At 50.8% G+C, this 115,343-nt stretch carries 99 protein-coding genes, 6 tRNA genes and 2 pseudogenes (1 of these 107 running past the window's edge); 54 read left to right on the forward strand and 53 right to left on the reverse strand.

The window, feature by feature from the left end; translation table 11 throughout:
* The 6 genes and pseudogenes from CG67_RS13900 to CG67_RS18820 form a co-directional block, all read right to left on the reverse strand.
* On the reverse strand, positions 1-324 hold a 324-nt coding region (locus CG67_RS13900; RefSeq protein WP_025903545.1), incomplete at its 3' end, for a DUF2931 family protein.
* 97 nt (positions 325-421) lie between these two features.
* The gene (locus CG67_RS13905; RefSeq protein WP_051546418.1) at positions 422-1,069 is read right to left on the reverse strand and encodes a DUF2931 family protein; all 648 of its coding nucleotides are present in this window, start codon (positions 1,067-1,069) and stop codon (positions 422-424) included.
* On the reverse strand, positions 1,066-2,649 hold the full coding sequence (locus CG67_RS13910; protein WP_025903547.1) for a DUF2235 domain-containing protein: 1,584 nt from the start codon (positions 2,647-2,649) through the stop codon (positions 1,066-1,068). The genes CG67_RS13905 and CG67_RS13910 overlap by 4 nt, the downstream gene beginning before the upstream one ends.
* Positions 2,646-5,190, reverse strand: a pseudogene (locus CG67_RS13915) (type VI secretion system Vgr family protein). The gene CG67_RS13910 and the pseudogene CG67_RS13915 overlap by 4 nt, the downstream one beginning before the upstream one ends.
* A gap of 153 nt (positions 5,191-5,343) precedes the next feature.
* A pseudogene (locus CG67_RS17865) lies at positions 5,344-5,628 on the reverse strand (type VI secretion system contractile sheath small subunit); the annotation flags it as partial.
* A gap of 453 nt (positions 5,629-6,081) precedes the next feature.
* Positions 6,082-6,507 carry an FCD domain-containing protein gene (locus CG67_RS18820; RefSeq protein ID WP_152975073.1) on the reverse strand — a complete coding sequence of 142 codons (426 nt, stop codon included), beginning with the start codon at positions 6,505-6,507 and terminating at the stop codon, positions 6,082-6,084.
* 397 nt (positions 6,508-6,904) lie between these two features.
* On the opposite strand from CG67_RS18820, the gene CG67_RS13925 reads away from it, so the two are divergent.
* Positions 6,905-8,056, forward strand: coding sequence for an MFS transporter (locus tag CG67_RS13925; RefSeq protein WP_025903549.1), 1,152 nt, complete (start codon positions 6,905-6,907; stop codon positions 8,054-8,056).
* A 534-nt stretch (positions 8,057-8,590) separates the two neighbouring features.
* On the opposite strand, the gene cydC is transcribed toward CG67_RS13925, so the two are convergent.
* From cydC to cho, 5 genes are all read right to left on the reverse strand, one after another.
* On the reverse strand, positions 8,591-10,228 hold the full coding sequence (cydC, locus tag CG67_RS13935) for a thiol reductant ABC exporter subunit CydC (RefSeq protein ID WP_029991449.1): 1,638 nt from the start codon (positions 10,226-10,228) through the stop codon (positions 8,591-8,593).
* Complete coding sequence (cydD, locus tag CG67_RS13940) at positions 10,225-11,985, reverse strand: thiol reductant ABC exporter subunit CydD (RefSeq protein ID WP_025903551.1); 1,761 nt, start codon at positions 11,983-11,985, stop codon at positions 10,225-10,227. Before cydD ends, cydC begins: the two co-directional genes overlap by 4 nt.
* Positions 11,986-11,992: 7 nt before the next feature.
* The gene (locus CG67_RS13945; protein ID WP_025903552.1) at positions 11,993-13,039 is read right to left on the reverse strand and encodes a cytochrome d ubiquinol oxidase subunit II; all 1,047 of its coding nucleotides are present in this window, start codon (positions 13,037-13,039) and stop codon (positions 11,993-11,995) included.
* Positions 13,040-13,055: 16 nt separating this feature from the next.
* Complete coding sequence (locus CG67_RS13950) at positions 13,056-14,498, reverse strand: cytochrome ubiquinol oxidase subunit I (protein ID WP_025903553.1); 1,443 nt, start codon at positions 14,496-14,498, stop codon at positions 13,056-13,058.
* 1,798 nt (positions 14,499-16,296) lie between these two features.
* Positions 16,297-17,139 carry an excinuclease Cho gene (cho, locus tag CG67_RS13955; RefSeq protein WP_025903554.1) on the reverse strand — a complete coding sequence of 281 codons (843 nt, stop codon included), beginning with the start codon at positions 17,137-17,139 and terminating at the stop codon, positions 16,297-16,299.
* Positions 17,140-17,319: 180 nt separating this feature from the next.
* Between cho and def the strand changes: the two genes are divergently transcribed.
* Positions 17,320-17,823 (forward strand): peptide deformylase, encoded by a 504-nt coding sequence (gene def, locus CG67_RS13960; RefSeq protein ID WP_025903555.1) that lies wholly within the window; start codon positions 17,320-17,322, stop codon positions 17,821-17,823.
* A gap of 568 nt (positions 17,824-18,391) precedes the next feature.
* Positions 18,392-18,640: a DUF2534 family protein gene (locus CG67_RS13965; RefSeq protein WP_025903556.1), complete on the forward strand. Its 249-nt coding sequence runs from the start codon at positions 18,392-18,394 to the stop codon at positions 18,638-18,640.
* A 31-nt stretch (positions 18,641-18,671) separates the two neighbouring features.
* Here the strand turns inward: CG67_RS13965 and CG67_RS13970 are convergent, their stop codons facing one another.
* Positions 18,672-19,544 (reverse strand): helix-turn-helix transcriptional regulator, encoded by an 873-nt coding sequence (locus CG67_RS13970; RefSeq protein ID WP_025903557.1) that lies wholly within the window; start codon positions 19,542-19,544, stop codon positions 18,672-18,674.
* Positions 19,545-19,731: 187 nt separating this feature from the next.
* Between CG67_RS13970 and CG67_RS13975 the strand changes: the two genes are divergently transcribed.
* Positions 19,732-20,631 (forward strand): DMT family transporter, encoded by a 900-nt coding sequence (locus CG67_RS13975; protein WP_025903558.1) that lies wholly within the window; start codon positions 19,732-19,734, stop codon positions 20,629-20,631.
* Positions 20,632-20,786: 155 nt separating this feature from the next.
* Positions 20,787-22,001, forward strand: coding sequence for an OFA family MFS transporter (locus CG67_RS13980; RefSeq protein ID WP_025903559.1), 1,215 nt, complete (start codon positions 20,787-20,789; stop codon positions 21,999-22,001).
* An 85-nt stretch (positions 22,002-22,086) separates the two neighbouring features.
* Here the strand turns inward: CG67_RS13980 and CG67_RS13985 are convergent, their stop codons facing one another.
* Both CG67_RS13985 and CG67_RS13990 read right to left on the reverse strand, forming a co-directional pair.
* Positions 22,087-22,890 (reverse strand): hypothetical protein, encoded by an 804-nt coding sequence (locus CG67_RS13985; RefSeq protein WP_025903560.1) that lies wholly within the window; start codon positions 22,888-22,890, stop codon positions 22,087-22,089.
* On the reverse strand, positions 22,887-23,357 hold the full coding sequence (locus tag CG67_RS13990) for a universal stress protein (protein WP_025903561.1): 471 nt from the start codon (positions 23,355-23,357) through the stop codon (positions 22,887-22,889). Before CG67_RS13990 ends, CG67_RS13985 begins: the two co-directional genes overlap by 4 nt.
* A gap of 425 nt (positions 23,358-23,782) precedes the next feature.
* Between CG67_RS13990 and CG67_RS13995 the strand changes: the two genes are divergently transcribed.
* Together CG67_RS13995 and CG67_RS14000 are read left to right on the forward strand one after the other, a co-directional pair.
* Entirely contained in the window at positions 23,783-25,501 is a 1,719-nt protein-coding gene (locus CG67_RS13995) for a sensor histidine kinase (protein ID WP_025903562.1), read from the forward strand.
* A complete protein-coding gene (locus CG67_RS14000) occupies positions 25,498-26,229 on the forward strand; it encodes a LytTR family DNA-binding domain-containing protein (protein ID WP_025903563.1) in 732 nt (243 codons plus the stop codon). Before CG67_RS13995 ends, CG67_RS14000 begins: the two co-directional genes overlap by 4 nt.
* A 47-nt stretch (positions 26,230-26,276) precedes the next feature.
* Here CG67_RS14000 and glk read toward each other — a convergent pair whose 3' ends face one another.
* On the reverse strand, positions 26,277-27,239 hold the full coding sequence (gene glk, locus CG67_RS14005; RefSeq protein WP_025903564.1) for a glucokinase: 963 nt from the start codon (positions 27,237-27,239) through the stop codon (positions 26,277-26,279).
* A 277-nt stretch (positions 27,240-27,516) separates the two neighbouring features.
* Positions 27,517-28,755: an Nramp family divalent metal transporter gene (locus CG67_RS14010; RefSeq protein ID WP_025903565.1), complete on the reverse strand. Its 1,239-nt coding sequence runs from the start codon at positions 28,753-28,755 to the stop codon at positions 27,517-27,519.
* A gap of 382 nt (positions 28,756-29,137) precedes the next feature.
* On the opposite strand from CG67_RS14010, the gene CG67_RS14015 reads away from it, so the two are divergent.
* Positions 29,138-30,325, forward strand: a complete 1,188-nt coding sequence (locus CG67_RS14015) for a NupC/NupG family nucleoside CNT transporter (protein ID WP_025903566.1) — start codon at positions 29,138-29,140, stop codon at positions 30,323-30,325.
* Between the two features lie 45 nt (positions 30,326-30,370).
* Here CG67_RS14015 and CG67_RS14020 read toward each other — a convergent pair whose 3' ends face one another.
* The 4 genes from CG67_RS14020 to CG67_RS14035 form a co-directional block, all read right to left on the reverse strand.
* The gene (locus CG67_RS14020; protein ID WP_025903567.1) at positions 30,371-31,417 is read right to left on the reverse strand and encodes a glycosyltransferase family 9 protein; all 1,047 of its coding nucleotides are present in this window, start codon (positions 31,415-31,417) and stop codon (positions 30,371-30,373) included.
* Between the two features lie 321 nt (positions 31,418-31,738).
* The gene (locus CG67_RS14025; protein WP_025903568.1) at positions 31,739-32,875 is read right to left on the reverse strand and encodes an AI-2E family transporter; all 1,137 of its coding nucleotides are present in this window, start codon (positions 32,873-32,875) and stop codon (positions 31,739-31,741) included.
* Positions 32,876-33,533: 658 nt separating this feature from the next.
* A tRNA-Ala gene (locus tag CG67_RS14030) sits at positions 33,534-33,609 on the reverse strand.
* 41 nt (positions 33,610-33,650) lie between these two features.
* Positions 33,651-33,726 (reverse strand) — tRNA-Ala (locus CG67_RS14035).
* Positions 33,727-34,011: 285 nt separating this feature from the next.
* Here CG67_RS14035 and CG67_RS14040 point away from each other — a divergent pair.
* A complete protein-coding gene (locus tag CG67_RS14040; RefSeq protein WP_025903569.1) occupies positions 34,012-34,368 on the forward strand; it encodes a YfeC-like transcriptional regulator in 357 nt (118 codons plus the stop codon).
* 42 nt (positions 34,369-34,410) lie between these two features.
* Here the strand turns inward: CG67_RS14040 and gltX are convergent, their stop codons facing one another.
* Positions 34,411-35,826: a glutamate--tRNA ligase gene (gene gltX, locus CG67_RS14045; RefSeq protein WP_025903570.1), complete on the reverse strand. Its 1,416-nt coding sequence runs from the start codon at positions 35,824-35,826 to the stop codon at positions 34,411-34,413.
* A gap of 271 nt (positions 35,827-36,097) precedes the next feature.
* Between gltX and CG67_RS14050 the strand changes: the two genes are divergently transcribed.
* From CG67_RS14050 to CG67_RS14065, 4 genes are all read left to right on the forward strand, one after another.
* A tRNA-Val gene (locus CG67_RS14050) sits at positions 36,098-36,173 on the forward strand.
* 46 nt (positions 36,174-36,219) lie between these two features.
* Positions 36,220-36,295 (forward strand) — tRNA-Val (locus CG67_RS14055).
* A gap of 28 nt (positions 36,296-36,323) precedes the next feature.
* A tRNA-Val gene (locus tag CG67_RS14060) sits at positions 36,324-36,399 on the forward strand.
* A 3-nt stretch (positions 36,400-36,402) separates the two neighbouring features.
* Positions 36,403-36,478 (forward strand) — tRNA-Lys (locus tag CG67_RS14065).
* A 196-nt stretch (positions 36,479-36,674) separates the two neighbouring features.
* On the opposite strand, the gene nadS is transcribed toward CG67_RS14065, so the two are convergent.
* The 3 genes from nadS to CG67_RS14080 form a co-directional block, all read right to left on the reverse strand.
* The gene (nadS, locus tag CG67_RS14070; RefSeq protein WP_025903571.1) at positions 36,675-36,959 is read right to left on the reverse strand and encodes a NadS family protein; all 285 of its coding nucleotides are present in this window, start codon (positions 36,957-36,959) and stop codon (positions 36,675-36,677) included.
* A 1-nt stretch (position 36,960) separates the two neighbouring features.
* Positions 36,961-37,293 carry a type II toxin-antitoxin system RelE/ParE family toxin gene (locus tag CG67_RS14075; RefSeq protein WP_025903572.1) on the reverse strand — a complete coding sequence of 111 codons (333 nt, stop codon included), beginning with the start codon at positions 37,291-37,293 and terminating at the stop codon, positions 36,961-36,963.
* A gap of 206 nt (positions 37,294-37,499) precedes the next feature.
* Positions 37,500-38,420: a LysR family transcriptional regulator gene (locus tag CG67_RS14080; RefSeq protein WP_025903573.1), complete on the reverse strand. Its 921-nt coding sequence runs from the start codon at positions 38,418-38,420 to the stop codon at positions 37,500-37,502.
* Between the two features lie 91 nt (positions 38,421-38,511).
* Here CG67_RS14080 and CG67_RS14085 point away from each other — a divergent pair, with 91 nt between their 5' ends.
* The 4 genes from CG67_RS14085 to CG67_RS14100 all read left to right on the forward strand — a co-directional run bounded on the left by CG67_RS14085 (position 38,512) and on the right by CG67_RS14100 (position 44,020).
* Positions 38,512-39,519 (forward strand): bile acid:sodium symporter family protein, encoded by a 1,008-nt coding sequence (locus CG67_RS14085; protein ID WP_025903574.1) that lies wholly within the window; start codon positions 38,512-38,514, stop codon positions 39,517-39,519.
* Positions 39,520-39,760: 241 nt separating this feature from the next.
* Positions 39,761-40,903 carry an HlyD family secretion protein gene (locus CG67_RS14090; protein ID WP_025903575.1) on the forward strand — a complete coding sequence of 381 codons (1,143 nt, stop codon included), beginning with the start codon at positions 39,761-39,763 and terminating at the stop codon, positions 40,901-40,903.
* On the forward strand, positions 40,900-42,471 hold the full coding sequence (locus CG67_RS14095) for a DHA2 family efflux MFS transporter permease subunit (protein WP_025903576.1): 1,572 nt from the start codon (positions 40,900-40,902) through the stop codon (positions 42,469-42,471). Before CG67_RS14090 ends, CG67_RS14095 begins: the two co-directional genes overlap by 4 nt.
* Before the next feature lies 1 nt (position 42,472).
* Positions 42,473-44,020, forward strand: coding sequence for an efflux transporter outer membrane subunit (locus CG67_RS14100; RefSeq protein ID WP_025903577.1), 1,548 nt, complete (start codon positions 42,473-42,475; stop codon positions 44,018-44,020).
* Between the two features lie 18 nt (positions 44,021-44,038).
* Here CG67_RS14100 and CG67_RS14105 read toward each other — a convergent pair whose 3' ends face one another.
* The 3 genes from CG67_RS14105 to zipA are packed head-to-tail and all read right to left on the reverse strand — an operon-like array spanning position 44,039 to position 47,393.
* Positions 44,039-44,263, reverse strand: a complete 225-nt coding sequence (locus tag CG67_RS14105; RefSeq protein ID WP_025903578.1) for a DUF3820 family protein — start codon at positions 44,261-44,263, stop codon at positions 44,039-44,041.
* Between the two features lie 2 nt (positions 44,264-44,265).
* On the reverse strand, positions 44,266-46,287 hold the full coding sequence (gene ligA, locus CG67_RS14110; RefSeq protein ID WP_025903579.1) for an NAD-dependent DNA ligase LigA: 2,022 nt from the start codon (positions 46,285-46,287) through the stop codon (positions 44,266-44,268).
* Positions 46,288-46,346: 59 nt separating this feature from the next.
* Positions 46,347-47,393, reverse strand: coding sequence for a cell division protein ZipA (zipA, locus tag CG67_RS14115; protein ID WP_025903580.1), 1,047 nt, complete (start codon positions 47,391-47,393; stop codon positions 46,347-46,349).
* A gap of 211 nt (positions 47,394-47,604) precedes the next feature.
* Here zipA and cysZ point away from each other — a divergent pair, with 211 nt between their 5' ends.
* The 12 genes from cysZ to arnF all read left to right on the forward strand — a co-directional run bounded on the left by cysZ (position 47,605) and on the right by arnF (position 61,110).
* Positions 47,605-48,396: a sulfate transporter CysZ gene (gene cysZ / locus CG67_RS14120; protein WP_025903581.1), complete on the forward strand. Its 792-nt coding sequence runs from the start codon at positions 47,605-47,607 to the stop codon at positions 48,394-48,396.
* Between the two features lie 117 nt (positions 48,397-48,513).
* Positions 48,514-49,482, forward strand: a complete 969-nt coding sequence (cysK, locus tag CG67_RS14125) for a cysteine synthase A (RefSeq protein ID WP_025903582.1) — start codon at positions 48,514-48,516, stop codon at positions 49,480-49,482.
* Positions 49,483-49,868: 386 nt separating this feature from the next.
* Entirely contained in the window at positions 49,869-50,126 is a 258-nt protein-coding gene (ptsH, locus tag CG67_RS14130; protein WP_025903583.1) for a phosphocarrier protein Hpr, read from the forward strand.
* Positions 50,127-50,283: 157 nt separating this feature from the next.
* Positions 50,284-52,011 carry a phosphoenolpyruvate-protein phosphotransferase PtsI gene (ptsI, locus tag CG67_RS14135; RefSeq protein WP_025903584.1) on the forward strand — a complete coding sequence of 576 codons (1,728 nt, stop codon included), beginning with the start codon at positions 50,284-50,286 and terminating at the stop codon, positions 52,009-52,011.
* Between the two features lie 42 nt (positions 52,012-52,053).
* A complete protein-coding gene (gene crr / locus CG67_RS14140) occupies positions 52,054-52,557 on the forward strand; it encodes a PTS glucose transporter subunit IIA (protein WP_025903585.1) in 504 nt (167 codons plus the stop codon).
* Positions 52,558-53,750: 1,193 nt separating this feature from the next.
* Positions 53,751-54,890: a UDP-4-amino-4-deoxy-L-arabinose aminotransferase gene (gene arnB / locus CG67_RS14145; RefSeq protein ID WP_025903586.1), complete on the forward strand. Its 1,140-nt coding sequence runs from the start codon at positions 53,751-53,753 to the stop codon at positions 54,888-54,890.
* 1 nt (position 54,891) lies between these two features.
* Positions 54,892-55,872, forward strand: coding sequence for an undecaprenyl-phosphate 4-deoxy-4-formamido-L-arabinose transferase (gene arnC, locus CG67_RS14150; RefSeq protein ID WP_025903587.1), 981 nt, complete (start codon positions 54,892-54,894; stop codon positions 55,870-55,872).
* Positions 55,872-57,854, forward strand: a complete 1,983-nt coding sequence (gene arnA / locus CG67_RS14155) for a bifunctional UDP-4-amino-4-deoxy-L-arabinose formyltransferase/UDP-glucuronic acid oxidase ArnA (RefSeq protein ID WP_025903588.1) — start codon at positions 55,872-55,874, stop codon at positions 57,852-57,854. The genes arnC and arnA overlap by 1 nt, the downstream gene beginning before the upstream one ends.
* Complete coding sequence (gene arnD / locus CG67_RS14160) at positions 57,851-58,744, forward strand: 4-deoxy-4-formamido-L-arabinose-phosphoundecaprenol deformylase (RefSeq protein WP_025903589.1); 894 nt, start codon at positions 57,851-57,853, stop codon at positions 58,742-58,744. Before arnA ends, arnD begins: the two co-directional genes overlap by 4 nt.
* A gap of 10 nt (positions 58,745-58,754) precedes the next feature.
* Complete coding sequence (gene arnT, locus CG67_RS14165) at positions 58,755-60,395, forward strand: lipid IV(A) 4-amino-4-deoxy-L-arabinosyltransferase (RefSeq protein WP_025903590.1); 1,641 nt, start codon at positions 58,755-58,757, stop codon at positions 60,393-60,395.
* The gene (arnE, locus tag CG67_RS14170) at positions 60,392-60,727 is read left to right on the forward strand and encodes a 4-amino-4-deoxy-L-arabinose-phosphoundecaprenol flippase subunit ArnE (RefSeq protein ID WP_025903591.1); all 336 of its coding nucleotides are present in this window, start codon (positions 60,392-60,394) and stop codon (positions 60,725-60,727) included. The genes arnT and arnE overlap by 4 nt, the downstream gene beginning before the upstream one ends.
* Positions 60,727-61,110 carry a 4-amino-4-deoxy-L-arabinose-phosphoundecaprenol flippase subunit ArnF gene (gene arnF / locus CG67_RS14175; protein WP_371190695.1) on the forward strand — a complete coding sequence of 128 codons (384 nt, stop codon included), beginning with the start codon at positions 60,727-60,729 and terminating at the stop codon, positions 61,108-61,110. The genes arnE and arnF overlap by 1 nt, the downstream gene beginning before the upstream one ends.
* A 15-nt stretch (positions 61,111-61,125) precedes the next feature.
* On the opposite strand, the gene CG67_RS14180 is transcribed toward arnF, so the two are convergent.
* The 11 genes from CG67_RS14180 to CG67_RS14230 all read right to left on the reverse strand — a co-directional run bounded on the left by CG67_RS14180 (position 61,126) and on the right by CG67_RS14230 (position 70,979).
* Positions 61,126-62,559, reverse strand: a complete 1,434-nt coding sequence (locus tag CG67_RS14180; RefSeq protein WP_025903593.1) for an ATP-binding protein — start codon at positions 62,557-62,559, stop codon at positions 61,126-61,128.
* The gene (locus tag CG67_RS14185) at positions 62,556-63,236 is read right to left on the reverse strand and encodes a response regulator transcription factor (RefSeq protein ID WP_025903594.1); all 681 of its coding nucleotides are present in this window, start codon (positions 63,234-63,236) and stop codon (positions 62,556-62,558) included. Before CG67_RS14185 ends, CG67_RS14180 begins: the two co-directional genes overlap by 4 nt.
* Before the next feature lie 115 nt (positions 63,237-63,351).
* Positions 63,352-64,242 carry a cysteine synthase CysM gene (gene cysM / locus CG67_RS14190; RefSeq protein ID WP_025903595.1) on the reverse strand — a complete coding sequence of 297 codons (891 nt, stop codon included), beginning with the start codon at positions 64,240-64,242 and terminating at the stop codon, positions 63,352-63,354.
* An 82-nt stretch (positions 64,243-64,324) separates the two neighbouring features.
* Positions 64,325-65,413 (reverse strand): sulfate/thiosulfate ABC transporter ATP-binding protein CysA, encoded by a 1,089-nt coding sequence (gene cysA / locus CG67_RS14195; protein WP_025903596.1) that lies wholly within the window; start codon positions 65,411-65,413, stop codon positions 64,325-64,327.
* Positions 65,403-66,278 carry a sulfate/thiosulfate ABC transporter permease CysW gene (gene cysW / locus CG67_RS14200; protein WP_025903597.1) on the reverse strand — a complete coding sequence of 292 codons (876 nt, stop codon included), beginning with the start codon at positions 66,276-66,278 and terminating at the stop codon, positions 65,403-65,405. The genes cysA and cysW overlap by 11 nt, the downstream gene beginning before the upstream one ends.
* The gene (gene cysT / locus CG67_RS14205) at positions 66,278-67,111 is read right to left on the reverse strand and encodes a sulfate/thiosulfate ABC transporter permease CysT (protein ID WP_025903598.1); all 834 of its coding nucleotides are present in this window, start codon (positions 67,109-67,111) and stop codon (positions 66,278-66,280) included. The genes cysW and cysT overlap by 1 nt, the downstream gene beginning before the upstream one ends.
* Positions 67,111-68,124, reverse strand: coding sequence for a thiosulfate ABC transporter substrate-binding protein CysP (gene cysP / locus CG67_RS14210; protein WP_025903599.1), 1,014 nt, complete (start codon positions 68,122-68,124; stop codon positions 67,111-67,113). The genes cysT and cysP overlap by 1 nt, the downstream gene beginning before the upstream one ends.
* Before the next feature lie 235 nt (positions 68,125-68,359).
* Entirely contained in the window at positions 68,360-69,259 is a 900-nt protein-coding gene (locus CG67_RS14215) for a Dyp-type peroxidase (protein ID WP_025903600.1), read from the reverse strand.
* Between the two features lie 119 nt (positions 69,260-69,378).
* Positions 69,379-69,990 (reverse strand): RpoE-regulated lipoprotein, encoded by a 612-nt coding sequence (locus CG67_RS14220; protein ID WP_025903601.1) that lies wholly within the window; start codon positions 69,988-69,990, stop codon positions 69,379-69,381.
* A 63-nt stretch (positions 69,991-70,053) separates the two neighbouring features.
* The gene (locus tag CG67_RS14225; protein WP_029990919.1) at positions 70,054-70,509 is read right to left on the reverse strand and encodes a DUF2919 domain-containing protein; all 456 of its coding nucleotides are present in this window, start codon (positions 70,507-70,509) and stop codon (positions 70,054-70,056) included.
* Between the two features lie 44 nt (positions 70,510-70,553).
* Entirely contained in the window at positions 70,554-70,979 is a 426-nt protein-coding gene (locus CG67_RS14230; protein ID WP_025903603.1) for a GNAT family acetyltransferase, read from the reverse strand.
* 220 nt (positions 70,980-71,199) lie between these two features.
* On the opposite strand from CG67_RS14230, the gene amiA reads away from it, so the two are divergent.
* From amiA to ampH, 5 genes are all read left to right on the forward strand, one after another.
* Positions 71,200-72,066, forward strand: coding sequence for an N-acetylmuramoyl-L-alanine amidase AmiA (amiA, locus tag CG67_RS14235; RefSeq protein ID WP_038011145.1), 867 nt, complete (start codon positions 71,200-71,202; stop codon positions 72,064-72,066).
* A gap of 37 nt (positions 72,067-72,103) precedes the next feature.
* Positions 72,104-73,012 carry an oxygen-dependent coproporphyrinogen oxidase gene (hemF, locus tag CG67_RS14240; protein ID WP_025903605.1) on the forward strand — a complete coding sequence of 303 codons (909 nt, stop codon included), beginning with the start codon at positions 72,104-72,106 and terminating at the stop codon, positions 73,010-73,012.
* A 192-nt stretch (positions 73,013-73,204) separates the two neighbouring features.
* Complete coding sequence (gene tal / locus CG67_RS14245; RefSeq protein ID WP_025903606.1) at positions 73,205-74,155, forward strand: transaldolase; 951 nt, start codon at positions 73,205-73,207, stop codon at positions 74,153-74,155.
* Between the two features lie 43 nt (positions 74,156-74,198).
* On the forward strand, positions 74,199-76,190 hold the full coding sequence (gene tkt, locus CG67_RS14250) for a transketolase (RefSeq protein ID WP_025903607.1): 1,992 nt from the start codon (positions 74,199-74,201) through the stop codon (positions 76,188-76,190).
* Positions 76,191-76,356: 166 nt separating this feature from the next.
* Entirely contained in the window at positions 76,357-77,499 is a 1,143-nt protein-coding gene (gene ampH, locus CG67_RS14255; protein WP_025903608.1) for a D-alanyl-D-alanine-carboxypeptidase/endopeptidase AmpH, read from the forward strand.
* Here ampH and CG67_RS14260 read toward each other — a convergent pair.
* Together CG67_RS14260 and ansP are read right to left on the reverse strand one after the other, a co-directional pair.
* Entirely contained in the window at positions 77,496-78,533 is a 1,038-nt protein-coding gene (locus CG67_RS14260; protein ID WP_025903609.1) for a DUF1176 domain-containing protein, read from the reverse strand. The genes ampH and CG67_RS14260 overlap by 4 nt on opposite strands.
* Positions 78,534-78,738: 205 nt before the next feature.
* Complete coding sequence (gene ansP / locus CG67_RS14265) at positions 78,739-80,214, reverse strand: L-asparagine permease (protein WP_025903610.1); 1,476 nt, start codon at positions 80,212-80,214, stop codon at positions 78,739-78,741.
* A 571-nt stretch (positions 80,215-80,785) separates the two neighbouring features.
* On the opposite strand from ansP, the gene CG67_RS14270 reads away from it, so the two are divergent.
* From CG67_RS14270 to CG67_RS14280, 3 genes are read left to right on the forward strand one after another with little or no spacing between them, the layout of a single operon-like run.
* Complete coding sequence (locus CG67_RS14270) at positions 80,786-81,169, forward strand: ArsC family reductase (protein ID WP_025903611.1); 384 nt, start codon at positions 80,786-80,788, stop codon at positions 81,167-81,169.
* Complete coding sequence (dapE, locus tag CG67_RS14275) at positions 81,169-82,296, forward strand: succinyl-diaminopimelate desuccinylase (RefSeq protein WP_025903612.1); 1,128 nt, start codon at positions 81,169-81,171, stop codon at positions 82,294-82,296. Before CG67_RS14270 ends, dapE begins: the two co-directional genes overlap by 1 nt.
* A gap of 19 nt (positions 82,297-82,315) precedes the next feature.
* On the forward strand, positions 82,316-82,504 hold the full coding sequence (locus CG67_RS14280) for a YpfN family protein (protein WP_025903613.1): 189 nt from the start codon (positions 82,316-82,318) through the stop codon (positions 82,502-82,504).
* Positions 82,505-82,713: 209 nt separating this feature from the next.
* On the opposite strand, the gene CG67_RS14285 is transcribed toward CG67_RS14280, so the two are convergent.
* The 5 genes from CG67_RS14285 to dapA all read right to left on the reverse strand — a co-directional run bounded on the left by CG67_RS14285 (position 82,714) and on the right by dapA (position 88,568).
* On the reverse strand, positions 82,714-84,738 hold the full coding sequence (locus CG67_RS14285; protein ID WP_235501140.1) for a tRNA(Met) cytidine acetyltransferase TmcA: 2,025 nt from the start codon (positions 84,736-84,738) through the stop codon (positions 82,714-82,716).
* Entirely contained in the window at positions 84,714-85,604 is an 891-nt protein-coding gene (locus CG67_RS14290; protein WP_025903615.1) for a neutral zinc metallopeptidase, read from the reverse strand. The genes CG67_RS14285 and CG67_RS14290 overlap by 25 nt, the downstream gene beginning before the upstream one ends.
* 186 nt (positions 85,605-85,790) lie before the next feature.
* Positions 85,791-86,504: a phosphoribosylaminoimidazolesuccinocarboxamide synthase gene (gene purC, locus CG67_RS14295; protein ID WP_025903616.1), complete on the reverse strand. Its 714-nt coding sequence runs from the start codon at positions 86,502-86,504 to the stop codon at positions 85,791-85,793.
* Between the two features lie 142 nt (positions 86,505-86,646).
* Complete coding sequence (bamC, locus tag CG67_RS14300) at positions 86,647-87,675, reverse strand: outer membrane protein assembly factor BamC (protein WP_025903617.1); 1,029 nt, start codon at positions 87,673-87,675, stop codon at positions 86,647-86,649.
* 14 nt (positions 87,676-87,689) lie between these two features.
* Complete coding sequence (gene dapA, locus CG67_RS14305) at positions 87,690-88,568, reverse strand: 4-hydroxy-tetrahydrodipicolinate synthase (protein WP_025903618.1); 879 nt, start codon at positions 88,566-88,568, stop codon at positions 87,690-87,692.
* A 143-nt stretch (positions 88,569-88,711) separates the two neighbouring features.
* On the opposite strand from dapA, the gene CG67_RS14310 reads away from it, so the two are divergent.
* From CG67_RS14310 to arsC, 4 genes are all read left to right on the forward strand, one after another.
* Positions 88,712-89,290, forward strand: coding sequence for a glycine cleavage system transcriptional repressor (locus CG67_RS14310; RefSeq protein ID WP_025903619.1), 579 nt, complete (start codon positions 88,712-88,714; stop codon positions 89,288-89,290).
* Between the two features lie 146 nt (positions 89,291-89,436).
* Entirely contained in the window at positions 89,437-89,901 is a 465-nt protein-coding gene (bcp, locus tag CG67_RS14315; protein WP_025903620.1) for a thioredoxin-dependent thiol peroxidase, read from the forward strand.
* 262 nt (positions 89,902-90,163) lie between these two features.
* Positions 90,164-91,600 (forward strand): M48 family metallopeptidase, encoded by a 1,437-nt coding sequence (locus CG67_RS14320; protein ID WP_051170852.1) that lies wholly within the window; start codon positions 90,164-90,166, stop codon positions 91,598-91,600.
* 6 nt (positions 91,601-91,606) lie between these two features.
* The gene (gene arsC / locus CG67_RS14325) at positions 91,607-91,963 is read left to right on the forward strand and encodes an arsenate reductase (glutaredoxin) (protein WP_025903622.1); all 357 of its coding nucleotides are present in this window, start codon (positions 91,607-91,609) and stop codon (positions 91,961-91,963) included.
* Here the strand turns inward: arsC and hda are convergent.
* From hda to upp, 3 genes are all read right to left on the reverse strand, one after another.
* Entirely contained in the window at positions 91,960-92,661 is a 702-nt protein-coding gene (hda, locus tag CG67_RS14330) for a DnaA inactivator Hda (protein ID WP_212713451.1), read from the reverse strand. The genes arsC and hda overlap by 4 nt on opposite strands.
* Positions 92,662-92,765: 104 nt before the next feature.
* The gene (uraA, locus tag CG67_RS14335) at positions 92,766-94,037 is read right to left on the reverse strand and encodes a uracil permease (RefSeq protein ID WP_025903624.1); all 1,272 of its coding nucleotides are present in this window, start codon (positions 94,035-94,037) and stop codon (positions 92,766-92,768) included.
* A 241-nt stretch (positions 94,038-94,278) separates the two neighbouring features.
* Complete coding sequence (gene upp, locus CG67_RS14345) at positions 94,279-94,905, reverse strand: uracil phosphoribosyltransferase (protein WP_025903626.1); 627 nt, start codon at positions 94,903-94,905, stop codon at positions 94,279-94,281.
* Positions 94,906-95,147: 242 nt separating this feature from the next.
* Here upp and purM point away from each other — a divergent pair, with 242 nt between their 5' ends.
* The 6 genes from purM (at position 95,148) to CG67_RS14375 (ending at position 102,835) form a co-directional block, all read left to right on the forward strand.
* Positions 95,148-96,188 (forward strand): phosphoribosylformylglycinamidine cyclo-ligase, encoded by a 1,041-nt coding sequence (purM, locus tag CG67_RS14350; protein WP_025903627.1) that lies wholly within the window; start codon positions 95,148-95,150, stop codon positions 96,186-96,188.
* A complete protein-coding gene (purN, locus tag CG67_RS14355; RefSeq protein WP_025903628.1) occupies positions 96,188-96,838 on the forward strand; it encodes a phosphoribosylglycinamide formyltransferase in 651 nt (216 codons plus the stop codon). Before purM ends, purN begins: the two co-directional genes overlap by 1 nt.
* Positions 96,839-97,001: 163 nt before the next feature.
* Positions 97,002-99,062, forward strand: a complete 2,061-nt coding sequence (gene ppk1, locus CG67_RS14360) for a polyphosphate kinase 1 (RefSeq protein WP_025903629.1) — start codon at positions 97,002-97,004, stop codon at positions 99,060-99,062.
* Positions 99,063-99,067: 5 nt separating this feature from the next.
* Positions 99,068-100,594, forward strand: coding sequence for an exopolyphosphatase (gene ppx / locus CG67_RS14365; RefSeq protein ID WP_025903630.1), 1,527 nt, complete (start codon positions 99,068-99,070; stop codon positions 100,592-100,594).
* A 14-nt stretch (positions 100,595-100,608) separates the two neighbouring features.
* A complete protein-coding gene (tehB, locus tag CG67_RS14370; RefSeq protein ID WP_025903631.1) occupies positions 100,609-101,232 on the forward strand; it encodes a tellurite resistance methyltransferase TehB in 624 nt (207 codons plus the stop codon).
* Positions 101,233-101,401: 169 nt separating this feature from the next.
* A complete protein-coding gene (locus CG67_RS14375; RefSeq protein WP_025903632.1) occupies positions 101,402-102,835 on the forward strand; it encodes a magnesium transporter in 1,434 nt (477 codons plus the stop codon).
* 39 nt (positions 102,836-102,874) lie between these two features.
* Here CG67_RS14375 and CG67_RS14380 read toward each other — a convergent pair whose 3' ends face one another.
* Complete coding sequence (locus CG67_RS14380) at positions 102,875-105,313, reverse strand: glucose/quinate/shikimate family membrane-bound PQQ-dependent dehydrogenase (protein ID WP_025903633.1); 2,439 nt, start codon at positions 105,311-105,313, stop codon at positions 102,875-102,877.
* 223 nt (positions 105,314-105,536) lie between these two features.
* Between CG67_RS14380 and CG67_RS14385 the strand changes: the two genes are divergently transcribed.
* On the forward strand, positions 105,537-105,893 hold the full coding sequence (locus CG67_RS14385; protein ID WP_025903634.1) for a hypothetical protein: 357 nt from the start codon (positions 105,537-105,539) through the stop codon (positions 105,891-105,893).
* A 187-nt stretch (positions 105,894-106,080) separates the two neighbouring features.
* On the opposite strand, the gene CG67_RS14390 is transcribed toward CG67_RS14385, so the two are convergent.
* Entirely contained in the window at positions 106,081-107,100 is a 1,020-nt protein-coding gene (locus CG67_RS14390; protein ID WP_025903635.1) for an FUSC family protein, read from the reverse strand.
* A 394-nt stretch (positions 107,101-107,494) separates the two neighbouring features.
* Between CG67_RS14390 and ycgZ the strand changes: the two genes are divergently transcribed.
* The 3 genes from ycgZ to CG67_RS14405 all read left to right on the forward strand — a co-directional run bounded on the left by ycgZ (position 107,495) and on the right by CG67_RS14405 (position 108,481).
* Positions 107,495-107,728 carry a regulatory protein YcgZ gene (gene ycgZ, locus CG67_RS14395; protein WP_025903636.1) on the forward strand — a complete coding sequence of 78 codons (234 nt, stop codon included), beginning with the start codon at positions 107,495-107,497 and terminating at the stop codon, positions 107,726-107,728.
* A 108-nt stretch (positions 107,729-107,836) separates the two neighbouring features.
* Positions 107,837-108,100 carry a hypothetical protein gene (locus CG67_RS14400; RefSeq protein ID WP_025903637.1) on the forward strand — a complete coding sequence of 88 codons (264 nt, stop codon included), beginning with the start codon at positions 107,837-107,839 and terminating at the stop codon, positions 108,098-108,100.
* Between the two features lie 126 nt (positions 108,101-108,226).
* The gene (locus CG67_RS14405) at positions 108,227-108,481 is read left to right on the forward strand and encodes a biofilm development regulator YmgB/AriR family protein (protein ID WP_025903638.1); all 255 of its coding nucleotides are present in this window, start codon (positions 108,227-108,229) and stop codon (positions 108,479-108,481) included.
* 298 nt (positions 108,482-108,779) lie between these two features.
* On the opposite strand, the gene CG67_RS14410 is transcribed toward CG67_RS14405, so the two are convergent.
* Positions 108,780-109,136, reverse strand: coding sequence for a putative T6SS immunity periplasmic lipoprotein (locus tag CG67_RS14410; protein ID WP_152975071.1), 357 nt, complete (start codon positions 109,134-109,136; stop codon positions 108,780-108,782).
* A gap of 187 nt (positions 109,137-109,323) precedes the next feature.
* On the reverse strand, positions 109,324-110,454 hold the full coding sequence (locus CG67_RS14415) for an FAD-dependent monooxygenase (protein WP_025903640.1): 1,131 nt from the start codon (positions 110,452-110,454) through the stop codon (positions 109,324-109,326).
* A gap of 104 nt (positions 110,455-110,558) precedes the next feature.
* Between CG67_RS14415 and CG67_RS14420 the strand changes: the two genes are divergently transcribed.
* Positions 110,559-111,464 (forward strand): LysR family transcriptional regulator, encoded by a 906-nt coding sequence (locus CG67_RS14420; protein ID WP_025903641.1) that lies wholly within the window; start codon positions 110,559-110,561, stop codon positions 111,462-111,464.
* Positions 111,465-111,609: 145 nt separating this feature from the next.
* On the opposite strand, the gene CG67_RS14425 is transcribed toward CG67_RS14420, so the two are convergent.
* Positions 111,610-112,023 carry a hypothetical protein gene (locus CG67_RS14425; protein ID WP_025903642.1) on the reverse strand — a complete coding sequence of 138 codons (414 nt, stop codon included), beginning with the start codon at positions 112,021-112,023 and terminating at the stop codon, positions 111,610-111,612.
* A 544-nt stretch (positions 112,024-112,567) separates the two neighbouring features.
* On the opposite strand from CG67_RS14425, the gene CG67_RS18420 reads away from it, so the two are divergent.
* Positions 112,568-114,361, forward strand: a complete 1,794-nt coding sequence (locus CG67_RS18420; protein ID WP_200910042.1) for an RNA-directed DNA polymerase — start codon at positions 112,568-112,570, stop codon at positions 114,359-114,361.
* Between the two features lie 134 nt (positions 114,362-114,495).
* Positions 114,496-115,343, forward strand: the 5' portion of a protein-coding gene (locus CG67_RS18425; RefSeq protein ID WP_200910043.1) for a hypothetical protein. Its footprint extends 226 nt past the window's final position; 848 of the gene's 1,074 nt are visible here — the first part of the coding sequence; the start codon lies at positions 114,496-114,498; its stop codon lies beyond the right edge, outside the window.

A 115,343-nucleotide genomic window follows, 5' to 3' on the forward strand; every position in this document is an offset into this window, starting at 1 on the left:
ATCAATGATTGAGTCCCAGCAAAATATCATTATTTGCGGCAATCTGTCGGCATTATTAAAATGCGTATTCCCTGCTGAGTTCCGTTCATCCCATTTTCCGACACTGATACCTTGTGGCTGATTAATAGTTCTGTATGTCCATGCATAACCGTCAACATCCAGTAGCTTTAACAATGTCACCTGTGCAGGCAAAGCTTTGGGAGTAGTAAAAGCAAAATACCACTTATCCCAGGGCGCTTTAAGACTGTCAGGCTTCCCCTTAGAACAGGCACTGGCAGAAGCCACAAGTAATAATACATAAATTATTCTGGTCATCGGTTTCATGATTTTCCTCCCTGCATATTCCAGACAGCCCTGACCCAACCGGGGTTTGGATGACTGACAGATAATTAGCGCACTGACGTGTTTACATCATGATGATTTACCATGACCCGTAAGCGTATTTTTTGTTTTTTATAAATTCCTTCGTATCCTCACCATATTCATATCCATTAGGAAATTTTGTTTCATCTTTACACATATCCAGCTCTTCCCCTGAGACTGTCCTTATGGTTGTATCATTCAGAGGGATATCTGTATGGCCATATTGTCTTAGCCAGACCCGTACTTTCCCCTCAGGAGCCAGACCTATCAGCATGGTTTGCCGGTATGCTTTTTTTGCGGGATTTGAAACATCCGGGTAAGGGGTAACCATCTTATTCCATGTGTCCCGAGTGAAAAACAGAGTGGACTGATAAAGCTTTTTATCAATAATTGAGTCCCAGCAAAATATCATTATTTGCGGCAATCTGTCGGCATTATTAAAATGCGTACTCCCTGCTGAGTTCCGCTCTCTCCATTTTCCGACACTGATACCTCGTGGCTGATTAATAGTTCTGTATGTCCATGCATAACCGTCAACATCCAGTAGTTTTAACAATGTCACCTCGGCAGGTAAAGCTTTGGGAGTACTAAAAGCAAAATACCACTTATCCCAGGGCGCTTTAAGACTGTCAGGCTTCCCCTTAGAACAGGCACTGGCAGAAGCCACAAGTAATAATACATAAATTATTCTGGTCATCGGTTTCATGATTTTCCTCCCTGCATATTCCAGACAGCCCTGACCCAACCGGGGTTTGGGCGATTGATATAAAAAAACAAATCAGGTGATCCCACTCCCCCATAGATAGCTTTCACTTCCTTACCATCCAGCCAGACATCTTTAATAACTACAGAGTTCCAGTGAGCAGAACAGTGAATATACTTTCCAATTAATTGTAGCTCTGGTGTTATAAAGGGTGTCACAGTGCCACCATTCCTTACAGCTTTACCTTGAGCAATTGCTTTCTGACACATAGATTCCAATTCAGGAGGTAAAGATAAATCACTATATTTCAGGAGCATGGCATCAAATAGCACACCCGCCTCCTGAGCCGCATCCAGCATTACCCGTAAACTCACTTTGCTCCAGTCATTAGTTACTACCCTTTCAATCGTTACTGCTGCCCTGACACGTTTATGTGTGATGCTACTTATTTTTTTATTCCCGTTAACAAGATAGTCATACCAGCTTTCTGTCTTTACCTTACCGCCCGGAATTATCGCACTTAACGCTGGCAGACTCTTTAAGGCCGGTATTTCTGCCGCTGATCGCCGGTAACTATCGGTCATTTCAGCAGGAATATTCTTACTGACAGTTTCACTTTCGGGCCGGGTCAGGAAAAGATATTCCTTTTCCTTCGGATTATAGCCGCCGCCGATATCTGAATGCACTCCCGGCAGAGCCAGTTCCGGCCACCATTCCCTGATGCTGTTAAGACTAAAGTTGTAGCGGCACTCATGCATTGCCGTGATCTGAAAAACTTTCTGTGCAATATCCGGAGGCAGCTCCAGATCAACGCCGGGGTTCACACCACTATGCACATCAAATAGATTACTTAATGTACCCACCGCGCATACGGTATCAAATAACCCCAGAAAGCGGGTTTCGCCGGCAGATTTACCGTGCTGATTTCGTCCATTAAGCCCCTTCGTTATGGCCTGTTGTATGGCTTTATCGTTGTTTCTGACACGGTTAACAAAGTGCCGGGCCGCTGCCGCTCCGCGGCTAAACCCAAAGACATCGAACTGAATTTTCTCAATTGCAAAATTTTGCTCCTTGTTAAGATCAAGGAATTTCGAAATTTGTTCAGCAATAAGACCCACAGCTTCATCAGATTTATCAACGATGCCGTAAAGCCCACTGCCCGTTCCCATGCTTATCCCACTGTCGTCATTACCTTTATCGGTACCGATACCCTGTACATAGGCTGCCCGTTGATAAACATTTTGTCCCTCAATGACTTCATCATCGATTATATAAAGTTTCTCAAGCCAGTGGATATTAGAATAATACCCAATATAACTTCCGGCATTGCCTAATTTTTTATTCAGTATTTTGGCACAGGCTTCAGCATCTTCCGGCTCCATTCCGACATCAAGATGAGAACAGGACTCCAGGATGCGATTTTGTGTATTAAACGCATTATTCCCTGTACCATCAAAAAAAACACCGATGGTAATAATAATGCCCGGGACAGGCTTACGCTTACAAACAACAGTTTTCTCAGAAATATTGACATCGGTAATATGCTCACACGCACCGGCTTCCCATGCATAGAACTTACTCATGCTTCTTCACTCCCTGTGGCTGAATCTCCGGTTCCAAGGATCTCAATGTTTAATTTTCCGGGCATGGCGGTGTAAATCGGCAGCGTTTTGCCATTGTCATCTGAGATCCCATGAAATACCTGCCCGTCAGCAGTTGTCACTTTATATTCAGTCTGAGGGATAATGTTCCCTTCTTCATCCGTCAGAGAGTAAACACCCCAATAACCTTTCGGAAATTCAGGGGCAGGTGTGTTCAGCGAAGCTGCTCCCATTTTCTGGACATTGACACACTTCTGTAAAATATTACCGGGAGCACCGAGTTCTATATTCCCGCCACTCAGCCTGATATAGGCTCCGCCACAGTTGATCACCAGCTCAGTAGCCGCGGTAATATCGATTTTTCCTTCGATGCTGGTCACAGTTACATTTTCTTTGGCTATCGCTTCCAGTGCATCCTCCTGAGCCCGGATTTCCACCTTGCCCTTTGCCGCAAAAAGTTTCATCCCGGCTTTACGGGCCAGCAGGCTCACCGCTTCACCCGCCGCTACCGTAAAGCGCTTCAGGGCACTGATATCCGTATTCTGTTGAGACATAATTCCTACGCTGGCACTCCCCGATGCCATGCGCACCGCTCGCGGGCTGGTGATGCTTACCCCTTCAGGCGCATTCAGCAGTATTCCTGGCTGTGCCAGATCTTTGAGGGCATTATTCAGCGTTACCTGGCTCTGAAGATCACAGAGATGCGCCTGCGCCGCTTCAGATGCCTCAGACAAACTTCGGGCAATACTCAGTGCATTTTCCAGCTGGGCAATTGTCTCTTTCATCGAGAGCATCGCACCCCCGGCGAAAGGTTGTTTATCGGCAGTGATAAACACTCCGGCACCACCGCGAATGGCAACATGCCGGTCAGTACGTAACTCTGCCCCTTCACCACGAAGTTCCCGGTCTGCGTTGACGTTATGCCCTAAATTGAGCTGGGTTTTGCCGCCATACTCCGTACTGAGCTTGATATGCTCTTCGTCGCGTTTATCCTCCATTCGCAGCTTGTTCAGACCTGCCGTGCGGATAACATTGCGTGTGCTGTTGGTTTCCGTAACGTGGTCGACATGGCGGGAGTCGTGCAGGGCATGGGCGATATACGGGCGATCCGGGTCGCCTTCGTGGAAGGCAATCGCCACCTCCGTGCCCTGTATCAGCGGGAAGTGGAACCCGTACTTATCACCCGCGTAAGGCTTCGCGAAACGCACCGGCATACTTTCCATGCCCTGACGTTTATCGTCACGGTCGGCATCGAATTTCACCCGGTACATGCCGGAGGCATCCTGCTAGGCATAAATATCGTTCTCTCTGGCGCTGGTCACGCGCGCCATCAGGGTACCGCTGATGGCCGGCCGCTTTTTCTCCGCCGGACGCCAGCAACGGTTCTCGTAGTATGGCATCGCCATCCATTGCACCTGCAGGGCATTTTTACGGCTGGCAAAGTAACCGGTGCTGATAATGACGAGACCGTTTTCCGTTTCACGGGGTAATGTTGGCGGGATAGCCATTTCCGTAATAGTCAGTACCTGGGCCGGCCCAAGTGTGTGGTCCGTGCTACAGCCCGTCACCGTGGTCTGGCCTGACAGGAAACGCTCGTGATCCAGACGTGCCCAAAAGTTACCGGTTTCGGCTTGCGGGGTAATTTTGTCACCACGGTCAAGGTGGCGCGGCCGGTGATGGTACACATCACCGTAGGTGTTCCCCTCACCGTCTCCCCCGGTCATGTCCGCCGGAACAGAGGTCAGGATGTTCCCGGCGTCGCGGGGATTATAGTCGCTGGCGGTCACCGATCGTTCCGCCACGTTGTGTAGGACCTGTACGCCCCATACCGAATCCGTGCCGTTGTCATTCGCACCCGAAGGGCTGCTCAGTGGCAGCGTTTTACCGAATGTCCAGGCACTCTGTTTGTCCGCAAAGTGCACCACTTCTGTCTGCGTATCCGGTTGCAGGGTAAAGAAGTAAAAAATCCCCACCTCAGCCAGCAGACGTTCAATAAAGGCGAGGTCGCTTTCCCGGTACTGGTTAATCTGCTCCCGCTTCGGGTAATCCTCTTTCAGCGTGAACTCATACTCCCAGTCTTTCAGGCCATGCTCCGTGAGCACCTCCGCTACCACTTCCGGCACCGATTTGTTGACAAAAAAGCGGTGAGTACGGAACTGATTGCGCAACAGCGCCAGGAACGGTTCCAGCACAATGCAGTACTTCGCTTCATCGGCTGAACCACCGGTACGCTCGAAACGGATCACCACCCCGTGAACCACCTTGCGCTCCGTCAGGGAAAGCAGATTGCCCGCGCCCATAGTCAGGGTCGCCGGCTTGCTAAGCATCTGGCGGGCATCAATGTTCTTGTGGGCACTGGTGAAGTTGATGGTGTAACTATAAAGCTCGCTCATCGCTTCTGAGCCCACTGAAGTCCTCCACGTCGATAACTGCCGTACAGGAAGGAATATCGAGGCGGTAGCGGTTCAGTACTTCTCCGGTGACGGTGGCCACCATTGTGTTCAGGGTATCCGTCAGGCTCATGGCGTTGGCTCCATTTTGTATTCGGTTATTCCGTCAGGGCTGGTGCGGGCCAGCATCAGTCAGAGAAGAAGAAAACAGACTATTGATTCGTCGGTCTTGTCGACCAGGATGCCTCAACATCTTCCTTATTAATCCGTTAACTCATTGTGACCGTTATGATTGTTCAGGTAACAGGGCTGAAAATCCGGCGCTGAGTCCTGCACTTAACATCGGGTAAAGCAGAATTTTTCCAGCTCCTTTTGGAAAGCCTGGTTATACAGCAGATTCGCTTTTAAAGCGCGAAACAGATTGTGCATGGAAAGCATCGCCTTCAGCGGGGGAATATTCGGACAGCTCCGGGGCGAAATTACTTTTGTTCAGGTTAACTTTTTTGCGCTCAGACAGTGAGGCAGACTCCTGACCATTACTGAAATCACCCGCCACCCGTAATTGCAGAGGGGTTCCGGCTTATCGTTGCGTACACTTTTCAAAGAAAGTACTTTACATGCAAAAATAGAATAATAATCAGCAATAGATCAAAGTTACCGACTTTTAATCTTTTTAATTTAATTATTAGAAATTTTAATCTAAGTATTAATGATGCGTCCGAAGATCTCTAAAAGTGAATGGTTCTTTTTGCAGTGATGCTTACACCACAGGTCACTGCAGGAATAGGACGCGGACAAACCGGTTATTCGGGTTTTAGCCGGATAAAAAAAAGTATACTCTTTACCCTCCGGCTACTGACTGAACAGGATTGATGAGACCAGCACAATGCAGAAATTCTACTTCCGGATCCTGGCTGGCCGTTATCCGGCATTTATAAAAAGGATCGCTTTCCGACTCGCCTTATGGGATGCCTACCGGCGTAAACGCTGATCTTTCGCAGTGATATAGCTCCTGAACTTTTATTCAGTGACGTAGCTTGCCAGTAACTAATGACAAAATGGGCGGCACCAAAATCCCCCCTCCCGTGAAGACCGGAGCTGTAGAATGAGAAACCAGACTCGCAGACTCACCTGCTGCGAAACAGAGTGATCCCTGCCAGCTGACGGGCAGAGATGTCAGGACCATCTTCAGAAACAGATGAGAATAGAAATCTCTGCACACATCCATAACAGGTGCTTTCATCAACCCGGCCGTTTTTTCCGCATCTTTTTCCTGACAGACCTGTAGCATTTCCCGATGTTCCCTATCTGCTTTAATCAGTACGTCCGCTACCGACAGGTATAATCTCAGATAACGTTCTATTTTATCGTGGATAGAGCGGGTCATATCTATAATTAATGGCTGCTTATCGGTCTTATGGAATGCGTAATGAACTTCTCCAGGTTTAATTCAGGTGAGCGTTAGAATAATGCCAGGAATTTCTTATTTTAATATTAACTCAGAAATTATCGGATTCTATCGTTCAACCTGAAATCATTTTATTATTACCGGGCATCATAAAATATATTGATATATGCCTCCTGATAATTATATTTTCAACAGTCGTCATGGAATACCGTTACCTCCTGATATCATTTAATTTTTATTTTTTAAATACAGTAAGTTAAACCAATAACATCAGGGGGTCGGATTAATGAGTCATTCCCGAATGATAGGCGCGTTTTTTATTGGCTTGATTTTGAAAATGCCGGGATAATGAGACTTGAGACAAAAATATTGTTATCGTTAAGTTCAACCTATATTATGCGCTTTACTTCGTGAATCTTATTTTTTTTGTGGAGAAGTCATGGCTGACACTCTGGTTGCCAATAATATTAATACCATCGGTAAAAGGATCTCGACCCGGTCAGTTTTTTTTATCGCCGGTTTTGCTATGGGTGCATGGGCTCCGCTCGTTCCTTATGCTCAGCACCGGTTGGATCTTGACCCTGCCTTACTGGGGTTACTGCTCCTTTGTCTGGGTTGTGGGTCATTGATCACCATGATTTTTTCAGGAAAACTTGCCGGGAAATTTGGGTGCAGAACGATGATCCTTATCGGTGTGGCCAGCATTTGTGTCTCACTGCCTCTGCTGGCGACGGTCTCCACATTACCGTTGATGGTCACTGCCTTGTTGTTGTTTGGAGCCGGTGTCGGTCTCACCGATGTCATTGTCAATATTCAGGGCGCATTGGTCGAGCAAAAATCGGATAAACCGCTGATGTCCGGGTTTCATGGGCTGTTCAGCGTCGGCGGCATTGCCGGATCAGCGGGCGGGAGTCTGATCTTAAGCTCAGGATTTTCGCCGCTGCAGTTTTCATTGATTTCTATCCTGCTGATTTTGGTCATCATCATAAGCACCGCCAAAGCACTGTTGCCCTTCGCCTCTCACGAAGAACAAACAAATTCACGTTTGAAGATCAATCTGCGCCTGACCGTCATCGCGGTGATGTGTATGATCTGTTTTCTCGCTGAAGGCTCGATGCTCGACTGGGGAGGGATCTGGCTGACGGCCCACCGGCACGTACAACTGGAACATGCCGGATGGGGCTATGCCGTGTTCGGCACCGCCATGGCCATTATGCGCTTATCCGGTGACTTCATCGTCAAATCGCTGGGCCGGAAAAGAGTACTGATACTGAGCGGCGTATTTGCAATGGCCGGTTTTGCCATTGCCGTTTTCATCCCCGGATGGGTATTTTCGTTGCTTGGCTTTGCATTGATCGGTACCGGTGCGGCGAACGTTGCCCCTGTATTGACCACGCTGGCAGGGAAAGAGACCATTATGCCTTCCAATATGTCAGTCGCTTTTGTTTCCACCGTCGGTTACCTCGGGATCCTGATGGGGCCGGCCCTGATCGGTTTTATGGCCAATTTTACCAGTCTGCAGGTCGCCTTTCTCTGTATGTCCGCCTCGATGCTGTTTATTATCGGCGGTGCGTTCAGGCTCAGATTTTAACACAGGGCGGTATTATTCCGGCCAGCCACACCGCCCTGAGCACAGAGAAATTCCTGAACAGAATAAGCGCATTGACCGATCCGGTAAGCTGCATAACGATATTGCATCTCAACGCTTTCTGCCACTACAGCGGATCCCGTCCGTAATGTACGCAAATAAAAAAGTGGCTGCCTTAGTCAGGGACCGGAAGCTTTACAACACCATTCTGAAGCCTTTGGTGCATCTTATGAGGAGTGGCGCCGGAGGCAACCACTGCAGTGAAAGTCTTAAAACTCTCACGGCCGCTTATTCACTTTACCGCGCTTACGGATTCACTGAATGGGCAATCGACAAAGATGCCTTGTGTATTGATGGCGTATTTTATGACGAATATCTGATGCAAAAAGACCTGCTCCGGAGAGCTCACTGAGGTGGTTATACCTCATTGACGGATAACATCAGCGAACAGAATAATCAGCAGGAAGGCCGGTTTCGGGGAGAGGAAGAAAAAAGCCTGCACAGATAACCGGTTATCCGTGCAGGCATGATCGACGATTATTCCAGTATCAGTCGGCTATCTGCTAATACCAGCGGCTGAATCTGATGGGTTACCAGTAAAGTCGTTTTACCCTTCACCAGTGTTTTCAGCGAATTCAGCACCAGCCCGGTATTAGTGGCATCCAGCCCTTCTGTCGGTTCATCTAACAGAATGACAGGTGCCTGAGACAGGAATGCGCGGGCAATAGCAATTCTGCGTGCCTGGCCGCCGGACAGCCTTGCACCCAGTTCACCTACCAGAGTGTCCAGACCGTGCGGGAACGCGCGGATCTCATCTTCCAGTGATGCTTTCGCCAGTGCCTGCCATAACGCATCGTCATCGGCATCCGGAGCCACCAGACGCAGGTTGTCACGAATAGAGGCATTAAACAGATACGTTTTTTGACCCACGACCGAAATCACCTGGCGCAGCACTTCATCAGACAATGCTCTGACTTCATGACCACCAATGGTCACACTGCCTTCACAATCCCAGAACCCCTGAATCAGGTTCAGGATAGTCGTCTTACCGGCGCCACTCGGCCCGAGCAGAGCAAGACAATGCCCTTCAGGGACAGAGAAACTCAGTGAATCCAGTACCGCAGGTTTGTCCGGCCCGTAACGCATTGTGACGCCGGAAAATGCCAGATCAAAGTGCTCAGGGGTGGCACTGGTCTCCGGTAACGTAATTGCCGGTTTGAGTTCTGCCATCGAAAAAATACGGCGGGCAGCTTCACGAGTCACTCCCAGCGCCGCAAAAGCCGCAGGCAACGCGGCTACCGCTTCGGTACTGGCAAGCACGGCGAAAACCAGCATCACAAAGTCATTGCCGGCAATCTTCCCGGCCTGTCCGGCACTCAACAAAAACAGGAAGGTACAGAACATGCCCAGTTGCCCGGCCAGTGCAGATAAGGCACTGCCTAACGCACTAATCCAGGCCTGATGGCGCTGTGCCGAGATCAGTTGTTGTGAGAGATCAGACAGATGGCGGGTCTGACGGCTCACCGCACCCGCAACCTGTAATTCCCCCAGGCCACGGATAAGATCCGTCGAAGCCACCTGCAATGATGCCCGTAAACCGGCCACGTCATTACCGCTTTTTTTGGTGCATGCCACCACGACGACCGGAATGACTACTCCGGCCAGCAGCAGCATAATGACATCAATACCTGCAACACCCGGCGAGAACCAGAACAGGACACACAGAATAGCGATCGAGGAAATTAACCCTGCAATCGCAGGCGCCAGGATACGCAGATAAAAATTATCCAGGCTATCAATATCCGCCCGTAAACGTGCAAGCAGATCACCGTCACGGAAGTCCTGTAATCGCGCCGGCGCAAGTGGCTCAAGATGTTTATAGAACCAGACGCGCAACACCGACAGCAGGCGCAGGGTCGCATCATGTGTGACCAAACGCTCCAGGTAACGTGCGAAGGTTCTCAGTACGGCCAGGCCACGGATAGCGGCTGCCGGAGTGAAAAACTCCAGAGTCAGCTTACCGACGCCTGCCAGTGCCATTGAGGCAATAAACCAGCCGGAGACTGACAGCAGAGTGACATTAGACAGGATAACCACAACAGACAGCGCTATCCCGGCAGCCATACGCAACCGCCATGGCCGCGCCAGCTTTAACAGATGACGTAAGTCGTTCATTCTGTCGCTCCCTTCTGCAAGCGTTCGAGTTCAGCAAACACACCACCGCTTCGCAACAGGTCATCCGGATGACCTGACTCAATCACCCTGCCCTGTGCAAGTACCAATACCCGATCAGCCATCGCCGCCACCGACGTGTCATGGGTGATCACCAGACGGGCGGAGTCCGGTAAGGTGCTGACCAGCGAGGCCATCATCTGCTGCGCCGTTTTACTGTCCAGTGCCGCGGTAGGCTCATCAAGGATAAGAACAGGCGGAGCCGTCAGTACGGCACGCGCCATGGCCACACGCTGGATCTGCCCACCGGACAACCCCTGCCCCCCATCGCCCACCTGAGTCATATACCCTTCAGGCAGGTTTTCGATAAAGGTCGACGCCTGGGCCAGCGTCGCAGCTGCCTGCACTTCATTATCGCTGGCCTGTGGATGTGCCAGACAGATATTGTCTGCAATGGTACCGGCAAACAGTGTCGGTCGCTGAGGTAACCAGCCAATCTGTTTTTGCCATGCCTGAAGGTCCAGCTCAGACAAATCCTGTCCGTCCAGCAAAATTTTACCGGAGGCCGGGCTGATAAATCTCAGCAGCAGCCGTGCCAGTGTTGTTTTACCGGCGCCACTCGACCCCACAATCGCCAGCGTTTCTCCGCGGCGCAATGTAAAGGAGATATCGTCAATCCCCCCGCCTTCCGGATGCTGATATCCCAGCCCTTCCACATGGATTTCCTGAGGAGACTGTTCCGGCAATGGTTTGCTATGCCGTTGTTCAGGCGGTTGTGCATTCAGAATGTCCAGCAGCCCTTCGGTGGCACCGATGGCATCCATACGTGCATGATAATGCGCACCGAGATCCCGCAACGGACGGAAAAACTCAGGGGCCAGCAGCAAAGCAAACAAACCAGGAAGAAACGCCAGATCGCCATAATAGAGACGGAAGCCCACATACACTGCCACCATCGCTGTGCTGATCGTTGCGAAGAACTCCAGCACCAGAGAAGACAGGAAGGCAATGCGCAGTACTTTCATCGTCGTCTGACGATAATTATCAGAAATCGCTTCAATGATTTTTGCCTGCCGACGGGCAGCATTCGCCTGACGTAATGTTGTCAGACCGGAAATGACATCAAAGAAATGAGCACTCATCAGACTGAGCTTACGCCATTGCCTGAGGTTCACTTTCTCTGCACCTTTCCCTACCAGAATCATAAACAGTGGCACCAACGGGGCGGTGAACAGCATGATAAGTCCGGAAATCCAGTCAGCCGGAAATAATGCGACCAAAATAGCCAGGGGAACAACACCGATGATGATTTTCTGGGGGAGGAAGGCGGAAAAATAAGTTTCGATAGCTTCAACACTTTCGCCCAGCGTGCTGGCAATACTGCCGGTTCGCTGCTGCTGGCTCCAGGAAGGACCCAATGCTGAAATTCGTTCGAGTAACGTCGCGCGTAGTGTCTGACGGATACGGGCGGCGCTTTCAAAAGCAAAGCCCTGACGCAGCATGTCCAACCCTGCGCGTAGGACCATGACGACAGGTAATAACCAAATCGCCGGGAAAAGGTCGGCGAATCCTTTGCCGCCAATGACAACCTTATCTATCAGCCATGCCAAAAGCCAGCACTGGGCAATCATCATGATGGCACTTAGCGTGGCCATAGTGACAGACAGGGAAAAGAGCGCACCAGCCTGGCGGCGTTGACCCGAGAGCCAACGTTCCGCCAGGCGAGCTGCCGCTCCGCTAAGGGGGGGGCGAGACGACATAGTGTGTTTAGTGTCCGTAGCCAACCAGTTTGGAGATACGGCCGCGGAATACCCAAATCTGATACCAGTTATACATCAGCATGACCGGTACAAACCCACCCATAGTCAGGGTGAAGGTGATCAGGGAAACCTGCGGGGTAGCACCATTCCAGATGGTCCAGGTGCCTGGCACCAGCCATGGGAACATGGTGATCAGCATACCAAAGCCCAGGATCAGTGCAGCGCCGTTGAACCACAGAATTGCCGCAAAATCTTTATCTTTCAGGGTATCACGACGTACCATTTCGATGCAGATCAGTGCCAGCAGGGCAAAGATACCCCAAATCCAGAAGTGCGGACCAAACCATTTATCACGTGCCCAGTCAAAGTTCGCTGCGCTCCAGATCCAGGTAATGACCACCGCGATAATCGCTAACCAGAAGACCACTGCGGTCCAGCGTGCAGCAATCTGACGCAGAGGTTCTGTTTTCTCGAAGCGGGCACGAACAAACAGCACACCAGAGAATGTCATCGCGATACAGGAAGCAATACCAGTCCAGATGGAGAAAGGGGTAATAAAGTTAAACGCCCCGCCTGCATAGTGCGGTACACCCTGAGCCGGGTTATCCAGTGCAAAACCTTGCAGAATAGCACCGACACAAACACCACCAAAGAAAGTGACCGTCAGGCTGGCAATACCGAAGACACCGTCAGAGAAACGCTGCCAGAACGGAGACGCCAGGTGACGGAACTCCAGTGCCACGGCGCGGGACATAATGCCCCACAGTACCAGTGCCATCGGCACCATCAGATAGCTGAATGCAGAACCGTAGACGAACGGGAAGGTACCAAACATGATACCCCCTGCCACGATAAGCCAGGTCTCGTTGGCATCCCAGGTCCCGGCCATCGCGGTCATGATAGCGCCGCGTTCGTCGTGATCTCTCACAAACAGTGAGAAGATCCCGGCCCCAAGATCTGCACCATCAAGCGCGATGTACAACAGTACGCTGACACCAAAAGCCAGCCACCAGGCAATGATCAAAAAATGCTGAGTATGTGTAAGCATATCCATGATTATCTTCTCCGTATCAAACCGGTCTTATGTATTCGGGATGGTCAGCATGCTCGCCTTCAGGCAGGTCAAGCTGCCCAAGGTGCTCATGACCTTCACCCGGGATGTTGCTGGTTAAATCAGGACCCTGGCGAACCACTTTCGCAAGGAACCAGATCGTACCGACAACGACCGCTGATTCGAAGATTGCAAAACCAATCAGCCAGAAGATAGCCAGACCGGTGGTCATTGCACTCATTCCGTCTTCTGTACGCATCAGTCCGTAAACAATCCACGGCTGACGACCGATTTCACGTGTCCACCAGCCTGCGATAACCGCAAGGTAAGGCAGAACCACCATCGCCACAGCAATCATCAGGAACAGCTTGTTATCTGAGGCTTTTTCCGCAGTCAGACGACGACGAGCCATCAGCCACACACCCCACAGGCTGATCAGCAGGAGTGCACCACCCGCAGCTGCCATGATACGGAAGGTATAGAACGGGATGACAACCGGCGGCTGCTCATCTTTCGGGAAGCTGTTCAGTCCGCGTACCGGGCCATTCCAGGTTTTGGTTTCAATCAGGCTGAGAGCATGAGGGATAGAAATCGACCATGCCAGGCCTGTACCTTCTTTATTTGGCCAGCCGATGATGTTCCAGGCATTGTTAACATTGCCTTGCGCATCATAAGCATCATACTGACCTTCCATCGCTGCCAGCGCTGCAGGCTTGTTCTCAAGGGTATTTTCACCCAGAACATCCCCCATATATACCTGTGCTGCCGCGACAACTGCCAACGCGACCAGACCATATTTAAACGGTTTCAGGAAGATATCCACATGACGGCGCTTCAGTACGAAGAAGGCACAGACTGAGACCACGAAAGTCAGCGACAGCTCAAAGCTCGCCAGCAGCATGTGCGGGAAAGCAGAACGGACGTTGGTATTAAACAGTGCCGCGATCCAGTCAGTGACCTCGAAGATACCATTCTTGTAGACAACACCGGTTGGCGTCTGCATCCAGGAGTTAGCCACCAGGATCCACATTGCCGACAGTGTTGAAGACAGCGCCACGTTGAAGGTTGCAAACAGGTGCATACCGCGACTGATTTTGCCCCAGCCAAAGATCATCAGACCGATGAACCCGGCTTCATACATAAAGGCTGTAATGGTTTCATACCCTAAGACCTGGCCGAAGAACGGACCGGCGGCCTGAGAGAAGCGACCATAAAGGATACCGAAAGCCATCTCCATCGTAACCCCGGTAGCAACACCTGCACCGAAGTTAACAATGAACAGCTTTTCAAAAAAACGCGTGATACGGTACCACTTATCATCTTTTTTCCTGACCCAAATCAGCTCAGAAATGAACAGAAGTAGAGCCAGACCAATGGTTAGCGGTGGATAAATTATATGAATTGATGAGATTAACGCGAAGTCAATACGCGTAATCAGCGATGTGAGATCATTACTTAACATGACTATCTTCTTTTGTATTAAGTGACCATAGTAGCCCGCGACACCCACGTGCCAATTCCCTTACCAGGCAGGTAAAATGATAAGAGCAGAGACAGGGAGAAGTAGAAACAGATGTCGCACCATCCTTTCCTCTAAACGCCAGAGCACTCCGATAGCACATATCCCTGCAAAAAGCCAAAAACACAGGATAAAAATTGCCCGCTCGCCCTTATCTTTACAAACAGGGACGTAAACAATTCTTGCAACGAAACGTTTACAGGCGAAGCTTATTGGATAAGCGCTATGCGGTACCCGACTATAAACAAATTACTGAACTGACTGACGCTGAATTTGCTTATAAGAGATGTACCCAGATTTTAGAGACGCATATATTGTCATAAGAGCACAATAACTGGTTCTGTGTAGTCCGAATGAGGCCCAGTATATTCCTCCACACCCGGATGTTGTCAAGAAAAATGTGGGAAAAACGACTTTTTGTTGCGGAGTGTATTATATTCATTCACATCTAAAAAATTTATTCCGCATTCAATGAACCAATTGTAACCAAAAGAAAATCAATCGGTAATCTCTGATACGTAAAACAACTTTCTGCGCCGTGCTCTGAAATAATTAAAATATAGGAAGTTACTTTTTACTGATTTAAATCATGAGGTTAAAAATTCATAGCCGGGGAGGCTTCCGGAAGGAATTACCTCAAATAATATTACGCAATCCTGAAAGAAATATTAATTGCCAATATTTATAATCACTTTCAGTTAATATAATAATATTGGCAGGCAGAAAATATAAGACATTTAATTCACCAACAGGTATACATAAAATAAACCTGAACCCATAATTAATAACCAATATAACTTATTTATAACAACATCATTGTTGAGAATAAGAATCTTTCTTATTTAATAGCACATATTACGTCCTGAGGGATAGCAGAAATTACCTGCCCACCTAAAGACCGCAATGAGGTTTGATGGTTCCACGGAAGCGGAGAAATCATTCTTCCTTACCACGAGCACTACCGTTCTGCAGCAAGACTCCGGACGTCTTGCTTCAGACTCTTAACGGGACACGATACCGATACCGTCAGCGCCCTCTCCCCCGCCTGAGCCGGAACGAGGGCAACAGTGTTGTACCTGTGTCATATTATTCATTGCCGTACAGGCTTATTCGCTGTCGCTAAACACGATTAATGATAGTGCTCCTGCAAAACGGTATGCCGGACGGTCAGTGGTTCTGCAAGCGGAGTACTACGCCAGTCTATAAGCGCCCTGCCCCACCGTCCGAATCGCGTACGGTATCAGCAGCGTTCAACAGACTCATGCCACAGAAGGACGGGACGCTACCCGTCTCATCTGTGACGGAAAAAGAACGAGCCAGCTCAGACTTGCCGTCTTATGCGTTGTCACTGTCAGGGTGACAAATGAAATATCCCCTTGCGGTCTTCGCCGGAAATAAAGAAAGCGGGCAGGATCCTTTACATCCATCGCCTTTGCAACGTATCCCTTAGCGGCTATTTTCCATCTCTGCAAGAGAAGGTATAAAATAAAAAACGCAGATGATGAACATAAAAATGTATTTTGCGAGGTTCCGTCATCACTATTACCGGAAGATGACGTCAATACACAGCTGTTGCTGAATACCCGATCTTCAGTCAGATGACGATAACCGCTGGCAGAGCAGAAAAACGCATAAGATCGTAGCAGAGACAGAATGTGTCATTGCAGACAGCCGGGCCCCCAATCTGCAGGGAATGACTTCCGCCACTTCCTGCTCTTCCCCGGCGAAAAAATAACAGTCGTCAGGCTAGCGGGATGATCCCGTAATTGCCGGACAACAGCGGCTTACACAGGATCTTATAACTGTCGATATCATAGCCGCCGGAGATCTGCGTCAGTGCCTTAGCCTGTTCCAGAGTATCTGCCTCTCCAAGCCATGCCCAATGGTCAATTACATGATATTTATCGCCTTCCTGTAACGCTATCCGCCCGGGCCACGGCCAGCAAACCACTTTCAGGGTCTGTAATGCTTCAAGTAATTGTGCATTATGCGCTTCGGCGGTAATAACCCCGCAGCAGGCACCGGAACATTTACGTAATGCATGGCGGAAGCAGGCACGACCCGCGGGGATTTTCTCTATCCCCAGCAGACCATAGCAAAGCTGATGGCGATCGGCGATTTCTTTCAGCGCTTCCTGTGCACTGTAGCGGTTCTTAAAGAGTCCGTAGATATTTTCACTGTAGCCGATCTCCTGCTGACTCAGTGAAACCACGCTGATACCCGCCTCATCCATTTTCAGAGTATGTAACTGTCTGACTCTGCGTAATTTTTTATTAAATAATGGCTTCAGTTGTTTGATCAGTTGAGCCTCCAGCAGGAGTGCACCTATCTCTCCGGAAGTCTGCTGATAGCGAATATAGCGGGTCTGACGCAGCAGTTTCGCTTCATCAGGGTTACGCAAATGTGACAACAGGCGTGAACGGAGATTGACACTCTTGCCAATATAGAGTGGCATCGTGTCGCTTTCACCATAGAAAAAATAGACGCCGGTGACGGAAGGAACGCTTTCTATATTCTCGCGCAGTGCCACAGGGTAGATAAACGGCACTTTTTCTGGCTGCCAGTGATAACTTTTGGCTCTCATTACGTCAGTATTACCTCTCTTTTAGTGACGTTATTTTAGCCGTTGTGCGGTATTTCTGCATAATCTCTTTGAGACACCCGCACCTTTCCGCAGGCTATCCACAGCAAATTCGGACTTTTCCCCGGCGAGGGATCCGGTTATTCTGATAAAACAGCAGTCATTTGTAACAACGGACACACTATGGACACCATGATCTTTTCCATCGTCCAGCCTGAAATGCAGCAACCCTGCCTGCCGGTGACACAGTTTGATGAACAGCTGGCTCAGGACATCGCAACGCTGCAGGAAGCCATGCAAACTCACCAGGAGTCTGCGCTGGCCGCCATTCAGCTGGGTATTCCGAAACAAATCGTCGCCATTGATATCACCGATGAACAGGCTCGCCGTCAGCAATTTGTACTGATTAACCCGGTGATCGTCGGATATTCTGAGAAAACCGCCATTTTCAGGGAACAATGCCCCTCACTACCCGGCGAAACGATAGAAACACCCCGTGCCGTAGCAGTGAATGTGGAGTATCAGGATCCGCAAGGCCGGCATCAGCAACTGGATGCCGGGGGTTACCTGGCCGTGTTTCTGCAGCATACCCTCGACCATCTGCATGGCCGCTCTCCCGCCAGTTATCTGTCGCCCTTAAAAAAACAGCGTGTACTCACCCGACTGAAAAAACAGATAAAAAAATAGTCTGTTCCATACGCGTAATGATATACGACACACGAGGATCTTCTCCGGGAAAGACTGGTCGTTCTGTGATGGAATACCCTGCCATTCTACCCGGAAATATCTCTGCTGAGATTCAGGATCTGTTTCGCCGTCGTCAGATATTCACTCCGGCGATATAACAGAATAAAAAAACTTAAATAATATTAAATAATTTCCCTATAGCAGAAATAGCGTCTCCGGGCCTCTCTTCCTTCTGTAATTACCCTTTGTCCTGTCGTCAGAGTTAATAATGATAATAATTCTTATTATAAATGTATCAATAACCTTTTATCGTTAGCCGAAAAGTCTTCCCGTCGCCCGGGAAGGATTAAAGTTAACCTTTTGTTAAAAAATAACAGGCGCTATGATAGAGACCATGCCGTGACTCCGGGATAGCACCTCAGCGCAGTTAACCGGCCAGGACACAGATGTGATGTGCGGCTCCGGAATGATTCACAACCCACGGCGGCATAAGCAGGTACAGTGAGTTAACACAATCAGTATCAATGGACATTCCGGGTCGCCCGGACTGAAACGAGGTAACGGAACGATGTTAAATAAAAACAGGCGTCATTTCTTATACGCAGTCATTACTGTGGCGGTGATCACCGCCTGTGTGATGAGCAGAGCTATTATCGGGGGAGTCTTTGATGAATATCATCTTCCGCTGAACGAATGGCCTGCGGAGCTTATGCTGACCCAATGTATGATGATAGTCATTTATACTGCAGTGTTTACCGGAATTTTCTCCGTCCCGTTATGGTATTTCTTCCTGGGTGAGAGCGATAAACGCGACTAGCCTTCTTTCCTCTGCCATCTCTCAGGTGCCGTCAGCGGCACCCGCTTTGCCGGTACGCTGACGGGCTCATCCCCGACCAGCGGCGAAAACGATGACTGAAATGACTCAGTGAATTAAAGCCACAACTCACTGCAATATCTGTCAGGGGGATAACCTGATAGCGGAGCAACTCAGCAGCCTTTGCCATGCGTTTTTCCATGACATACTGATGTGGCGGCAGTCCGGTGCTTTGGCGGAACATTCTTGAAAAGTGGTATTCACTTAACGCGGCCTCACCGGCCAGCGTGGACAGGGTCAGTGCCCCGCTAAGATGGTGATCAATAAATTCACATACCCGCCTCAGCGTGGCCGGGGCCAGCCCCCCACGGACGGACGGCAATGCCCAGTTCACCCGGCTGTACTGCTGTACCATACAGGTCAGCAGTAGCGTGCTGGCTGTGCTCAGTAACAGGTGGTTCGCCGGTTGCTGCCAGTCATAATTCAGTAAAAACTGGCGGTAGAGCTGAGTGATTTGGCCATCATCTGCGAAAATTTTTTCATCAGGGATCACATCAGACGGGCTGCGATCCCAAATCTTTTCTGCCAGTGCCGATAAATGTTCCGGCGTGCAATAGAGGTGCACAAAAGAAAGCCGGGCACGAATATCCCATACGGAACCACTACCGGCGGGCATCAGACAAAAACGGTCCGGTCCGCCACCGTTACGCCAGCCGTGGGGCGTTTTATGCCAGGTGTCATAGCCATCTGCAATATACAGGCTCAGCGTATGGTGATTACTCTGGTGGTGCACTCTGTCACACTGATTAAACCAGGAGGCCAGCTGAACCCCGTTGTCCAGGGCAACGCTGTTAAGCAGCCTGGCTTTATGCCGTTGCAGAATTTCTATTGTCTGATAATCAGGCATCCCCTTTTCACCCTCTTCGGCTGTCAGACGCACAGTGTATGCTGCCGCTATCTTCGTTCGCCAGCGTTACCTCACTTCACACAAATAAAAGCGCAGAAATAAGCAAACCGGTAGCAGGATGATACAAACAGTCCCTTTTTGTTCCGTTGATACTGAAGGCCGAAAAATAAGGCTGACCGGAGATCAAATGAATATACTGCTCTATTTCGCTGTCGTCCTCATCTGGGGAACCACCTGGATTGCCATTTTTGTACAACAACATAATGCTGCCATTCCGGTCACTGTTGCTGTGTTCTGGCGCTTTGCGCTGGCATCCGTTGTTTTATTGCTGGCGCTAAAGCTAACCGGACGGCTGACCTCATTATCCCGAAAGACACACCTTTATTGTCTGCTTCAGGGTTGTACTATCTTCGGCTTCAATTTCATCTGTTTTTACCATGCCGCACAGTGGATCAACAGCGGGCTGGAATCCGTTATTTTTTCGATGGCGGTTTGCTATAACGCAATTAATAGCTGGATTTTTTTCCGGCAGAAACCACCTGCACGCTTTCTTCCGGCAGTCGTTATCGGGGTCGGGGGGATCGTTATTTTATTCTGGCCGCAGTTATCAGAAAATCATGTATCCCCCGGGCTGCTCTGCGGTATCGGTTTATCAGCACTGGGCACACTCGGCTTTTCTCTGGGCAATATGATCAGTGTTCGCCACAAACAACAGCAACAGGATACGCTGACGACAACCGGCTATGCCATGCTCTACGGCGCGTTAGTGATGGCTTTAGTGAGTCTTCTTATGGGGTATTCGCTCGTCCCGCCCGCGAATATTCGCTGGCTGGGTGCAGTCTGCTACCTGGCTATTATCGGTTCCGTCTGCGGGTTCGGTGCTTATTTTATCTTACTGGGCCGGATAGGCCCGGCCAAAGCCAGCTGGAGTACCCTGTTATTTCCTCTGGTTGCCCTGGCTTTTTCCGCAGAATATGAAGGTTTCGTCTGGCAACCCCATGCCATTATCGGGCTGGCAGGTATCTCCTGCGCTAATCTTTTAATGTTTATCCGTACGCCTCTGCGATGCCGCTATCGCCGCACCTGAGAACCTGCTGGCGGCCGGTTGTCGCCAGTGCTTCCGTTTATTCCCCGAACAATGTCATTCATTCCCTGAAAACTGCACTTCATGCCATTACCCACACAAGAAAGCAGGCATTCATTATGCTCACTGCAGCAGAACACTCGCATGCGGAGCATGATATGAATACAGAATCACCCTTTTCCCCCCTGACCCGCTGGCTGACCCTGGCCGGTACCATTATTACGCAGTTTGCCCTGGGCTCTGTCTATACCTGGAGTCTGTTTAATCAGCCCCTGTCAGAAAAACTCTCAGCCCCCGTCAGCAAAGTTGCACTTTCTTTCGGCTTACTCAGTCTCGGACTGGCGATTGCCTCTTCTCTGGCCGGTAAACTGCAGGAGCGGTTCGGAGTCAGGAAGGTTACCCTTGGTGCCGGAGGGTTACTGGCTATCGGTTTTTTCCTGACCTCTGCAGCCTCATCACTGCCGATGCTGTATCTCAGTGCCGGGGTACTGGTCGGACTGGCCGATGGGGCCGGTTATCTGATGACATTATCTAACTGTGTAAAATGGTTTCCGGAACGTAAAGGGGTGATTTCTGCCTGTGCCATCGGGGCATACGGTCTGGGCAGTCTGGGCTTTAAGTTTATCTGCAGCTACCTGCTGATCCATCAGGGGCTTGAACGCACGTTTATGCTGTGGGGATGTATTGCACTGGTGATGGTGGCTATGGGTGCATCACTGATGAAAGATGCTCCGCGCAGAGGGTCACAGCCCGGCGTGGCTTCCGGCTATGATTTTTCACTGGCTGAATCAATGAAACAACCGCAATACTGGATGCTGGCACTGATGTTTCTTACCGCCTGTATGAGCGGGTTATATGTGATTGGCGTGGCGAAAGATATCGGCCAAAGCATGGTCCACCTGCCTGCGCTAAGTGCAGCCAACGCAGTAACGGTAATAGCAATAGCCAACCTGAGCGGACGCCTGGTGCTGGGAGTATTATCCGATAAACTGCCCCGTATTCGCGTCATCTCGCTGGCGCAGGTGATTTCCCTGGCAGGGATGAGCCTGCTGATGTTTAGTTCACTGAATGAAACGACGTTCTTTATCGCTGTGGCCAGTATCGCGTTCAGCTTCGGCGGAACCATTACCGTTTTCCCCTCTCTGGTCAGTGATTTTTTTGGGCTGAATAATCTGACTAAAAATTATGGCGTAATTTATCTGGGCTTCGGTATTGGCAGTATCCTCGGGTCGCTGGTCGCCTCGTTGTCCGGTGGCTTTACCGTGACTTTTACCCTGATTATGGTTCTGCTGATAGCATCACTGGCTCTCTCTCTGACCATTCGCCCGCCGGGCGCACGTTTTACCGCCACCGCCCCGGTGCTGAATTCCTGACTGAGGGTATCCCGCGGTTCCCCTGCCTGCTCACCGGAGCAGGCAAACGTATTTCCCCGGTGACCTGCAGCCGTGTGAACGCAGGTTATTCAGCACTCAGCACCATCATTCGCAACAAATTCACCGACTGAGCCGGCGGTAAGCTAAGGATCGTCTGATAGAAATCGATCGTCATATCACAGAGCGCCTGATGGTTCGGGGAGGTATCTCCGGGTTCGTTCAGTTGTCTGAGCTGGTCACCCCAGCGCGGATATAACGTGCTGACCACTTCTTTCAGGGTTTCAGTCGCCAGCGTTTTATCCAGAGGCTTATCCGGGCCCTGACTGGTCAGCAGCAGCGTTTCCATCGCTTCTGCATCCTCCGTATTCAGCGCTGGCGGAAGCAATTGCATAAGATTAACTCCGCCCTCGACCTGGGGATACAGGAAACGAAAACAGGCATCGGACGAGATTTTATCCAGCGTTTTCATTTCATCCACTGACATCGAGACATAATGGATCACCGCATCATCACTGGCCCGGCCGATACGCTGATTGATGACATCCACCAGCATACCGCGCAACTGTCCCAGGGCGACAGGAACACTGTTACCCTCGCGAACCGACCGCAAAAAAGCCTGTTGTAGCATTCGCCAGAGTCCGGGCTCCTGAATTTTCAGTACCCGGTAACCTGGCAGTGAGGAAATTTGAGCCAGCGCACGTTGTTCCTGTTTTTGTACATCCAGTTCAGGCTTACAGGCATAAAACCAATAGAGGTTTCCGGCAATGACCGGGAGCACCGTCAGAAGAATACCACCGGCCAGCGATAACCGGCTCTTCCTGACAACCAGTGTCCAGAAAAGCCCCAAAATAACCAGGCCGGAAATTGAAGGGATAAGGGTATCGGTCATACTGAAGACGAAGTCTCTCTGGATACATCGACTAATACGGGACAGTGAGCTCTTTCCAGGACCGCCGCGCTGACTGAACTTTTCAGAATACGATTGAAGGCAGAGAGATGGCGCCGTCCCATGATAATCATCGACACATTAAGCCGGTCAGCCTGGTCAACGATCGTCGTCGCCGGGTCACCGCAGCAAATCATCCCGCGGGCAGGAATACCGGCCTCTGCAAACGGATTCAGCGCATAGCGAACTATCTGTTCGGCAGAATTCCGGGAGTCCAGCGCATCCATTGAAAGCGCATTTTTTTCTGCGGTATCAATTTCCATCGGCTGACTGCAGGCGGCATCATCCGGCGCCACACAACATAAAATAATGACCGACGCCTGATGCGCTTTGGCCTGTTCCAGAGTCACGTTAATCACTTTTTCTGCCATGGTGGCCTGACGATCAATCGCCATCAACAGTGTTTTCATTCTATCAAGCTCACTTCCAGTGAAAGGCTGTCACCCGCTCTGACGTCGCATGTTTCACAGAAAACAGGACTGCCTGCTGCAGGTAACACAGTTTAACGAGCAACTACTGTAGCCTTATTCTCTATATTTGTCAGAGCATTGATGCAATCCGCTATAAAAAGGACTCAGCCCACCTTTTCATACTCCCTGAAGTGTAAAAGGAAGACGTAGCGACAGAAATTGGCTTTTAATATATTTTCAATCCTGCAAGATTTGATGTGGTGAGGTAACCAGCTATTTCCCGGCACCGCTGGCCTGTCGGCCACGAAAAATTGATCAGAATACCTTTTCCGGTGGAATAACCGGACCCGGCACTGGTGCACAAGGTGAGTTTTTTCTATCATACGCCGCAATCCCTGTCGCAATCTGATCTAAGGCCTGCCACGATGTTCCTGCACTTTGATAAACTACTGGCAGTTTTTGATCGGGCTGCCCTGATGCTGATTTGCCTGTTTTTTCTGACACGGGCCGCCCCGTTCCGTCAGTTACTGCAAAAAGATGACTATACGCCGGCAGAAAAGCTGGCCGTCATCCTCATTTTTTCGTTATTTGCGCTGTTCAGTACCTGGACCGGCATTAATGTGGATGGCTCCTTACTGAACGTCCGTATCATAGCCGTCATGTCCGGCGGGATCCTGTTTGGTCCCTGGGTGGGCATTTCTACCGGTGTGATTGCCGGGCTGCATCGCTACCTGATTGATATCCACGGGGTCAGCTCCGTTCCCTGTCTGATCACCAGTATTCTGGCGGGTGTGATCTCAGGAATGATTTACCAGCATGTCGGGAAATCCCGGCGCTGGAGTGCCGGGATCCTCTGCGGTATGTTATGTGAATCCCTGACCATGCTGCTGATTGTTCTCTTTGCCCGTCCTGCCGCACTGGGCATTGAAATAGTCAGTGAAATTGCACTGCCGATGATCCTCGGGTCGATGAGTATCGGTCTGATTGTCCTGCTGGTGCAAAGCGTGGAGGGTGAAAAAGAGGCACAGGCCGCCCGGCAGGCCAAACTGGCTCTCGATATTGCCAACAAAACGTTACCCCTGTTCCGCCATGTGAACAGCGAGTCGTTACGTCAGGTATGTGAAATAATCCGCCATGATATCAACGCAGATGCCGTTGCCCTGACCAATTGCCAGGAAATTCTGGCTTATGTCGGTTACGGAGAGGAGCACTATCAGACAGGAAATATCAGTCTGAGCCCGACCACTACCCTGGCCATTACCAGTGGTAAAATCATTATCCGCAATAATGATGAAGCCTATCGTACCCGGGATATCCACTCTATCCTGGTGATCCCGTTGCGGGAAAAAGGCGCCGTCGCCGGGACATTAAAAATCTATTATCGCCGGGCACATAAAATAACCGGCTCTCTGAAAGAGATGGCTGTCGGTTTGTCACAAATCATATCGACCCAGTTGGAGGTATCCCGTGCAGAGCAGTTACGGGAAATGGCGAATAAAGCCGAACTCCGTGCGCTGCAGAGTAAAATTAACCCGCACTTCCTGTTTAATGCTCTGAACGCTATTTCGTCTTCTATCCGGATGAACCCGGATACCGCACGACAGCTGGTGATCAACCTTTCCCGCTACCTGCGCTATAACCTGGAACTGAGTGATGACGAACCCATAGATATCAAAAAAGAGCTCTACCAGGTTATGGATTATATTGCCATCGAACAGGCGCGTTTTGGCGACAAACTCTCGGTGATTTACGATATTGATGAAGATATTGCCTGCAAAATTCCCAGCCTGTTGATCCAGCCGTTAGTGGAAAATGCCATTGTGCACGGCATACAACGAAGTCAGGGAAAAGGTGTGGTGACCATCAGTGTCAGAAGGACAGACACCGACGGGGATGTCTCTATTTCGGTACGCGATACCGGTGAAGGGATCAGCGAAGACGTTATCCGCCGCGTGGCCGGTAATGAAATGCCCGGCAATAAGATAGGGCTGTTAAATGTTCATCACCGCGTCCGGCTGCTGTACGGAGAGGGGCTGTGCATCAGGCGGCTCTCCCCTGGTACTGAAATCTCCTTCACGGTAACAAAAAACGTGCCACCCAAAGCTTTCGACCAACGACAATTCAGTCCGGAGACTATTACGTGAAGGCCATTATTGTGGAAGATGAGTACCTGGCACAGCAGGAACTCAGCTGGATGATACAGCATCACAGCCATATCAGCATTGAGGCCTGCTTTACCGACGGTGTTGATGTCCTCAAATATCTGCAAAATCATCAGGCAGACGTGATTTTCCTCGATATTAATATCCCGTCACTGGATGGCATGCTGCTGGCAAAAAATATCAGCATGTTCGCCGTACGTCCGCTGATTGTGTTTATTACGGCCTGGAAAGAGCACGCGGTAGAAGCCTTCGAATTAGAAGCCTTTGACTATATTCTGAAGCCCTATCAGGAATCGCGTATTGTCACGATGCTGAATAAGCTGGAAAGCAACTGGCAGGCGCAGCAAAACCCCGTCGTTCCCCGGGCGGCAGAAAAGATCCAGCAGACCATTAATCTGGTGAAGGACGATCGGATTATCGTGACCGATATCCACGATATCTGTTATGCGGAAGCCCATGAGAAGCTGACCATCGTCTATACCCGCCGTGATCAGTTTATTATGTCGATGAGTATCAGTGAGTTTTGCCAGCGGGTTCCGGAAAGTCAGTTTTTCCGCTGTCACCGCTCTTTCTGCGTGAACCTGAACCGGATCCGCGAAATTGAGCCATGGTTTAACAATACCTATATTCTGAAACTCCATGAGCTGGAGTTTCAGATCCCGGTCAGTCGCAGCAAAGTCAAAGCGTTCCGCCAGCTGATGAAGCTGTAACCGTCCGGTCAGTTGGCACGATCACAGCGAGCTATCACAGGGTGCTGTTACAGCACGACCCCCAGATACTGGCGCATATGGGCACCGGCACCTAATAATCCTGGCTGATCGTGGGTGATCAGGTAGACAGGGATATCCTGGACATAAGCACGGAAGCGGCCTTTATCTTCAAAGGCAGCACGGAAACCGGAAGCTTTGAAAAATTCCAGGAAACGCGGCACGATCCCACCGGCAATATAGACACCGCCGAAGGTACCGAGTGTCAGCGCAAGGTTTCCGCCGAACCGGCCCATAATCACACAGAACAGTGACAGCGCACGACGGCAATCGGTGCACTCACCGGAGAGCGCGCGTTCGGTCACATCCTGAGGCTGTAATTTCTCCGGTTCACGGTTATCTGAAATGACAATCGCACGGTAGATATTCACCAGACCTTTACCGGATAACACACGCTCTGCGGAGACACGACCACGTTCTGCACGCAACACGCTCATGATCATATCTTCTTCTTCGGTGCCACAGGTAAAATCGACATGCCCCCCTTCGCCCGGAAGACTGACCCAGCGTTTATCCACATGCACCAGATGGCTGACGCCCAGCCCGGTACCTGCTCCATAGATGGCAATCGGCTTACCGTTAACCGGTTCATTCCCGCCAAACTGAATAACATCGTCATCACTCAGACAAGGAATAGCCATTGAGACTGCCGTAAAATCGTTGATCACTTCCAGATGTTCCAGACCAAGATTCTGCTTCATCTCTTCAATAGAGAATGCCCAGTGATGATTGGTCATTTCGATCCAGTCATCTTTCACCGGGCAGGCTATCGCAATACAGGCAGCCCGTACTTCCGGCTGTTCCGAAAGATAGTGACGGATGACATCCTCCAGGCTCTGAAAATCAGAGGTAGAGAAGGTTTTGGTCTGTGAGATATTACCGTTACTCACTTCACACAATGCAAGGCGGGCGTTCGTTCCGCCAACATCGCCGACCAAGGCATAGTTTGTCATTCTTATGCTACTCCGCTTGGGGGTAATTGATGGTGAAGACACAGTGGCATCTTCAAATTATTTCTTCACCGATAAGTCCGGCGAAATCACGTTATAATTTTTACAGTAATCTACCATACCTTGCAGAATAGCCAATGCACATAGGTAAGATGCTGAATAATACCATAGGAAAATTTTTACCCTTGACAGTGACCGCTGCCACTGAGGAAGTTTCCCGCGCCCTTTAATGAAAGTGCTCCGCCATCCGGCGGACTTCATACCGGAGATTTTCAGATTACTACAATAGTCCCGGGACTTCACCTATCAGCAACCCGAGGTTAAGCATTATCACCAGTACAACGATCACCCCTCCGGTGATACGTGTTTTTTTACTGTTGACCAGCTCGCCCATCAGTTGGGAGTTTCCGGTGAAGACCAGTAACGGGATCAGGGCTAATGCAATACCGAAACTCAGTAGCACCTGGCTCAGAACCAGTACCCGCGTCGGGTCCATCCCGGCAATGATCACAATAAATGACGGCAACATCGTCACGAGGCGGCGCACCCATAACGGGATGGTAAAATGAATAAACCCCTGCATGACCACCTGGCCGGCCAGTGTCCCTACCACCGTAGAGGACAGACCGGCAGTGACCAGACTCAGGCCAAATACCAGTGCCGCAGCATTCCCCAGCAGGGGTTTCAGTGTGACATACGCCTGGTCCAATTCCGTTATACCGGTATGTCCGTTAAAATGGAATACAGCCGCCGCCGTTGCCATCATGGCCAGATTCACAAAACCGGCAATCGTCATCGCGACAGCCACATCCATTTTTGTGGAGCTGTAACGCTGGCTACGGTTACCGCCGGTATCCCGCTGTGTCAGTGCCGAATGAAGATAAATCACATGCGGCATAATGGTGGCACCCAGTACCCCGGCCGCCAGATAAAGAGCGTCCGTTTCCGGCAGCGTAGGTAATACCATACCACGCAGTAAACCTGCAGGATCCGGTTGAGAAAAGAACAGTTCAATAACGTAGGCTACAGCGACAAATAACAGCATCCCGCCAATCACCCATTCCAGGGGCTTTTGCCCGCGGCTTTGCAACATCAGGATCAGGAATGTGGCAATTCCGGTGACGACCGCGCCTTCCAGTAATGAAATGCCGAACAGCAGTTTAAACCCTAACGCCGCGCCAATAAATTCCGCAAGATCTGTCGCCATCGCGATAATTTCTGCCTGTACCCAGTAGAACCAGACAACGCGGCGGGGAAAACGGTCACGGATATGCTCGGCCAGGTTTTTTCCGGTCGCAATCCCCAGTTTCGCAGAGAGCAACTGGATAAGCATCGCCATGATATTGGCCCAGACAACAACCCAGAGCAACTGATAACCATAACTGGCCCCGGCCTGAATATTGGTGGCAAAATTTCCGGGGTCGATATAACCAATCGCTGCAATAAAGGCAGGCCCCATCAATGCCAGCTTTACTTTTCTCTGTTTGTTTGTGCGTTCAGTAGTCTGACTGTCTGGCATCTGGCTTCCCCGGAGATATGGTTGACCCCTACTCTACCCGCAAAGTATCAGGGACGTTAAATCGGTAATAATTATTGCATCAATAGACGATGCTAAAAAGTATAGCACAGGCTATACCATGGCATTTCAAGGTACCTGATAAGCAAAATTTGAGCAAAGGGTTTGTGAACGACTACGGACAGGTTTAATGAGAAATTAACAAAAAAAGACAGATTATTTAATAGTGCGATACATTCCGGACAAAAAGAGGCACTGTTACCGTCGGTTATTCGAAAAAAACAGCGAGATCTTTTGCTTATATTGGGTTTTGGATCTCGTTTTTATGCGACGTGTTACATAGAATACACCACAAAATAAAACTCCCCTCAGAACCGGAGCCCGCATGGCACACATTTTTCACTTTATTCTGGCAATGGTGGTTGTCGCAGCCCTTGCCTTACTGGCAAGTAAAAACAGAAAACAAATTCGTATCCGCTACGTCATCCAGTTACTGGTGATCGAAGTTCTGCTTGCCTGGTTTTTCCTGAATTCAGAAGCCGGACTGGGTTTTGTCAGAGCTTTCGCAGGATTCTTCGATACTCTGCTGAAATACGCTGCCGAAGGAACCAACTTTGTCTTTGGCGGCATGAACGACAAAGGCATGGCTTTCTTCTTCCTGAATGTCCTTTGCCCTATCGTTTTCATCTCTGCACTGATCGGTATTCTTCAGCACTTCCGTGTTCTGCCACTGGTTATCCGCGCCATCGGTACGGTACTCTCCAAAATTAATGGCATGGGTAAACTGGAATCTTTCAACGCCGTCAGCTCGTTAATTCTGGGGCAGTCTGAAAACTTTATCGCTTATAAAGATATCCTCGGGAAAATGTCTCACAACCGTATGTACACCATGGCAGCCACCGCCATGTCTACGGTGTCTATGTCTATCGTCGGTGCCTATATGACCATGCTGCAGCCTAAATATGTGGTCGCAGCCCTGATCCTTAATATGTTCAGCACCTTTATCGTTCTTTCGATTATTAACCCGTACAAAGTCGAACAGGAAGATGACCTGCAACTGAAAAACACTCATGAAGGACAAAGTTTCTTCGAAATGCTGGGTGAATACATCATTGCCGGTTTCCGCGTTGCTATCATCGTGGCGGCCATGCTGATTGGTTTTATTGCCCTGATCTCTGCCATCAATGCGCTGTTTACTACCATTTTCGGTATCAGCTTCCAGGGTGTCCTGGGTTACCTGTTCTACCCGTTTGCCTGGATCATCGGTGTCCCTGCAGACGAAGCGCTGAAAGTTGGCAGTGTTATGGCGACCAAGCTGGTGTCGAATGAGTTTGTTGCCATGATGGATCTGCAGAAGATGGCCAGCCAGCTGACGCCACGCTCTGAAGGGATCCTGTCTGTTTTCCTGGTCTCTTTTGCTAACTTCTCCTCCATCGGTATCGTCGCAGGCGCTATTCGTGGTCTGAATGAAGAGCAGGGAAATATTGTCTCCCGGTTTGGCCTGAAGTTACTCTACGGTTCAACACTGGTCAGCCTGTTATCTGCGGCAGTTGCCGGACTGGTTCTTGCCTGATCCGACACTCAGACTGAACAACGGGGCCATCAGGCCCCGTTTTTTTTAGCTCTCAGCTACCACCGCGGCCTGCTCCGCGGCGACCACGCGCTGGCGTAACTGCATGAAATGTTCCACCACCACCTCCACTTCCAGTCGGGAGACATCCTGCCCGGGGGCTTCCAGGATTTCTGAAGGTACCTTCCAGGGCCCCCAAAACCATGCATCACTGTTACCGAACAGGGCGACTGTCGGAACCTTCACTCCGGCGGCGACATGTAATGCCCCGCCATCACTGGTCAGTATCTGCTGGCAAAGGGACATGCCGGCAATTAATTCCCGCAGGTTACGGGTCTGTGCAGGGATGAGTGCAATGTCCTGACATGCCTCAATAATCTGTCGGGCCTTATCATCATCCCCCGGATGACTTTTATTATCCGCCGCTCCCGGCGACCAGAAAAGCAGGAACTGACACGGCTGCTGCGAGGCAATCTCATGCATCAGCTGAATAAATTTCTCTGCCTGCCAGCGCTGTGCGGGCTTACGGGAGCTTATCTGAATACCAAAGACAGGCAGTTCATCCGAAACAGGCAGACGCTCGCGCATGATCCGGATCTCTTCACGGGTTGGATACAACTCCAGCCCGGCAGGAGGCTCCGTGCCCCCAAGAGGGGCCGCCAGACGAGAGAATAGCTCCACAATATGACACTGTTCACCGGACAGAGTGACCGGATCACTGACCTCCGGCGGGATATTATTATTACCGATGGCAATAATACGCTTAGCTCCGGATAATCTGGCCCATTTCATTGACCGATCAGACCAGTCAGCCCGGGCAATAATGGCAACGTCATACCCTGCATTACGTACATTTAGGTAGCTACTAATCCGTTGAATCAGAAAAGAAAATAATGAGCTACCCGGCGGCCGGTGGTGCAATTTACTGTAGGGATGGATCTTTCCCACGTGTGGATTATTTTCCAGAACCGGTTGATTATAGGTGTTTACCAGCAGGTCAACCTTCCCTCCCAAAGTACGTGATAAAGAGGAGATAAGAGGTGTCGTCAGTATCAAATCGCCGATATTATCCCTCTGAATAATCAGTATTTTCATCTTTTTGGTCAACTTTTGGTTTTACTTATATTCTCAGGCTGCTATGTGCCTGACGCTTTGTATAGGCTTATCATCATTTTCAGAGTCATCACACCGTCCGGCCTTGTGGCCGGAATCCTGCAGAGTCTCCCGCGGTGTAAAACCAGAGACCTTGCTGCACCAGTGATACTTCTTATAAGACCATCTAATGTATAGATGGTTGCAGCCGAAAGGGAGAAAATATGGCAGCGTGGAGAGAGAAAAACCCCCTGACAACAGGGGTTTTTTAAGTCATGAGTCTCTTAACGGTCCGGGGGAGCACCGGACTTTCTTTTATAACGTTTATTCAGCTTTATCAGCTTGTGTCCGCTGCGCTTTATGACCTTCATGTCCTTCTGCAATAAAACCATCATCAATTTTATCGGTATCAGACTGGTTGTCGCGACCGGACAATAAATTCCAGCAGGCAATAAACAATGCAGCAACCAGCGGTCCGATAACAAACCCGTTCAGACCGAATAATTCCATTCCGCCCAGGGTTGACATAAGCACCAGATAATCCGGCATACGTGTCTCTTTACCCACCAGTAACGGACGAAGCATGTTATCCACCAGCCCGATAACTAAGATGAAGAAGACAACCAGGAAGACACCTTTCCACAGCGGACCGGCGGCCAGGAAATAGATAGCCACCGGTAACCAGATAATGGCTGATCCGACGGCAGGGACCAGTGAAAGAAACGCCATTAACGCTCCCCATAGCACGCTGCCTTCCACGCCCAGGAACCAGAAAGCCAGGCCCCCCAGAGCCCCCTGGACGATTGCCACGACCACAGTCCCTTTTACCGTCGCTTTGGAAACGGCGGCCAGTTTAGTGAACAGATGATGTTTCATATAACGGCTAAGAGGCAATGCATCCAGTACCAGGCCAATCAGATACGCACCATCCTTCAGGAAGAAGAACAGCAGATATAACATAATGATAAAGCCGACCGTAAAGCTGAAGGTACCCTGCCCTATCACCAGCGCGCTGCTGGCCAGTGTATGGCTACCCTGCATCGCCAGGCCGGAAATCTTTTGCTGAAGCGCATCGACATTAGTCAGGTTATAGCGATTCAGAAATTCCTGCACAAAACCCGGCAGATGATGAACTACCGTACTGATAGATGTGGATAAGAAATGGTTATTCTGCTGGAGATTGTTGTAGACCTCATTGCCTTCATAAGCCAGTGAACTCATCACAATCACACAGGGTATAAAGACGATCAGACAGATGATCAGTAATGTCAGTAATGCCGCCAGACCATTTCTGCCCCCCAGCCACGCCCTGACCCGTGTTTTAAGCGGATAAAACAACAGTGCCAGAATGACTCCCCAAAAAATTGACGAATAATATGACTTGAGTACCATGCAAAATGCCAGGGTGCTCAGCAACAAGAGCAGCACAAAAAATCCTTCATTAATGCCTTTAATTCTCATCGGTTATTCTCATTATCATTGAATAAGTTACTGTTAACTGTAGTAAATAAAGGGAAGAATGCAATATTCAGATAGCACTATGCTGAAGAAATAGCCGCTGAAGCCGCCAGAGGTATGATAAAAATGATATTTATCACTTTACGGGGGCATAATGCCCGCGGCACGGCCCCTGACACAGCAACTCCCGCCCAAAAAGCCAACTCACTGATGCGGGGGAATATCATAAATAACGTTACTTTTTGAAAGTAACAGCAACTGCAAGGAAAACCACAGGAAAGCGGGCCTCCTTCTGCTCACACCGACTCTCCGGGACTGAAATATGTATTTCCGGGCACCTGGTAGCGGCAAAGTCACGAAACGGAGTTAATCGCAACACTGTTCAGACAGCATGCAAACATCGCAGGCAGCCAATGAGGGGTTATCTGCTGACGACAACGAAAATGATGACAATAAAGAAAGATAACCGCTGCCAGTGACTGAGCGGGAGCTGATTACAGAGAAGGATATACAGACTTTGCCGTAATGGTGTCACATAGCGTGCAGTGAACAGGCTAACACTCTGTTTAAAAAGAAATTAAATAATAGAAACGCGGATCTGAAAGAGATGATAAACAGGATGATAGTGAAGAAATAAAAAAACGGATAAGAAAATAAGAAGTGGTGGAGATAAGCGGGATCGAACCGCTGACCTCTTGCATGCCATGCAAGCGCTCTCCCAGCTGAGCTATACCCCCACATCTGGAACATTTTCGGTGCGTTACTTCTGATGAAGTAATGGTGGAGATAAGCGGGATCGAACCGCTGACCTCTTGCATGCCATGCAAGCGCTCTCCCAGCTGAGCTATACCCCCAGACCGAAAATTGTCAGGGCTGACCTGACGGACGGCATAATATGAAACCGGGGCATGGGTGTCAACGGCAAATTTATGATCTGCGCGCAACTGCTGAAAAAGCCACCATATTCAGCGGGTAAGACCACTGTCATCCCCTTTAAAATTCCAGGCTTCGGGTGATAGATCACAATAAAAGGTGAATCCGTGCATAGGGATGATGACGAAATCTTTTCTTTTTTTAACGTACAAGTTACCTTTCATTGTAAAATAAAATCGTTACATCAACCAGGAAAGGAAAACAGTGTGAAAAAGGAATGGATGACTCCGGAAGAACTGGCGCTGGAAACAGGGTATAGCCGCCAGACAATCAATAAATGGATCAAGCGAGAAGGCTGGGCTACCCTGCCGAAACCTGGTGTTCAGGGTGGCAAAGCCCGATTGATACACATCGATGAAGAAGTGAAAACATTCCTTGATTCCATCAGGCATGTGTCTGAGCCAAAAGGGAACTATATTGTCGAGAAAGATCCACTGGCCACCCTGCTACTGAGCAGTATAAGTCAGATGACACGCCATGAAAAAGAACAATTAAGCGGATTGTTACTTCGTGAAGGGATCCGCGGAATGCTGCAACGCCTGGATATCCCTGACGGGGAATAATAAAGACCGGAAACCCACAGGTTTCCGGCACATCGACAATGATTACGCCTGTGCTTCGCGCTCAGCGATAAAGCCCAGGGCTTTATGGATACGGGCGATACTCCGTTGCTGGCCAATAGCTGCAACGGTAACATCCAGTCCCGGAGACTGCCCGGCACCGGTCACCGCAACACGTAATGGCATCCCTACTTTACCCATACCCACTTCCAGTTCATCGGCCGTAGACTGAATGGCCTGATGAACATTCTCAGCCGTCCAGTCAGAGATCGCCGCCAGTTTCTCAGCCACACGCTCTAATGGCTGACGCGCGACCGGACGCAGATGTTTTTTCGCAGCATCTGCATCAAATGCATCAAAATCCTCATAGAAGTAACGGCAGCTTTCCGCCATTTCTTTCAGTGTCTTACAACGGTCGCCCAGCAGTTTAACCAGTGCAGGCAATTCCGGCCCGACAGCGGTATTGATGTTCTGCTGTTCAATATGCCATTGCAGTTGGGTCGCCACATATTCTGCCGGCAGCGTATTAATGTAGTGATGGTTCAGCCACAACAGCTTTTCTGTATTGAAAGCACTCGCAGATTTACTGACAGCATCCAGACGGAACAGCTCTGTCATTTCAGCGACAGAGAAAATCTCCTGATCACCGTGCGCCCAGCCCATACGAACCAGATAATTCAGTAACGCTTCCGGTAAAAATCCATCATCACGGTACTGCATCACACCGACGGCACCATGGCGCTTAGACAGTTTCTTACCGTCATCACCCAGGATCATAGAAACGTGTGCATAGAGCGGAACCTGTGCACCGATAGCTTTCAGGATGTTGATCTGGCGCGGGGTATTATTGATATGGTCTTCACCGCGGATCACGTGGGTGATTTCCATATCCCAGTCATCGATCACCACACAAAAGTTATAGGTCGGTGAACCGTCTGTACGGCGAATGATCAGATCATCCAGCTCCTGGTTACTGAATTCAATCGGGCCACGGATCTGATCATCAAAGATCACCGAACCTTCCTGCGGGTTACGGAAACGAACCACACATGGCTCATCATCACTGTGATGCTCATGGCTGTCACGGCAACGCCCGTCATAACGTGGTTTTTCACCGTTTTCCATCTGCGTTTCACGCAGTGCTTCCAGACGTTCCTTAGAGCAGTAGCATTTATACGCGGTTCCGGCAGCCAGCATTTCATCAATGACCTGGTTGTAGCGGTCAAAGCGTTTGGTCTGGTAATAAGGACCTTCATCCCAGTCCAGGTTCAGCCAGTTCATACCATCCATAATGGCTTCGATGGCTTCCGGTGTGGAGCGTTCAAGATCGGTGTCTTCTATACGCAGAACGAACTCACCTTTATTGTGGCGGGCGTATAACCAGGAATAAAGAGCAGTACGGGCACCACCCACATGTAAGTAGCCGGTAGGACTTGGCGCAAAACGAGTCTTAATTTTCATTAAACATTGCCTTAGGACGCGGTTTTATCATCACTGACGACAAAAACCAGAAATAAATGCGGAATTCAGTCGCTTCATTTTAACACCTGGCAGTGAATCCTCAATCATTGCTCACCCTCTGAAACTGTTTAATCTGCGTTTTGCGATAAAAAAAACACCGTTTTGTTTAAAACCCCCGCAGGGTGGCTATTTTTAAAACGAACGAACATTTTATTCAGAAAAAGCGTTGACTCATATTCAACTATCCCTATAATGCGACTCCACACAGCGGGGGTGATTAGCTCAGTTGGTAGAGCACCTCCCTTACAAGGAGGGGGTCGGCGGTTCGAACCCGTCATCACCCACCACTACTTAGGTAGGTAACCCGCTGGAACAGGTAAAGAATTTGAATTTGGGTGATTAGCTCAGTTGGTAGAGCACCTCCCTTACAAGGAGGGGGTCGGCGGTTCGAACCCGTCATCACCCACCAAATTCAACAAAGCCCTGTAAATTATTTCGGGTGATTAGCTCAGTTGGTAGAGCACCTCCCTTACAAGGAGGGGGTCGGCGGTTCGAACCCGTCATCACCCACCAAACGGGTCGTTAGCTCAGTTGGTAGAGCAGTTGACTTTTAATCAATTGGTCGCAGGTTCGAATCCTGCACGACCCACCAATTCAGAAAAAAGCTCCCTCAGGGAGCTTTTTTCGTTTCTGCTTTCCGGTAAGTGTTTACGCAGTGTCAGTCCGGTTCCGGAAAGTTTTCATCTGCGCCCGCCCGGGGTTCCGGGGCATTGTCTTTTCTGCTGGCGTTAAAGTGACCCGTAAAGCACCGTTTCTGCCGGGTTACCTGTCGCTTTCCCCGTCATTTCTTAGTGTGCTGCCAGCACCTTAAAGTAATGCGGGTCGTCCTGAATGGTCGCCAGAACCTTCGCGGCCAGTCCGGTCGGATTACGCCGTTTCTGCTCCCAGCTTTTCACCGTATCAAGACTGGTACCCAGAGCAGCCGCCAGCTCGGCCTGCGAAACGTTCAGTTTCGCCCGGATAGCTTTAACATCCGCCACGTTATAACGGGTTACCCGTGCCGGTAACGTGTCACCCTTTTTGATGGCGACGGCTTCTTCGAGAGAGGTTTTCAGTTCGTTAAAAATGTTCATGCTATACCTCACCTTTGAGTTGTCGGGTCAGTTTTTTCAGCACCGCTTTTTCTGCCGCGCTCAGACTGTCCTTAGTGTTTTTCGGATAGGCCATCACCAGCCAGATAACCTCGTCTGTGGCCAGAAAGTAAATGACTCTGGCACTGCCGCTTTTACCCTGATGACCGGTCGCCATTCTGACTTTTCTCAGTCCGCCGGTTCCCTGAATTAAGTCGCCCTTAGCCGGGGACTCAATCAGTTCACACTGCAATGCTTTCAGTTCATCATCCGTGGCAATCAACCGGATTTGCCGGGTAAAAAGCGACGTCCCGATAAATTCAATCGAATGATCCATAAAGGACTCCTTTCCAGGGTGACACTGCACTCCTTTATCTGTACTTTACCAGTCCGGTGTAATTACTCCTTCCCTGGCATCGGTACGAATGGTGAAGTAGCATTTTTCGGCCCGGGTCCTGTTCCCCGGCTTAGGTATTACCGATAGCACAGCTACCCTGCCAGCTTATTTCACGGGTTGTCGTCCCGGCCCCGGCACATATCCCCTTAGCGTTCAGGGATAAAGTCCCGGTGGCTGCTCAGATAATCCGCCTGTTCACAGACCAGTTGCCAGATAGCTTCTGCCGCCGGACTTAGCGACCGGTTTTTTCGCCGGATAAGCATCAGTGTGCGGTGATATTCAGGGTAGATCCGTCTGACAGCCAACTGACTACCGGAGGGCAGTGGCAATGCCAGCGCCGGCAGAATACTAATACCAATCCCGGCTTCTGCCATCGGATAGAGTGTCACAGGGTGGCCGACCTGCTGGATCACGCGGGGCGATATTTTTTGCTCGCGAAAAATGTTATCAATCAGTGCACGACTGCCGGATGCATAATCCTGCAATACCAGCTCACGATCCCGGAGATCCTCCCAACGCACCACCGGCGGAACACTTAGCGGATCGTCTGACCGGTACAACAGCAGAAAAGGATCATTCAGAATCGGCTGGATCTCAAATTCATCGCTGTTCAAGGGATCGATGACAATACCGAAATCTACCGTGGCATTCAGTACACTCTGTAAAACTGACTGCTGAACACTGTCCTGTAACAACAGCCGTACCTCCGGATAGCGTTGCCGCGCCTGCGCCAGGCAGGCGGGCATTAGCCGTGCAGATATCGTCTGACTGGCGGCCAGCCTCACCGTGCCGCTGCGCTGACCACCGTAACGTCGTAACTCCAGTAACGTCGTATTCAGCTCTTCCAGCTGTACACTCAGTTTCGATGCCAGTTGCTGGCCGGCATGGGTCAGCTGCACTTCCCGGGTCGTCCGGTCCAGTAATTTGACACCAATCTCAGCTTCCAGCGCTTTAATACTGTGGCTGACCGCAGACTGGCTCAACCCCACCCTCTGCCCTGCCAGACTGAAACTGCCTTCGGTGGCGACTGCCACAAATACTTTCAACTGCCTGAGGGTATAATTCATGCATTTCATTCATATATAGGTTCGATAAATTAATTTTATTTCTAAGCTTTGTTACCGCACAATATTTTTTATTTCAGTTCGGAAAATAACGATGGGATTTCTACGCCTTGACCCGATGATGATCAAACTCATCATTACTGTATTACTGGCCACTTTTCTGCCGGCAAAAGGCGGTTTCGTCCCGTTTTTTGAATGGCTCACCACTGCGGCAATTGCATTACTGTTTTTTATGCATGGGGCAAAGTTATCCCGGGAAAAAATAGTTGCCGGCAGCAGCCATTGGCGGCTCCATCTGTGGATCATGTTCAGTACTTTTATTATGTTCCCGATCCTCGGTCTGCTTTTTGCCTGGTGGCATCCACTGAACATCTCTGCGGATCTCTATAACGGATTCCTCTACCTCTGCATATTACCTGCGACCGTGCAGTCCTCCATTGCCTTTACGTCCCTTGCCGGAGGCAATGTCGCGGCTGCCGTGTGCAGTGCCTCGGCATCCAGCTTACTGGGAATTTTTGTGTCTCCGCTGCTGGTCGGGCTGGTTATGCATGTTCACAGTAATGCACCTGGCAACGGTCTGGAACAGATCGGGAAAATCATGCTGCAATTACTGGTTCCGTTCCTGCTGGGACATTTTTCCCGTCGCTGGATAGGCAGTTGGGTAGAAAAACACCGCTCGCTGATTGGTAAGACGGATCAGACGTCTATTTTACTGGTGGTCTACTCCGCGTTCAGCGAAGCCGTGGTTAACGGTATTTGGCATCAGGTGAGCCTCGCAACCATGCTGTGGATCATCGTCGGTTGTCTGGGATTATTATCCGTCGTGCTGCTTATTAACGTGATTGCAGCCCGCAGCTTCGGGTTTAATCGTCAGGACGAAATCACCATTCTGTTTTGTGGTTCGAAGAAAAGTCTGGCCAACGGTGTGCCGATGGCAAACATCCTGTTTCCTGCCAGTACTATCGGTATCATTGTGTTACCACTGATGATTTTTCATCAGGTTCAGCTGATGGCCTGTTCATTTATTGCCCGTCATTACCGAAAACTTAACGATAAGGCCGCTGAGCAGGAACAAATTCCCGCCGCCTCCTCCGGTAAGTGATCCCGGCACAGCGCAGAAACCATCAGGTCCTGCGCTGCATCTGATAATGTGTGCTGCCCCGGCACCGTTATTTTCGGTTTTTCCCGCTATTGATTTTTCTGTTATCTCTGTCAATGATTAGTGCTGTGCTATTACGGCAAATCAGTCCGTTGAGTCAGCCTCACCACCTCAGTGACAATAATAAACTGAACTAAAAGCGTTTCAGAGCTTCACTTTTCACTTTTTAAAGGCAAAAGCAGATATGAACGAACAGACGCATGATGAGAGCGCGGGAAAGAACGCTGCCACCCCGTCATCTCAGGGTAACCAGCAAAAGAAAGAGAATTCACCGCCAGAGGATGAGCGAGAACGCCCCGGTAAAAAACCCCTGGTCATCCTGGCGATTATTGTGGTTGTGGTGATTATCGCAGCGGTTGTCTACTGGCTGATGAACCGTGGTATCGAAACGACAGATGATGCATTTACCGACGGTAACGCGGTGATCGTTTCTCCGCGGGTCTCCGGCTATGTGACTCAGTTACTGGTGAAAGATAATCAGAAGGTCAATAAAGGGGACTTGCTGGCCGTTATTGATCCGCGTGATGCCATCGCTCAGCGTGACCAGGCTCAGGCTCAACTGGCACTGGCGAATGCACAACTTCAACAGGCCGAAGCTCAGTTAGCTCTTGCCAAAGTTCAGTATCCGGCGCAGAAAGAACAGGCTATCGCAAGCCAGGCCAGAGCCCGTGCTGAACTGAACAATGCCACCGCTGCCTATCGCCGTCAGCACGGTGTTGACCCGAAAGCCACCTCGCAGACTAACATTGATAGTGCCACGGCCCAATGGCGCTCTGCACAGGCGGAATATCAGAATGCCACGGCGCAGGTTGCGGTGGCCTCGCAGGTCGCGCTGCAGATCCGCCAACAGGAAACGAATGTTGAAGCCCGCAAACAGCAGGTCACTCAGGCGAAAGCTCAGCTGGAAACCGCTGAACTCAACCTCTCTTATACCCGCGTGACGGCACCTTATACCGGTTTTGTGACTAAACGTAATGTCGATCAGGGTAGCCTGGTTCAGGCTGGCAGCAGTATGTTCTCACTGGTTTCCCCGGACATCTGGATCACCGCCAACTTCAAAGAAACCCAGCTGCAATCCATGAAACCCGGCGACCATGTCGATATCAGTATCGATGCCTGGCCCTCTCTGAAACTGCAGGGCCATGTTGACAGTATCCAGATGGGTTCCGGTTCGCGGTTTTCTTCCTTCCCGGCTGAAAATGCCACGGGTAACTTCGTGAAAATCGTTCAGCGCGTGCCGGTCAAAATTATTATTGATAAAGGACTGGATCCTAACCATCCGCTACCGCTGGGCTTATCTGCAGAACCTGAGGTAACCGTAAAATGAGTGGTGCCGCGGAGTGGCGTCCGTCAGCTAACCCCTGGCTGGTCGCCTTAACGGTAACGCTGGCGGTATTTATGGAGGTACTGGATACCACCATCGTTAATGTCGCCCTGCCCCATGTGGCAGGGTCGCTTTCATCGAGTTACGATGAATCAACGTGGGTGCTGACGTCATACTTAGTGGCTAACGGTATTGTCCTGCCTAATTCAGCCTTCCTGAGCCGGTACTTCGGCAGAAAACACTACTTCCTGTTATGTATCGTCATGTTTACGCTTTGCTCGTTCCTGTGTGGCATGGCTACCGAACTCTGGCAGTTGATTCTGTTCCGCATCCTGCAGGGGTTCTTCGGGGGCGGTTTACAGCCGGTTCAGCAGTCTGTGTTACTGGACTATTTCAGTAAAAAAGACCGGGGAAAGGCATTCGGTTTATCCTCAATTGCCATCATTGTCGCTCCGGTTATCGGACCGACGCTGGGGGGATGGATCACCGATAACTTCAGCTGGCGCTGGATTTTCTTTATTAATATTCCGGTCGGGGTCATGACTGCACTGGCGATTTATCAGCTGCTGGAAGATCCGCCCTGGGAGAAAAAAGCGGCTAAAGGCACTCTGAGTATCGATTACATCGGTATCGGACTCATTACCCTTGGACTGGGATGCTTACAGGTTTTTCTCGATCGCGGAGAAGATGAAGACTGGTTTTCATCGAACTTTATTATTCTGTTTGCCACTCTGGCGGTCATCGGGATCACTGGCGCGGTTTACTGGCTGATGTATACCCGCAAACCGGTCGTCGACATTCTGGTGATGCGGGACCGTAATTTCCGGGTTTCAGGCTTACTGATGGCAGGCATGGCGTTTATCCTTTACGGCAGTTCGGTCGTTATCCCGCAACTGGCGCAACAGGAGCTGGGCTACACCGCAACCCTCGCCGGTCTGGTACTCACACCAGGGGCCATTTGTGTCATCCTGACCATCCCTGTTGTGCTGAAACTGATGCCGATAGTGCAGACCCGCTACATTATTATGTTTGGTTTTGCCTGTCTGGCTCTTTCGTTTCTGTACTCGGGAATGATGCTGACGCCTGACCTCGATTTTACCTCACTGGTGATTATGCGTAGCATGCAATCCGTCGGCCTGGGATTCCTGTTTGTACCGTTAACGACCATTGCATTTATCTCGATCCCCCAAAAGCTTAACGGCGATGCCTCGGCACTGTTTACCATGTTCCGTAACGTGGCTGGCTCTATCGGGATTTCATTGTCCACGGCAGCCATTACCGAACGGTCACAAACGCATTCCGCCTACCTCTCGGCCAATATGACCCCTCTGAACCAGCAATTTAATCAGGCGGTGTCCCAGATGGCACAGGCGATACAGAACTTTTCAAACGCCGTCGGGAATGCGACCTCCCTGGCCACAGGTCAACTCTATCAGCAGATGATAAGTCAGGCCCGTTTTCTCGCCTATGTGGACGTCTTTTTCGGCCTCTGTATTATCGGCCTGATCCTGTTACCGTTTTGTTTATTGCTGGCACCGGTCAAAAGCGAAGGCAGTGCCGGAGGCCATTAAAATGAAGGAAATTACTATGCGATCTGTCAGCTATCGCTTAAGTGCCGTTTTTGTCAGTCTGTTACTGGCAGGATGCAGCGTGGGCCCGGATTTTCATGCCCCGGAAAATCAGTTACCGGCTAACTGGCACAATCTTAGCTCAACTCAGCAATCCCGTCCGGAAACGGCCGATACATCTGTCAGCTGGTGGAAGAACTTTAATGATCCGCAACTGGACAGTCTGATCCGGCGGGCGATTGCCGGTAACCTGACCCTGCAACAGACGGTACTGCGGATCGCCGGCGCCCGTGAACAGGTTAACGAGGCGACCGGAGGCTTTTTCCCGACACTCAGTGCGCAGGCCAGCTATGCCCGCCAGCAGGAAGGTCTGAAAGGGCTGCTTAAATCACACGGTGTCTACGACAATCTGAACGAAGAAAGCAGTCAGTTGGTCAATTCAGCGACCGGCAGTGTGAACTTTTATCAGGGCGGATTTGATACCCGCTGGGAGCTGGATCTCTGGGGAAAAGTGCGCCGACAGAGAGAAATGGCACAGGCCGAACAGCTGTCAGCTATCGAACAACGTAATGATGCGTTAGTCTCACTGGAAGCCGAAGTCGCCCGTACCTATCTGCAGTTACGTGCGGCTCAGGCAATGACGCAGGTTACCGAAGAGCAGGTCACCATTGCCCGCCAGACACAGCAACTGACCGAAAGTCAGATGCAGAACGGCCTGGCCCCGGCCACCGATCTGCAAAGCGCCACTGCCCAGGTGACGTCACTTGAAGCGCAGCTACCACAATATCAGGCGCAAATCAGTCAGGCCATGAACGGACTGGCGGTGCTGCTGGGCAAAGCCCCGGGCACGCTGGATAACGAACTACAGCAAGTGAAGCCGTTACCTGCCCTGCCCGCGATGATTTCCGTCGGCGTCCCGGCGGAGCTCGCCCGGCGGCGACCGGATATTCAGGAGGCAGAAGCCACACTGCATGCCCGTACCGCAGATATCGGAGTTTCGGTTGCACAGCTCTTTCCGGATATTTCACTGACAGGCCAGTTGGGCGTCAGGAATACTGATGCCAGCTATCTTGATGACTGGAGCAGTCATTTTTATAGCATTGGCCCCGGGATCTCACTGCCTATCTTCCAGGGAGGGCAATTGGTGTCTCAGGTCAGGCTTGCCCGGGCGTCTCAGGCGAGTGCCGCTCTGGACTACAGAAATACCGTGCTAAAAGCCTTACAGGAAGTAGAAAACGGACTGGTGAGTTACCGTGCAGATCAGCAACAACTGACCTCGTTACAAGCCTCTGCGGATGCCCTGCAACAGGCATTTTCATTGGCCAAAGAAAGCTATTCAAAAGGTCTCAGCAGCTATATCAATGCACTGGATGCTCAACGCCAGCTGGCACAAACACAGTTACAGTTGATCAGTGTCCGTGCACAGACAGCCACCGACCTGGTCGCATTGTACAAAGCGCTGGGCGGTGGCTGGGAAAACTATCAGGCCGTATCACTGCCGGATTATCCGGTGTTCGGAGCCACCCCGAAAACCGGCGTCACCGCACAGTAACTGCCAGGCACAGGGTACTCAGTACCCTGTGCCTTTCCGTAGCGGATCCACCAGCCCCTGCAACCCTTCTGTCTTAATCACCAGCGCCAGCTGCATTAATTCCCCAAGATGGCCTGCGGGAAAAACCTCTTTGCGGGCAAACCACAACAGGTACTCTTCAGGCAGGTCAATCAGCAGCCGTCCCTGATATTTTCCGAAGGGCATACGGGTATTGGCCAGTGCAATAAGATCCTGCTTGTCCAGAATCAGCCTCCCAACAGATCAATCATTTGCTGTTCATCAATGACCTGAATGCCCAGTGCATTGGCTTTTTCCAGCTTAGATCCTGCCGCTTCACCGGCAATCACCAAATCGGTTTTCTTCGAGACACTGCCACTCACTTTCGCCCCCAGCGCGATCAGCCGGTCTTTGGCTTCATCACGGGTCATCTGGCTCAGCGAACCGGTCAGCACCACGGTTTTACCGGCAAACGGGTTGTCGTCTGCCGGCGTTGTAGCTCCGCGCCCCGGTGCCGGCCAGCGGATGCCGGTATCTTCCACCAGTTGGCGGATCACTTCACGGTTACTCTCTTCATCCATGAAATGGCGTATATGGCTGGCCACCACCGGTCCCACATCCGGGACTTCTGTCAGAGCCTCCAGAGGTGCGTCCATCAGTGCCGGTAATTCGCCGAAGTGTAACGCCAGGCTCAGAGCCGTTGCTTCACCAACCTCGCGGATCCCCAATGCAAACAGAAAACGGGGGAGCGTGGTATCCTTCGATTTTTCCAGCGCATCCACGACATTTTGTGCCGAACGTGGTCCCATCCGATCAAGTCCGGTCAGTTTTCCGGCCGTCAGACGGAACAAATCCGCCGGCGTATGAACATATTCTTTCTCGACCAGTTGGTCGATGATCTTGTCTCCCATCCCGTCCACATCCATCGCTCTGCGCGAAACAAAATGCTTCAGGGCTTCTTTACGCTGAGCGCCGCAAATCAGGCCGCCGGTACAACGGGTCACGGCTTCACCTTCGGTACGCTCCACATCCGAACCACACACCGGACAATGGGAAGGGAAGATAATTTCCTGCGTGACATCCGGGCGTTCAGAGAGCACCACATTCACAATCTGCGGAATAACATCCCCGGCACGACGGATAACGACATTATCTCCGATGCGGATCCCCAGACGTTCTATCTCATCAGCGTTATGCAACGTGGCATTACTGACCATGACACCGGCGACCTGCACCGGTTCAAGACGCGCCACCGGCGTAATTGCCCCTGTCCGTCCGACCTGGAATTCCACATCACGAACCGTGGTGACCTGCTCCTGAGCGGAGAATTTAAAGGCAGTCGCCCAGCGCGGGGCCCGGGCAACAAACCCAAGCTGCGTCTGTAATGCCAGAGAATTGACTTTAATGACGACCCCGTCAATATCAAAGCCCAGCTTAGGACGCTGCTCACCGATATGGTGGTAAAACGCCAATACACTTTCCGGTGTATCACAGACCCGGACGTGATTATTGACCGGTAACCCCCAGCTTTTCAGTTGCTGCAGGCGTTGCCAGTGCGTATCTGCCAGCTCTCCCCCTTCGGAGACCCCAATCCCGTAGCAACAAAATGTCAGCGGACGCTTTTCGGTAATTTTCGGATCAAGCTGACGCAGGGAACCGGCAGCCGCATTTCGAGGGTTGGCGAACACTTTTGCACCGCTTTTTCGTGCGCTTTCATTCAGTTTTTCAAACCCTTTCTGGTTCATAAAAACTTCGCCGCGCACTTCCAGTCGCTCGGGAATACCGTCACCGGTTAACCGTAAAGGGATTGCACGGATAGTTCGGACGTTAGTGGTAATATTTTCGCCGGTCGTCCCGTCACCCCGGGTGGCCGCCTGTACCAGTTCCCCCTGTTCATACAACAGGCTGACGGCCAGACCATCAAGTTTCAGTTCGCAGCAATACTCCACGGGGTCCTTACTTTTCAGCCGCTCCGAGACACGCTTATTAAATGCCAGAAAGCTCTGGTCATCGAAGACGTTATCCAGAGACAGCATCGGAACTTCATGGCGGATAGATTCAAACCCCGCCAGCGGAGCTGCCCCGACACGCTGGGTCGGGGAGTCACGGGTGATCAGTTCGGGATGCTGTTCTTCAAGTGCTTTCAGCGCCTGCATCAGTTTATCGTATTCGGCATCAGGGATTTCCGGTGCATCCAGCACATGATAAAGATATTCGTGATGTCGCAACTGTGCGCGCAGCTGGTTCAGCTGTTGGCGGATGTTATTCATACAACCCCATAAGATAAAAAACCCCCGACTAGCGGGGGTTTATTGAGACAAATTAACGATTAAGCGATTTCAGTAACTTCCCGGATACGTGCTTTGTACACTTCCAGTTTCTGTGGAGTGATCATCCTGCGTTCATCATCAAGGACCACCGCGCCCACATCATCCGCAATACGCTGTGCGGACTGTAACATCAGCTTGAAGTTCTGATGTGCATCCCCGTAAGAAGGAACCATCATGAAAATCGAAACGCCCGGCGTGGTAAAGTCACCCATCTGTTCCGGGTCAAAAGAGCCGGGCTTCATCATATTCGCCAGACTGAACAGTACCGGGCCGCTGCCGGACGGATTCAGATGCCGGTGGAAAATGTTCATTTCACCAAACTGGAAACCGGCCTGCAGGATAGCCTGTAATAAAGGCTCGCCATTCAGCTCTCCGCCGGTATGGGCAGAAACATGCAGTACCAGTACCGCTTCTTTGGCCCTTTCCTGGTTTTCCGCTGCCGGTGCGTCGGCACTTTCCGGTACTGAGGGGTCAGCCTCAGAAGGCATACCTTCCGTTGCAGACTCTTCAGCGACTTCAGCCTCATACGCAGGTTCAGACTGCGGTGTACGTTTCTCTTCCCGTGGTGCAGAAACACTCTCCTGCGCGGGCGTTTTCGGTACACTGCTGATGCCCGGTGCTGCATAGGCATTATCCGCCACAGACTCCGTATGCTCCGGACTGACTGATGGCTGATGGGTTTCGGCCTTCAACTCCGGTTGCGCGGCTTCATAGTCTGTTCTGGCATCCATCAATGGATCGGCTGAAGGTTCAGGCCGGTCACGCAGTGATTTCTTCAGCGCAGGCTTAACCTCAGGCGCGCGGGTGGCACGTTTCTCAGCCGGAGCCGGCTCCTCCTCATATTCACGACTGGCGCGAAAATCAGAGACACCTTCTTCTTCCTCTAAGCTGAGATCATCATCGTTACGTTGTTTCAGACGTTTGTGCGGGCGATCGCGAAATACAGAAGACCGCTCCTTACGATTGGTCCACAGACCATGCAGGAGAAGTGCAACGATGGCAACCGCACCAACAACGATTAATATCAGACGCAAATCCTGCATCATTGTATTCTCTGTTGTTCCAATACTTTGCCTAAAAAAGGCACCTTTACCTTTAAATGTATTTGCAGGGCCGGACAAGTGCAAGTCTGCATAGTACTTTCTGACAAATAATATGCTATCTGTCGTGCAACCGCTGACTTTTTAACCAATATTTACTTACCCGTCCGCGAAACAACGCTATGATATGCCTCAGTTACATCAGGAGAATAATTGAATGCAGGAAGGAAAAACAAAAATAGCGGTCAATGGTGTTGACTACTTTCGTCAGGGGTGGCACCTGGCGACGCTGCCGGGCATCCGCCGCTATGTTATCGTGCCGTTACTGGTCAATGTGCTGTTAATGGGCTCTGCATTTATCTGGTTATTTAAACGACTGAACGTCTGGATCCCGGAATTATCAGGACACATTCCGCACTGGCTGCAATGGCTGGATTACCTTATCTGGCCACTGGCGGTTGTCTCGCTGCTGCTTGTTTTTGGCTATTTTTTCTCGACCCTTGCCAACTGGATTGCCGCCCCTTTTTGCGGACTGCTGGCTGAACAGCTCGAAAACAAACTCACCGGCAACCCTCTTCCGGAGACAAGCTGGGCCGGACTGATCAAGGATTTGCCCCGCATTATGTGGCGCGAGTGGCTTAAGCTTAAATATTACCTGCCCCGGGCCATAGCCCTGCTACTGGTCCATTTTATCCCGGGTATCGGGCAGACTCTCGCTCCCCTGCTCTGGTTTCTTTTCGGGGCATGGATGATGGCCATTCAATACTGTGACTATCCCTTTGATAACCACCGCGTTCCGTTTCTGACCATGCGCCAGGCGCTGGGCTCTCACCGGAGTGCGCACTTACAATTTGGCGCACTGGTCAGCGTGTTTACCCTGATCCCGGTGATTAATCTGGTCATTATGCCCGTCGCAGTTTGCGGTGCGACAGCCATGTGGGTTGATCAGTACCGGGGCCTGTCGGCAACACTTGCCGCAGAGGGTCGGCGCAACGTGAAAAGCCGGTAAGCAGACCCGCCTTTATTGCCCTCTGAAATAAGGATATACGATTTCTTTCCTTCACTGTCTCAAAAGAAAGCGTATTCTCATGTCGTGCTCCACATTTCAAAGAGTTAAGGACAAGCTATGAGTAAGATTTACGAAGATAATTCTTTAACCATTGGCCATACTCCGTTGGTCAGGCTAAACCGTATTGGTAACGGGCGTATTCTGGCAAAGGTTGAATCGCGTAATCCAAGCTTTAGCGTTAAATGCCGTATCGGCGCCAATATGATTTGGGATGCGGAGAAACGCGGTATCCTGAAACCCGGAGTGGAACTGGTTGAACCCACCAGCGGCAATACCGGTATCGCTCTGGCCTATGTGGCGGCGGCGCGTGGTTATAAACTGACACTGACCATGCCGGAAACCATGTCCGTTGAGCGTCGTAAATTACTCAAGGCCCTCGGTGCCAACCTGGAACTGACGCCAGGGGCCCAGGGGATGAAAGGCGCCATTGCTAAAGCCGAAGAAATCGTCGCCAGTAACCCGGCGAAATATGTTCTGCTGCAGCAATTCAGTAATCCTGCCAACCCGGAGATCCATGAAAAAACCACCGGTCCTGAAATCTGGGAAGATACTGACGGTGATGTGGATGTCTTTATTGCCGGTGTCGGCACCGGAGGAACGCTGACCGGCGTCAGCCGTTACCTGAAAAATACCCGGGGTAAAAAATCACTGGTGAGTGTTGCGGTTGAACCGACAGACTCTCCGGTGATCGCTCAGGCACTGGCAGGTGAAGAAATTAAACCCGGCCCGCACAAAATTCAGGGGATCGGTGCCGGTTTTATCCCGGAAAACCTGGATTTATCACTGGTTGACCGCGTCGTCGCTATCACCAATGAAGAAGCTATCTCCACCGCACGCCAGTTGATGGAATCCGAAGGTATTCTTGCCGGGATCTCCTCCGGGGCAGCCGTTGCCGCGGCGCTGAAGCTGCAACAGGAACCGGAATTCGCCGATAAAAATATTGTCGTCATTCTGCCTTCTTCCGGAGAACGCTACCTCAGTACTGCATTATTTGCTGACCTGTTCACTGAAAAGGAACTTGGCTAATAATCAGCAGCTTACGCTGGCCGATCCTCTGCCTGAAAAAGCACCTACGGGTGCTTTTTTTGTGTCCCCGATCTCATTTTCACCCTAAATCGTATTGCTTTTTGGTACCGGGGTTTGCTATCAACGCTGATATTTATTTAGAAGCCCGAAATAAATAGTCATTGTTATGAAGCGGATCAAAACCCGCACAATAACAGATAGGGCATAATCCGCATTAGCGGCATAATGATCGGGTCCGGTGTGCGGGTTCACTGCAATCCATGAGCACGAAAAACCGCCTCTGCTCACTGAGATTGTCCGTACTGATAGCCCTGTCGCCGGGATCCATAGGGACGTATTCCGGCTCCGGTGCCAGCAATAAACTCTGATAACGTTGGGGAAATAAAATGTTTCAGCAAGAAGTTACTATCACAGCTCCTAACGGTTTACATACCCGTCCTGCAGCGCAGTTTGTCAAAGAAGCTAAGGCTTTCCAGTCTGAAATTACTGTTACCTCAAATGGCAAGTCCGCCAGCGCCAAAAGTCTGTTCAAATTACAGACGCTGGGTCTGACACAAGGGACGGTCATCACCCTCTCTGCTGAAGGTGAAGATGAGCAGCAGGCTGTTGAACATCTGGTCAGTCTGATGGCTGAACTTGAGTAATGTTGTCATTCAACAGAAACAGTGTAGATTTATTTAAGATTATGCAACTGTCTTGATCGCGGACAACATGTCCGCGTTATTGCTTCCGTAGATTACACTGATTACGGAAAATGGCATACCGTCATTCTTTTTGGCCATCGTACTTAAAGGTAAGGTTATGATTTCAGGCATTCTCGCATCACCCGGTATCGCTTTCGGTAAAGCTCTGCTGCTGAAAGAAGATGAGATCGTCATCAATCAGAAAAAAATTGCCGATGATCAGGTTGAATCAGAAGTTGCTCGTTTCCTTGAAGGCCGCAGTAAAGCCGCTACGCAGCTGGCGGCCATTAAAATAAAGGCTGGCGAGACGTTCGGCCCTGAAAAAGAAGCGATCTTCGAAGGTCATATCATGCTGCTGGAAGATGAAGAGCTTGAGCAGGAAATTATTGACCTTATTAAGAAAGACCATCAGTCAGCCGATGCGGCTGTGCAGGCGGTGATTGAAGACCAGGCCACTGCGCTGGAAGAACTTGATGATGAGTATCTGAAAGAGCGAGCGGCTGATGTGCGTGATATCGGTAAACGGCTGCTGCAAAATATTCTCGGCTTAACGATTGTCGACCTCAGTGCTATCAGTGAAGAATCTATTCTGGTCGCCAAAGACCTGACCCCTTCAGAAACAGCTCAGCTGAACCTGCAAAAAGTGCTCGGTTTTATCACTGACCTGGGCGGACGGACCTCCCATACCTCCATTATGGCTCGCTCTCTGGAGCTTCCTGCCATTGTCGGGACAGGCAGTATCACCCGCGAGGTGAATAACGGCGATTATCTGATCCTGGATGGTGTCAGCAACCAGGTGTATATCAATCCGACGGCTGAAGTTATTGCCGAACTGCGCGATGTACAGGAGCAATATCTCAGTGAAAAAGCCGAAATGGCGAAGCTGAAAGATTTGCCCGCCATTACTCTTGATGGTCATCAGGTGGAAGTTTGTGCCAACATCGGTACTGTGCGGGATGTGGCCGGTGCTGAGCGTAACGGCGCAGAAGGTGTCGGACTTTACCGTACCGAGTTCCTGTTTATGGATCGTGAATCTCTGCCCACAGAAGAGGAACAATTTGCGGCCTATAAAGCCGTCGCGGAAGCGATGGGACAACAAGCTGTGATTGTACGTACCATGGATATCGGTGGTGATAAAGACCTGCCTTATATGAACCTGCCGAAAGAAGATAACCCGTTCCTCGGCTGGCGTGCTATCCGTATTGCGATGGATCGTAAAGAGATATTGCATGCTCAATTACGCGCCATTTTACGTGCATCCGATTTCGGTAAACTGCGTATCATGTTCCCGATGATTATCTCGGTGGAAGAAGTCCGGTTCCTTAAAAACGAAATTGAACTGCTGAAAACACAATTACGTGACGAAGGTAAAAGTTTCGACGAAAATATAGAAATCGGAATTATGGTAGAAACGCCGGCATCTGCCGTGATTGCGCGCCATCTGGCGAAAGAAGTCGACTTCTTCAGTATCGGCACCAACGATCTGACCCAGTATACTCTGGCGGTGGATCGTGGTAATGATAGAATTTCTCACCTGTACAATCCGATGAGCCCTTCTGTTCTGGGCCTTATCAGGCAGGTTATCGATGCATCCCATGCTGAAGGTAAATGGACAGGGATGTGTGGTGAACTGGCCGGTGATGAACGTGCTACACTATTATTACTGGGAATGGGGCTGGACGAATTCAGTATGAGTGCCATTTCAATTCCACGTATCAAAAAAATTATTCGCAATACTAATTTTGAGGATGCGAAAGCATTAGCAGAACAGGCACTGGAACAGCCGACCGCGGACGATTTGATGACACTGGTTGACCAGTTCATCAAAGAAAAGACACTCTGCTAATCAGCCATACGCGGGCCCAAAATTACTGCTCAGGAGAAGATCATGGGATTGTTTTCTAAATTATTCGGCGAGAAATCTGAGAGTACCTCCGGTACTATCGATATAGTCGCTCCACTGTCCGGCGAAATTGTAAACATCGAAGATGTTCCTGATGTGGTGTTTGCAGAGAAAATTGTCGGTGACGGTGTGGCCATTCGGCCGAACGGAAGCACAATTGTTGCCCCGGTAGATGGCACTATCGGTAAAATTTTTGAAACAAACCATGCTTTTTCTATCGAGTCCGATAACGGTATTGAACTGTTTGTCCACTTTGGTATCGACACCGTCGAGCTCAAAGGTGAAGGGTTTACACGCATTGCTTCAGAAGGGCAGAAAGTTAAAAAAGGCGATATCGTGCTCGAATTCGATTTGCCTTTTCTCGAAGAAAAGGCCAAATCAACACTGACTCCGGTGGTGATTTCTAATATGGATGAGATCCGTGAACTGGTGAAACTGTCCGGTCAGGTCGTTGCCGGTGAGACTCCTGTCATCCGTATCAGAAAATAATCTCTCCGGGTCAGTCACAGACGCCAGTCAGGGAGTATCCCTGCTGGCGTTTTTTTTAGTCTGTTACAGAGGGCCTTTACAACCCCACACACTTTCTCAATCTTAATGAAACAATCTTAATTGGAAGGGTATTTGCCTCCTCTCCACGGTAATAACGGTAATAGTTAACACTTTGTTTTTTCTGGAACTCACCGAAAATACTCACCGAGAGTTTTTCGTTATTAACTATAATGTAATGATACAACCTGAAATAATTATCAAAAAAGGTCATATAAACCAGTAAAAATAAAAACAAAGATCATCTTCAGCACGTTTTTATCCCACCAGCAACGCAGCTCTTCTTAGATAACAAGAAATTAATTTACTCCTAATCAGTATCCTCAGGGCAAAGGACAGAGCTATTAAAGGCTCAGAAAATTACAGTAACGTCTTTCACTAGCCCTCAGCACTATCACTTTGCGGGTAAGATGACGCATTGCGAAATCATGCATCGTAATAAATTCATCAGCGGCTAACGTAATCTGTATTTTTCTTACTTCGCAACGTCCCCGTGCACATTTGAAAAAGAGCAGTCGCTCGCGGCGTATCTTTCGGAATACGCCGCAAGCTTACTGCACATGAGTTAACGGGCTTATGGAGTCCGTCAGATGCCGGTCAGCCTGCCCGCCTCCCGGGAGGTATGAGAGTCACCTTCTGTGACTACGGTTAATGGTTTACGAACAGATACAGTTATAAAAAAGTATGAGAAATTATGTCCTCTTTCCCTGAGACTGAAACTATTTCCTTATGCTGCCGGGAATTTGCTAGACCAAAGAATAAAACCTGCAAGTCTCATGATGTGCTTTTTTTATCAGTTGTTATCATTCGTTTAATTTCACCTTAAATTTTTTATGCTTGTTTATGTTTTATTAAACATTCTCCGACCAGACAACTTTAAGAAAATTTAATGATTATACTTTCATGAAATAATTTAAATATATATTCTGTTTAACCGGAACTTTTCCTCTGTATAATTCTCTTAACCTGAGTAAAATACACGGGGAATTACTCTGTATTTCGTTGAACCATCATACATATCTGTTCAGGAACTATTTCTTTCAGGCATGACTGCTCGCTTAGCTTGCTATGTGCCCTTTTATTAAAGAAATACGTCGCCCTGCTGACCGGTTCATATTTTAATACCAGGACACTTTATGACTGATTTTATTCCTTTTTCACGTCCTTCTCTGGATGAACAGGATATCGATGCTATTCGTGAGGTACTCCGGTCCGGATGGATAACTACCGGCCCGAAAAATCAGGAGCTTGAAGCAGAGTTCAGCCGGCTTACGGGAACAAAACATGCTATTGCCGTCAGTTCAGCGACTGGCGGAATGCATATCACTCTGATGGCGGCGAATATTGGTCCGGGTGACGAAGTGATTACACCTTCGCTGACCTGGGTTTCTACTGCCAATATGATCTCATTAGTGGGGGCAACACCGGTGATGGTGGATATCGATCCCGATACCCTCATGGTCACGGCCGCTGCGATAGAAGCCGCTATCACCCCACAGACCCGGGCGATTATCCCGGTTCATTATGCAGGTGCTCCTGTTGACTCTGATGCCATCTATGAAGTGGCGCGCCGGCATGATCTGCTGGTTATCGAAGATGCTGCACATGCCACCGGATGTTACTACAAAGGCCATCATACCGGTCACCATGCTACCGCTATTTTCTCATTCCATGCGATTAAAAATGTGACCTGTGCGGAAGGCGGCATGGTGGTTACCGACGATGATGCACTGGCAGCCCGCATACGAACGCTGAAATTCCATGGCCTGGGCGTCGATGCCTTTGACAGGGAAACCCTGGGGCGCAAACCGCAAGCTGAAGTCATTACCCCGGGTTTTAAATACAACCTGACCGATATTCAGGCCGCAATTGCCCTGAACCAGCTGAGTAAACTTTCCGCTATCAATAACCGCAGGGCGGAAATTGCTGCCTGTTATCGTGAAGCCTTCACAGATGCCCCTGTATTACCTTTGGCCCTGCCCGCCTGGCCTCACCAGCACGCCTGGCATTTATTTGTATTGCGGGTTGATGAAGCCCGCTGCGGAGTGACTCGTGATCAGTTTATGCAACAACTGAAGGACCGGAATATCGGTACCGGTATGCATTTCCGCGCTGTTCACACACAGAAATATTACCGTGAAAAATTCCCTGACCTGCATTTGCCGGCGACCGAATGGAATAGCGATCGTATTTGCTCCATTCCTCTGTTTCCGGACATGACCGATGGTGATTGCCATCGGGTGATTACTGCCATTAAAGAAATTACCGGGATGTAAGATGCGAACACCAACCCCTGTGAATAAAGTTTCTGTCGTGATACCTGTTTATAATGAGCAGGAGAGTCTGCCTGACCTGATTTCCCGGACCACCGCTGCCTGCCGGCAGCTGAACACCGGGTATGAGATCCTGCTTATTGATGACGGTAGCAGCGATAACTCAGCACAACAGATTATTGACGCTGCGGAAGCGGTTGACAGTCACATCGTTGCCATCCTGCTGAATCGTAACTACGGGCAACACTCCGCCATTATGGCAGGCTTCAGCTATGTTACCGGTGACCTGATTGTCACACTGGATGCTGACCTGCAGAATCCGCCGGAAGAGATCCCCGCCCTGGTCGACGCCGCACGGCAGGGCTATGACGTCGTCGGGACAGTTCGGCAAAACCGTCAGGATAGCCCGTTCAGAAAAATTGCCTCACGGATGATCAACCGGCTTATTCAAAGTACCACCGGTAAAGCGATGGGGGATTATGGTTGCATGCTGCGGGCCTACCGGCGTCCTATCGTGGAAGCCATGCTGCATTGTCAGGAGCGCAGTACCTTTATCCCCATTCTGGCTAATACCTTCGCCCGTCACACCACCGAGATCCCGGTTCATCATGCGGAACGTGAACACGGCACCTCAAAATATAGCTTTATGCGCCTGATAAACCTGATGTATGACCTGGTGACCTGTCTTACGACCACGCCACTGCGAATGCTCAGTGTGGTTGGAGCACTTATCGCCTGTTCAGGCTTCCTGTTCGCATTTCTGCTGGTGGTACTGAGACTGATTTTTGGTGCTCACTGGGCCGCTGAAGGGGTTTTCACGCTGTTCGCCGTGTTATTCATTTTTATCGGCGCACAATTTATTGGTATGGGATTGCTGGGTGAATATATCGGCAGGATCTACAGCGATGTCCGTGCCCGCCCGCGTTATTTCGTACAGCGTGTCGTTAATCACGCAACTTCGTCAACTAATGAGGATCAATTATAATGAAAGCTGTCGTCTTTGCTTATCATGACATGGGATGTGTGGGCGTCGAAGCGCTGATTGAAGCCGGGTTCGATATTACAGCCATCTTTACACACCTGGATAATCCGTCCGAAAATCATTTTTACGGTTCTGTTGCACACCTTGCGGCTGAACATAACATCCCTGTGTTCTCACCTGACAACGTGAATCATCCGTTATGGGTGGAAAGGCTTCGCGAAAGCGCCCCGGACATTATCTTTTCTTTCTATTACCGGGATTTGCTCTCAGAGGAGATCCTGAGTATACCTCCGGCAGGTGCCTATAATCTGCATGGCTCCCTGCTGCCCCGTTACCGCGGACGCGCGCCACTGAACTGGGTGCTGGTCAATGGTGAAACAGAAACCGGTGTGACATTACACAAAATGGTGAAACGTGCGGATGCCGGCGGTATTGTCTCTCAGCAAAGGGTCGCGATTGCCGACAGTGATGATGCACTGCGACTGCATAAAAAACTGACACAAGCCGCTCGTGAGCTGCTTCAGGCGACTCTGCCCGCCATCAGCCAGGGGAATGTCACGCTATCCCCCCAGGATGAACACCAGGCAACTTACGTTGGCCGCAGGACACCGGAAGATGGTCGTCTTGACTGGACTCAGCCCGCGACGGTCTTACATAATCTGGTACGAGCCGTCAGTGAGCCCTGGCCGGGGGCGTTCAGTTATGTCGGCAATACTAAATTTATCGTCTGGAAATCACGGGTACATACCGATTTACCTGCGGCGAGGCCGGGCCAGGTGTTGTCCGTCTCTCCGCTGGTGATTGCCTGTGGTCAGGGCGCGCTGGAGATAGTGACCGGTCAGACCGAACAAAGCGTCTATATGCAGGGCCGCGAACTCGTACGTCCATTAGGCCTGACCGAGGGCTCGCTGATCAGTACTCAGCCGGTCGTGGCACAGAAAAAACGCACCCGGGTACTTATCCTGGGTGTTAACGGCTTTATCGGTAATCATCTGACCGAGCGCCTGCTGAAAGATGACAACTATGAAGTCTTTGGCATGGACATCGGCTCAGATGCGGTCAGCCGTTTTCTTGGTAATGAGCGTTTCCATTTTGTCGAAGGTGATATTACGATCCACACCGAATGGATCGACTATCACATCAAAAAATGTGATGTCATTCTGCCACTGGTGGCCATTGCCACGCCGGTCGAATATACGCGTAACCCTTTACGGGTATTTGAACTGGATTTCGAAGAGAACCTCAAAATTATCCGTGGCTGTGTGAAATATAAAAAACGGATCATTTTCCCATCCACTTCCGAAGTCTATGGCATGTGCACGGATGAAACGTTCGACGAAGACAGCTCTAATCTGGTGGTCGGCCCCATCAATAAACAGCGCTGGATTTATTCGGTCTCAAAACAACTGCTGGATCGGGTTATCTGGGCCTATGGCGAAAAAGAAGGACTGCGCTTTACGTTGTTCCGTCCGTTTAACTGGATGGGTCCGCGCCTCGACAGCCTAAACTCAGCAAGGATCGGGAGTTCCCGTGCCATCACTCAGTTGATACTGAATCTGGTGGAAGGCTCACCGATTAAACTGGTTGATGGCGGACGCCAGAAACGCTGCTTCACCGACATCGCTGACGGTATTGAAGCCCTGTTCCGCATTATCGAAAATAAACAGGGTAACTGCGACGGTCAGATCATTAACATCGGTAACCCGGAAAATGAAGCCAGCATCCGCGAACTGGCCGAAATGCTTTACCGCTGCTTTGAACGTCACCCGCTGCGTAAACAATTCCCGCCGTTTGCCGGATACCGTGATATCGAAAGCAGCAGCTACTACGGTAAAGGTTATCAGGACGTTGAGCACAGAAAACCGAATATCCGTAACGCCCAACGGCTGCTTAGCTGGACACCCGCCATCGGAATGGAGAAGACGGTTGAAGAGACGCTCGACTTCTTCCTCAATACGGTCACAACATCGGAAAAGACCCGATGAAAAAAGTCGGTCTGCGCATTGATGTTGACACCTGGCGGGGCACCCGCCAGGGGGTTCCCGCGCTGCTGGATATGCTGGCCGCGGAAGATATCCGTGCATCATTCTTCTTTTCTGTCGGACCGGACAATATGGGGCGCCATCTGTGGCGCCTGATTAAACCGGCTTTTTTCCTGAAAATGCTGCGTTCAGGTGCCCCTTCCTTGTATGGCTGGGATATTTTGCTGGCCGGAACGGCCTGGCCGGGCCGGAAGATAGGCACCGGCAATGCCGGCATTATCCGCAGGGCCGCGGGGGAACATGAAACCGGGCTGCATGCCTGGGATCATCATGCCTGGCAAACCTGGGCTGGCGTCTGGAAAGCGACAGAGCTCACTGAACAGATCCGACGGGGGAAAGAAGCCCTGGAAGCCATTACCGGTACGGAGGTGACCTGTTCTGCCGTCGCCGGGTGGCGGGCTGACCAGCGGGTAGTCAAAGCCAAACAACCTTTCGGCTTTCGCTATAACAGTGATTGCCGGGGGACCGGCCCGTTTCTTCCCGAACTGAACGAAAGTACCCGGGGTACGGTGCAAATCCCGGTCACTTTACCTACCTGGGATGAAGTTGTCGGCCGGGATATCCGTCCTGAGGGGTTCAATCGCTTTATCCTGGATGCGATGCATAACGACGAAGGTACCCCTGTCTATACGATCCATGCCGAAGTCGAAGGAATTGCATACCGGGAAGATTTTGCCCGCCTGCTGGCTGCTGCCCGTAAGGAAGGTATCCGGTTCGTACCGCTCAGTGAATTGCTTCCTGAAACTGATGCATCACTGCCCGTCGGAAAAATAGTCCGCGGCCATGTGCCTGGCCGTGAAGGCTGGCTGGGCTGTCAGTCACTTCAACGATAATATTTATATGATGAAAGCCACTAAATACGGAGTATGCCTGCTACTGCTGTATGCTCTTTTTTATCTGTTTCCACTGCAAACTCGTGCGCTCTGGCAGCCTGATGAGTCACGTTATGCTGAAATCAGCCGTGAAATGCTGGTAACTCATCACTGGGCAGATCCGCATTTTCTGGGATTACGGTATTTTGAGAAGCCAGTCATGGGGTACTGGGTCAATAATGTCAGCCAGATGATCTTTGGTCATAACAATTTTGCGGTGCGTTTCGGCTCCGTCTTCTCGGTATCGCTGTGCGCTTTACTGGCGGGCTGGCTGGCCTGGCTGATGTGGCGGGATAAAAAACTGGCCCTTATTTCAGGCGGAATTTATCTGACCTGTCTGCTGGTCAATGGCATCGGGACTTACGCAGTCCTTGACCCGATGATAGCGCTCTGCCTGACGGCTTCGATGGTCAGCTTCTGGCGGGCTGCAACCGCGACGACGACCGGGGGCCGGGCTGCCTGGTACCTGGTGCTGGGGGTAACCTGTGGTCTGGGCGTTATGACCAAAGGCTTCCTTGCCCTGGCCGTACCGGTGATCAGTATTATTCCGTGGGTCATGACGACACGACGCTGGCGCGAGGTGCTGATATTTGGGCCGCTGGCCGTACTGAGTTGCCTGCTCATTACTCTGCCCTGGGCACTGACCATCAATGCCAGAGAGCCTGACTTCTGGCACTACTTCTTCTGGATTGAACATATTCAGCGGTTTGCCGAACCGGATGCTCAGCATAAAGCCCCGGTCTGGTACTATCTGCCTGTTCTTCTGGGCGGCTGTCTGCCCTGGCTTGGTTATCTGCCAGCGGCACTGAAAAATGGCTGGCAGGGCCGCCATACTCACCCGGGCACCATTTACCTGCTTGGATGGGTGATTATGCCATTGATCTTCTTTAGCATCGCGAAAGGGAAATTACCGACCTATATCCTGCCCTGCTTTGCTCCGCTGGCCATTCTGCTGGGAAAAGCTCTGCTGAATGCCTCCCGGAGAACCATTAACGCGAATGGCTGGATCAATCTCATTTTCGGTGCGACCGGGATCCTTCTGCTGGTGGTGAGCTGGCATATGCCGTCACATCCGTTCTATCGCCCACAGGAAGGTAGCCGTTTCCTGCTGGCACTGGCTATTTTTCTGAGCTGGGCACTGTTCGGCGGTCTCTCACTACTGCGTCATGGCAAGCTCCGACTGGCTGCCGCGCTCTGCCCTTTAGGACTCGCATTGCTGGTGGGATATGTGATCCCGACGTCTATCAGGGACAGCAAACAGCCTCAGCATTTTCTTGATCAGATGACCCCGCACCTGACGACAAGCCGCTATATCCTGTCTAACCGGGTGGGGATTGCCTCCGGGATAGCCTGGCACCTGAAGCGTTCGGATATTGACCTCTATGATGAAAAAGGCGAGCTTACCTATGGCCTGAGTTATGCGGATGCCAAAGGCCGCTTTATTACCCGCGAAGCGTTTCCGGCCTGGCTGGCTGACCATCGCAACCAGGGTGTCTCAATGGTTCTGCAAACCAATAAAGGTGAAAGTCTTTCCGGGATGCAGCTTCCTGCGCCTGACTTCAGCTACCAGCAGGGTCGTCTGCTCTATGTAGAATACGGGCCACAAAAATGACCGTCCTCGTCCTGTTGTTCTCCAGTGTGCTGAGCTGTCTGGGACAGTTATGCCAGAAACAGGCAGCCTCCGGAACAACGGGGCGACCAGTGCTACGCCATCTCTGCCTGTGGCTCGGCCTGGCGATGCTTTGCCTCGGGTGTGCGATGCTGCTCTGGCTTCAGGTACTTCGTACCCTGCCCGTCGGCCTGGCCTATCCGATGCTAAGTATGAATTTTATCTGGATAACGCTGGCTGCACGCTGGCTGTGGCATGAACCTGTCAGCCGGCGTCACTGGCTGGGTATAGCCTGTATTATCGGCGGTATTTTGTTACTCAGCCGGGGGATCTGATGGGATATTTCTGGGCGATACTCAGCGTATTACTGGTAAGCAGCGCACAACTGGCCATGAAAGAGGCCATGACATCGCTCCCGCCTGCGGGTGATTTGATGGCGCTTCTTCTTTTCATGCTGCATCATCCGATGATCACCGGGCTGCTGCTGGCGGGGCTCCTCGGCTATGCTCTCTCGATGGGGTGCTGGTTTATGGCCCTGAAACGGCTGGCGCTCAGTAAAGCTTATGCCTTACTGAGCCTGAGCTATATTCTGGTCTGGGGGGTAGCCCTCTGGCTCGGATTGCACGGTGAACACTTTTCACTGTCCGCACTGGCGGGTATCGGGCTTATCATCACCGGGGTGATCCTGGTCTGCCTGCCGTCACAGCCGTCACGCTGATCCGGCCTGACGGTATCAGCGTGACGACCCACCGGCACCCCAGTGTGGCAGACGCAGCATAATTTCCAGGCCTCCCTGAGGCCGGTTCTGTGCTCTGACAGAACCATGATGGGCCAGAATGATTTTACGCACAATCGCCAGCCCAAGTCCGTAACCTTTTCCGGATTGTGCTGACTTTACACGGACAAACGGGTCAAAAATGCTGGAAAGTTTATCCTGTTCCACCCCCGGCCCCTGGTCCCTGATAAACAGCGTCAGCCATTCCGGTGCGGAAGATAACTGAATATCAATGCACTGTCCTGCGGTGGAAAAACGCAATGCATTTCTCAATACATTTTCAATACACCGGCGGATCATCTCTGCGTTCCCCTGCACCATATAATCGGCTCGGGTGTCATAACTGACAGCAATTCTCACCTGCGGGATCTGCGCTTCAAACCGGGCATCAGCAACCACTACGTCCAGCAGGCTGGTCAGGTCAAAGTATTGATCAGCATCTGGCGAGTCATGCTCTGCCCTTGATAACGTCAGTAATTCACCGATCATTTTATCGAGCTTATGCGCTTCGTTATCGATCCGCTCCAGCGAATTTTCCACATTTTCCGGCGTCTGACGGGCCAGCGCCGTTGCCAGTTGCAGCCTTGCCAGCGGTGTACGCAGTTCATGGGAAATGTCGTGCAACAGCTCTTCTCTGGCTTTCACCAGCACATCCAGTCGTTCCACCATGGCATCAAAGTCACGTGCCACCGCCGACAATTCATCATGGCGACGCTGCATTTTGTGATACAGCCTGACCGATAAGTCACCGGTAGACACTTGTCTGAACCCCTCGCGAAATTGTCGCATCGGGCGGGTAAGGTTCCATGCCAGCAACAGGCTCATCATCAGCCCCATAGGAACAAACATGATCACCATAGGCATCGGAATATGCAGGAAACGCTGAATGATCGAATGGTCGTACGATTGCTGATGCCGGAAAGCTCGCAGGTTGAACCAGAGGTCATACACCACGCCATGCGGGCCGGTCACCTGACGATAAATTTGTCCGGAGGACATATACAGGGGGGAAGAGACCGTTTGCGGAACACTGTCCGGACGGTGCATAAGCGCCTGCGGAAGCCCCCCCTGCCCGCCAGTCGCCGGCAGATGGGTAAGAGGTAGCAGCCGCCCGGGCTGTTGCGGACTGACGCTGACCCTGAACACCTGCTTCATATTCTCCGGCCAGCCCGCAGTGAGTGTCGCAATACCCTCAGGTCCGGCGGCCTGTACCGCCGATACAGCAGATTCCAGTTGCAGGTTCAGCATCCGCCGGGCTTCTTTCTGGCTCGGAGGTTCAAAATTACCGAACATGCTGAATCCCAGCCACAGGAACTGGCTGATGATCAGAAACACCAGCCAGAAAAGTAACAGCATTTTCCAGAACAACCGTCCCGGGTAATCGGTATTCATCGTATCCGGTAACCAATGCTGCGCACGGTTTCGATGTTCACCTGATCATCGGTCAGCTTACTCAGTTTCTGACGGATATTACTCACATGAACATCGACGCTGCGATCATAGGCTTCACGCTGTCGCCCCAGCGCTTTTTCTGATAATTCGTCTTTCGATACCACACGATCGCTGGCTGCCATCAGAAGTTCGAGCAGATTAAACTCAGAGGCGGTCAGATCAAAGTTTTCGCCACGCCAGGCGGAGGTACGGGTAGAAGAATTCAGCGTCAGCTCACCGCAGGTAAGTAACTCTTTTTTCTCCGGCACCACTGCATGTTCGTCAATACGTCGCATCACCGAACGTAAGCGGGCCACCAGTTCACGGGGGTAGCAGGGTTTGGGCATATAATCATCCGCACCCATTTCCAGACCGATCACCCGATCAATATTATCGCCTTTCGCGGTCAGCATAATCACCGGTAAACGTCCCTGCTGGCGGATCTGCCGCAACACATCAATCCCGCTCATGTCGGGTAACATAATATCCAGAATTACTGCATTGAACTGACCCGAAGCCGCCTGACTGATCGCCTCTTTGCCGGTCATAACCAGCTCAGTCGCAAAGCCTTCGCCTTCCAGGTACTGACTCAGCATCGTCCCCAGCTCGTGATCATCATCAACCAGTAATATTTTCATGTCACACTCTCTGTCTCTGTATTCAGTATATTCTGACCGGTTATTCCGTTACTGACCGCAGAATTTACGCGATCCTTACAACATTTTATGGCCAGGGATGCGCTAAACGCCTTGTTCAAAATACGTCATAGATCCCGGTAGAAAGATAGCGATCGCCGCGATCGCAAATAATCGCCACCACCTTCGCCCCGGGCGTTTCTTTCGCAATCGTTAATGCACCAGCCACCGCTCCCCCGGAACTCATACCACAGAATATCCCCTCGCAACGGGCCAGCTGCCGCATGGTCTCTGTGGCCAGCGTTTGTGACATATCGATTGTCCGGTCAACCCATTCAGCTCTGAAAATACCCGGCCGGTAAGCGTCTGACCAGCGGCGGATGCCGGGAATTTGAGAGCCTTCTTCCGGCTGTAAGCCTATCACCTGCACCGCAGGATCCTGTTGTTTCAGATAACGTCCGACCCCGGTGATCGTTCCGGTCGTCCCCATGCTGGAGACAAAATGTGTCAGTCTGCCTGCCGTTTGTTGCCAGATTTCGGGCCCCGTGGTCCGGTAATGGGCCAGCGGATTATCCGGATTATTGAACTGATCAAGCACTTTCCCTTGCCCGTCGGCTGCCATCTGCAGTGCCAGGTCACGGGCCCCTTCAATGCCCCCCTGCTCCCGGCTGACCAGTATCAATGTTGCTCCGTAAGCCTTCATTGCCGCCTGACGCTCAAGGCTCATATTATCCGGCATCAGTAATACCATCCGGTAACCTTTCATCGCAGCAATCATTGCCAGAGCAATGCCGGTATTACCGCTGGTGGCTTCGATCAGAGTATCGCCGGGAGTGATCTCCTGACGAGATTCGGCCTGATGGATCATCGAGTAAGCCGCTCTGTCTTTGACCGAGCCGGCCGGATTATTCCCTTCGAGTTTTACCCAGACTTCGCTGCCATTATCCGGAGCCAGCCGTTGCAAACGAATAAGGGGGGTATTACCGATAGTATTTTCCAGAGTTATCACGGCGAGTTACCTGCACAGAGAAACGAAAACAGCCTGGTCACGATAAGCACCAGGCTGTTTTACAGACAATGAAATGAAAATATCAGGCGCTTTTCGCAAAGGCAACAGGTTGTAACCTCTGCTCCCCCCGATAGACACGTGCGTTCTGAACACCGATATACAGCGTCTGACCGCGGACCGGAGGGGCAGATGACTGCTCACTCACCAGGGTCAGAGGTTCACCCGTCCAGCCCAGCGGTTCGGCGATGATTTGCCAGTAGTGCCCGCGCGGGCTGGCTTCCAGCACTTTAACTGCCAATGGTGTGCCGACGGAAGGCTCATGACGAATTTCCGCTTCCCAGGGACGCAAAAATAGCGCCACCTCCCCTTCAACACCGGACGTGTCATTCAGCGGCCAGGACTGCCCGGCGACCTGTAAGGCACCGCCTGTGATGTGGCCGTCAAAACGGTTCACTTCACCGAGAAATTCGAGCACAAACCGGGACTCAGGCTGCTGCCATACCTGCTCCGGCGTCCCGGTTTGTTCAATATTGCCCTGACTCATCACCACTATCCTGTCCGCCACTTCCATGGCTTCTTCCTGGTCATGGGTCACGAAGACGCTGGTAAACTGCAACTCTTCGTGTAACTGACGCAACCAACGGCGCAGTTCTTTACGTACCCGGGCATCCAGTGCGCCAAAAGGTTCATCGAGTAACAGAATTTGTGGATCAACCGCCAGCGCACGGGCCAGTGCAACACGCTGTTTCTGCCCGCCGGAAAGCTGTGCCGGATAGCGGTTAGCCAGGTGCGAAAGCTGTACCATTTCCAGCAGGTTGCTGACTTTCTTTCGGATGTCAGCCGCCGCGGGACGTTCGCGGCGTGGCAAGACGGTCAGCCCGAAAGCAATATTGTCGGAGACCGTCATATGGCGGAAAAGCGCATAGTGCTGAAACATAAATCCGACATGGCGATCCCGCGCATGCAGGTGACTGACATCCCGCCCGTGAAACGAAATTGCCCCGCTGTTCTGGTGCTCCAGCCCCGCAATAATGCGTAGCAGAGTCGTCTTACCGGAACCGGACGGCCCCAGCAGAGCTACCATTTCACCGGAAGCAATATCCAGCGATACATCGTTCAGTACCGATGTTTTGCCAAAAGATTTATTAATTTTCTCAATATTAATGCTCATAATTGCCGTCCTGTTGCTGGCGCTGGTGCTGACGTTCCAGTCGCCATTGCAGTGCGCTTTTCAGAAAAAGTGTAACGATAGCCATTAAAGCCAGTAACGCGGCGGCCGTGAAAGCACCGACGGTATTGTAATCCTGGTGGAGTAATTCCACCTGCAGAGGCAGGGTGTAGGTTTCACCGCGTATGGAGCCGGACACCACGGACACGGCCCCGAACTCTCCCAGCGCACGGGCATTGGTCAGCACCAGACCATACAACAGGGCCCAGCGGATATTCGGTAATGTCACCCTGAAGAACATCTGCCAGCCATTGGCTCTCAGTAATACTGCCGCTTCATCTTCCTGGTTCCCCTGACTTAGCATGACCGGAACCAGTTCACGGATAACAAACGGGCAGCTGATGAAAATACTGACCAGCACCATGCCAGGCCATGCAAACATGACCTGGATATTATGGGCATCCAGCCAGTGCCCCGCGGGACCATTAATCCCCCAGAACAGCAGATACAGCAGTCCCACCACGACCGGGGACATGGCAAACGGAATGTCATACAACGTCAGCAATAACTGCCGGCCAGGGAAATTAAAGCGGCTCACCAGCCAGGCCAGCAACGTACCGAAGACCAGATTCACCGGTACAGTGATCAATGCAATCATCACGGAAAGCCAGATAGCGTGCAGCATGTCCGGGTCTTCCAGATTATGCAGCGAGGCCAGAACCCCCTTTCCCAGCGCCTCCCATAAAATGGAGATCAGCGGGATCACCAGGATCAGCACAGACAACAGGACGCCCACGGTGATCAGCAGATATTTCCCCCACGGGAGTGATTTTTTAAAGGCAACAGACCCTGTCGTGATATCGCTCATCAGTGACCTCCGATACGACGACCATAACGGCTCTGCAGCACGTTAATGGCAAAAAGTAACAGTAATGATGCCGCCATAATAACGGAGGCAATCGCACTGGAGGCCGGGAAGTCAAACTCCTGCTGACGAATAAAAATCATCAGTGAAATCACTTCGGTTTTCCAGGCAATATTACCGGCAATAAAGATCACCGCGCCGAATTCTCCCAGGCTGCGGGTAAAAGAGAGCGCAGTCCCTGCCATCAGAGCCGGTGCCACCTCCGGCAGGATCACCCGTAAAAACGTCTGCCAGGGTCTCGCCCCCAGCGTTTCAGCCGCTTCTTCATATTCCGGCCCCAGCTCTTCCAGTACCGGCTGTACCGTTCGGATCACAAACGGCAGACTGGTGAAGGCCATCGCCACAGAAATCCCAAGCCAGGTGTAGGCGACTTTAATGCCATGCTCAGCCAGCCAGTGCCCGTACCAGCCGGACGGGGCCAGTAATCCGGCCAGGGTCAGACCCGCCACCGCCGTCGGTAAGGCAAAAGGCAAATCCATCAGACCATCAAGAAACGTTCTGCCGGGGAACCGATAACGGGTTAAAATCCAGGCCATCAGCATGCCAAAAAAGGCGTTAAATATCGCCGCCACCGCCGCCGACTGCAGGGTGACTTTATAAGCCACCACCAGTTCCGGGTCGGTGATCACATGCCAGTACTCTGACCAGGTCATCTTTGATAACTGAATGAGTAATGCACTTATCGGTAATAACAGGATCAGACAGGTAAAAAACAAGCTGGTCCCTAAACTTAATCCAAATCCCGGTAATACCCGCTTATGACGCTTTCGTATCATTACTTATGTCCTGCTGACTGCAATTGATCAAACTCTCCGCCGGTAGCGAATTGTGTTTTCATCACCTGCTCCCAGCCACCAAACTGATCCTCAACACGGAACAGGGTGACTTCAGGGAAGCGGGCTTTATTCTCCGACATTAACTGTGGATTATTGACCCGGTAGTAAAAACGGGTCAGCACTTTTTGAGCGGCCGGGCTGTAAAGAAAATTGAGATACGCTTTCGCGGCCGCCGTATGGCCCTGCTCAGCCACATTTTTATCGATCCAGGTCACGGGAAACTCCGCCAGAATATTGGTCCGCGGCACAATCACTTCATAACCGGCGTCAGGGTACTGCTGACGAATGGTGTTGATCTCGGATTCAAAACTTATCAGCACATCCCCGATGCCGCGTTCAGCAAAGGTGGTGGTGGCACCGCGTCCGCCGGTATCTAATACCGCGACATTGCGGATAAACCGGGTCATAAACGCCCGGGTCTTTGCCGGATCGTTACCGTCAGCTTTTTCGGCCGCCCCGAGGGCAGCCAGCCAGGTATAACGCCCGTTACCGGAAGTTTTAGGATTAGGAAAGACAAGACTCACCCCGGGCTGCGTTAAATCCGCCCACTGATGGATATGCTTCGGGTTTCCTTTACGGACTAAAAAAGCCATGGTGGAATAAAAAGGTGAGCTGTTATCCGGCAAGCGCTGCTGCCAGTCCGCCGGGATCAGATGGCCTTTATCATGGAGGATTTGCACATCCGGGACCTGATTATAGGTCACGACATCTGCGCGCAGCCCCTGCAGGATGGTCAGCGCCTGACGGGAAGAGCCGCCATGTGACTGGCGGAGGATCAGAGGGTCATCCGGATGTGCCTGATCCCATTGTTTTTCAAACAACGGGTTCAGCGCACTGAATAACTCCCGGGAAACATCATAAGAACTGTTCAGCAGAGTCGTCGCCTGAACAGTGCTGACGAACGCCAGCGACAATAACGCCGCACCGGCCCATTTTTTTCCTGAGAGATCCATTAAATTACCCCTGAGTACCCACGCGACACCCGATAGCCGCATAATCAGTGTATTTATTTCTCAGGGGAAAGCTGTAGCAGTTTTATATACTTTTTATTGCTTTCAAAGTCTAAAATTGCATAAGGATAGCCGGAGGATGGCAAACAGCGCGCGGAAAGAGTGTGCCCCGCCTGCCATGCACCGGCCATCGCCAGTAAGCACGGGCAGGCAGATGCACGAAAGCCCGCCAGTAGCGTCAGAGCGCGTCAAGCTGTGCCAGCGACGGGGCGTAATAATAGCTCCCGGTCACCGGTTTGGAAAAACGCAGTAATCCGTCAAACTTGCCATCGGTTTCCCCGAACATACTCAGCAACTGCTGTTCAATATTGTGCAGGCGAGCACAATAGGCAATAAAATAAAGCCCGTGAACACCGCTGACGCTGCCGTAAGGAAGACTCTGACGCAAAATTTTCAGGCCCTTACCTGCTTCTTTCAAATCCACCCGGCTCACATGGGATGTGACAGGACGTTCATCAGCAGGCAGTTCTTCGCTGGTGTCTTTGGTACGGCCGATAATGGCTTCCTGACGGTTGACCGGCAATTTATTCCACTGCCCGAGATTGTGCTGCCAGCGCTGAGTGAAGACGTAACTGCCTCCGGCATCTTCACCGTTTTCAATAATTGCCACCTGACGGCGGCCATCCCCCTGCGGGTTTTCGGTACCATCAATAAAACCACTGAGGTCACGATCCTCGATCCAACGGAAACCTTGTGTTTCCTCGTTGATGTCCAGCAGCCCGGCAAACAGTTCACAGGCAATCTGACCGAGAGCGAAGTTTACATCGTGGCGTAAAGACTGAATATGAATCAACAGGTCACGCTGGGTCGCAGGTGCCATCCCTTTCCCCAGCGGGGTAAAGTCTTTCAGTTCAGGGGCAGAAGTGGCTGAAGGATGCAGGTCACGCCACAACCCCGGTCCGAAGGCAATCACCGAACTGAGCACCGCATCAGGAAATTTTTGCTGTAATTCCTGTTGTCGGGCGAGAAACTGCCGGATGTTCGGCCCTAATTGCGTCAGGTCTCCGCTGACACTGGCTTCAAGCCAGATAGCAGCACGGCAATGTTCCGGCAGAATGCCGGTCTGAAAATGCGTCACGTTATAATCTCCGGTATGACCAAACAGTCTGTATTTTGGGATTATGATACCGGAAAAACAAAATAATAACCTGTCACAGAGCAGGGATATGCTCAGTCATCCCTGCTCTGCAGAGCCGGCTATTGCTGCCAGATAATTTTAGTCAGGGTCCAGTTTTTCAGCGTCGCATCGGCAGGCATAATGCCTTCCGGACCATGTCCTTCTCCCCGGAAGATATACTGTATATTTCCGGCAACAGGAGAGCGGCACTGAACACTGTCACCGTTATCCGCTGACTGACAGTGACCAAAGGCCTGGCTGAAAATGGCAGAGAACGGGCTGCCAATATGTACACCGTCAGCAGTAACGATCGCCGGGTCGGTGACGGTGATCCTGGAAATCGTGCTCTGTCCCTGAATCTCCAGCATAACCTGTCCCTGCTTCAGCGCCTGCCAGAAAGTCACAATATCTCCGTTTTCTGTCCCCATCCCCTGACGGAGGTGATAATCGCTCCCCAGCGCCTGATGAATAGCTGATCCGTCCATCGGCGTCAGGCTGTTCAGTCCGCCAACCCCCTGCGCGGTGACTTTCATCGTGCTGCCAAACCAGTGCCACGGCAGCACCGATGACCAGGAGTAGGTCAACGGGTTCCACCAGTGAACGCTGCTTTCTGTGACTGTGCTCTGGCCGGAGCCGGCACAACCGGCAAGTAACATCGCACTGGTCAGCAGTGCGGTTTTTAACAATTTCATCGAAGTTTCTGTTCCTTACGCATTCAGCTAATGGCTGATTGGAGTCATAAAACATCAGAAAGTTTATTCGCCGGAAACATTCTCCGCACGGAAGCAGTCACGCAGACGGCGATCGGTCACTAGCCAGATCGCGGATAACAGATCAAAAATCAGCAAAATTAACGGGACCGGTGACTGTTGCAATAACGTATAACTGAACTGCAGAAGTTGCCAGCCGAAAGTGAAGAGTGCTGCAGCGACTAAGGCCCAGCGCCAGGCAGCCCAGAAGCGGGGGAATTGCTGACGGCGACCGGACAGCAGAAACGCCACCGCAGCCACCAGGCCAAATGCCAGCCCCGGATAGAACCCCTGTTGATCGGGGTAGAACAGCGTCAGCAGTTCATTACCCTGTTGCCGGGAGGCGCCCGCCAGGACCAGAACTATCCAGGTTCTTGCCTGTAAAATCAGAACCAGCCAGAACAGGACAGGCAAGCGAAGTTGCCCTTTGCTGTCATAATTTTCAGGTGAATAATGAATCAAGGGTAATCTGTGGCCTCGTTCTGTGCCTGCGGTGGGCAGACAGATCAGTATTCCCGGTCTTCAATCAGGCGTTTACCCAGTACTACCGAGTCACCGATTTCATATTCCAGCTTTTCGTAAAACCCGAGAACCACATCGTTCTCTTCACGCACCATCAGATTGATTTTCGGACAACCTCTGGCCACCAGTTTTTTTTCTAACCGGGTCATCATGGCATTGGCAAAACCACGACCGCGATAGTCAGGATCCACCCCCAGATAATACACGGAGCCGCGATGACCGTCATAGCCGCCCATGACCGTGGCGACAATCTCACCGCCCAGCACAGCGACCAGGAAAAGATCAGGATCATGGCTCATTTTACGTTCGATATCCATTTCCGGATCATTCCATGGGCGCAATAAATCACAACGTTCCCAAAGCGTAATAACTTCGTCAAAATCTTCCTGGCGAAATACCCGTATTTCCATCGCCGATGCCCCTTTACATTACAAATATCCGCTGATTATGGCGTTTTCCGCCTTCACTGCAAGCCTCAGGCATGAAACAAAGCCGAAAATTCTGATATTTGTAAAGAACAGAACTGCAATACTCCGTAAAAGGCTGAAATATTTGCTTTGTCGCAAAAGTGTGGTTGTTACGATATAACACCATGGTATTAACTAAATAATTACCAGGATGGAACTGCAGATGAAAAAATTGTCCCCGATGAAACAACTGGTGAACCGCCGCCAGCTACTCTTTTCCGGTCTGGCATTGGCAGTGCTGTCACCCAAGGCGGTACTCGCCAAAGAGCCTGATCTCAGAGCGCAGGCAGCCCATACGCCACAGCCCCATAAGCCGGCTAAAAACGGTAAGTTTATCGTGATGCTGGACCCGGGCCATGGCGGGATCGACTCCGGTGCCGTCGGTGAAGAAGGCTCCATGGAAAAACATGTGGTGCTGGAAATTGCCGGGAACGTTCGTCAGATGCTGAATAATCACCCGTATATTGAAGCGCGGATGACCCGTGACACCGACCACTTTATCCCGCTGTATCAGCGTGTGGAAATCGCCAGCCAGCACGGGGCTGACCTGTTTATGTCTATCCATGCTGACGGCTATACCAGCCCCGAAGCTCATGGTGCCTCTGTCTTTGCTCTCTCTAACCGCGGAGCAACCAGTGCAATGGCCCGCTATCTTTCAGACCGTGAAAACTCTGCCGATAAAGTCGCCGGGATCAAAGTGGAGGAAAAAGACCATTATCTGCAGCAGATCCTGTTTGACCTGGTCCAGACCAATACCATTAAAAACAGCCTGACGCTGGGTAAACACGTGATTGAGCGTATCCGTCCGGTTCATCATCTGCACAGTCAGGTCACTGAGCAGGCCGCTTTCGCCGTGCTGAAATCACCGTCTATTCCTTCTGTGCTGGTGGAAACCTCGTTTATTACCAACCCTTCAGAGGAAAAGCTGCTGGGAACGACGGTCTTCCGGCGCAAAATTGCCGGGGCAATTACGGAAGGGATCGTGAACTATTATAATGAGTCAGTAGTCCACAATCGCCGGGTAAGTTAGGTATAATCCCCGCAAATCCCTTAACAAATGAAGTGATATGAACGCTCCCGACAAGAACCAGGTAAAAGAATTCCTGCTGTCATTGCAGGATAAAATCTGTCAGCAACTGGCTGATGCTGATGGTAAAACAGGCTTCAGCGAAGATGTCTGGCAGCGTGAAGGCGGCGGCGGCGGACGTTCACGGGTCTTGCGTGAAGGGGCTGTCTTTGAGCAGGCAGGCGTTAACTTTTCTCATGTTTCCGGGACTCACCTGCCGGCATCGGCCACGGCACACCGGCCTGAACTGACAGGTCGCAGTTTTGAAGCGATGGGGGTTTCGCTGGTTATCCATCCGCATAACCCCTATGTCCCTACCAGCCATGCCAATGTCCGCTTTTTTATTGCTGAAAAACCCGGCGCTGACCCTATCTGGTGGTTCGGCGGTGGCTTTGATCTCACGCCTTATTACGGTTTTACAGAAGATGCTGTGCATTGGCACCAGACCGCGCGGGATATTTGCCAGCCGTTTGGTGACGACGTCTATCCCCGCTATAAAAAATGGTGTGATGACTACTTTTACCTGCGCCACCGCGATGAACAGCGCGGCATTGGCGGATTATTCTTTGATGACCTGAACAGCCCGGATTTTGACCACTGCTTCGCCTTTATGCAGGCGGTCGGGCTCGGCTTTACAGAAGCCTATTTGCCGGTTGTCGAACGTCGTAAGTCTCTGAGCTGGGGCGAGCGTGAACGTCAGTTCCAGTTGTACCGCCGCGGACGTTACGTAGAATTTAACCTGGTCTGGGATCGCGGTACCCTGTTCGGTTTGCAGACCGGCGGACGAACTGAATCCATCCTGATGTCAATGCCGCCGCAGGTACGCTGGGAATATAACTACCAGCCGGAAGCGGGCAGCCCTGAAGCGGAATTGTATGAAAAATTCCTACCGGTAAAAGACTGGCTCTGATCCCCGCGCCTTTTTCTGACGGGAGATAACGCTTTATCTCCCGCTTTCCCGCCTTCTTTAATTTCCCCTGTTGCTACTATCGGAGAAAACGTATTTTCTTCCCGGAAAAACTACGGCACAGTGTTAAATTACTGTTACGAGTCTTTCCGCTTTTCGCCGGGAGGCTCGCTTCTGAAGGACGAGAACCGGGCTATGAATTCGCTTGACGCATTAACAGAGTTTACGACGTTGGTCGCTGACAGTGGCGATATGACCTCTGTGACTGAGTATCAGCCTCAGGACGCCACAACCAACCCTTCCCTGATCCTCAGGGCAGCCGCATTACCCGACTACCAGCCACTGATCGCCGAGGCGCTCCAATATGCGAACCTGCAGGGGGGGAACCGGGAAACCCGTATTATGAACGCCAGTGATCGGGTCGCAGTAAACGCCGGTGTCGAAATCCTGAAATATATTCCGGGACGGGTCTCCACCGAAATCGATGCCCGCCTCTCATTTAACCGCGGACTGTGCGTTTCCCGCGCAGAAAAACTGGTCAAAATGTATGAAGATCAGGGCGTGGATCGCTCCCGATTGCTGATTAAACTGGCCGCGACCTGGGAGGGGATCAAAGCAGCAGAAACACTGGAGCAGAACGGTATTCAGTGCAACCTGACTCTGCTGTTCTCCTTCGCCCAGGCCCGGGCCTGTGCTGAAGCCGGTGTTTATCTGATCTCCCCGTTTGTCGGGCGTATTTACGACTGGTATCAGTGTCGTTCCCCTGACTCCTCTTATGTTGCAGAAAACGATCCCGGCGTGAAATCAGTACGGGAAATTTACGACTATTATAAGAAACATCGTTATATGACGATCGTGATGGGTGCCAGCTTCCGTAAACCGGAACAAATCCTTGCCCTGGCCGGTTGTGACCGGTTAACGGTATCACCGGAATTACTTCGGGCGCTGAAAGACTCAGAGGTCAGCGTTGAACGTCAACTGGTCCCCTCTGTAGAGGCGTTCCATCAGCCAGCCCCGCTGGCCGAAGATGAATTTCGCTGGCTGCATAATCAGGATGCGATGGCCGTCGAAAAACTGGCTGAAGGTATCCGTCAGTTCGCTATCGACCAGCAAAAACTGGAAGATATGCTGGCAGCCCGGCTATAGTTTTTGTATCCATTAACTTTTTATTAACCAACTGGAATGCACTATGCCCTCTCATAAAGAACTCGCGAATGCTATCCGTGCCCTCAGTATGGATGCCGTACAAAAAGCCAAATCCGGTCACCCGGGTGCCCCGATGGGCATGGCTGATATTGCCGAAGTGTTATGGCGTGATTTCCTGAACCATAACCCGCAGAACCCGTCCTGGGCCGATCGTGACCGTTTTGTCCTGTCTAACGGCCACGGTTCCATGCTGATTTACAGCCTGCTGCACCTTACCGGGTATGATCTGCCGATTCACGAACTGGAAAACTTCCGCCAGCTCCATTCCCGTACCCCGGGCCACCCGGAATACGGTTACACCCCGGGCGTGGAAACCACCACCGGGCCGCTGGGACAGGGCATCGCCAATGCGGTCGGTTTTGCCATTGCTGAGCGCACTCTGGCTGCCCAGTTTAACCGTCCGGGCCACGATATCGTCGACCACTACACCTACGCGTTTATGGGTGATGGCTGTATGATGGAAGGGATCTCTCACGAGGCCTGTTCACTGGCCGGTACCCTGAAACTGGGTAAACTGATCGCTTTCTATGACGACAACGGTATTTCCATCGATGGTCACACCGATGGCTGGTTTACCGACGACACCGGTACACGTTTTGAAGCCTATCACTGGCATGTGATCCGCGGTATCGACGGCCACGACCATGATGCTATCCGCCGTGCGGTGGAAGAAGCACGCAGCGTAACTGACAAACCGTCACTGCTGATTTGCAAAACAACGATCGGTTTCGGTTCGCCGAACAAAGCCGGTACCCACGATGCCCACGGCGCCCCGCTGGGTGACGAGGAAATTGCACTGACCCGTAAACAACTGGGCTGGAACTACGCACCATTTGAAATCCCTGACGATATTTATGCGGCCTGGGATGCCAAAAATGCCGGTTCTGAGAAAGAGCAGGCGTGGGATAAGAAATTTGCTGCCTACCAGCAGGCTTTCCCGGCGCTGGCTCAGGAATTTGTCCGTCGTACCCGTGACAAACTGCCGGAAAACTGGCAGGAAGAGTCACAGAAATATATCGAACAACTGCAGGCAAACCCGGCGAACATCGCCAGCCGTAAAGCCTCACAGAATGCGATTGAAGCGTTCGGTAAACTGCTGCCGGAATACCTGGGCGGTTCAGCGGACCTGGCCCCGAGCAACCTGACGATGTGGTCCGGCTCTAAACCGATTAACGAAGATGCCGCAGGTAACTATATCCATTACGGTGTGCGTGAATTCGGAATGACCGCGGTGGCGAACGGTATCTCCCTGCATGGCGGCTTCCTGCCTTACACCGCAACCTTCCTGATGTTTGTGGAATATGCACGTAATGCTGCGCGTATGGCAGCCCTGATGAAAATCCGTCAGGTGCTGGTCTATACCCATGACTCTATCGGTCTGGGTGAAGACGGTCCGACTCACCAGCCGGTCGAGCAGCTGGCCAGCCTGCGTACGACTCCGAACATGAGCACCTGGCGTCCGTGTGACCAGGTGGAATCTGCGGTGGCCTGGAAATACGCTATTGAACGTCAGGACGGCCCGACCGCACTGATCTTCTCCCGTCAGAACCTGGCGCAGCAACCACGCAGTGCAGAGCAGCTGGCGAACGTGGCCCGCGGCGGATATGTACTGAAAGACTGTGACGGCCAGCCGGAACTGATCCTGATTGCCACCGGTTCAGAAGTCTCTCTGGCCGTCGCGGCGGCAGAGCAGCTGAGCGGACAGGGCCGTAAAGTCCGTGTTGTTTCGATGCCGTCAACGGATGCCTTTGATAAGCAGGATGCGGCTTACCGTGAATCGGTACTGCCGGCGGCAGTCACCGCCCGTGTGGCTATCGAGGCAGCTATCGCTGACTTCTGGTACAAATATACCGGCCTGAACGGTGCAATTGTCGGTATGACCAGCTTCGGTGAGTCCGCGCCGGCGGATCTGCTGTTTAAAGAGTTCGGCTTCACCGTAGAAAACGTGGTGGCGAAAGCTAACGCGCTTCTGTAACTCTCCCGCTCCCCCTTTTCGTCACAGGAAGGGGGAGATTTTTAAAAAGCGTAACGATCCTCATATCAGGATACATAAAATCCCTGATTATCCTCTTTCCGCCAGCGTTAAACCCTTTAAACTATCCCTTTCCCGTTATCCACTGATTTTCCACGGACATTATCGATTGAAAAAGCACGCATCACTTATACTGGCGCTGGCTGGCTCACTTTATTCATTATGCAGCCAGGCACAAGCCAACCCGTCACCGGAACTGACGTCTCAGATTACCGACCGTTATGCAAATCAGATTTTTCATGGTACCCGGGCCGCCGGTATGGCTGTCATGGTTATCGATGGCAATCAGCGGGTCTTTAGCAGCCTGGGAGAAACCCGGCCGGGAAATCGTATCCGTCCGAAGAAAGATTCACTGGTCAGGATAGCGTCCCTGAGCAAACTGATGACGACCGATGTACTGGTTCATCTCGCCGAATCCGGTCGGGTTCACTTTAATGATCCGCTGAGCCGCTATGCGCCAAAAGGTGTGGTCGTCCCGTCCTGGCATGGTAACAGCATCCGGTTAATCAACCTGGCGACCCACAGTGCCGGTCTTCCCCGTGAAATGCCGGGCGGCAGACCGAACCGTCCGGTCTTTGTCTGGCCGGTACGCAGCCAGCGCTGGGCGTGGCTTGCCCATGCCAGACTGCGATACTCACCAGGGACTGAAGTGTCCTATTCCAACCTCGGTTTTGACTTCCTGGCCGATGCCCTTTCACGGGCTGCCGGTAAGCCTTACCCTCAGTTACTTCGTACACTGGTCACCCGTCCGCTGGGTATGAAAGATACCACGTTCACCCCATCAGCGGACCAGTGTAAAAGGCTGATGATCCCGGATGAGAACGCCAGTCCGTGTGATAATACGCTGGCCGCCATCGGTAGCGGAGGCGTCTATTCCACTCCTGAAGATATGGGACGCTGGATGCAGCAGTTCCTGAGCGCTGCCGGTCATCCGCGTTCACCGTTAGCGCCGGACCTGCAGAAAATGATTTATCCGCGTTCTTCGCTGCTGCGTGTCAACGGGATGGATGTCGCAGGCCGGGCCGATGCCATCGGTATGGGATGGCTGCATATGCCTGCGGAAGGCGCGAGACCTGCACTGCTGGAAAAAACCGGCGGAGGGGGCGGATTTATGACCTATATCGCCATGTCACCTGAACATAATGTGGGGGTATTTATCGTGGTCGCCCGCACCGGTGCCAGCCATTTTATGCCGATGAGTGATGGCGTAAACGAACTGATCACCGCACTGGTCCGTAATCACCGCCGCTAGATTCCGGCGTCTGCGGGCAGAGTTCTGTCCGCAGACAGTGATGACCATAATACCGGCCAGTCGCTGGCGGTGTGCCAGTGGTCACAACCGCTTTCACTGCTGAATTTCTCCAGTACAAATTTCTGCCCGTCGTAATGCCAGTGGCTGGCCGTTCCGCAATCTCCCAATGCCCTGCCCCATAACAATGTTGTCAGCTCACGGTTTTGCGGATCATAACGAACATTGGTCAGGTCAAAACCTTGCGGATAATTAAACGGCAGACGAAATCCCAATCGGCGGGCAATCAGCGGAGCCTGGCGACTGATTTTATACGCCTGGTAGAAGGTATTGTACGCCGCACTTTCACAACTGATCAGCATCAGGGCCTGGGTGTTACTCAGCGCTGCGAGCTTAATCTGCCGGAAAACCGGGGCCAGCGGACAACTGTCCACATCTATCTGTGAAATCGCATAATCTGCAAAATCTCTGCTTTCCGACGCGGTCAGTGGCGTGACCGGTGCGGGCTGACTGCCTTCCACGGTCAGTGTCGGGGGTGTTTCCGGCAAAGCTGGTGTTGGCGGCACGGCTGACTGGATTTTGTCAGCTTCGGCGATGACTGCTGCCAGAGCGGTCAGAGATATCCCGCTTCCGTCAGGCTGGCCGGCGGTCAGCCGGTTTCCATGGATCAGTGCCGTCAGTGTCTGCTGCGCGGCCTCAGGATCATCAATCAGCAAAGCCTGACGGCTCTCCTGCGACGGAACCGGCGCCAGAGGCTGGTTATCTATCTTCAGTCGTTGTATCAACGGAGTGTCTGTCGCAGACAGCGCGCTGTGCGGATGCAGTTCAACGTGCAGCCAGCTTACCGGTACCCGGGAAGAGGTCCGGTAAAAACTGATCATTAATCCGCCATCATTGTTCAGATTCCGTCCCTGACAGACCGCAAAATTATCACAGGTTAATTCCCATCCCGAGATAATTGTCTGAACCGGTTGTACCGCATGGCTGGCACCTGCCGGGAACAATAACGATAACAAAAGAATTTTATAGAGTTGCATAACACTTTACCGGGGAAGGAGGCCGGACTGAATCTTCCGGTACCGACGAACCAAACAGGAATGATCCGGAATGCTCTGGTGCGTCTCAATAAGAATCATCGGACTCTTAGCAGGATCGGGCTATGACTATTTTAATCATCGCCTGACTGTTACCGATAAAAAAACCTGCCAGTGGCAGGTTTTTCGTCTCAGGAGGTTCCCGGGATCAGAGCTTATCTTGCGGCGCGCTCTGCAGATGATCATGCTGTTGTGCGGCAATCGCATGAACGCGTTTGCGAACGCCGAACCAGCCGGCAATCAGGATAATCATAATCAGCGGAATAGAGGCAATGGTATAAGTCCCGTTAGGGTAATCAAAGGCCATCAGCACCAGCACACCGAACAGGAATAATAAGGTCAGCCAGGAGGTGAACGGAGCCCCCGGCAGCTTGAAGCTGATATCTTCTGCTTTCCCTTCTTTTATCGCCTTACGCAGTTTCAGCTGACATAACACGATAAAGCCCCAGGAAGAGATAATGCCCAGTGACGCCACATTAAGGACGATTTCGAATACCTGGGAAGGCACCAGATAGTTAAGCAGTACCCCGAAAATATAGACCCCGATGGTGACCAGAATGCCCGCGTAAGGGACCTGCTGACGGTTCATGCGGGACATAAACTTCGGCGCAGAGCCGCCCATCGACATGGAGCGCAGAATACGGCCGGTCGAATAGAGGCCGGAATTCAGACTGGACAGCGCCGCACTCAGTACCACGATGTTCATAATGCTGCCGATATACGGGATACCCAGTTTTGAGAAGAACGTTACAAACGGACTCTCCCCGGACTGATAGGCATTCCAGGGCAGTAACAGCACCAGCAGGACCACGGAGCCGACATAAAACAGTCCGATACGCCAGATAACGCTATTGATCGCTTTGGGTACCATGATTTTCGGGTTTTTACACTCGCCTGCGGCAGTACCTACCAGCTCAATCGAGGCAAAAGCGAACACGACGCCCTGTACCAGCACCAGTGCCGCTAACAGTCCATGCGGGAATAAGCCTCCGTTATCCGTGATCAGATGGAACCCTGGCTGGCCTCCCGCCAGTGGCTTACCACTGCCGAGAAAAACAACACCGACAATCAGGAACACGACGATGGCGATGACTTTAATCAGCGCAAACCAGAATTCCATTTCGGCGAACCACTTAACACCCACCATGTTCATGGTGCCGACCACGGCTAAGGCACCTAACGCGATAACCCATTGCGGAACATCCCCGAAGGCTCCCCAGTAGTGCATATACAGCGCCACCGCGGTGATATCGACAATCCCGGTCATTGCCCAGTTAACAAAATACATCCAGCCGGCCACGTAAGAGGCTTTTTCTCCCATGAACTCACGGGCATAAGAGACAAAACTTCCGCTCGACGGGCGATGCAATACCAGTTCACCCAGAGCACGGAGGATGAAAAAAGAAAAAATACCACAGACCAGGTAGACCAGAGCCAGTGCAGGCCCGGCGGCCTGTAAGCGAGCGCCAGCCCCCAGAAACAGTCCGGTACCAATCGCACCACCAATCGCTATCATCTGCACCTGTCGGTTACCCATTTCTTTACGGTAACCGGCATCGTGTGAATTAAGCCATTTACGCTTTGCCGCTCGTAATTCTTCGGCTGTTTTTTTTGTATGTTTCATAGTTATCCTGTTTGTCCTGACCATCTGCCACACAACAGTAATCGTTTGCGTTCTGCTAAAAACGGACTGAGTACAATGTCCCACGCAACATCATAAAATTCTGTCATAAGAAAAAAATGGGGCGTCGCATCCTACCCGTTAAATACATCCTCCGTAAAGACCCCTGAATCGTATGAGATCACACTCTTTCTTCAACCTTCGGGGAAAATTAATATAATTTATTGTTATATTGGGTGTTTCTTATCAATAAAACTGCGTTTCACCGCCTGTTTTCGAAAAATGTAAGACAATGTTCTGCAGCACTCTGTACCCGGCCCCGGGACTGAATGCAGGAATAGCCGCTGTATAGCCCCGATATGGCAGCAGGATCAATGCCGGTCTTCTTTCAGCACAGTTTTATCTGCTAAAAAAACCGTCTCCGTCACCCGATCCGCCAGGGCCTCCGCCATGAGCGCAGGGTAGATTAAACGGCTCTGATACGGCATTATCACGGGCAGATATAATAAACGCTTTATCAGACCCGCTCTCCGGTGTGGCTGGCAGCACTTTTAATAACAGGTTGTTCCCCTGAATGATAAATAATGAAACCACCCCCGAGCTGACCCTGTACGGCATTAAAAACTGCGATACGGTGCGTAAAGCACGGCGCTTTCTGGAAGAGCAGGGCATCGCTTTCCGATTCCATGATTACCGTGCGGACGGAATCGACAGTTGCCGGTTATCGGCATTTGTTGACGCGCTAGGCTATGAAACACTGCTGAATAAGCGAGGTACGACCTGGCGAAAACTCCCTGAAGACATCCGTGACTCTGTTCAGGACAGTGCCAGCGCTGTCAGGGTGATGCTGGAACACCCGGCCGTGATCAAACGGCCGCTGTTGTGTGCGACGAACGGTAAACTGCTCGCCGGTTTTTCACCTTCCACTTACCTGACGTTTATTCAGGAGAATACTTAATGTTTTGCCCCGTTATTGAACTTGCACAGCAACTGATCCGTTGTCCTTCGGTAAGCCCGGAGGATGCCGGCTGTCAGTCGCTGTTAATCGACCGCCTGAAAGCGATCGGTTTCCGGATTGAACCGATGAATTTTGGAGATACCAAAAACTTCTGGGCGACCCGGGGCGAAGGCGAAACACTGGCCTTTGCAGGCCATACCGATGTCGTCCCGCCGGGAGAGAGCCGCCACTGGATTAACCCGCCCTTTGAGCCGACCATCCGCGACGGTATGTTATTTGGCCGTGGCGCTGCCGATATGAAAGGATCACTGGCTGCCATGGTGGTGGCCGCTGAACGCTTTGTGACCATGAATCCGAACCATCGTGGCCGTCTGGCATTCCTGATCACTTCAGATGAAGAAGCGAGCGGGATCAACGGCACGGTCAAAGTGGTCGAGGCTCTGATGGCCCGCCAGGAGCGAATGGACTACTGCCTGGTCGGTGAGCCATCCAGCACCGAAGTCGTCGGTGATGTGGTAAAAAATGGCCGTCGGGGTTCCATTACGGCGAATCTGACAGTACATGGTGTGCAGGGGCATGTGGCTTACCCGCACCTTGCTGATAACCCGGTACATCGGGCACTGCCTGCACTGAATGAACTGGTCGCTACCCGCTGGGATGAAGGCAATGAGTTCTTCCCGCCAACCAGCATGCAGGTCGCAAATATTCAGGCCGGTACCGGCAGCAACAATGTGATCCCGGGCGATCTCTTTGTACAATTCAACTTCCGTTTCAGTACGGAACTGACCGATACCCTGATCCGGGAACAGGTTGAAGCCCTGCTGACGCGCCATCAGCTTCGCTACACGCTGGAATGGAATCTGTCCGGTCAGCCTTTCCTTACCCCGAAAGGTAAACTGGTCGATGCGGTAGTCAATGCAGTTCAGCACTATAATGAGATCAAGCCACAACTGCTGACTAACGGCGGTACCTCTGACGGACGTTTTATCGCACGGATGGGAACGCAGGTCGTGGAACTGGGGCCGGTCAATGCTACCATCCATAAAATTAATGAATGTGTAAAAGCATCTGATCTGCAAACTCTCAGCCGGATGTACCAAAGGATTATGGACCAGCTGATTGCCTGATGACTGAAGGAGTCACGTCATGGAATGGTTAAAAGAGTATTGGTGGGTTTTTATTATTGTGTTTATGGTCGGCATTCTGGTGAATGTCTATAAAGACCTGAAACGCGTCGACACGAAAAAGTATCTGGATAATAAACCTGAACTCCCGCCACATCGTGACTTCAACGATAAGTGGGACGACGATGACGACTGGCCAAAGAAAAAGTGATCGGCCATCACACGGATATCCCCTGCGGATATCCGTGTTTCTCTCCTGCCTTTACTGTGCGGTGTTCGCCACCGGAAGTTTGCCACGGCTGCAGACCGGAATCCCCCTGCCGGGCGCTGTCGATGATTTTCTGACATCGCTGTTTATGGCCTGTTTTGTTCACTCTCGTTCGTTTTTTTCCGGTCCGGCTACACAGGGTTTCCTGTCGATCAGACGTTTTGCAAAGCCTCCAGTTGTCCGGCAAACTGCCTGGCCCTGTGCTCATTAAGCTCCGATAACACCTGAGCGACGTCCTGGCGCAGCAGACGTAACCAGGCCTTTCGGCCTCCTGCCGCCACGACCGACTGCTGCTCGCTGATATCCCCGGCCTCTGCCGCAAGCGCAAACAGACCGGGAGGAGGCTGTGAAATACCGGCCTTCAGGCGCATCAGTGCAGGGAAAGCCGATTCAAACGGCCGCCTTCCCCAGGCGAAAGCCGCCAGCTCCTGCCAGTCCTCATCACTGAATTCATTATCACTGCATTCCTCAGCGACAGGAAAATCCGGGTCAGATAACCCGCGCTTTCGCATATACGGCCCGTCACGGGACATCCGCTGCTCCGCCGCGATCACCAATTGACCGGCCGCCGCCGTCCGGGGAAGGATTGCCATGGCCGCAAAGCAACCGCTACTGGCTTCACGCTGTGTCCCCAGCCTGACCAGACGAAATCCGCATGACTGCCAGAAATGCCATAGCTCCCGGGTATAGCCAAAACTGACCGACAGATAATCATAGCCCTCCGCCGCGGCAATCGCTGCCATGACCAGCGCCTGACCTCTTCCCTGACGCCGCACCTGTGGGTGAACGGCAATGCGGCTGATACGTAAAGAGCGCATACTGGCCGCCTGTGAGAAACCGGCGTGAGCCGCCAGAGACTGCGCAACCAGACTTCCTTTCGGACGCCGAAATCCGGCCCGGATGGCCTCACTGAGCGGCTGTGAGAGCCCACCTTCTTCCACCAGCCATAAGGCTCCCCGCAATCCGCTTTCCGTCTCATCGACCAGCAATGTCATTCCGGGAGCATCCATCATCCGCCGTAAATCAAGCGGGGAGGTCCGGTAATGGGCAGCCGTCAGCAGACGGTATACGGCCTGTGCTTTCGCGGGTTCATATAACCAGGCCGCAGAGGGCAGACACCGGATCCCGGTTCCCTTTCCGGCCGGGGGATCGGTTCTGTCATCAAACAGAAACAGTGCATCTATAAAACGTTCCAGAGGGTCACCGGCTGCCCAGCGCAGGGGCTCAGAAAGACTGTACTGAACCACCTCCGGTAATCCGGCACAAAACTTCAGTAAAAAGCCGCGCCCTGTCCCCTCGTAACCTTGTACCGTGGTGCAGAGCAACACTCGCCTGAACCGGCTCACCATCTGTTGCAACAGCGGTGCGGGGATGGCAGCGGCTTCGTCGACAATCAGCCAGCCCTCTCCCCTCTTATCTTCAGCGACCAGGGCATCCGGCGCGATAAACCTGAAATGTTCACCGGCAAATTGCTGTAAAACTTCGGTGGAGACTTTCGCGGGGGCGGAGATCAATGCGCCCGGGTTATCCCGGGCCAGCATCCCCGCCAGCGCAGATTTCCCGCGGCCACGGGGAGCGGTGACTACCGCCACACCCCGCTGCAAGGCATTTAACTGCTGAAGTAGCTCTGTTTGCTGCGCCGGGGCGCAGCATTGCCACGCCTGATAGTCGGGAAGCGGCGGGACATTGCCCGGCTGGTGCTGCTCCAGGTAACTGACGTCCGGTGACGAGGCCAGTACCGAGTGCAGATGCCACATAAACCCCGGCACGTCGATAGCCTCCGGGGTATCGGCCCAGCGCAGGCTGTCCTGATCCTGCCAATGCGGCCATTGCTCCCGGGGAGGCAGCAGCAGCAGCAACCAACTGCCGGCCAGCAAGGTCCCGGCCAGTGTTGCCAGCGCTTCCGCATGAAAGCCGGATCGGGCATCAAAAATCGCATGACGAAATTCGCGGCCCAGACATTGCCTAACCGCTGCCGGGGGGATACAGGGGGAAAGCGTTTCAGGCGCCGTACTGACGGTCAGCCAGTCACCCGCCAGCCCCTGTCTCAGCGTCTGTGCTGACCGGCAAACCCAGTCGGGGTCACCACTGATAATACAAAGGCGGCGAACCCCGGTTCGCCGCATGTGTTCACTTTCAGAGAACAGTGCTGTCATTGGGTCGCAAAGGTGTTGCACTGTGCAGGATCTCCGCTGTCAAAACCACGTTTGAACCAGCTGTATCGCTGTTGTGAGGTTCCGTGAGTGAAGCTGTCCGGCACCACCCTTCCCTGACTCTGCTGTTGCAGTTTATCGTCGCCAATGGCCTGTGCGGCATTCAGCGCTTCCTGCACGTCTCCGGTTTCCAGGACATTCTGTTGCTGCATATAATGTCCCCATACCCCGGCGAAGCAATCGGCCTGCAACTCCAGCTTCACCGATAAACGGTTGGCTTCCGTTCTGCTGCTCTGTTGCTGCTGTTGCCTGACCTTTTCTTCAATCCCTAATAATTTCTGTACATGGTGACCGACTTCATGGGCAATGACGTAGCCATCAGCAAAGTCTCCTCCGGCCCCCAGTTTATTTTTCAGCTCATCATAAAAGGAGAGATCAATATAAACCGTCTGGTCTGCCGGACAATAAAAAGGCCCCATGACCGACTGCCCGGTACCGCACCCGGTGGTGGTCTGTCCCCGGTACATCACCAGCTTTGGATCCACATAATGCCGGCCCATTTTCTGAAAAATCTGCCCCCAGACATCTTCTGTCGAGGCGAGGATCACCGAAGTAAACTTCGCCGCCTGGTCATCAGCCGCCGTATGGGGCTGTGGTTTACCGGCGGTCTGTGAAGTGGTGGTGACCTGACTATGAGGACTTCCGCCACCGAGCAACGGCGTCAGGTCATAACCGTAATAGCCGGCCACCACAACCACAATCAGTATCACAATACCGCTTTTACCCCGCGGGATACGGATACCGCCACCCCCGGTGCCACTGTTGTCTGCAGAGGACTGATCGCGTCTGTCCTCTACGTTGTCACTTTCCCGTCGCCCTTGCCAACGCATCTGTTACCTCTGTTATTTTTTATTACATCTGGCTGATTTTAGTGGGTGAACAGAAGGATGACCAGTATCGGAACCCATGCAATGACAAGAGACAGAAAAATAGCCGGCGGGGAACACATAAAAGAGAAAACGCCGGTTGCACCTGACAGTGCAATACCGGCGTTTCAGCGTACGGCGGTGCGGAAATTAATCGAGCGGCACGCCTAAACGATGAGCCACTTCTTCATAGGCTTCAACCACTCCGCCCAGGCTCTGACGGAAACGATCTTTATCCATTTTAGCCATCGTCGATTTATCCCATAGACGTGCCCCGTCCGGTGAAAATTCATCACCCAGCACAACTTCACCACGGAACAGACCAAATTCCAGCTTGAAGTCCACCAGAATCAGCCCGGCGTCATCAAAAAGCTGGCTCAATACCGTGTTTGCCTGCAGGGTCAGTTCACGCATCCGCGCCAGATGCGGCTGACTTACCCAGCCGAAGGTTTCGCAATAAGATTCATTGATCATCGGATCATGATGAGCATCGTCTTTCAGGAAAAGATCAAACAGCGGCGGATTCAGAGGGATACCCTCTTCCACACCCAGTCTTTTCACCAGGGAACCGGCGGCACGGTTACGCACCACACACTCTACCGGAACCATATCGAGCTTTTTCACCAATGCTTCAGTGTCAGAAAGCAATCTTTCCATCTGAGTCGGAATGCCGGCCTGTTGCAGCTTTTGCATAATAAAATAGTTAAACTTGTTGTTAACCATTCCTTTGCGGTCAAACTGCTCGATTCTTGCCCCGTCTCCTGCTGATGTATCATTGCGGAATTCCAGGATCAGTAAGTCAGGATCCTGAGTACTGAACACTGTTTTAGCTTTGCCGCGATACAACTCAGCTTGCTTTTGCATCTTATTAACTCCAAACATGAAAGAACTTACGCACGGTTGCTGATTTACTCGGAATCTTCACGCCACGCAATCGTTTACCTTGCGGAATATTACTATGCTAAAACAAAAATAAAAAGGCCGGAGAAGCTCCGGCCTTAAAGACTTATTTATTTAACGCGGCCTGTAACACAGGAACCAGCGCATCATTCTGCGACTGGGTCAGCACATGCCCTTTCGGGTCGATGAACTGCAGGCTACTGCGGTTATCCAAATCACCTAACTGTAATTTGTAATCACCATTGACCAGGCCCGGATCTTTCGCGCCTAACGCATTCCAGGTACTGCTACCCGGTGCGCTGTAACTCACTTTCAGGCTACCTTCGGAACGATCTTTATCGGACACTTTCATACCGACACGCAGCAATGCTGCAGGTAAACGTTCCCAGGCGGTATTGAAAGGCGCACGGATAATCAGATCCGGTAATCCGGTATCATCGGCACCGCTCTGCACATCAATGCTGCCGGTGAGATTACCGGAGGCATTGGCACGCGCCGTCGCAATCGCATTCAGTCCGGAAGAAATCGTGTTCAGCAGTTGTGTGCTATAACGCTGAATTTCTTCCGGACTTGTCACAGCCACGCCCTTCTGCTGCAGTTCCAGCGAACGGACAGTGATCACCGTCTGATAGCTTTGCTTGTCGACGGTTATCTGGTAACGGCCACGGTACTGATGGTCTTCATCCGGACGATTCCAGTTAATCCATTCTGTGGTTAATTGCTGCGTCGCGTCATCACGCTGTGCGATCCCCCACTTCTGTACCTGCACAATACTGACGACCTGATCCCAGGTATCCGACTGCGGATTTTCAATAATAAGTACTGCACTGTTGCCGGAAAGCTGCGTCCGGCTGCCATTCAGTAATGCCAGCGGTTGGGCCGGCGGACGGATATCCAGCTGTGTACCCGTAGCCCCTTTAATGGTTCCCGCAGGGACCTGATACTGGCCACTCTCCAGAGGTAAAATCATCCCTGAAGGGGTATTGAGATCCTGCAATCCTGTCGCTTTCAGGTAATCCAGGTTGCCGTTAATTTCCCGCTTATAATGCTGATCATGAGAACAGGCAGTCAGTAATAAAACCACTGACAAACCGGCAACTCTGGCGACTGCCGAACTCTTAACTGAATAAGCCATTGAAACTCCCTAAATTATCGCAGACCTGCTTCACGCATTGCCCGGGTGATGACAGGCTCTGCTGTTGCAGTCAACGGCGTCATCGGCAAACGTAAAGTGTCTTTCGCGATCAATCCCAGCTGCCTGGCTGCCCACTTAACGGGGATAGGATTGGGTTCACAAAATAACGTGTGATGCAGATCCATCAGACGTTGATTCAGGTGCCGGGCTTCTGTAAAACGACCTTGCTGAGCAAGCGTACAGACTTCCGCCATTTCACGGGCAGCAATATTTGCTGTGACAGAAATGACACCCGAGCCTCCCAGTTGCATAAAGTCTAACGCGCTGGCGTCATCGCCGCTCAGCAAAATAAACTTTTCATCAACCAGCTCTTGGATCTGACTCACACGTGATAAGTTCCCTGTTGCCTCTTTAATTCCGATAATATTTTTGATTTCGGCTAAGCGGGCAACAGTATCGGGTAACATATCGCACCCGGTACGGGACGGCACATTATACAGCATTTGCGGTAAATCGGTGCTTTCGGCGATCGCTTTGAAATGCTGATACATCCCTTCCTGAGTCGGACGGTTGTAATAAGGAACGACAGTCAGACACCCCACCACTCCGCTGTTTTCAAAATGGCGGGTCAGTGCAATACCTTCAGCCGTCGCGTTGGTGCCGGTGCCGGCAATGACCGGAATACGTCCGTCGGCCAGTTCTACCGTGGCTTTTACGACTTCCACATGTTCTTCATGGCTGAGTGTTGCCGACTCTCCCGTCGTACCGACGGACACGATGGCAGACGTTCCGCTATCAACATGATAATCAATAAGTGTTTTCAGACTTTCACGACAAAGATGGCCGTTATCATCCATCGGCGTGATTAGCGCAACAATACTTCCGGTAAACATTAGCGATCCCCTCAACCCACAATTGGTTCATGGTACGGTTTACCTCAGGTGAAAAGCAAGCAAGCCGGACGCTTCATATGCTTGTCAGCAGTTTTTTTTATGTTTACCTTAAGGTTATTAGTAAAAGAACAGGAAAGCCTACTTTGTCGCCATCACAACAACACCATTTAGTCATTACCGCTCTGGGGGCTGACCGACCGGGGATAGTCAATACCATCACCCGTCATGTCAGCCGCTGCGGTTGCAATATTGATGACAGCCGACTGGCGCTGTTAGGGGACGAGTTCACCTTTATTATGCTGCTGTCCGGAAGCTGGGACGCTATCGGCCGAATAGAGTCTACACTGCCAATGAAAGGGGCTGAACTTGAGTTACTGATTGTGATGAAAAGGACCGAAGTTGAAGCTCATCCGCCGCGGCCGGAAACCGTGCGGATTGAAGTTGAAGTGGCCGACTCACCCAGCATTATCGAACGCTTTACCGACCTGATGGATAAGCACCGCATGAATATTGCCGAGCTGGTCTCGCGCACCCATCCGGTCAGCGCAGGTCAGTCCCCGACGTTATATATTCAGATAACTGCCCACAGTACCGGTCAGAATGAACGGCATATTTTTGAACAGGCGTTTCATCAGCTCTGTACAGAACTCCATGCGCAGGGCAGTATACGGCTGTTTAGCATACTCGACAGTGACGCGTCAGAAACATTTCCCGGCCGGTGAAAGTACCTGCCCGGAAGTTACCTGCCCCGGGAAAAATTGCGCATTTTACGCACTTGTGCCGTAGCGACTTTTTTCCGAAGGTAGGTTAGCAGATATCTTAATACCCACGGGCTGACACAGCCCAGAGATAAGTTCGGAGAGTTGTGATGAATCCACTGAAAGCCGGTGATAAAGCACCTTTGTTCAGCTTGCCTGATCAGGACGGGGAACAGGTTAACCTGACCGACTTCCAGGGTGAGCGGGTACTTATATACTTTTACCCTAAAGCGATGACCCCGGGATGTACGGTACAAGCCTGTGGCTTGCGGGACAATATGGCCGCCCTGAACAGCGCGGGGGTGCAGGTACTGGGGATCAGCACCGATAAACCGGAAAAGCTGTCCCGTTTTGCGGAAAAAGAATTACTGAATTTCACCCTGTTGTCCGACGAAGACCACCAGGTCTGTGAGCAGTTCGGAATTTGGGGTGAGAAGAAATTTATGGGGAAAACCTATGATGGTATTCATCGTACCAGTTTTCTGATTGCAGCTGACGGGACAGTGGAAAAAGTCTTTGATGATTTTAAAACCTCTAATCATCACGACATTATCCTGAACTACCTGCAATCCTGATCCCCCGGTGTGATACCGCAGGCATCATTCTGCGCCGGTATCACACCTTCTGATTACGGGACTCACACCCGTACAGTCGCTCTGTTATACTCCCGCTTAATGACGCCCCCCTCTGACATCGTTTGCCGACACCGCAGATTCAGATATGAGCCGTTGCGAAACTGGCGAACCTGTCTCAGTATCCGGGTATTGTTCCACTGCTGATGAACAGGGATGGAGAATGACGTTCTCGTTAAGAAATACGCTGGCAACCCTGATACTGATGGCCTCTGCCGGGGGATCCCTACCGGCAGCCTGTGCCGCCGATGTGACGGATACCTTGCCGGATATCGGTACCACCGCCGGTGCCACACTGTCGATTAATGAAGAACTGCAGATGGGCGACTTCTACGTTCGTGAATTACGCCACAGTGCACCGCTAATCTATGACCCGCTGCTGGATAATTACATCAACACACTGGGCCAGCGCCTGGTGGCCCATGCTTATTCGGTCAAAACCCCGTTCCACTTTTACCTGATCCAAAATGATGAGCTGAATGCGTTTGCCTTCTTTGGCGGTAATGTGGTGCTGCATTCTGCCCTGTTTCGTTATACCGATAACGAAAGCCAGCTGGCTTCGGTCATGGCCCATGAAATATCGCATGTGACTCAACGCCACCTGGCCCGGGCCATGGAAGAACAAAAACGCAGCGCGCCTCTCACCTGGGTCGGAGCGCTGGGTTCCATTCTGCTTGCCATGGCGAATCCGCAGGCCGGGATGGCTGCGCTCACCGGAACACTGGCCGGGACACAGCAAGGGATCATTAGTTTTACCCAGCAAAACGAAAAAGAAGCGGATCGTATTGGTATTCAGGTACTGGAACGTGCCGGGTTTGATCCGCAGGCGATGCCGGATTTTATGCAGAAACTGGCAGATTTATCCCGTTATGATTCCAAACCCCCGGAAATTCTGCTGACCCACCCGTTACCGGATAGCCGGCTGGCCGATGCCCGAAACCGTGCAAATCAGATGCCCGCGGTCGTCGTACATTCGTCACAGGACTTCTTCTTTGCCAAAGTCCGGATGTTAGGGATGTATGGCCCGGCCGGGGGACAACGCAACGGACTACTGGATGATCTGCTCGACCAGTATGCGAAAGGCAATCAGCGTCAGCAACTGGCCGCCCGGTACGGAAAAGCCGTATTATTTCTGCAGGCAAAAAAATACCGTGATGCCGGAAACATCATCCGGCCCCTGCTACAGCAGCATCCGGACAACCTGTGGTTTCTGGATATCATGAGCGATATCGACATCGGTCTGAAACAGCCGGCCGCCGCCGTGAAATTACTGACATCGGTGAATAGTCAGCAACAGAATAACCCCGTCATTCAGCTGAATCTGGCCAATGCCCGTCTGGAAGCCGGCCAGCCCGGTGAGGCCCGCACCCTGCTGAATCGCTATACCTGGAGTTATCCGGATGACCCGAATGGCTGGGATCTCCTGACGCAGGCAAATGCTGCATTGGGCGACAGTGACGAAGTGTTATTTGCTCAGGCGCAGGGGCTGGCACTGAACGGACAACTGGAACAGGCAATCCGCGCACTGGTCAGTGCCAGTGCACAGGTCCCCGTTGGCAGCCTGAAACAGGCACGTTATGATGCCCGTATCGATCAGTTGCGTCAGTTACAGCAACGTTTCCGTCAGTATCAGAAAGGTTAATGCCCTATGACTATCCAGATTTATCACAACCCCCGTTGTTCCAAAAGCAGAGAGACACTCGGTCTGCTGCAACAACGGGGGATCGAGCCGGAAATTATTCTCTACCTTGAATCCCCTCCGTCACCGGAAACACTGAAACAACTGTTAGCCGCGGCCGGATTCAGTGAACCCCGCCAGCTGATGCGGCGTAATGAAGAAATCTATAAAACTCTGGGGCTGGCCGATAAGACATTGACGGAGGATCAGTTACTGGCAGCGATGGCAAGCCATCCGAAACTGATTGAGCGGCCACTGGTAGTCAACGGTGACCGGGCCCGTCTGGGCCGGCCTCCTGAGCAGGTTCTTGAAATCCTGGATTGCTAAAGACTGAGCGTTTCCTTCACGAAAGGGATCGTCAGTTTACGCTGGGCAGTAATAGAGGCATGATCTAACCTGTCCAGCGTTTCAAACAACGTGCGCATTTCCCGGTCGAGGCGTTTGAGCAGAAAACGGCCGACATCTTCCGGCAGTTCAAACCCTCTTAACCCTGCACGTAACTGCATGGCCTGTAATTTTTCGTCGTCTGACAAAGGCTGCAAACGGTAGATCTGGCCCCAGTCGAGGCGGGATGCCAAATCGGCTAATTTCAGGTTCAGCTGCCTCGGTGGCCGATCACCGGTGATCAGTAAGCGGGTTTTCCCGGTTTCCAGGATCCGGTTATAGAGATCGAAAATGGCCATCTCCCAGTCTTCATCACCGGCAATACATTCGATATTATCGATGCAGACCAGCGCCAGATGCTCCATCCCTTCCAGAACCTCCGGGACAAACCAGGTCCGTTTATCAAGCGGCACATAACCTACCGCTTCATCCCGTGAGGATATCTCGGCACAGGCTGCATGCAGTAAATGGCTCCGTCCCCCGCCTTCACGTGACCAGAAATAGAGATAGCCGCCATGTTGCTGTGTTAACGCTCCTTTGAGCGCAGCGAGTAGCGACGAGTTGGCCCCTGGCCAGAAACTGGCAAAGGTTTCATCGTCAGGCAGGTAAAGCGGCAAAGACAATTGCGCCGGCGTGTTCAGGTGCACCTCAGCATAAATGGCAAAAAACGCGCTCAGTCTATCACAAGTTTCCCGCGGAGATGAACCGGACAACCCGCAGGGCTGTCCGATGACAGATTAACGGATCAACTTGTCCCGACGGCATCGTCCTTTTCAGGGCGCAGCACATCGATAAGATGGAAAATAACACTCAGGATCACCCCGACAATCGTTGCCAGCGCCATGCCTTTCAGTTCGACAGCACCCACCTGTATTTTCGCACCGCTGACCCCGATGATCAGGATAATCGCGGTCAGCATCAGGTTTTTTGCATTGCTGTAATCGACTTTGGCATCGATCAGCACACGAACCCCGGACGCAGCAATCACTCCGTATAACAGCAGCGACACTCCCCCCATCACCGGGACCGGGATCGCCTGGATCAGCGCCGCAAGTTTACCGACACAGGACAGACAGATGGCGATAATCGCGGCCCCGCCAATCACCCAGGTACTGTAAACCCGGGTGATCGCCATCACACCGATATTCTCACCGTAAGTGGTATTGGGTGTGGAACCAAAAAAGCCGGAGATGACCGTTGACAGGCCGTTGGCGAACATCGAACGGTGCAGGCCCGGGTCCTTTATCAGGTCGCGTTTCACAATATTCGCCGTGACCACCAGGTGACCGACATGCTCAGCAATCACCACCAGCGCCGCCGGCAGGATAGTCAGCATCGCAGCCCATTCAAAACGCGGTTTATAGAATGTCGGTAATGCCAGCCAGGGGGCTTGCTCTACCGCAGACCAGTTCACCATGCCCAGGAACGAAGCCAATACATAGCCGGCGACGACGCCAATCAGGATCGGGATAATTGCCAGGAAGCCCCGGAACAGAATTGAGCCGAACACCGTGACACCGAGTGTGACCAGCGAAACCAGCACCGTTTTATTATCCATCAGAGCGCCGTTCGCCGGTAATAAACCGGCCATACCGGCAGCAACACTGGCCAGTTCTAAACCGATAATGGCAATAATCGCCCCCATGGCAGCGGGAGGAAACATCACATTCAGCCAGCCCGTCCCGGCTTTTTTGACGATTAACGCCACCAGACAAAATAAGACCCCGCACAGAATAAAGCCGCCCAGCGCCAGGTCATATCCCTGAGGCAGCAGCAGTAAAACGGGGGAAATAAACGCAAAGCTGGACCCCAGATATGCCGGGATTTTTCCTTTACAGATGAACAGATACAGTAAGGTACCCAGCCCATTGAATAATAAAATAGTCGCCGGGTTCACGTGAAACAATATCGGTACCAGCACCGTCGCCCCGAACATGGCAAACAAATGCTGCAGACTCAGCGGAATCGTCTGCAGTAGCGGTGGTCTTTCATTCACTTCTATCGTACGCCGTGTCATTTCTTCATCCCCTTAATTTTTATTTTTACCGGACATAAAAAAACCGACATCACGTCGGTCAGAACAAATAAACTTTTACCGGCAGCTTCCGGCGAAAAAAAAGATGCAGCCACTGCGGGCCAGAGGCGCCGAAGTGCCCCCCGATACCATACCGGCCCCGTCCCGTTCATCAGAACCCGACGGTGCCCGCCCCTTCCGGGGGCAGAAAGCGTTACCCTGCCCATGCCCCGCACTCCCGGACTTACTTCGTCCCGAAGATTTTATCGCCTGCATCGCCGAGTCCCGGAATAATGTATCCGTGTTCATTCAGGCCCTGATCGATGGACGCGGTATACAGCTCAACATCCGGATGCGCTTTTTCCAATGCCTCAATCCCTTCAGGAGCTGCCACCAGCACCAGAACTTTAATGGATTCACAGCCAGACTGCTTCAGCAGATCGATAGTGGCAATCATGGAACCCCCGGTCGCCAGCATCGGATCAACCACCAGCGCCATACGTTCTTCGATATTGGACACCAGCTTCTGGAAGTAAGGCACAGGCTCAAGGGTTTTTTCGTCACGATAAACCCCTACCACACTGATCCTGGCACTCGGGATATGTTCCAGCACCCCGTCCATCATTCCCAGCCCTGCCCGCAGGATAGGAACCACCGTGATTTTTTTACCTTTAATCTGGTCAATCTCTACCGGGCCATTCCAGCCTTCAATCGTCACGACCTCCGTTTCCAGACCCGCCGTCGCTTCATAGGTCAGCAGACTTGCGACTTCAGAGGCTAATTCACGAAAACGTTTAGTGCTGACATCATGTTCACGCATCAGGCCTAACTTATGTCTGACCAGGGGGTGTCTGACTTCCACGATCTTCATTATTCTTCTCCCGGAACGCATTGAGCTAAAAAAAAATCGTCGGATTATATCGTTTTTTACGAAAATCGGATACTGACTTAATCAAAATCTGAGTCACAGATTTTTAAAAAAAACAAAATCACCGATCGGTTTTACGAACAGAGAGGAGAGGTGAACAACAGACTCGCAAACGTTTGCCTGCACTGCTAGAATAGCCGCGCTCTATTAAAACCACCAACCGCAATTCGCGTGGGGAATCTGCAGTGACCGACAAAACGACTCTCAGTTATAAAGATGCCGGTGTTGATATTGATGCCGGTAATACTCTGGTTGACCGAATTAAAGGGGTTGTAAAAAAAACCCGCCGCCCGGAAGTGATGGGAGGCCTCGGAGGCTTTGGTGCACTTTGTGCTTTACCGCAAAAATACCGCGAGCCAATCCTGGTTTCAGGTACTGATGGTGTAGGAACGAAATTGCGTCTGGCAATGGACCTGAAACGTCATGACCATATCGGGGTTGACCTGGTCGCCATGTGTGTCAACGACCTGGTGGTTCAGGGGGCTGAGCCCTTATTTTTCCTGGATTACTACGCCACCGGTAAGCTGGATGTCGATACTGCTGCTGCCGTGATCACCGGCATCGCCGAGGGTTGTTCGCAGTCAGGATGTGCACTCGTCGGCGGTGAAACCGCTGAAATGCCGGGTATGTACCACGGTGAAGATTACGATGTCGCTGGTTTCTGTGTCGGAGTGGTGGAAAAGTCAGAAATCATTGATGGCAGTAAAGTCAGTGAAGGTGATGTATTACTGGCCCTGGGGTCAAGCGGTCCGCACTCAAACGGATATTCTCTGGTCCGTAAAATTCTGGAAGTCAGCCAGACCGACCCGGTTGTGCAACAACTGGAGGGTAAATCTCTGGCCGATCATCTGCTGGAACCGACCCGCATTTACGTCAAAAATATTCTCAGCCTGATTGAACAGGTTGACGTGCATGCGATAGCCCACCTGACCGGCGGCGGATTCTGGGAAAATATCCCACGTGTATTGCCTGAAAATACCTGTGCTGTAATTGATGAATCCAGCTGGCAATGGCCGGCCGTATTTACCTGGTTACAGCAGGCCGGTAATGTCAGTCGCCATGAAATGTATCGCACCTTTAACTGTGGTGTCGGTATGGTTATCGCGTTGAGCCCGGCGAATGCCGATAAAGCACTGCAACTCCTGCAGGATGCCGGTGAGAACGCGTGGAAGATCGGGGTGATTGAATCCGCGGAGTCTTCTGCTGAGCAGGTCATTATCAAGTGATGAAAAAGCTGGTTATCCTGATCTCAGGAACCGGCAGTAACCTGCAGGCAATTATTCATGCCTGCAGGTCAGGTCTGCTGGCGGCAGAGATTTCCGCCGTCGTCAGTAACAAGGCCAGCGCAGGCGGCCTTGATTATGCCCGCCAGGCCGGTATCCCAGCCCTGTCACTTGACCCGTCCGCTTTTGCTGACCGTCAGCAATTTGATCGACAGATGATGGCCGAAATTGATAACTTTCATCCGGATCTGGTCGTACTGGCCGGTTATATGCGCATTTTAAGTCCGGAGTTTGTTGCACGTTATGCCGGACGGATGATTAACGTCCACCCTTCTCTTCTGCCGGCGTATCCCGGGTTACATACCCATCGCCAGGTACTGGAGAACGGTGACAGCGAACATGGGTCTTCTGTGCATTTTGTCACCGAGGAACTGGATGGCGGACCGGTTATCCTGCAATCAAGGATCCCCGTTTCAGGGGATGAAACGGAACAACAGTTACAGGCCCGGGTCAAAGCCGAAGAGCACACCCTGTATCCGCGGGTGATCCGCTGGTTCCTTGAGGGCCGTCTGGCACTGCGTGATAATCAGGCCTGGCTGGATAATACCCCTCTTCCGCCCGGCGGTTACTGTCCGGAACACGCCTATCGTTAATCTCTCTGCGCTGCCTTCCGGCAGCGTAATTCTTTTAATCTCCCGGCAAACCTCTGATCGTCCCCGAAGGAAACTGACCACTATTGGACATTTCTGCCATATTCTCGCCATAATGTGACGAGACACTGGGGCCGGAGTTCTGTCAGAGTGATACGGAGTCGTAATGGGTCAGGAAAAACTGTACATAGAGAAAGAATTAAGCTGGTTATCCTTTAATGAACGGGTACTGCAGGAAGCGGCGGATAAACTGAACCCGTTAATTGAGCGTATGCGCTTTCTGGGGATTTATTCCAGCAATCTGGATGAGTTTTATAAAGTCCGCTTTGCTGATCTTAAACGCCGTATTCTGATTGGTGAGGAACAAGGTTCCGTCACTGTGCCGCGCCATTTGCTGAAAAAAATTCAGCAGCGGGTTTTGAAAGCCGATCAGGAGTTCGACCATCTTTATAATGAATTACTGCTGGAAATGGCCCGCAACCAGATTTTCCTGATCAACGAGCGGCAGCTTTCCCCGAATCAGCAAATCTGGCTGCGGAATTATTTCCGCCAGCACCTGCGCCCGCATGTCACCCCTATCCTGATTAACAGCGATACCGATCTCACTCAGTTTCTGAAAGATGACTATACCTATCTGGCGGTGGAACTGATCCGTGGCAGCCGTAAACGCTATGCGCTGCTGGAGATCCCGTCAGATAAAGTACCGCGCTTCATCAATCTGCCGGCCGAACCACCGCGCAGACGGAAGCCGATGATCCTGCTGGATAATATTCTGCGTTACTGTCTGAACGAAATCTTTAAAGGCTTTTTCGATTACGACGAACTGAATGCCTACTCCATGAAGATGACGCGTGATGCGGAGTATGACCTGGTGACCGAAATGGAATCCAGCCTGCTTGAGCTGATGTCATCCAGCCTGAAACAGCGTCTGACGGCCGAGCCGGTACGTTTTGTCTACCAGCGTGATATGCCGGCAGAAATGGTGGAACTGCTGTGCGAAAAACTCTCCGTCTCCAACCAGGACTCTATTCTGGCGGGCGGCCGATATCATAATTTTAAAGATTTTATCCAGTTCCCGAATGTCGGCCAGCGTAATCTGGAAAATAAGCCCTTGCCGCCTATTCGTCATCGGGGGTTTAACGGATTCCGCAACGGTTTTGATGCTGTACGCGCGCGGGACATCCTGCTCTATTACCCCTACCACACGTTTGAGCATGTGCTGGAGTTCCTGCGTCAGGCGTCTTTTGACCCGGCGGTCTTATCTATCAAAATCAATATTTACCGTGTTGCCAAAAATTCACGGATCATGGAGGCCATGATCCATGCGGCACACAACGGTAAAAAAGTGACGGTCGTGGTCGAACTGCAGGCTCGTTTTGACGAGGCCGCCAATATTTATTGGGCAAAACGCCTGACCGAAGCCGGAGTGCATGTCATTTTCTCTGCGCCTGGCTTAAAAATCCACGCCAAACTGTTTCTGATTTCCCGCCGCGAAGGGGAAGACGTTATCCGTTATGCCCATATCGGTACCGGTAACTTTAACGAAAAGACAGCCCGCCTTTATACGGATTACTCGCTGTTAACCTCTGATGCCCGCATCACCAATGAAGTACGGCGGGTGTTTAACTTTATTGAGAACCCTTACCGCCCCGTCTCTTTCGATTACCTGATGGTGTCGCCGCAAAACTCACGGCGTATGCTTTATAAGCTGGTCGATCAGGAAATCGCTAATGCACAGGCAGGTAAACCTGCAGGGATCACCCTGAAGATTAATAACCTGGTGGATAAAGGTCTGGTAGACCGCCTGTATGCGGCCTCCGGTGCCGGCGTAAAAGTAAATTTACTGGTCCGCGGAATGTGTTCGCTGATCCCGGATTTACCGGGCATCAGTACCAACATCCGTGTGATCAGTATCGTGGATCGCTATCTTGAGCATGACCGGGTGTACGTTTTCGAGAATGACGGCGATAAAAAAGTCTATCTCTCGTCGGCAGACTGGATGACGCGTAATATTGATTACCGTATAGAAGTGGCCGTCATTATTCTTGACCCGCAAATTAAACAACGCATTCTTGATATTATCGGTATTCTATTCAGTGATACCGTGAAGGCAAGGATCATCGACAAAGAGCTGAGTAATCGTTATGTGCCCAGAGGCAACCGACGTAAAGTCCGCGGACAACTGGCCATCTATGACTACATCAAAAATCTGGAACAACCTGAATAATATTTATGCCAAAAACAGATAAAAAAATCGCGAAGCCTCAGGAATTCGCGGCGATTGACCTCGGCTCTAACAGTTTTCATATGGTGATCGCCCGGGTTGTCGATGGTGCGTTGCAGGTACTCAGCCGCCTTAAACAGCGAGTCCATCTGGCCGATGCTATTGATGCCGATAATCGTCTGAGTGAGGAAGGGATCAACCGGGGTCTGTCCTGCCTGGCATTATTTGCCGAGCGTCTGCAAGGGTTTGACCCTGCCAATGTCTCCATTGTCGGGACGCATACCCTGCGGGTCGTCACCAATGCGGAAGAGTTTTTACGACGCGCCGCAGAGGTGATCCCCTACCCGATTGAGATTATTGCCGGTAACGAAGAAGCCCGGTTAATTTTTATGGGGGTGGAGCACACACAACCGGAAAAAGGCCGTAAGCTGGTGATCGATATCGGTGGCGGTTCAACGGAACTGGTTATCGGCGAAGATTTCGAACCGCAACTGGTGGAAAGCCGTCGCATGGGGTGTGTCAGTTTCTCGAATAGCTACTTCCCGGGGGGTGTGATCTCTGCCGATAATTTCCGGCGTGCGCGTCTGGCGGCAGTACAAAAACTGGAAACCCTGTCCTGGCAATTCCGGCTGCATGGCTGGAAGTATGCTCTGGGTGCGTCGGGCACGATCAAAGCAGCCTGTGAAGTGCTCTCTGCCCTGGAAGGAAAAGAAAAAACCCTCACCCCGGAAACACTCGACCGTCTTTACGATGAAGTGATCAGGTATAAATCCTTTGATGCCCTGAGTCTGCCCGGACTGTCTGAAGAACGGAAAGCCGTCTTTGTGCCGGGCCTTGCCATTCTGCGCGGTGTGTTTGATTCGCTCGGGATCCGGGAACTGTTGTTTTCTGACGGTGCGCTGCGTGAAGGCGTTCTCTATGAAATGGAAGGCCGGTTCCGCCATCAGGATATCCGCACCCGTACAGCACAAAGCCTGGCGAATCATTATGCTATTGATAACGAACAGGCTGCCCGGGTGCTGGAAACCGTTCAGCATTTACATACCCGCTGGGCAGAGCAGAACCCTAAGCTGGCTAACCCGCAACTGACTGCATTACTGCAATGGGCGGCAATGCTCCATGAAGTCGGTTTATCCATTAATCACAGCGGTATGCAGCGCCACTCTTCTTATATTCTGCAGAACTCCAATATGCCGGGCTTCAGTCAGTCCCAGCAGTTATTACTGGCAACACTGGTCCGTTATCACCGTAAAGGGATTAAACCGGATGAGTTTCCACGCTTTCTCTCTTTCAAGAAGAAGCAGTATTTACCGCTGATTTTCATCCTGCGACTGGCGGCCCTGCTGAGTAATCAGAGACAGGCAACAACCCGCCCTGAATCGCTTGAACTGACCACTGATGATGGCCACTGGACACTGACCTTTCCGAAAGGTTTTTTCGACCAGAATACCCTGGTCCAGCTGGACCTGGAGCGTGAGCAAAGCTACTGGAAAGAAGTGACCGGATGGCAGCTCAGGCTGGCTGAAGAAGAATAAACGGAGGAATACCCATGGACGAAAAATCTGTCGATACCGGCCGCTTTGCAGACGATTACTTTGCAAAGAAGTATCAGCTTTCCCTGCCACACTCTGAACTCTGTGCCGCACTCCCGCACCTTTCAGCAGGACGCGCGCTGGATATCGGCTGTGGTCGTGGCCGGAACACGCTTTATCTGAATAGTCATGGATTTGATGTTACCGGCTGGGACAGTAACACTGCCAGCCTGGCGCAGCTTCAGCAGATTATTGACCAGGAACAGCTGACCGGTATTGACTGTCTGCCGGTTGATTTAAACCAGCATCGCTTTAATGGCAGTTATCAGCTGGTAATGTCGACGGTAGTCATGATGTTTCTGCAACCGAAAACGATCCCCCGTCTGATTGCCGATATGCAGGCGGCAACAGCAAAGGAAGGATTTAACCTGATTGTCTCAGCCATGGACACGGCGGATACGCCCTGCCCGCTGGACTTTCCGTTTACGTTCAAATCCGGTGAGCTCAGCCATTACTACCGTAACTGGCATATCCTGAAATACAACGAACATCACGGCGAATTGCATAAACGGGATGAGTCAGGGCAGCGTATCCGCATGCGTTTTGCCACTCTGCTGGCACAAAAAACGTCCATCAAGTAAATCCTGCCTGTCGCCTGTCTGCCGGAAAACGGTGGACAGGCGCGCTATCCGTCTCCGGTAGTCCCCGCACCGCATCCGTCCCTGAAGACCGCTATCCCTTTGCCGCATGAGCGATTTTCACAGTAAAGACTACAATTGTTACTTCTGATTTATGAACAAAGGATGTTTTATGTCCGCATTACATGCCCAGACATTGCAGCAAAAACGCCACCTGATCATCAGTACGCTACTGAATGAACCTTCACTCATCTCAGCCCTGCTGAAAGGTTTTCCGGATAATCCCCGTTTAGCTGCGGATGCTCATCTGAGCGCAAAATGCCAGTTACTGGATGCTGTATCCGGTAACCTTCATGCGGCAGATATGGCCGATATCCTGGAATCATTACCGGAAGATGCCCGTCAGGCGCTCTGGCAACGGGTGCCCGTGGAGCGGCGCGGCCAGATCCTGGTCGAGGCGGCAGACAATATCCGTGAAAGCCTGACCAGTGGCATGAGCGATAAGGCGCTGTTACGGGCCATTGAGCCGCTGGATCTTGATGACCAGGCCTGGCTGGCCCGGTTTTTATCCCGGGATCTGACCGGGCGTCTGTTAACCACCCTGAAACCGCGTCAGCGTGCCGACCTGTTAAACATCATCAGAAACGATGTCGATGGCGTGGCGCGGGTGATGGACTTTAATTTTATTACCGTCCGCGGGGATATCCGTCTCGGGGTCGTCCAACGCTTTCTGCGACGTAAAGGAAAAATCCCGGCAGGGACCGATAAACTGTTTGTCACCGATGATAAAAACACCCTGCAGGGTGAACTGATGCTGACCGATATTTTACTCCATAGCCCGGAACACCGGGTCAGTGAGGTCATGAACAAAGACCCGGTGACGTTCCGGCTGGAAGATAAAGGGGAAGATGCCGCCAGTGCGTTTGAGCGTTATAACCTGATTTCAGCGGCGGTGACCGGTGAAGAGCAGCAGTTGATTGGTCGTATTGCTATCGAAGATATTATCGACCTGGTCAATCAGAAAAACGAAAACAATATCCGAAATATGGGGGGCGTCAGTCAGGAAGAAGATGTCTTCGCGCCGGTCACTAAAGCTGTACGTAACCGTTGTGCCTGGCTGGCACTGAATTTATGTACCGCCTTTGTCGCATCCCGCGTGATTGGTCTGTTTGAAAATACCATCGCTCATCTGGTGGCGCTGGCAACGCTGATGCCGATTGTCGCCGGTATCGGAGGAAACACAGGAAACCAGACGATCACCATGATAGTCAGGGCACTGGCACTGCGTCAGGTCGAGCCCGGGAATTTCTCATTTCTGTTTCTGCGTGAATTAGGGGTCGCCCTGATCAATGGGGTTTTATGGGGCGGGATTATGGGGGGGATCACCTGGCTGATGTACCATGATATTGCGATGGGCGGCGTCATGATGCTGGCCATGATCCTGAACTTACTGCTGGCGGCCTTTATGGGCGTGATGATCCCTCTGATGATGACCAAACTGAAGCGTGACCCGGCGGTCGGGTCCAGTGTGCTGATCACGGCCATGACAGATACCGGCGGATTTTTTATTTTTCTGGGGCTGGCGACACTCTTTCTGCTGCATTAAAAAAGCCCCCGCGTGGCGGGGGCTGATAGCTGACGTCAGTTACTTACCGTCGAGAGAGTACGCGATGACGTAATCTCCGCGATCAGGTGACTGACGGGCCCCGCCGGCAGAGATAAGAATATATTGTCTGCCGGTTTTCGGAGAAATATAACTCATCGGCCCCCCCTGGCTCCCTACCGGTAAACGGGCTTTCCACACTTCTTTCCCGGTTGAACTGTCAAACGCCCTCAGGTAGTAATCCTGGGTCCCGGCGATAAAGACCAGCCCGCCTTGTGTCGCCAGCGTACCGCCCAGGGTAGGCATACCGACAGGCATCTTCATCTTCATTTTAATGCCGAAAGGACCGGTATCCTGTACCGTACCCACCGGCACCTGCCAGACGATTTTCTGTGTATTCATATCAATCGCACTCAGCGTACCGAATGGAGGTGCCTGGCACGGAATACCCAGCGGAGACATAAAGCGGTTCTTATTCACCGAATAAGGGGCCCCTTTCATCGGTACCGCACCCATCCCGGTATTCACCGCCTCACCTCCGGTATTAACACCGGTTTGTGCTTTCGGATCCGCTTTAATCAACTGTTGCCACAGCCCCAGACGCATATCATTCACGAAAATATAGTGGTTTACCGGGTCGGTAGAGATACTGCCCCAGTTCATCCCCCCCAGTGACCCCGGGAAGCTCAGTGAAACATCCGTCCCGGGTGCGGTGTACAGCCCGTTATACCGCATTGATTTGAAGCTGATACGACAGACCAGCTGATCAAACGGCGTAGCGCCCCACATATCTGATTCTTTCAGCGTCTGTGCGCCTATCTGTGGCATACCGACCGAACGTGGTTGCGTATAGCTGTACTGTTCGCCGGGAATACCGCCACCTTTCACGCTGACATTTTCAACTTTCGTCAGTGGCTGACCGGTCAGGCGATCCAGCACATAAATCTGCCCCGCCTTCGTTCCGACCACCACTGCCGGTTTTTCGGTACCGTCACTGGTTTTGAAATTAATCAGGCCGGGTTGCATCGGAATATCAAAGTCCCACAAATCATTGTGGACGGTCTGATAGACCCATTTCTCCTTCCCTGTCGTCGCATCCACTGCCAGAATGGAAGCACCGTATTTGTGATCCAGTGGCGTACGGTTTGCCCCCCAGATATCCACAGACGAACTGCCCATCGGCATAAAGACGGTATTCATCGACGGATCATAGGACATCGGTGCCCAGGAATTCGGGGTACTGCGCACGTAATGTTCGCCAGCCGCCAGTACAGCATTCGGATTATTATTTCCGGGATCAAATGCCCAGCGTAACTGACCGGTGACCACGTCATAGCCGCGGATCACGCCGCCCGGCATATCAGTGCTGACGTTATCGGAAATACGTCCCCCCACCACGACCGTAGTGCCTGCCAGTGTCGGTGCTGAAGTCAGTACGTATTGCGGGTCCGGTGCATGACCCATGCCTTCCAACAGATTTACCGTTCCTTTGTTACCGAAGTTCTGACAGAACTGGCCGTTATCGGCATTCAGGGCAATCAGACGACCATCAATGGTATTCATCAGAATACGACGCTGACATCCGGCGGCATCCACCGCGGCTACCGGTGCCGGCGGAATACTGCCCGGAACGGTCGGCTGAGGCACCGGCTGTGTGGCATCAAAATAAGCCAGACCGCGGCAACGCATCCATACGGAGGATTTCGCGTTGATTTCGGCTTTCCAAATCGGCTTACCGCTATCGGCATCCACAGCAATCACATTATTGTGCGGAGTACACAGGAAGACCTTATCCCCGACCTGTAAGGGTGTTTGCTGGTCTTCTGCGCCGTTACCGTCCGGGCTCAGCGGCGTATCGCCGGTATGAAACGTCCATGCCGGTTTAAGTTCAGAAATGTTATTACGGTTAATCTGGTCCAGCGCGACAAAACGGCTGCCACCGGGGGTATTACCGTAGTTTTCCCAGTTTTTCTGCATCTCATTTTTGGCCACCGGGACCAGGGGCCTCTCCTGCCCTGAAAATTCAACCGGGTCATGGGGAACAAACATACCGGCAAAGGCCGCGATAAACGCAGCGATGGCAAGCGCTCCCGGCACATAGACCCACTTCCAGGCAGAAGGACGATTTTCATAATGACGTAACGATGGCAGCAGGAAAAATGCCAGAATCGCCAGGCCGCCGGGGAACATCAGACGGGAGATTAATGGCCAGAAATTGAGTCCGGCATCCGTGACAGCCCAGATAAGGGTACCCAGCATCGTCAGCAGGTAAAGTGCCGCACCTGACGATCGCAGACGCAGAATAAGCACTCCGCTGGCCAGCATAAAAATACCGGAAATCAGGAAGTACACGCTTCCGCCGAGGCTGACAAGCCTGACTCCGCCAATAATAAAAAACAGGGCAGTCGCGATGAGCAAAAGGCCGAGCACTAAACTGCCGATCCTTAGCCACAATGGTCTCTCTTTTGATAATAATTTCATAATGTAACCCCTGAAAAAAATTGCCAAAGGAGTATACATTTAAAAACATAAAATACACATAAATAAAACAAATGAAAAACAACGCCATAAAAACCCTGATGGAGATACTGAAAAATCACCTGTATTAAGGCTGCCGGGCTGGCAGAGTTGGCCGCTATTTAAAAATCAGAGACATTAATGTGTTATGATCTTGTGATGTATTTTTTCAGGAATTTATCATCTTATGAAGTCATCACGACCTGCCCGCCGCCGGCGTTTACTGTGGTTACTGGTTATTATAATCGCGATCGTGTGCTGGTTCTGGCCTAAAAAAGTCTCTTCGGAATCCTATAGTTACTACAGTTCCCTGCTCTGTCTGATTGCCGGTAACCCGCAAAATACCCCTACGGATAATTTCAGCACAGTGCTGCAAAAAACCATTGCACAGTCTGATTCTGATTACGCACTCAGGAAAGGAAAATACGACAGTGCCGCTGCTGATGCCGTGATAAAACACTGGAAAACGTTGAGCACTGAGCAACAACAACAGGCAAGACAGGACAATAGCGTGTGCCGTCAGCTGATGCATTCAGGAACCTGATACACGATCCGTACTGAACTATACCGTCCCGACAGCAGGCCCCGGGGCCATGCCCGGGGCTGAAGAAAGGCAGCGGAGATAATGACCTGACGGGCGGGGTTTTATGGCGGAAGATAACTAAGACCGGTCCGGGAGTGTGGGCTGGCCTTACCGTTTGATTCTCCGCCGGTTATTCCCCTTCAGAAGGTCAAATCTTACGATGCGTTACCCACCGCGTTATCAGGAATGCGGCGATAGCAAAAAAACCGCCCACCAGTGTTGCCTCTACTCTGTGTGCCGCGATACCGGTTTCCGGGGCGGTAAAACCTGAAATCATAAACACGACTGTCATGGTAATAAATGCACTGTACAGCCAGTAACACTTAGAGATGAGTGAATAAGATAACGTGAAAGAGATAAACCCTGTCACCATAAATGCGCTGACAAGAAACCAGGGATGCTGGTAATAAGTAATCAGCAGTGCAGCTGTTGCGCCTCCGAGTAAGGTTCCGGCAACACGACTGCGTGCACGACCAAAGGTATCCTGATAGTTATTCCGCAAACACAGTAACAGTGTCATACCTGCCCAATACCCATTAGGCATATGAAAGAACCTGACCGTACTCATTACTGCACACATCGCCATCACCCCGGTCAGAACAGACCATTGCAGATGCAATTTATGCCGGTAAAGACCTGTATTCTGCTTCAGAAACGTCAGCCACCCGCGCGGGTTAAGATTTTTCATCCGGAAATGCGTATGCTGATAAACCAGCGCCAGGAAGATCATCTGTATCATGCCCCCCAACCCTATCATGCCGGCTCTTCCCAGATCCTGAACTGCATTATCCGCATAATAACCTGAGATAAGATAAGCAATCGCCCACTGTTGTATCATCCACCATGCACTGCTATCGATGTTGGCCATCATCACATACAGACCGGTATAGAACAGTGCGCCAGCGATATACAGCGGTACGATGTTCCCCGCCATACTGCCCATCCAGGCGGATAATATCAGGCCCAGGGTAGTGATAAGCATCATCACAAAAGTCGATCCGCCCCAGGATTTATTTGCACCGAAGGCCAAAGTCATTGCACCACTTGCGGCAATACTTGCCGCCGGGACGTGCCCGGAGAGTAAGCCCGTTACAGAAATAACTATCATGACCGGGAGGCAAAATAACCCCAGTCGGACGTCATGTTTGATTTCATCAGACAGATTCATAGAGTTGCAATATTCCTTTCAGGATCATGATAATTCGGCTGATAATTATGAGGTAGCATAAGCACCTGTCAACGGTAATATCCCTTAGCAACCCTCCGAAAAAAAACGATACCCTGCCATTAAATACCATTATAATTCAATAGATTGATTAAAAAAATGTTCTCACGTCCTCCCTGATCCCCCTCCCCGTTGGCAGTGCTAATATTGACTATTTTTTGCTCAAGGCATGCGAGGCAATGAAAAATAATTGTTATAAAAATAGCATTTTTTGACAAAATTAAAAACTGTACAACATTATATTGGCTGTACAACTTACTCTGAACTGTACAGCTTTACCGGTGAATATCACAGGCAGAAGAGCAGATTCGGCGATGAAATACTAAAGGGGCTTGCCATGCGTCAGAATGTAATCAGTCCGGGGAGTGCAGGTGAAATCGTCAATTATTTCAATGGATCGGCAGAGTTTTCACAGCAGGATACTCTCGGCCAGATCGTATTAGAGATCCTTAGCGAAGGTAAGAATATCAATCGTAAGGCACTGTGTGGCGCACTGCTTGCCCGTATAGAGAATGCAGCCACCGAAGATGAAGGCCGGCATTATCAGAAATTGATTGGTTTATTGCTGTAAGTGTTCATCGTCTGCGGGCGGGTATGTCAGAAGGGAGACCTTTTTAATGACCTGACTTCTCCGGCAGAATTGAAACGCAGCCCGAAAAGGAAATTCAGAATATCAGTGATGCGAAGAAATAAGCAGGAAAAATTAACAGAAAGCGTCCTGGGCGAAGCGGTTATTTCTTTACTGGAAGTCAATGCGCCGCTGAATGGATCGACGTTAGCTAACTGTATTAAGCACATGATAACAGTGGAAGTTAACCCTGAACGTAGCCATGCACTCTGCTGTGCTCTGGCAGAAGTAAAAGCCAGCCTCTCTTCAGCCAGAGAAGCTGACTCAGTGAAGACATCAGCTATTCCGGCTTTTAAAGATATAAAAAAACATTAGTTCCGGTATTCGCTTTATCACTAAAGATTGATGACAGGCCCGGAGTCTGGCTCTGACCTGCATCGCATTAATTTACAGCTGAATCCGTTTTTCAGCCTCTGGTCAATTAACCGAATGGATAATAACGTGCAACAGACTACTCATGAAGCAGAAATTACTCGTCACTTTCGTAACGCTGGTGATAAATTAACCGCAGAAACGGAAGTCCTTGATGCTGTTATTGCAGATATTGTGATGCATGGCCGAAAAGTGACGAATAAAGCTATTATCCTTTACCTGATCGCAGAACTTGAAAATTCCTCTGACCCTGTTCATCTGGATATTTTGCGCGGAGCCCTTGAAATTATCGTCGCAAAAACACCGGACGATAAAAATATCTGAAGGTCATCACTTCGATAAACAGGCTTTGAGAACTTATTAAGCAAAGTGGCTGACTGTTGGATATATGTTCAGACCAGGCAGCCATTTCTATTGCTTATCTCACTGTATTGCGGAAATCCACGTTCAGAAAATCAGTCTCCACAATCTTCCCTTTAATGCTTCAGTGATTCCCGGGAAATTACGGTTCCGGATAATATCCATCCCTGCTATTGACATATCAGTGTATGAATTGCACCCGTAAGATTGTTGATACCTCTGCCCTCTGACTTTACCTCTTTATTTAACAGTAATTATTACATTACCTCCTTATAATTTTCAAATCACCCTCCTCATTGACAACGAAGTCACCCCGGTATTTCATCCCGTTAATAATATAAAGAAGATTATAATCTGCAGGCTTTTTTACATTAGCAATAAAGCACGTATCAGGGTATTTTCTGTCAATATTATCCTCATAAGCCAACGGGCTTTGATACTGATCAGCTGAATAACTCAGTAAATAATAACTCAGATGATCACCCGGTGAGGAAGGAATACAAAGATAATGCCCCACAACACGCACATCCCCCGGGTGATGAAAAGCCAGCTTGTCGCCCGGGCCACAACCGGCTGTCATAAACACCAAAGCAAAAAGAAAATAGCTATATTTCTTCATTATATACCAGGGGAATTTCAGTTTTAACATTGCTGCAGACGATGACAGAATTCATTACCAGAATCTATGGGGCAGCTCTCATAATAATCAGAACAGTAATTTACTGGTATTATCTCAGCATTTGAAATAATCTTATTTTTAATAATTAATAAGCCTCCGGGTTTACCAGGATAACGAACAGCCCTCATCAGGCCAGCGACGTCAGCCCTTGCATCCAAAAACGACTGAGTTCACTTGCAGAAATATGGGTGGCAGGTAACAGGGGCTCAGGTTGCCCGGAAGATTCAGTAAAAAACTTACCCGCTAGTTCTCTTCCAACCCGTTGGGCCGCTGAGGTCTTAATGTACCTCTGTTCATAAAATCTTTGCAGCGCGGCTTCCGGCTCATCATCCGCCTTCAGTATAAGAGAAAGATGCCATGCATCTTCCAGCGCCTGACACGCCCCCTGACCCGAAGTGGGTAATGAAGCATGGGCTGCATCTCCGATGATTAAAATGTTGTCCCGATGCCAAAAGGGAAGAGGATCTATGTCATGAACAAAAATGCAATTCACCGATGCACGATCAGCGGACAGTAGCACATTCTTCACCGGATCGGGCCAGCCCCGAAAACGCTGATGTAACTCTTCATACCAATGGGTCAGGGGGCGTTTCCTGTCAATAGCGGCATTCCATGCCCCGGCCCAATAGCACCGACCGTCATTAACAGGAACGATACCAAACCGCTGGCCCGGCCCCCGAAAATCACAAATCGCGTTATCCGGCAGGCTCTCTCCGGGACTGCTCACCCCGATGACGTTCACAAAGCCGTGATAACAGGGAGTGACTTTATCCGCATACAATGCCTGACGCACGGCTGAATTCATACGGCCATCGGCGCCGACAACCAGATCAAACTCCAGGCCCAATCGCATGACATCCGCTGCAGCGATTGAACAATTAAACCGGATCTGTACCCCCAAACTCTCCAATTCAGACGCCAGTAAACTCATTAGCTCACGCCGTAATACCGTTACACCGGGAAAACCACATAGTGAGTTGACGGCTGAAATATCGAACTCAGTCTGAAGAACGCCATGCTGATCGAACTGGCGCATCCTATCCGGTACGCCTCCTGCATGCCTGAGCTTTTCATCCAGCCCCATTTGCTGCATGACAAACATGGCATTAGGCCACAATGTCACACCCGCTCCCATAGAAGACACCGTACTGCCACGCTCAAAGAGAGTAACTTTATGGCCTTGTTTCGCCGCGAGTATTGCCAGTGCCATTCCTGCCACACCGGCACCTGCAATGGCAATTTTTCGATTTCTGCTCATGATTTTTTTCCTGGTGATGAAGATTGATAAAAATTGTAATAGCTACCCTATTAGTGATAAATACGGATTTATTGTTTTATTAATCTCATTTTTTGGGATAGTTAATGATTGAAAAAATCGAAATTCAGTGGCTGATTTGCTTTCAGGCGGTCTATGACAAACGGAGTTTTAAGCTCGCGGCAGAACAACTTCAGCTGCCGATGTCCAATGTCAGTCGGCATGTCGCATTGCTTGAACGGGAACTTCATGTGCGGCTACTGGAACGTACCACACGTAAGGTCGCACCAACCGCAGCCGGTAAGCAGCTTTATCAATCCATTACGCCGCTTACGCAAGCTATGGATCACGCCCTGGAAGAGGTATCTCTGTCCGGCGATTCGCTGTCAGGTCACCTGAAAATCATTACACCGGACCTCCCCTTTCTGGCAGACATTCTCGCGGAATTCTGTATCAGGCATCCTCAAATAAAGCTAAGTTGTGATACTCAACTGGATCCCACAGAGGGACTGCTGGACGGGTTCGATCTGGTATTGCGCTTCGGACGTGGGCAACCCGAAGATTCAGGCTGGGTTGCCAGGGAAATCCTGCGTTTGCCGAGCTGTGTGGTGGCTGCGCCAGAATTTCTGAAACGTTACCCGCCGCCACAATCGATGGATGAACTCAGTAAAATCCCCTGTATCACCAGTTTATCGATACTACAGGGAATGCCCTGGCGGTTTAAACAGAACAAAACCGTCCAGGTACAGTCCGGCTATAAAGTTAACAGCGGGCAGATGGCTAAGGCAGCGGCACTGAAAGGGCTCGGTCTCGCCATTTTGCCGCTTCACTCTTGTGGTTCAGAAATTAACAATGGCTTGCTGGTGAAGATTAACTGTAACAGCGAACCTGAAGACCTGGTGCTATACGCGTTGTATTCGGGCAGAAGATACTTACAGGTAAAAGTGAAAACATTTCTGGAACACCTGCAATCGGCTATTAGCCATTCCGGACTGGGCCGTAATCAGGACTGAATCGCCACCGTGCCAGTGAAGACCCATCCTCTGCTATTTATAAAACCATGAAGCACGAAAACATCCGGGAAACCGGAGTCTGTCCAATGGGAAGCAAAAAGCATTGAATACTGTATGTAAAAAGCCACCCGAAAGTGGCTTAGAATTATTTTGCCTCAGGGGCCAGCGTGGGACTAACGGCTTTGGGGTGGAGGGTATACATTCCGCCATTAAACGGATCAACAGCTAACCATCCAATCAGCCCTCCGAAGACAATGTTTCCGCCAATATACCAACCGTTAGCACTTGCTTTGATAGGCAGGGTTACGGGGGAGTAACCTTCTTTAATGAAAGTAATCTGATAGTTCTTTTTACCAAAATAGCTCCCATCAGATTTGGCAAGAGTTACGCCTTGAGGGGTAATCCCTTGAGAAATAAGGGAACCTGAATCATCTTTAATTTGAAACTGAGAGCCTTCCGGATCACTGTTAACCTGGACGAGCTGCGTATCATTGCCAACGATAGTTGCACAACCAGAAAGCGTGGAAAGACAGAGAGCCAGGGCAAAAAACTTTTTCATTGAAAATATTTCCATATAATTACAATCAGAAATATCTGAACAATAAAATAAATATTTTCAATAAAAAATAGTTATAGATCAGTTATTTTCACCCTAAGCCCCTGTTCTTTCACCGATTGATCATTGTAAATACTCTCCAGCATCAGGGTTGCCGCTTCAAATCACTGACGTGCCCCCCTGATAGATACCATCAAAATTTCCGGCCGCATTCTTCGTTAAATAACCTGACTCCGGCAGAATTTGCACGAAGTCATCAAAAAGGCCCAGATCTCTGATTTAGCCTGGTACGGAAATTGGGGAGGGGTCAAAAAGGCCCAGATCTCTGATTTAGCCTGGTACGGAAATTGGGGAGGGGTCAAAAAACCGGGAACCTCAAAAAGTGTCTGGAACTAATACAGGTATGCTTACAGGGTGACAACTATACTGACACGGAGGGGATAAGCTAACTTCTTTCTTAAATTCATAAAAAACGTAAAAGACAACGATTCCAATCATACATAAAATAAATTAATATTATGCACTTGTTTTTTTGATTCGTGACAACATGAAAAAATTTTTTAGTAAAGACTACATAAAAGTAGCAGATGTCTACCTGGCATATAGAAAAGCAAAAGTTGAAGCTTTTTTTGATAGCTTTCATCCACACGCAATCTCATTTTGTGAGTTCGAAAGCGATATAAATAATAACATAGTCAAACTACATGCTAAGATTATAAATGGAGATACCGAATGGTGGGAAGATGAAAATTTTATTGGAAAATACCATTATGTCCCAAAATCCCTTGATGACTCACCTTGGAAAAATGAATTAAAAGTTCACTATAGCTCGATTGATCCGACTGAGGATTGGAAACGTCGATTCGAGGAAAACAAAAATAAACGTCTAGATATAGAATATCGCTTGATACAATCACCAAGTGTTGAATATCAAATTATATCCGCATTATGGATTCTAAAAGTCGGACACAAATTTGAAGCCAAATTAGATAAAAACTTATCATATGGGAACAGACTGAGGCGAAAGAAACACGTTTTAGAAAATTTCTTCTCTTATAATGGCCCAATTAATAATGATTCAAGTGGTTTGTTTTCTCCGTATTACTCCGCATATAAAAAATGGAGAAACAGGGGCTTAAGTAAGATGAAGGAACTCATTGAGGCGGAAAATTCAGTTACGGCTATTACAATGGATCTTGCGGGGTTTTATCACAATGCATCTGCTAACTTTATTCTCCGACCATCGTTCCTAAAAAAAATAAACATTGAATTGAGCAGTGATGAAAGGAAATTTACCACTATTCTTTTGAATTCCATTACAAGTTGGTATAGGAAGACTCCTGACTTTAAAAAAAGAGAAGAAGGAGCATTACCTGTAGGCCTATCTGCATCAAAGGTAATTTCAAATATTCTACTATACGAACTCGACATACAGATACAGAAAGGCCTCAAACCTGATTATTATGGTAGATATGTTGATGATATATTTTTAGTATTCAAGACACCGGATGATTTACTTTTGAATGGAGATTCTATTCTCACATACATGTCTAAACACGTAGAGTGCTTGAAAATAAATCGAGAACAAGGAAAGCAACCTGACCTAAGACTTAGGTTTAATTATGCTACTGATAGTTTATTAAAGTTCACTGCTAGCAAGCAAAAAATATTTTCACTTTCAGGTAAGCACGGCTTGGATTTTATTGAGCAAATTGAAAGCCAGATAAAAGAACAATCTAGCGAATATAGAATGCTTCCAGAAGTCCCTAAAGACTCCATTGAAATGGCAAACAAAACGTTACTTGCCTCGGAAGATGCTTCATTGATTGCAGATGCTCTCCGCAAGGCCGATGGTGTGTCGATACGCAGATTAGGATTATCACTACTATTGAAAGATATTGAAAGTTATTCAGAAGATCTTTCCAGCGAAGAGTGGGGGGCTATTAGACTTGAATTCTATGGATTGGTAGAACGTTATATATTGACACCTAAAGGATTATTTGATCTTTTTGGATATCTGCATAGAGTTTTTAAATTAATGATTACAAACGGTGACTTTAATTATGTAGATGAATTTATCGAAAATTTTTCAGAATGCCTGAATCTTATTGGAGAAACTACTGATAAATCCACACACCCTAAACTAAAAAGCTGTAGAAATTATTTCTATGAAAGGTTTTTTGAAGTTGCATTACAATCTTCCACAGCAAAAGATTTCGATAACTGGGAAGCATTAAGAAAATTAATAATCAACCTAAATATACTTAAGGATGGTGATGTAAAAAAAATAACCAAACCACAGATAAAAAAATTAGTAATAAATTACTTTTATCTGATTTAGGGTGTCGATCATATAAAGATTATTGGTACTATACACAAAAAGAAAATATAAATATAACCAACATACCAAGAAAAATAAGCGTAAAAAAAATACTTCGCTTATCTTTGATTAAGAGATTTAGAGAGTCGGCCGATTTGAAAGTACCTCACTGGCCTGCTTTAGCTTTCCCAACGCGGCCATTAAGCATACAAGAGATAGCACTTATTTGTCCAAAAGTATTAGATGAAAATGAAGATAAATTGTTCAAAGAAAGTATTCTTGGACTAAGAGGGGCTAAAACTCCTAAATTCAGTATAGGCAGGAAAGAATGTGATGATGATGGTGCTATTTTAACTGTACCAAGCCATATAAAGTCGAGTGTATACATAGCATTAACTAACATTGAAACAACCAATGAACAGTATCAATTAGCTTTGATTGATACACCTGATATAACTTTAAAAAGATATGAGAGAATAAATAACCTAGTAAATAACATTTTGAAGTCGAGTAAGAAATGTGATTATATCATCTTCCCTGAATGTTCTTTACCTAGGCGATGGGCTGTTAACATTGCAGGTAAACTAGCCAAGCAGAAGATATCCTTAATTTCCGGAATAGAATATTATAGATATAGAAATAGTAAAGATATCATTAGAAATGATTGTCTACTTTCATTATCGACAAATTGGCCTGGGTATAATAGTAATATCTTAGTACTTCAACCAAAACACTCTCCGTCTCATGAAGAGAAAGAGTTACTGCGTGAAAAATCACTTAAGCTATTCGATCCCAATTCACATACAAGTACCTTCCCTGTATATCAGCATGGGAAATTTCATTTTGGAACAATAATTTGTAGTGACTTAACAAACCCGCTGAATAGATTCAGATTTCAAGGTAAAATAGATTGTCTCTTCGTGCTAGAATGGAACCCAGATGTGAAAACATTCAGCTTTCTTGTCGAAGGAACAGCACATGATATACATTCATTTGTGGTTCA

This window comes from Tatumella sp. UCD-D_suzukii (genome assembly GCF_000611875.2).
Taxonomy (GTDB): Bacteria; Pseudomonadota; Gammaproteobacteria; order Enterobacterales; family Enterobacteriaceae; genus Tatumella; species Tatumella ptyseos.

What these genes read in the sequence shown, in the direction of transcription:
- CG67_RS13905 (WP_051546418.1), bottom strand. Translation starts at nt 1,069, where the DNA reads ATGAAACCGATGACCAGAATAATTTATGTATTATTACTTGTGGCTTCT.
- CG67_RS13910 (WP_025903547.1), bottom strand. Translation starts at nt 2,649, where the DNA reads ATGAGTAAGTTCTATGCATGGGAAGCCGGTGCGTGTGAGCATATTACC.
- CG67_RS13925 (WP_025903549.1), top strand. Translation starts at nt 6,905, where the DNA reads ATGGCTGACACTCTGGTTGCCAATAATATTAATACCATCGGTAAAAGG.
- cydC (WP_029991449.1), bottom strand. Translation starts at nt 10,228, where the DNA reads ATGAACGACTTACGTCATCTGTTAAAGCTGGCGCGGCCATGGCGGTTG.
- cydD (WP_025903551.1), bottom strand. Translation starts at nt 11,985, where the DNA reads ATGTCGTCTCGCCCCCCCCTTAGCGGAGCGGCAGCTCGCCTGGCGGAA.
- CG67_RS13945 (WP_025903552.1), bottom strand. Translation starts at nt 13,039, where the DNA reads ATGGATATGCTTACACATACTCAGCATTTTTTGATCATTGCCTGGTGG.
- CG67_RS13950 (WP_025903553.1), bottom strand. Translation starts at nt 14,498, where the DNA reads ATGTTAAGTAATGATCTCACATCGCTGATTACGCGTATTGACTTCGCG.
- cho (WP_025903554.1), bottom strand. Translation starts at nt 17,139, where the DNA reads ATGAGAGCCAAAAGTTATCACTGGCAGCCAGAAAAAGTGCCGTTTATC.
- def (WP_025903555.1), top strand. Translation starts at nt 17,320, where the DNA reads ATGGACACCATGATCTTTTCCATCGTCCAGCCTGAAATGCAGCAACCC.
- CG67_RS13965 (WP_025903556.1), top strand. Translation starts at nt 18,392, where the DNA reads ATGTTAAATAAAAACAGGCGTCATTTCTTATACGCAGTCATTACTGTG.
- CG67_RS13970 (WP_025903557.1), bottom strand. Translation starts at nt 19,544, where the DNA reads ATGCCTGATTATCAGACAATAGAAATTCTGCAACGGCATAAAGCCAGG.
- CG67_RS13975 (WP_025903558.1), top strand. Translation starts at nt 19,732, where the DNA reads ATGAATATACTGCTCTATTTCGCTGTCGTCCTCATCTGGGGAACCACC.
- CG67_RS13980 (WP_025903559.1), top strand. Translation starts at nt 20,787, where the DNA reads ATGAATACAGAATCACCCTTTTCCCCCCTGACCCGCTGGCTGACCCTG.
- CG67_RS13985 (WP_025903560.1), bottom strand. Translation starts at nt 22,890, where the DNA reads ATGACCGATACCCTTATCCCTTCAATTTCCGGCCTGGTTATTTTGGGG.
- CG67_RS13990 (WP_025903561.1), bottom strand. Translation starts at nt 23,357, where the DNA reads ATGAAAACACTGTTGATGGCGATTGATCGTCAGGCCACCATGGCAGAA.
- CG67_RS13995 (WP_025903562.1), top strand. Translation starts at nt 23,783, where the DNA reads ATGTTCCTGCACTTTGATAAACTACTGGCAGTTTTTGATCGGGCTGCC.
- glk (WP_025903564.1), bottom strand. Translation starts at nt 27,239, where the DNA reads ATGACAAACTATGCCTTGGTCGGCGATGTTGGCGGAACGAACGCCCGC.
- CG67_RS14010 (WP_025903565.1), bottom strand. Translation starts at nt 28,755, where the DNA reads ATGCCAGACAGTCAGACTACTGAACGCACAAACAAACAGAGAAAAGTA.
- CG67_RS14015 (WP_025903566.1), top strand. Translation starts at nt 29,138, where the DNA reads ATGGCACACATTTTTCACTTTATTCTGGCAATGGTGGTTGTCGCAGCC.
- CG67_RS14020 (WP_025903567.1), bottom strand. Translation starts at nt 31,417, where the DNA reads ATGAAAATACTGATTATTCAGAGGGATAATATCGGCGATTTGATACTG.
- CG67_RS14025 (WP_025903568.1), bottom strand. Translation starts at nt 32,875, where the DNA reads ATGAGAATTAAAGGCATTAATGAAGGATTTTTTGTGCTGCTCTTGTTG.
- gltX (WP_025903570.1), bottom strand. Translation starts at nt 35,826, where the DNA reads ATGAAAATTAAGACTCGTTTTGCGCCAAGTCCTACCGGCTACTTACAT.
- nadS (WP_025903571.1), bottom strand. Translation starts at nt 36,959, where the DNA reads ATGAACATTTTTAACGAACTGAAAACCTCTCTCGAAGAAGCCGTCGCC.
- CG67_RS14075 (WP_025903572.1), bottom strand. Translation starts at nt 37,293, where the DNA reads ATGGATCATTCGATTGAATTTATCGGGACGTCGCTTTTTACCCGGCAA.
- CG67_RS14080 (WP_025903573.1), bottom strand. Translation starts at nt 38,420, where the DNA reads ATGAATTATACCCTCAGGCAGTTGAAAGTATTTGTGGCAGTCGCCACC.
- CG67_RS14085 (WP_025903574.1), top strand. Translation starts at nt 38,512, where the DNA reads ATGGGATTTCTACGCCTTGACCCGATGATGATCAAACTCATCATTACT.
- CG67_RS14090 (WP_025903575.1), top strand. Translation starts at nt 39,761, where the DNA reads ATGAACGAACAGACGCATGATGAGAGCGCGGGAAAGAACGCTGCCACC.
- CG67_RS14095 (WP_025903576.1), top strand. Translation starts at nt 40,900, where the DNA reads ATGAGTGGTGCCGCGGAGTGGCGTCCGTCAGCTAACCCCTGGCTGGTC.
- CG67_RS14100 (WP_025903577.1), top strand. Translation starts at nt 42,473, where the DNA reads ATGAAGGAAATTACTATGCGATCTGTCAGCTATCGCTTAAGTGCCGTT.
- ligA (WP_025903579.1), bottom strand. Translation starts at nt 46,287, where the DNA reads ATGAATAACATCCGCCAACAGCTGAACCAGCTGCGCGCACAGTTGCGA.
- zipA (WP_025903580.1), bottom strand. Translation starts at nt 47,393, where the DNA reads ATGATGCAGGATTTGCGTCTGATATTAATCGTTGTTGGTGCGGTTGCC.
- cysZ (WP_025903581.1), top strand. Translation starts at nt 47,605, where the DNA reads ATGCAGGAAGGAAAAACAAAAATAGCGGTCAATGGTGTTGACTACTTT.
- cysK (WP_025903582.1), top strand. Translation starts at nt 48,514, where the DNA reads ATGAGTAAGATTTACGAAGATAATTCTTTAACCATTGGCCATACTCCG.
- ptsH (WP_025903583.1), top strand. Translation starts at nt 49,869, where the DNA reads ATGTTTCAGCAAGAAGTTACTATCACAGCTCCTAACGGTTTACATACC.
- ptsI (WP_025903584.1), top strand. Translation starts at nt 50,284, where the DNA reads ATGATTTCAGGCATTCTCGCATCACCCGGTATCGCTTTCGGTAAAGCT.
- crr (WP_025903585.1), top strand. Translation starts at nt 52,054, where the DNA reads ATGGGATTGTTTTCTAAATTATTCGGCGAGAAATCTGAGAGTACCTCC.
- arnB (WP_025903586.1), top strand. Translation starts at nt 53,751, where the DNA reads ATGACTGATTTTATTCCTTTTTCACGTCCTTCTCTGGATGAACAGGAT.
- arnC (WP_025903587.1), top strand. Translation starts at nt 54,892, where the DNA reads ATGCGAACACCAACCCCTGTGAATAAAGTTTCTGTCGTGATACCTGTT.
- arnA (WP_025903588.1), top strand. Translation starts at nt 55,872, where the DNA reads ATGAAAGCTGTCGTCTTTGCTTATCATGACATGGGATGTGTGGGCGTC.
- arnD (WP_025903589.1), top strand. Translation starts at nt 57,851, where the DNA reads ATGAAAAAAGTCGGTCTGCGCATTGATGTTGACACCTGGCGGGGCACC.
- arnT (WP_025903590.1), top strand. Translation starts at nt 58,755, where the DNA reads ATGAAAGCCACTAAATACGGAGTATGCCTGCTACTGCTGTATGCTCTT.
- arnE (WP_025903591.1), top strand. Translation starts at nt 60,392, where the DNA reads ATGACCGTCCTCGTCCTGTTGTTCTCCAGTGTGCTGAGCTGTCTGGGA.
- arnF (WP_371190695.1), top strand. Translation starts at nt 60,727, where the DNA reads ATGGGATATTTCTGGGCGATACTCAGCGTATTACTGGTAAGCAGCGCA.
- CG67_RS14180 (WP_025903593.1), bottom strand. Translation starts at nt 62,559, where the DNA reads ATGAATACCGATTACCCGGGACGGTTGTTCTGGAAAATGCTGTTACTT.
- CG67_RS14185 (WP_025903594.1), bottom strand. Translation starts at nt 63,236, where the DNA reads ATGAAAATATTACTGGTTGATGATGATCACGAGCTGGGGACGATGCTG.
- cysA (WP_025903596.1), bottom strand. Translation starts at nt 65,413, where the DNA reads ATGAGCATTAATATTGAGAAAATTAATAAATCTTTTGGCAAAACATCG.
- cysW (WP_025903597.1), bottom strand. Translation starts at nt 66,278, where the DNA reads ATGAGCGATATCACGACAGGGTCTGTTGCCTTTAAAAAATCACTCCCG.
- cysT (WP_025903598.1), bottom strand. Translation starts at nt 67,111, where the DNA reads ATGATACGAAAGCGTCATAAGCGGGTATTACCGGGATTTGGATTAAGT.
- cysP (WP_025903599.1), bottom strand. Translation starts at nt 68,124, where the DNA reads ATGGATCTCTCAGGAAAAAAATGGGCCGGTGCGGCGTTATTGTCGCTG.
- CG67_RS14220 (WP_025903601.1), bottom strand. Translation starts at nt 69,990, where the DNA reads ATGAAATTGTTAAAAACCGCACTGCTGACCAGTGCGATGTTACTTGCC.
- CG67_RS14230 (WP_025903603.1), bottom strand. Translation starts at nt 70,979, where the DNA reads ATGGAAATACGGGTATTTCGCCAGGAAGATTTTGACGAAGTTATTACG.
- amiA (WP_038011145.1), top strand. Translation starts at nt 71,200, where the DNA reads ATGAAAAAATTGTCCCCGATGAAACAACTGGTGAACCGCCGCCAGCTA.
- hemF (WP_025903605.1), top strand. Translation starts at nt 72,104, where the DNA reads ATGAACGCTCCCGACAAGAACCAGGTAAAAGAATTCCTGCTGTCATTG.
- tal (WP_025903606.1), top strand. Translation starts at nt 73,205, where the DNA reads ATGAATTCGCTTGACGCATTAACAGAGTTTACGACGTTGGTCGCTGAC.
- tkt (WP_025903607.1), top strand. Translation starts at nt 74,199, where the DNA reads ATGCCCTCTCATAAAGAACTCGCGAATGCTATCCGTGCCCTCAGTATG.
- CG67_RS14260 (WP_025903609.1), bottom strand. Translation starts at nt 78,533, where the DNA reads ATGCAACTCTATAAAATTCTTTTGTTATCGTTATTGTTCCCGGCAGGT.
- ansP (WP_025903610.1), bottom strand. Translation starts at nt 80,214, where the DNA reads ATGAAACATACAAAAAAAACAGCCGAAGAATTACGAGCGGCAAAGCGT.
- CG67_RS14270 (WP_025903611.1), top strand. Translation starts at nt 80,786, where the DNA reads ATGATAAATAATGAAACCACCCCCGAGCTGACCCTGTACGGCATTAAA.
- dapE (WP_025903612.1), top strand. Translation starts at nt 81,169, where the DNA reads ATGTTTTGCCCCGTTATTGAACTTGCACAGCAACTGATCCGTTGTCCT.
- CG67_RS14280 (WP_025903613.1), top strand. Translation starts at nt 82,316, where the DNA reads ATGGAATGGTTAAAAGAGTATTGGTGGGTTTTTATTATTGTGTTTATG.
- CG67_RS14290 (WP_025903615.1), bottom strand. Translation starts at nt 85,604, where the DNA reads ATGCGTTGGCAAGGGCGACGGGAAAGTGACAACGTAGAGGACAGACGC.
- purC (WP_025903616.1), bottom strand. Translation starts at nt 86,504, where the DNA reads ATGCAAAAGCAAGCTGAGTTGTATCGCGGCAAAGCTAAAACAGTGTTC.
- bamC (WP_025903617.1), bottom strand. Translation starts at nt 87,675, where the DNA reads ATGGCTTATTCAGTTAAGAGTTCGGCAGTCGCCAGAGTTGCCGGTTTG.
- dapA (WP_025903618.1), bottom strand. Translation starts at nt 88,568, where the DNA reads ATGTTTACCGGAAGTATTGTTGCGCTAATCACGCCGATGGATGATAAC.
- bcp (WP_025903620.1), top strand. Translation starts at nt 89,437, where the DNA reads ATGAATCCACTGAAAGCCGGTGATAAAGCACCTTTGTTCAGCTTGCCT.
- CG67_RS14320 (WP_051170852.1), top strand. Translation starts at nt 90,164, where the DNA reads ATGGCCTCTGCCGGGGGATCCCTACCGGCAGCCTGTGCCGCCGATGTG.
- arsC (WP_025903622.1), top strand. Translation starts at nt 91,607, where the DNA reads ATGACTATCCAGATTTATCACAACCCCCGTTGTTCCAAAAGCAGAGAG.
- uraA (WP_025903624.1), bottom strand. Translation starts at nt 94,037, where the DNA reads ATGACACGGCGTACGATAGAAGTGAATGAAAGACCACCGCTACTGCAG.
- upp (WP_025903626.1), bottom strand. Translation starts at nt 94,905, where the DNA reads ATGAAGATCGTGGAAGTCAGACACCCCCTGGTCAGACATAAGTTAGGC.
- purN (WP_025903628.1), top strand. Translation starts at nt 96,188, where the DNA reads ATGAAAAAGCTGGTTATCCTGATCTCAGGAACCGGCAGTAACCTGCAG.
- ppk1 (WP_025903629.1), top strand. Translation starts at nt 97,002, where the DNA reads ATGGGTCAGGAAAAACTGTACATAGAGAAAGAATTAAGCTGGTTATCC.
- ppx (WP_025903630.1), top strand. Translation starts at nt 99,068, where the DNA reads ATGCCAAAAACAGATAAAAAAATCGCGAAGCCTCAGGAATTCGCGGCG.
- tehB (WP_025903631.1), top strand. Translation starts at nt 100,609, where the DNA reads ATGGACGAAAAATCTGTCGATACCGGCCGCTTTGCAGACGATTACTTT.
- CG67_RS14375 (WP_025903632.1), top strand. Translation starts at nt 101,402, where the DNA reads ATGTCCGCATTACATGCCCAGACATTGCAGCAAAAACGCCACCTGATC.
- CG67_RS14380 (WP_025903633.1), bottom strand. Translation starts at nt 105,313, where the DNA reads ATGAAATTATTATCAAAAGAGAGACCATTGTGGCTAAGGATCGGCAGT.
- CG67_RS14385 (WP_025903634.1), top strand. Translation starts at nt 105,537, where the DNA reads ATGAAGTCATCACGACCTGCCCGCCGCCGGCGTTTACTGTGGTTACTG.
- CG67_RS14390 (WP_025903635.1), bottom strand. Translation starts at nt 107,100, where the DNA reads ATGAATCTGTCTGATGAAATCAAACATGACGTCCGACTGGGGTTATTT.
- ycgZ (WP_025903636.1), top strand. Translation starts at nt 107,495, where the DNA reads ATGCGTCAGAATGTAATCAGTCCGGGGAGTGCAGGTGAAATCGTCAAT.
- CG67_RS14400 (WP_025903637.1), top strand. Translation starts at nt 107,837, where the DNA reads ATGCGAAGAAATAAGCAGGAAAAATTAACAGAAAGCGTCCTGGGCGAA.
- CG67_RS14410 (WP_152975071.1), bottom strand. Translation starts at nt 109,136, where the DNA reads ATGAAGAAATATAGCTATTTTCTTTTTGCTTTGGTGTTTATGACAGCC.
- CG67_RS14415 (WP_025903640.1), bottom strand. Translation starts at nt 110,454, where the DNA reads ATGAGCAGAAATCGAAAAATTGCCATTGCAGGTGCCGGTGTGGCAGGA.
- CG67_RS14420 (WP_025903641.1), top strand. Translation starts at nt 110,559, where the DNA reads ATGATTGAAAAAATCGAAATTCAGTGGCTGATTTGCTTTCAGGCGGTC.
- CG67_RS14425 (WP_025903642.1), bottom strand. Translation starts at nt 112,023, where the DNA reads ATGAAAAAGTTTTTTGCCCTGGCTCTCTGTCTTTCCACGCTTTCTGGT.
- CG67_RS18420 (WP_200910042.1), top strand. Translation starts at nt 112,568, where the DNA reads ATGAAAAAATTTTTTAGTAAAGACTACATAAAAGTAGCAGATGTCTAC.